Here is an 84,722-nt window from a genome sequence, read left to right as displayed (position 1 = left end):
TGACCGGTACTAATAGGCCAACAACTTACACCACACACAACACTGCACGCGTCCACTATGTGGTTCCCGAACAACAACCCGTTGCTCACAGGAACAAAAACCACAACTGAATAACAACACCACAATGTTGTAACCACAGTCTTCCCACCCCACCACCCTCACCGGTGCACACGGGGAACGGGTAACAAGGTTACGGCGGTCATAGCGTGGGGGAAACGCCCGGTCCCATTCCGAACCCGGAAGCTAAGACCCACAGCGCCGATGGTACTGCACCCGGGAGGGTGTGGGAGAGTAGGACACCGCCGGACACACATTAGGTCGAGACCCCCCAACCCACCAAGGGACGGGGGGTCTCCCACATTAACGCCACGACCAGCCACGGCCAAGGGCGGGAAAGCCCTCGCAGAGGCGAACTCCCCTAGCCCGAGAAGAACTCAGACAACTCTGCGATGAGCTTGTCGGGCGCCTTGTTGGGGCCATCGTGCCCGAACCCGGGGAGGATGGTGTAGCTCGAGCCGGACAGGACGTCGTGGATCTGGCCGCACGCCACACCGAAGTAGGCGGGGCTCTTCTCACCCACCACGATCAGCGTTTCAAGGGGCAGCTCCAGGAACGGCTCGGCGGGCATATCCGCAGCTATCACTGCCTTGATTTCGCGGACTCCGCACGTCATCAGTTCCCGCATCTGCTTGCCCAGGGGTGTCCCGGCGGTCAGCTTGGTGGCGAGCGTCAACATGGACAGGGGCATGCGCGCGAAGGCGCCACCTGTCTCCACTCCCTTGATGAGTACGGCGAGTCCGCGATCGTAGTCTCCTGCCGCCGTCGCGCGTTCATATTCCGGCGTCCAGTCGGCTTTGACGCTGTGGTTGACGGAGACAGCGGGATCGTAAACGGCGAGTCGCTCAACCGGTAAGGTCCGTGCCGCATGCAGTGCAACGGCGCCGCCGAAGCTGTGCCCGAAAACATCTGTGCTGGATGTGTGTTTCATGACAGCGTCAAGATCCCGGATGTCGGCTTCGAGGGTGTAGTCCTCGGGCTGCGGAGATGATTCACCGCGTCCACGGCGGTTAAAGGTATGGACAGGACGGCCGAGGGACTCACTCAGTTTCTGCGCGAAACGTGTGTAGTCGGAGGCCGTCACCATTGAGGCAGGCACGACCACGATGCCGGAGCCTGCAGCTGCCAGGTCACCGCCCGTAGTCAGTACCTCGAGGTGTCCGCCGTCCGTTGTGGTGATGATCTCGCGCGTCATGTCTTGAGCCTAACCGAGCCACCTGAACGCAGGCAGCATGCCGGACGCTATGTGGACAACAATCAGCTTTTGAAGTAGTCCGAAATGTCCATCACGAGTTCCTTCACAGCGGCTGGAACGGAGCCATGGAAGCCCTTTGGCGATATCTCAAGGGTGCTTCCGGGAACAGCGGCGTGCAAACGCGCTGCGGTTACCTTGTAGTACTGCGGGCTCTTCTTGCCCACCATGAAATGGGTGCTGGCAGGTAGAACGGAGAAATCGCGCGGAGTTTCCGTGGCGTCGAAGGCAGCTCTGAGTTCTCCGACGCCGGATGGCAGGAGTTCACGGAACATTGTGTTGACTTTGGTTCGCGAAACCACGGCCATGAGGCCCACCAGCAGGGGTTCAGGGACCCGGGCCAAGGCACTTCCCGGATGCATTCCCTGCTTCATGCGGGCCAATGCGAGGTTGATATTGCCCTTGTTCACGGAGTCCTCGAAGCCGGCCATCCAGTCCGTGTCCATGCTTCCGTCGATATTAACTGCGGCGTCGTAAACGGCGAGCCTGTCCGGTTGGTGGTGTGTGCCGGCAAATGCCTGCGCAGCGTTGAGGGCCACCGACCCGCCCAGGCTGTGCCCGAGGATGTTCCTCGCATCGGTGGCATCCATGATGGTCCGCACGTCCGCAATTTCCGTGACCATGGAGTAGTTGTGTGGTTGATCGCTGGAGTTGCCGCGGCCCCTGCGATCGTAGACGTCCACGGCCCACCCATCACCGAGGCCCTTCGCGAGGGCAATGGAAAAGGGCCGATAGATCAGGGCAGTGAGGAATGCACCGCCGATCAGGACCACGCGGCGCTCCCCGGGTGCGTCTTCCGCGCCGTAGCTGTACAAGGCCAGTCTGCCGCCGTCGTGCGTTTTGATGGTGCGTTCCCTCACCGGTTTATCCTAGGGCGCGCTGGCATTGGGGCTGTGCCTCCTGAAAGGAAGCGGGCGATTCGGGCTGCAAGCCGCCTGCCTGGCCGCAGTGGACCTTCATGGAACTGCAAGGGCACAATAGCGAAGTCGATTACCGGAACCGCTCCAGCAAGGGTGCGGCCGGTTTCGGCGAAGTAGGACGGACTCCAGCCGCCGCTAAGCATGAGTGTTGGAGTCACGAGCGAGGTGAAGTCGTGAAGGTGCGCGTCAGCGTCGAGTACGGCCCGCATTTCGGCGACGGCGGTGGGTAACAGGGAACGCATCTCCGAACCCAGCCGTGTCTGTGCAGAGAGGATGCTCAGCATCCGCAAGGCGCCCATCGGCAGGTAGGAGATGGGACCGGCAGTTCCCAGACCCTGCACCAGATGGGCCCACGCGTGGTCCAGTTGGCCGGCGGTAACTGCGGCTTCCAATTCGGGACGCCACCGGCCATGGAGATTGCCTGATAGCGAGACAGCGGCATCGTAGGTGACCAGGCGGTTGATCTTCGTGCTGCGGGCCGCCTGAAGCGCCACGAAACCGCCGTAACTGTGCGCCACGACATCCGTTGAATCTGTCCTCCGCATCACTGCCTGAAGGTCCGCGATCTCGGTGCCGGCGGAGTAGCCGGGCGGTTGTGGCGCCGAACGGCCGCGCCCTCGCCGGTTGTAGCAATGAACCGATCGCCCCAGCATCAGGCTCAGGGTCCGCGCGAAGGGCCAGTACAAGGAATCGGTCACCAAGGTGCCATGGACCACGACGACGCCGGACGGTTCCGCAGGCGCCTGCGAACCGGGAATCGAGGTTTTCGACGCCGGCCGGAACGTGTGCACCTCAAGCTGCCCGCCGCCGTCGTCCGTTTCAACTGTCCACGTCTCCACAGCCCGAGTCTATGTCCGGACGTCGAGGCCCGTAATCACCGGTAAACTTAAGGACTGTGACTTCCGCAAACACCCCAGCCCTGAACACCTCCGCAGAGCCCATCGACGCCAGCGAGCAGATGCGTATCCGCATGGACAAGCGCGCCAAGCTGATCGAACGTGGCACAGAGGCCTATCCTGTGGGCGTTGAGCGGACGCATTCCTTGAGTGAGATCCGCGAAAAGTATGCGCATCTGGAAGCGGACGAAACCACAGGTGACATCGTCGGCGTCACCGGCCGCGTCGTGTTCGTACGAAACACCGGCAAGCTCTGCTTCGCTACCCTCCAGGAAGGTGGCGTTGACGGCAAGGGCGTTCGTCTCCAGGCAATGCTGAGCCTGGCCAATGTGGGCGAGGAAGCGCTGGCCGATTGGAAAGCCCTGGTTGACCTTGGGGACCACGTATTCATCAAGGGCGAGGTCATTTCCTCCCGCCGCGGTGAGCTCTCCGTCATGGCCGATTCCTGGTCCATGGCCTCCAAGGCCCTGCGCCCGCTCCCGGTCCTGCACGCAGAGCTTAACGAAGAAACCCGTGTCCGCCAGCGCTACGTGGATCTCATGGTCCGCGATGAAGCCCGCGAGATGGTCTACAAGCGCGCTGCCATCACACGGTCTGTCCGCGACACCCTTGACCGCCACGGCTACGTCGAGGTGGAGACCCCCATCCTGCAACTGGTCCACGGTGGCGCCACGGCGCGTCCGTTCGAGACGCACATGAACGCGTTCGATCAGAAGATGACCCTGCGCATCGCCACGGAACTCTTCCTGAAGCGCGCGGTAGTGGGTGGCATTGACCGCGTCTATGACATGGGCCGCGTGTTCCGGAACGAAGGCGTCGACTCCACACACAGCCCCGAATTCACCACCCTTGAGTGCTATGAAGCCTGGGCTGACCAGTTCGTCATGGCCGAGCGCATGAAGGAAATCATCCTGAACGTGGCGGACGTGGTTGGTACCCGCACCATCCAGACGGATGCAGGCGAGATCAACCTCGACGGCGAATGGGCTTGGGTTGCGGTGTACCCGGGGCTTTCTGAAGCGATTGGCGTTGAAGTCACTCCCGACACCGCAGTGGAGGAACTGTTGGCCATTGCTGCCAAGCACGAGGTCAAGGTGGATCCGAAGTGGGACGCCGAGAAGATCGTGGTTGAGCTCTTCGGCGAGATCGTGGAACCCACACTGCTGAACCCGACTTTCGTTTACAACTACCCGCCGTCCGCTCAACCGCTTGCGCGTCCGCATCGCGAAGACGGCCGGCTCATCGAGGCATGGGACCTGATTATCGGGGGCATGGAGCGCGGCACGGCCTTCTCCGAACTCATTGACCCTGTCATCCAGCGTGAACGGCTTACCGAGCAGTCACGCCGTTCTGCGGCTGGCGACGTAGAGGCCATGCAACTCGACGAAGACTTCCTTCGCGCCCTTGAATACGGCGCCCCGCCCATGGGAGGTATCGGGCTCGGCATCGATCGCCTTGTGATGTTGTTCACCGGTGCAGGTATCCGCGAAACCATTCTGTTCCCCTTGCTGAAGCCGGAAGGACACTGATCATGGAATACATCGCAGTCCTGGCGCCATCGGTCGTTGTTGGCTTGATCTTCTGGTTTGCCATGAAGTCCATCTTCAATGCGGACAAATCCGAGCGGCAGGCAGAAGCCCGCGCCCAAGCAGAGGCCAATTTGCGGAATTCCGGCCCTGAGGGTGAAGGCCCGGCAGCTAAATAGCCTGCAAATTGGGTGTCCTTAGCAGGAAACCCAAATGTGCCTTTGACGTGTGTGCTTGGCGTGAACGATAATCAGGAATAGGAACCCTCAAATTTCTGATTATCCAACCCTCCAAAAGAGAGGCTACTCATGGCACAGAAAGTTAAAATCATCCTCGTCGATGACCTGGATGAAGGGTCAGCGGACGAAACTGTCCGTTTCGGGCTGGACGGCGTCAGCTACGAGATGGACTTGTCCACCGCTAACGCGGAATCTTTGCGCAAAGCACTGGAGCCCTACGTAGCCAAGGCCAGGAAGACCTCTTCGGGCCGTGCAACACGTGGCCGTGCGACTGCCACTCGAAACCAGGATTCGGCACAGATCCGTCAATGGGCTCGTGACAACGGTTACACCGTAAACAGCCGCGGACGTATTCAGGCTGAAATTCAGGAAGCGTACCAGAAGGCCAATTCCTGATTCACCCGCCTTCAATGCCCCGGCAGCTTCTGCCGGGGCATTAGGTTTTTAAGCCCATAGTTTGTTGTCAGGCCTTCCAAGGGCGTGCCTGGACCAGGCCTTGGAATATTCCGTGAATCGTTCCGGCACCTACGGTGGGGATTATCCGACCTTTTGGAACTGGACAAAACGACTGGACAAAACGACTGGACAAAGCGCGCCTGCTCAAAGCGGGCGGGGCGCGTTGCTCGGCCTACCACTGCCCTGGGTGGCTGACCACGTCCTTCAGGAGCCCTGACCACGTCCTTCCGGAGGCCGGCACGGGCGTGGGACAGGCGTTCCGCGGGCGGGCCTCCCTGCCGCGAAGGGGGTGTCAGGTTTATTCCGCTGGGCGTCATGTTTCCCCTGTGGCGAACACGCTCCAAAAGTCGGGCTTCGGCACGTAGCATCAAAGTACGTCGTAGCTAGGAGTGTGGCGAAATGTTTGAGAGATTTACGGACCGTGCCCGTCGCGTGGTTGTCCTTGCCCAAGAAGAGGCACGGATGCTCAATCACAATTACATTGGTACCGAGCACATCCTCTTGGGTCTGATCCACGAGGGTGAAGGCGTTGCCGCAAAGGCGCTTGAATCCCTGAGCATTTCGCTCGATGGCGTCCGCGAACAGGTGCAGGAGATCATCGGCCAGGGCCAGCAGGCTCCGTCCGGGCACATCCCCTTTACCCCGCGCGCCAAGAAGGTGCTTGAGCTTTCGCTCCGCGAAGCACTGCAGCTCGGCCACAATTACATCGGAACCGAGCACATCCTGCTAGGCCTCATCCGCGAGGGTGAAGGCGTTGCTGCCCAGGTACTGGTCAAGCTTGGCGCGGACCTCAACAGGGTCCGTCAGCAGGTCATCCAGCTGCTTTCCGGCTACCAGGGCAAGGAAGCCGCAGGTTCGGGTTCCAGCCAAGGCCAGCCGGAGGGAACCCCGGCAGGCTCGGTGGTTCTGGACCAGTTCGGACGCAACCTCACCCAGGCTGCCCGCGAGAACAAGCTCGATCCCGTGATCGGCCGCGAGCAGGAGATGGAACGCGTCATGCAGGTCCTCTCCCGCCGTACCAAGAACAACCCAGTGCTCATCGGTGAGCCCGGCGTCGGTAAGACGGCCGTCGTCGAGGGCCTCGCCCAGGCGATTGTCCGCGGCGACGTCCCGGAGACCATCAAGGACAAGCAGCTGTACACGCTGGACCTTGGTTCGCTGGTTGCCGGCTCGCGTTACCGTGGCGACTTCGAAGAGCGCCTGAAGAAGGTCCTCAAGGAGATCCGCACCCGCGGCGACATCATCCTCTTCATTGACGAGATCCACACCCTCGTTGGTGCAGGTGCTGCTGAAGGCGCCATCGATGCTGCATCCATCCTGAAGCCGATGCTTGCCCGCGGTGAACTCCAGACCATTGGTGCCACCACGCTGGATGAGTACCGCAAGCACATTGAGAAGGACGCCGCGCTTGAGCGTCGCTTCCAGCCGATCCAGGTCAAGGAGCCTTCCGTCGCCCACGCGATCGAGATCCTGAAGGGCCTGCGGGACCGCTACGAGGCACACCACCGCGTAACGATTACCGACGGCGCCCTCGCCTCAGCCGCGCAGCTGGCCGAACGCTACATTTCGGACCGCTTCCTGCCGGACAAGGCGATCGACCTCATCGATGAAGCCGGCGCACGCCTGCGTATCCGCCGCATGACCGCTCCGCCGGAGCTCAAGGCCATGGACGAGCGCATTGCCGACGTCAAGATGGAGAAGGAATCCGCCATCGACGCCCAGGACTTTGAGGGTGCCGCTTCGCTGCGCGACAAGGAGCAGAAGCTCATTGCCGAACGCGCTGAGAAGGAGCGCAACTGGAAGTCCGGCGGCATGGATGACATCTCCGAAGTTGATGAAGACCTGATCGCCGAGGTTCTCGCGAACTCCACTGGCATCCCCGTCTTCAAGCTCACCGAGGAAGAGTCTTCGCGGCTCCTCAAGATGGAAGACGAACTGCACAAGCGCGTCGTCGGCCAGGACGAGGCCATCAAGGCTCTGTCGCAGGCTATCCGCCGCACACGTGCAGGCCTGAAGGACCCCAAGCGTCCTGGTGGCTCGTTCATCTTCGCCGGGCCTACGGGTGTCGGCAAGACCGAACTCGCCAAGGCCCTTGCCGAGTTCCTGTTCGGTGAAGAGGACGCCCTCATCACGCTGGACATGTCCGAGTACTCCGAGAAGCACACGGTTTCGCGACTCTTCGGTGCACCTCCGGGCTATGTCGGCTACGAAGAAGGCGGCCAGCTCACCGAGAAGGTTCGTCGCCGTCCGTTCTCCGTGGTCCTGTTCGACGAAGTTGAGAAGGCCCACGCGGACCTCTTCAACTCGCTCCTGCAGATCCTGGAAGACGGCCGACTGACGGACTCCCAGGGCCGCGTGGTGGACTTCAAGAACACCGTGATCATCATGACCACCAACCTGGGTACCCGCGACATCTCAAAGAGCGTCGCTACGGGCTTCCAGTCCGGCACGGATACCCAGACTGGCTACAACCGGATGCGCGCCCGGGTCACGGAGGAGCTCAAGCAGCACTTCCGCCCCGAGTTCCTCAACCGTGTTGACGATGTTGTGGTGTTCCCGCAGCTCACCCAGGACGAGATCATCGAGATCGTGGACATGTTCGTTACCCGCCTGGAGCGTCGCCTCAAGGACAAGGACATGGGCATCGAGCTCACCACGGCAGCAAAGGTTCTTCTGGCCACTCGTGGCTACGATCCCGCAATGGGTGCACGGCCGCTCCGCCGCACCATCCAGCGCGAGATCGAGGACCAGCTTTCCGAGAAGATCCTCTTCGGCGAATTGCACTCCGGTGACATCGTTGTGGTGGATGTGGACGGCGAAGGCGACGACGCCAAGTTCACGTTTGCAGGCAACGCCAAGCCGCGGATCCCGGAGATTGCTCCTACCGCATAAGGCGCACGTACTAAAGCAAAAGCCCCATCCGCTCCGAAAGGAACGGGTGGGGCTTTCGCGTCAGGTGACGTCTCGCTGGCGGTTCCGGAGGCATTTGCGTAGCTTGCGTCAACGCGACGGAGGAGCAGCAAGCGGCAAATGGCGCCAGCACCGCCAGTATCCACGCACCAAAGCCGGAATATCTGAAAGTAGTGTTTCACTATGAGTGAACGACTCTGTGATCCGCAGCACAATACGTGTTGAATCGGAGCATGGATTCGACTGACACCCCAAGCCCAGGCACGCCACCTGAAACTCCTTTCCACGACATCGATCACTTCCTCGCCATCCCCAGGGTCAGTGGTCTCACGCTCAGCCCGGACGGCAAGCGCCTGGTCACTACCGTTTCAACCCTGAACGGCAAGGGCACCGACTTCGTCACTGCACTGTGGGAGATCGACCCCACCGGCCAGAGCCACGCCCGACGGATCACCCGGAGTTCCAAAGGTGAGGCCGGTGCCTCCTTTGCCGCGAACGGCGATCTCTACTTCACGTCCTCCCGCCCCGACCCCGATAGCGCAGATCCCGACGCAGATCCGGTGAACGCACTGTGGCTGCTCCCTGCCAGTGGGGGAGAGGCTCGGGTTGTGCACACTCGAGCCGGCGGGATCAGTTCCGTCATGGCGGCAAAGAACGCGGATGCCATCTTCGTCAACGCCGAGGTTTTGGCGGGCTCCAGCAATGAGGAGAACGACGAGGAACGCCGCAAGACCCGCAAAGACAACAAAGTGTCCGCCATCCTGCACAGTGGCTACCCGATCCGCTATTGGGACGCGGACCTGGGTCCTGCCGAACCGCGCCTGTTTGCAGTGGAGCGGGGCGAGGAGAAGGAAGCCGCCAAACCAACCACCATTGACGCACCAACGCCGCTTAAGCTGAGGAATCTGACACCCGGCGTCGGCGGCTCGCTGCGGGAAGCCAAAGCTGTGGTGAGTCCGGACGGCAAAACCATCTACACCAGCCTCACCAAAGCTCTCGCCAAGGCCGACAGCCGTGAGGTGCTGGCCGCCGTCGACGTCGCCACGGGAACCGTCAAGGTACTTCTGGACCGCGAGGGAATGAGCTACTTCCCTGGTCCCGTCAGCCCGGACAACCGCACGCTGGTGGTAGAGAGTGAGAGTGACACCACACCCACGCAAGCGCCGCAGGTCAAACTGCACCTGCTGGACGTATCAGGCAGCGAAACGACTGACCTGGAGCCGCTCGCGCACCACTGGGACCGCTGGGCTACTGCCTTGGCGTGGCTCCCGGAAGGCAACGCCATCCTGGTGAAAGCGGACGACGACGGCGCGTCGCCGGTTTTCCGGATCGACGTCGCTGACGGTGGAGTAACACGGGTGACGGAAGACGCTGCCGCGTATTCCGACGTCGTGGTTTCGCCGGACGGAACCACAGCGTACGCACTGCGGAGCTCCTACGAGTTCCCCGCTGAAGCTGTACGGATCGACCTCGCTTCCGGCGGTGTGGTGAGGTTGCAGGCACCCGCGGAACGGCCAACGTTCAAGGGGCACCTCGAACGTGTGGAAACGACGGCGGAGGACGGCGCTCGTGTGCCGGCGTACCTGGCGCTCCCTGAAGGTGCGTCCGGTGACAACCCAGCTCCCCTCCTGCTGTGGATCCATGGTGGACCGCTCGGTTCATGGAACGCCTGGACCTGGCGTTGGAACCCCTGGCTGCTGGTCGCCAAGGGATATGCAGTGCTGCTGCCTGACCCTGCGCTTTCCACAGGCTACGGCCAGGAGTTCATCCAGCGCGGCTGGGGTGAATGGGGCAAGAAGCCCTTCTCGGACCTCATGGCTATCACCGATGCCGTAGTTGAGCGGGCGGACATCGACGAGTCACGGACAGCGGCGATGGGAGGGTCATTCGGCGGCTACATGGCCAACTGGGTGGCAGGCCAGACGGACCGCTTCAAGGCGATCGTGACCCACGCCAGTTTGTGGGCCCTGGACCAGTTCGGCCCCACCACCGACGCCGCACAATACTGGCTCAAGGAAATGACGGTGGAGATGGCGATGGAGAACTCGCCACACCTCAACGTACGCAACATCAAGACGCCAATGCTGGTGATCCACGGAGACAAGGATTATCGCGTCCCGATCGGCGAGGGCTTGAGGCTTTGGTACGAACTGCTGTCCTCATCGCAGCTGCCCGCCGACGACAACGGCCAAAGCCCGCACCGGTTCCTCTACTTCCCCGACGAAAACCACTGGATCCTCCAGCCGCAGCACGCGAAGGTTTGGTACGGGGTAGTGGAGCACTTCCTGGCAAAGCAGGTGCTGGGTGAGGACGTTGCTTTGCCTGAGGAACTGGGGCTGTAGTCCGTTGCTGAGTTCGGCCGGTCCGGCCGACAACCGGGACATTTACCGCGTGCTCGCTCCTTCGTCGCTTAGACGCACGCTACGTAAATGTCCCGGCCGTCGCCCTCGTGCCGCCCTTCAGCTCCGCGACTGCCCACGTCATGCAGGGGCAAGGCGCGGCCCGGCTCCTCTTTGCCTCGTTAGGATGGGGGAGTGAATTCGACCTTTAGCCTTCGTCCTGCCCGCACCAGTGATGTGGCGGCGATTAAGAGGCTGGTCGCGCCGCTGGCGGAGCAGCGGATCTTGATGGCCAAGGAAACTGTGGCGTACTACGAGAGCCTCCAGGAATTCCGGATTGCCGAATCCCAGGACGGCGACGTGATTGGTTGCGGCGCCCTGCACGTTATGTGGGAGGACCTGGCCGAGATCCGCACTCTTGCCGCCGCGGACACGTGGCGGGGGCGGGGTGTGGGGCATGTGCTGGTGGAGGATCTCCTCGAAAAGGCCAAGGAGCTCGGTGTCAGCCGGGTTTTCTGCCTGACGTTTGAGGTTGACTTCTTCAAGCGCCATGGCTTCGAGGTCATGGAGGACCAGTCGGCCGTGGACCCGCAGGTGTACTCGGAGTTGCTGCGCTCGCATGACGAAGGCGTGGCGGAATTCCTGGATCTGGCCCGGGTAAAGCCCAATACCTTGGGCAATACACGCATGATCAAGCACCTGTAAGAACCCGCAACAAGCGCTGACAGATACGGGGTTCAACCCTGCCCGGATTATGCGTGATTTAAAACCCCTTCTCTTATCTAAAGTTGATGGATAAACTGATCGAGGCTTGCTGGGGAGCTTCCGCCATTCGGTCAATCGAGAGAAGATCATGCAGTCCCACGCGTCCTTTTCGGGAATTTCAGAACTCCAACTCAGCGTGCGCGGTCCCGTGTTCACGCCTGCCGATCCCGGCTTCCAAGCCGAGGTAGCGGCCTTCAACCTCTCTACTCAACACCAGCCGGATCTTGCCTTCGGCGCCCTCGACGCAGAGGACGTTTCGGCGGCTATCAGATGGGCGGCGGAACGGGGAATACCCGTAGCCGTCCAGTCCACAGGGCATGGTGCAACCAACGCGATAGAAGGCGGGATGCTTATCAGTACCCGCCGGATGCTGGAACTCAGCGTCGATCCCCTTGAGAAGACCGCCAGAGTGGGGGCCGGTGTTCGGTGGAAGGCTGTGGTTGAGCTTGCTGCAACCTTCGGTTTGATGGGGCTCTGTGGTTCAACCAGTGACGTCGGCGTGGTGGGATACACGCTGGGCGGGGGCCTGCCAATCCTCGGCCGAAAGTACGGCTTCGCCTCGGATCATGTCATCGCTTTCGAGCTGGTCACAGCGGACGGCACCCAGCAAAGGGTTACTAAGGACGAGAACCCTGAGCTGTTCTTCCTCCTGCGAGGCGGCAAGGGCAATCTGGGCATTGTGACGGCCATGGAATTCCACCTCTTCCCAGCCGCAGACATCTACGCCGGTGGCGTGTACTTCGACGGCGGGCACGCCCCGGAAGTCCTTGAGGCGTTCAGGGAATGGGTGCCATCGCTACCCGCGGAGGCATCGGCGTCGTTGGCGTTTTTGCGCCTTCCGGAGATGGAGATGATTCCGGAGCCGTTGCGGGGAAAGTTTGTGATCCACCTCCGCTACGCCTACCAAGGCGACCTGGCTGCAGCGGCGGAGCTGCTGGAGCCCATGCGCCGAAGCGCTCCGTTCATGATGGACGCCACCGGCCCTTTGGAAGCAAGCCAATTCGACACGATCCATCAGGATCCGGACCAGCCTGTCCCCGTTCGCGAGCGTGGCTTCCTGCTTGACCGTTTGGACGAAGAGGCGTCCGAGGCAATCCTGCGGCACTTCGGTCCGGGCGTTGAGAGCCCGGTGTTGCTGGCCGAACTCCGGCTGCTGGGCGGTGCCCTCGCCAAGAGCGCGGAGGGCGAGGATGTTGTGGGCGGACGTGACGCGGCGTTCAGCTTCTACATGGTTGCCATTGCCGCGCCTCCTGTTGTTGAGGTGCTGCCCGCAGTTTTCGAAGCCGTGCATACAGACCTTCGTCCCGCAGCCAATCCCGGCACATTTGTGAACCTCCATGGGCACTTTGTGGATGCCGAGGACAGGGAGCGTCCTTGGGGTCCCAGCGCGCGGGAGCGGCTTAAGAAGGCGAAAGCGGAGCTGGATCCGAAGAACATGTTCAGCTTTGGGCACGTAGTGGGCCTTCCTGCCACGGAACAGCCGGTTGTCATGAATCAGACCGTGCTGCTCGAAGACGTGGTCACTGCCGGCGGCGACGCCGTCCTGAACAGTTGAGGGGCGGACCATGCAAAATCGTGTCACGTTTCCGGACTTTTCAGCTTTCCAGATAGACATCCCCCACGGATCCTGGCCGAATGAATCCTTCTGGCCAGGGACCGCCCACTCCAACCCGGACCTGTACTCCGCATTTTGGCTCGATTTCCATGCCCGGAGTGAACCGGATTTCAGTCCTCCCGCCGCCGCCGAACCCGGGCACCACGAAGATTAACTGTGTCATTCCGGCAGGGGCGGGCCTTTCGGGCCGTCCCTGCCGGCTTTTTAATGGGCGTCGGCGCCCTCTGCACCGGCGAGGCCTACCCTGTGCCCGGGCGCCGGTAGTAGGGTCAGAGCACCAGCCACAGCACGTCCAGGAGCATCCCATGAAAAAGCTCATCAATGATCCACGCGCCGTGGTGGACGAGTCCGTCGAAGGCTTCGGCATGGCCCATGCCGACATCGTGGACGTCCATCCCGAGCCCAAGTACGTTATCCGGAAAGGCGCACCTGTAGCGGGCAAGGTTGCCCTGGTATCCGGCGGCGGCAGCGGTCACGAGCCACTGCACGCTGGTTTCGTGGGCCTCGGAATGCTCGACGCCGCGGTGCCCGGCGCGGTTTTCACCTCGCCCACGCCGGACCAGATCATACCGGCGACCGTCGCTGTCGACTCAGGTGCCGGCGTCGTGCATATCGTCAAGAACTACACAGGCGACGTCCTGAACTTTGAGACTGGGGCGGAGATGGCACAAGCCGAAGGCGTACACGTGCGTTCGGTGTTGGTCAACGATGATGTCGCCGTGGAGGACTCCCTGTATACGGCGGGCCGCCGTGGAGTGGGCGGGACTGTCCTCGTGGAGAAGATTGCGGGTGCCGCCGCTGAGCGTGGGGACGGTCTTGAAGCTGTTGCCGCCATCGCGGAGCGGGTCGCCGCCAACGTTCGGACCATGGGGGTCGCCCTCTCTGGCTGCACGGTTCCCCACGCAGGTACGCCAAGCTTCGAGCTTGCGGACGACGAGATCGAGATCGGCATCGGCATCCATGGCGAGCCCGGACGCCACAGGATCGCCATGGAAAGCGCCGATGCGATCACTGACCGCCTATTGGAGCCCGTGCTTGAGGATCTCGCCATCTCCTCCGGCGACAGGGTGCTGCTGTTCGTGAACGGCATGGGCGGCACGCCGCAGAGTGAGCTTTATATCGTCTATCGCCGGGCCGCCCAGGTACTCGCAGAGCGCGGCGCAACAGTGGAGCGTTCGCTGGTGGGAAACTACGTGACGTCACTTGAAATGCAGGGGTGCTCGGTGTCCGTGCTGCGCCTCGACGACGAATTGACGCGTTTGTGGGATGCTCCCGTTCACACGGCCGCCCTGCGTTGGGGAGCGTGAGCATGGGCCTGGGCGTTGATTGGGCAGTGGACTGGCTGAAGCTTTCGGCGAAGGCCATGGCAGAACATCGAACTGAACTGATTGAGCTGGACCGGGCAATCGGCGACTCGGACCACGGCGAGAATATGGACCGTGGATTCCAGTCCGTGTTGCAGAAGCTGGCCGAGACACCGCCGGAAACCGCAGGAGCTGCCCTCAAGGCCGCGGCAATGGCGCTGATGTCCAAGGTGGGCGGAGCTGCCGGGCCGCTGTACGGGACGGCATATCTTCGGGCGGCCACGTCCCTCGGTGATTCCACTGACATCGACGCCGATGCCTTGGCTTCCGCGCTCGCCGCTGCCCGCGACGGAGTGGTGGCCCGCGGCAAAGCCGAGACTGGCGACAAGACCATGATCGACGCGTGGACGCCGGCAGTTGAGGCAGCACGGAATGCGGCGGCCGATGGCGGCGATGTACTCGCCGTTCTGCAGGCTGCTGCCGAGGCGGCCGAAGTAGGGGCTGTGGCTACCGATCCGCTGGTGGCTCGCAAGGGCCGCGCAAGTTACCTCGGGGAGCGGAGCGCAGGGCATCGCGATCCAGGAGCGGCCTCCACGGCGTTGCTCTTGCGCGCCGCGGCAGCAGCGGCGGCCGGCTCCGCAGGAAACACGGGAACCGACGCCGTATGACAGTTGGGATTGTGGTTGTCTCCCACAGCAGCAAGATCGCTGAAGGTGCTGTGGAACTCGCCGCCCAGATGGCGCCCGACGTCGAACTCGTCGCCGCCGGGGGCACTGACGACGAACGGATTGGCACCAGCCTCGAGAAGGTGCTTGCCGCCGTCGAGCAGTCACTGATTGATTCCGGAGGCGAGGGCGTGGTGGTGCTGACAGATCTGGGCTCGGCAGTAATGACAGCTGAGTCTGCGATCGAGTTCGCCAGCGACCCCGACGCCATATTGCTTGCCGATGCGCCTTTGGTTGAAGGGCTTGTGGCCGCGGCCGTCGCGGCGCAGGGCGGGGCTGGCGCCGAAGAGGTGTGTAAGGCTGCCGAAGCGGTTGGATTCCGGGCTTCTGCCGGTGCTGACGCGCCGGGCGGTCCTTACGAGCCCCGGGAACCCGATGCAGCCGGCGATTTCGAGCTCATTAATCCCATGGGCATCCACGCGCGGCCTGCGGCCAAGATAGCCGGTGGACTGTCCGGCCTTGACGCTGAGGTGACAATCAACGACGTCGACGGGACGTCCATGATGGCGCTCATGACGCTCGCCGCCGGGCAGGGTGCAACCCTGCGCGTGGAGGCCCGTGGCAAGGACGCCGCAAAGGCTGTTCAGTACGTCGGGCGGCTGGTGGGCGAGGGGTTCGGGGAGATCTAACACGCCTTCATCAGGAGCAAATATTGCTAAGTACACTGATTAGTGATGTTGTAGAGGTACAGGTTCACTACAAGGAAGAGGTGCGACATGGGTGCTGACGACAAGATGGAGAACGCTGGCGAGAAGATCGCAGGCAAGGCTAAAGAAGCTGCCGGAAAGCTTACTGACAACGAGCGCCTGGAAGCCGAAGGCAAGGGCGAGCAGGTCAAGAGCGACCTCAAGGGTGCAGGCGAAAAGGTAAAGGACGCTTTCAAGCACGACTAGGAATTCGGGCGGGGCCATTGCAGTTGCAGCGGCCCCGCCTTCCTTTGCGTTTGACAAGGCTTAAACCGAACGATCTGATGGAGGATTCTTTCGTGAATTTGCTGGTGAAATTGTTCGGCCTGGCAGTCAGCCTTGGAGCTGGCGTGCTGGCAAACAAGACGCTTGAAGGACTCTGGGAGAAAAAGACAGGGAAACCTGCCCCCAAGGACGGAACTGATCTGAACGATTCCTTGCCGGGAGTGCTCGTGTTCGCTGTGGTTTCCGCGGGCGTTGGTGCAGTGGTTCACGTTCTTACCCAAAGGGGCACTAAAAGTGCGCTGGCCCGAATGAAGAAAACGGCAGACGAGGTTTAGCAAAAATGGCAATAGCCCGATACCCGAGTGTTGTTATTGATTGTCCGGATGCGCCCGCCCTTGCCGCCTTTTATGGCGAATTGTTGGGCTGGGAGGTGAAGGGCGAAACCGATTGGTTCGAGATCCGCTCCAGCGATGGGAATAACTGCATTGCCTTCCAACAGGTCGAGTCGTATCACGCGCCGGAATGGCCGGGGCAAACGGTTCCCCAGCAGATGCACCTTGATCTGATGGTGGAAGACCTGGACAAGGGCGAGGAAGTAGCTCTGTCGCTGGGGGCAAGCAAGGCGGAGCACCAGCCGGGGACCACCTTCAGGGTGTTCCTGGATCCGGCCGGCCACCCGTTCTGCCTGTGCCTTTCCTGACGCGGTGCGTGTCTAACCCTGCTGGGCCGCCCACTCCTCGACTCGACGGTTGCTTTCCTCCTCGGAGAGATCTTCCACGCGGGTCATGATGGACCAGCGGACGCCGAAAGGATCGCGGATGCTGGCATATCGGTCCCCTGAAACGAACGTGGTGAGGGGTTCGCGGATGATGGCGCCTGCCTGTTCCGCTCGTTGCACAAGTGCGTCTGCGTCCGGGCAGTAGAACCCCAGGGAGTAGCAGTCATCATCGCCGTCGGGCGCCGGGACCAGGTGGTATTCCGGGTTGGGTTCGCCCAGTTGAAGGTGACCGTTCCCGAGGTCGAGTTCGGCATGGACCACAACTCCGCCCATCTCAGTGGTGCCAACAATCCGCGCCCCGAAAACGTCCCGGTAGAAGGCGATCGCATTTTTGGCATCGGGTACGGCAAGGAACGGCGTGAGGCTGGTCAGGCCGTTGGGGACTCCGTGGGTAGTGTACTTGCCGTGGGCGGCCGTGGTTGGCTCAGTGCTTGTAGTATCTGTCATGTCCACGACGCTACGGGCAGGGCTGGCTGCGGCGCTTGGAAATTCGCGACAGACTTTGTTGGGAGGAGGCTCGTGGATAGTTCGTTCAAGGGCATTCTGTACCCGGCACGGCTTCCCACGTTCAACCGTTTGGCGGCACCGGAGTCCGTTGCGGAGCTGGTCCAGTGGTTCTGGATTCCCGAATGGGACATTGAGCCAGGCCGCACGTCCCGTCAGCATCTGATCGCCTACCCCGCGTCCAACCTCGTTGTGCAGTTGGATGACGTGGTCTTCTCGGGTCCTGCAACCCGTGCCGCCTATCGCGACTTGAATGGCCGCGGCTGGGCAGTGGGAGCGCTGTTGCGCCCGGCCGCTGTTCCGGTGTTCACCGACGATCCCGGCAGCTTGCGTGATGCCGAGGTGGCTTTGCCTTTAAAGGACCTCCACCGTTCTGTCGCACGGGCCATGAACGCCCCCGACGGCGGCACCCACCGTGAGCGGGCAGTGGACGCCTTTGCGTCGTGGCTGGGTGCCTTGGACTACTTACCTTCCGAAGAAGCCTTGCTGGCCAACCGGATGATGGACATTGTTGCCTCCGACCCGGACGTGGCCCGGATTGATGACGTGGCGGCCCGGCTGGCTGTTTCAGGCCGGTCGCTCCAGCGAATTGCCAGGAAATACATCGGGCTCAGCCCGTCTGCACTGATCCGTCGACGTCGTCTGCAGGATGCTGCCGAGAGGGCACGTCTGGACCCTTCCGCCGATCTTGCGGGCATCGCCGCCGAACTTGGCTATACAGATCACGCACATTTGACGAACGACTTTCAGAAGGTCTTGGGGTTCACGCCGAGCACGTATCGTCGGGCCGTCGGCAGTTAGCCGCGCTCCTTCGGCAGCAGGGTTGACCTTGCTGCCGACTACGCAGAAACCGGCACCGAAGGTTCCGTCGCCTCCTTGCTGACTTCCGGCGTCGTGGTTTCCCCGCGGAAGGCGGCGAGCATCGCCTCGCGATCGAATTGTCCCTCCCACTTGGACACCACAAACGTGGCAACGCAGTTGCCGAGCAGGTTGACCACGACGCGCATGGAATCCATCAGCCTATCGGCTCCGAGGAGCAATGCCACCCCCGCAACGGGGAAGACTCCCAAAGCCCCGGCAGTAGCGGAAAGGGCCAGGAAGGCCGAACCGGGAACGCCTGCCATGCCCTTGGAGGTCAACATGAGGATGCCCAAGGCAGCCAACTGTTGGCCTAAATCGAGGTTATGGCCGAATGCCTGGGCAAGGAACAGCAGCGAGATCGAAAGGTAGAGCGCGGCGCCGTCGAGGTTGAAAGAGTAGCCCGTGGGAACCACCAGCCCCGTGGTTGCGCGGGAACAGCCTGCGTTTGTCAGCTTGGTCATGATTCGCGGCAGCACTGATTCCGTGGATGCTGTGCCCAGCGCCAACATGAACTCTTCGCGGGAGTACTTGATGAACTGCCACAGCGGAACTCGGGGGTAAGCCCAAGCAACGATGAACAGCAATCCGATGAAGACCAGTGCCGAACCGTAGCATGCAGCCACCAGCAGCGCGTACGTGCTCAACGAACTCAGCCCGTACTGGCCGATGATGAATGCCATTGCCCCGAAGGCGCCTACCGGGGCAACCCGCATCACCCAGGACATGATCTTGAAGAAGAGTTCAAGGGTGGTCTCCATGAGGTCGATGACGGGCTTGCACTTTTCCCGTCCTACTGCCACGATGGCCGCCCCGAAGAAGACCGCGAAACAGAGGACCTGCAGGAGTGTGTTGGATGCGAAGGCGCCAACCACGCTGGTGGGAATGATGCCCAGCAGGAATTGTCCGGCGTCCTTGGGCGGGGCCGTGGTGGTCTTGGCGTTGACGGCTTCCGCTGACAGGGAGGCCGGATCAATGTTCAAGCCGGCTCCCGGCTGGACGATGTTGGCCACGAGCAGCCCGAACGCCAGCGCGAAAAGTGTGGCCGCGGTGAAGTAGATGAGGGCTTTGACTCCCACGCGGCCAACGGACTTCACGTCACCAACGGCCGAGATGCCAGTGACGATGACCAGGAATATCAGTGGCGCAATGATCATTTTGATGAGTTGGATAAAGCCGTCCCCAAGGGGGCGAAGTGCAGACCCGATATCCGGCCAGAAGTAGCCGATTGCGACCCCCAGCACCACGGCCACCAGGATCTGGAAAAACAGGGATTTATAGAGGGGCTTCTTTGCCGCTGGGCTCACAGCAACAGCAAGTGCGGGAGTCTTCAAGATGGCGCCTATCTGTGCGAGGCCGTGAAGGCTCACGGCCGGGGTCACACATGACGCTATGAGGGGCTTGTTTCGGAATTGCTAATTCCAACGCCCCATTGTGTTTAATATCGGAAGCAAGATTCCATGATGCGAAACTCTAGTGCAGTTGAAGTGGCTGGCAGCCCTCGGCGAGCACCTCCGCAGGCTTTGGCGTCGGCTTATGGAACGCATCGAGAAACAATCGGTAGGAGACAACGCCCGCACTCGCGGACCCGGTGGAGCAGCAGCATCGGTAAACGTGGGTCATCCAAGGGCTGGGCAAGAGTGCTCGAAGCCACGAGTCGCACTCGGTCAACGAGAGCGGGGCTTGGATTCCACTGTCCTTGCGATGGGCAGCAATGGATACCGTGACACATGTTCCTGCGGGGGCCGGGCCTGCGGCGAACCATCCCCATTCCACGGTCTCGACGACGATCGTCACCTTGATGTTCTCGTTCTCGAATGAAGAAGTGGGACCCATTCGATGGTGGCGACGGCCGCTGTGGCGTGAGTCGCGCTGTGAAGACCCGCTTACTGCCTGGCGGAGTTCGTTCAGCTCGGCGCCATGTTTATTGCGGATTCTCGCGCTGAGATCCATGACCGAGGTTTCCTCTGCTGCGGTAGGCGCTTCAGTATCGACGGAAGGTTGATGAGGGGCCGCAACAGAAAACGTGTCACGAAGAGGCTGCTCAGACCGGTGCACGAACACCTCCAGGACTCGACCATCAGCGCACGGGTGAGATGAGGATACCCGTCCAAAAATCAAATCGCTAGAGGAACCGTCCGATTATCCCTGCCTCAGCCCCGTCGCATCGAGCACCACATTGGCAGTGATGAACCGCCCGCACTGCTCACCAAACGGGTAGTCGGCCTTGGGCCTGAACGTCAGCGTCCGCACCGGCAACGCGGTCCCGGATGGAGAGGTGCCGGAAACGGTCGCTTCAAGCGGACTTTCTGAGAGCGCGGGCAGTCCCAGGAAGCCGGTCATCGTGCCATCGGGCGAGGACGTTGCGGAGCACACGCCCTCAGGGGAGCAGCCCTGATCCACGGCGATTGAGCCTGGGTGCAAAGCCACGTCCGCTTCGGTGCAGGTCCCGTCCTGGCACGCTTTCATTCGCAGTGACGCAACTGTGTCCACGTAGCCGGCAGCCACCGTGATCGAGACTCCAGACGCCTGGGCGATCGCCGGGCAAGGAACCGGCTCAGCGAAGCAGCTGGGAAGAAGTGCCGAGGTACCCAACAGGGTGAAAGCCAAACCAATCTTGCCCATGCTTCAGGGTAGGACTGGAACCAGCAGGAGGCGCCGCAACGGAGGGAATCGGCACCCCATCGTTACGGCTCACGCTGGCCCGTTGCCGAACCGACACCGTGCGTGATTGCCGCTTAGGCCGGAAGCCGCAAACCGCCGTCGTGGATTTCCGCCAACCCGTCACTGACCAGGCCGTCGAGGGCCCGTTCCAGCTGCTCGGGGGCTGAGTTGAGCCGGTGCAGTGCTGCCAGCGGGATCCCGACGCCGGACGGCGCGAATCCGAGGTCCGCCGGCGCCTGCTCGAACATCTCGCGCGGAACCGGGATGGCAGCTTCGCGGAGGACGGCCATCACGGCTCCGCGGACTTGCCGGTCCGTGCCGTGCCAGGACTGGCCCTTGGGCGTGTACGACGGCGGTGGCTCACCTGCCGCGAGCCAGGCGCAGCTTGAGCGCACGGGACAGTCGGCGCATTTGGGGCTCCGGGCCGTGCACACCACGGCACCCAGTTCCATGACGGAGGCGTTCCAGCGCACGGACAGCGGCCGGTCTTCGGGCAGCAGGGCATCGGCCAGGCGCATCTCGGCCGCTGTGAGCGCCGGAGCGGGCAGGGCGTGCCCGGAGATGAGGCGCGCATGGACGCGACGGATGTTGGTGTCCACCACTGTTTCGCGGCGGCCAAAAGCAAAGGAGGCCACGGCGGCGGCCGTGTAATTGCCGACGCCCGGAAGGGTCAGGAGCTCGGGATAACTGTCCGGAACGTCGCCATGGTGCTCGTCGCGGATAGCGACGGCGGCTGCGTGAAGTCGCAGTGCCCTGCGGGGATAGCCGAGGCGGCCCCAGTGACGAACGGCCTCCCCGGAGGGCTGATCGGCCAGGTGCGCGGGGGTTGGCCAGCGTTCCATCCAGTCCCGCCAGACCGGAAGGACGCGGACCACAGGAGTTTGTTGGAGCATGACTTCGCTGACCAGGATGCCCCAAGGACTGCAATCAGGCTCGCGCCACGGAAGGTCCCTGGCAGTCTCGACGAACCACTGGTCCAGGGATTGGTGGAGTCCGGCGAGTTGGTCGGTACCGGGAAGTGCCATGCGTCAGATCTCCCGGGCTGTTGATGTTTAGGTTGGCGCCGGAGCGCCGGAATTCTGCCCTCTACTGTAGTGGAAACCAGGACGGCGACGCTCCTGCGGTGCACGTCACACACGGCGGGTTTGGCGTCCGGCGGCGTGGTGGTGGCGTGCTGCGGAGTGGGCCCGCCTAGCCTAGAAACATGGCCAATCAGGGTAAGAACCAGTCGTCCGCGCGCACATCAGCGCCGGCGAAGGGGTCTGCCCGTAATTCAGGCGGTGCAGGCCGCCCTGGCACCCCAAAGCCCAGGCGACGTCCAAGCCCCGCCGTTTACCGCCGTCGTCGGCAGTTTGTCTTCGGCGCGCTGCTGCTGGTGATCGCCCTCGTGGTGGCTGGCATCATGGCAATTAGTGGTGCGCTTGCAAGTAAGTCCGAGCCCCAAGCGGTCAGCACACCTGAAGCGTCCCAAGTGCCCACGCAAGGGAATGCGCCCACAGCAGGCACTGCCTCCCCGTCCGCAAAGCCGACGCCTGTGTGTGACCTGAGCCTGGTGACCGTGGCCGCAGCTACGGACAAGCCTGCCTACGCGGCGGAGGAGAAGCCGCTGCTGACCATGACCATCACCAACGGCGGAACGGCTCCCTGTGAGGTGAACGTTGGCACGTCCCAAATGGAGTACGTGGTGATGAGTGGCTCGGACCGGATCTTTTCCTCCAAGGATTGCCAGGCCGGAAGTGAAGACCTGGTCAAGACCATCCAGCCCGGCAAGAGCGAGACCGCCAATTTCCCCTGGCAACGCAACCGGACGCTTGAAGGCTGCGCCCCGATCGAGGCCAAGCCCGGCGCAGGCGGCGCCTACTACACGTTCGAGGCCCGCTTGGGGAACAAGTCCAGCACCAAAGCCGTCTTCCAGCTGAACTGACGGCTGCAGCAGGGCGGCCGGGAAACGTGCGACGGCGACTGCCGGCTTAGAGGAAGCGGTCCAGCAAACTGGCCTCGGCCATGCGGCTCAAGCCCTCGCGGACCGTGCGTGCGCGCTGGTCGCCGATACCGTCTACGGTCATGAGGTCATCGATGGTGGCTGCCATGAGGTTCTGCAAGCCGCCGAAGTAGTCCACCAGACGATCGGCGACGGCCTTCGGCACGGACTTGAGGCCGGACAGGAGGCGGTAGCCGCGGGGCTGGACCACGGCGTCCAACTGCTCCACGCCACCGGCGAAGCCAATGATTCCGGCAATCCTGCTCAGGTCGATCAGTTCAGTGGGCCCGAGGTTGAGGAGTGCTTGGACGGCTTCTTCAATATCCTCGGGAGTGGCATCGGGGTCTGCATAGTCGCGGATGATGACATCGCTGCCGGGGCCGCGCCCCATGGTGAGTTCCTCCACCTGCAGCGACAGCAGGCGACCATCCTCGCCAAGTTCCAGGACGTATTGGGCAATTTCCTCGGAAATCCGCCTGACCATTTCCTGGCGTTGCAGGGTGACGGCGACGTCCCTGACGGTGACCAGCGCTTCGATCTCAAGGGCTGAAAGGGAACTGGTCACTTGGTCGAGCCTTGCGCTGTAACGCTCCAACGTTGCCAGGGCCTGGTTAGCGCGGGCGAGGACCTTCTCCGAGCCCTCCAAGACGTGGCGCAGGCCATTCACATATAGCGCGATGATCTGCATCGACTGGCTGACAGAGATGACGGGAACGCCAGTCTGGATGGCGACGCGCTCTGCTGTTCGGTGCCTGGTTCCGGATTCCTGCGTCTCGATGCTGGAGTCCGGAACGAGCTGCACCGCGGCTCGGACGATGTTGCTGGCGTCCTTATCGCAGATGATGGCGCCGTCCATCTTGGCGAGTTCACGGAGGCGCGTGGGCGAGAACTCGATGCCGATATCGAATCCGCCCGAACAGATGGAGTCGATGGTGCGGTCATAGCCCAGCACAATCAAGGCGCCGGTGCGTCCACGGAGGATGCGTTCCAAGCCGTCCCGTAAGGGAGTTCCGGGTGCGACTCTGGCCAGAGTCGCCTTGAGCGACTCTTCCGGGCTCCGGGCCATAGGGTTTCCCTTCGAAGGTGCAAGCCATGGCTCACAGACAAGCTGAATCCGGCATCCGCGGGCGCTTCGAAAAATGCCCTGATGACGACTAGCACCATGATATGGCTTCCGGGCACCGTTAACCGCACCAGCAAGCCCCAAAGTGGGTCATTTCGTTATGTACGCGAACGGCCGGAAGGTGCCCTTTCCTGCGTTCTTGGCAAGGGCTGTTTGGGCCGATTGAGTGGTTGACATGGGCCGATATAACAAATTGGTGTAGATATTCTAGTAATCCACCTGCCGCTTCAACTTATTACCCAGCCAGAGCATCGCCAGGCTTACCACGAGGAAGCCAACGGAAATCGCAAGGGCAAAGACAACAACGCCGCCCCAGCCGCCTGCCCGGGTGGGGTCGATGAACCAGTAGGGATACCAGTTCACCAAGGCGCCCCGAACCAGGCTGTAGACGAGGTAACCGATGGGATAAAGCAGCCAGTACCAGATGTGGCGGGTCGTCAGGGTTGCGCGCGGCGGTTGGAAGAGCCAATCCACCGGGATCAGGTAATGGACCACGAAGTTGACCCACGGAAGGAGTGAGCCCAGGTCCTCGCCGGCAAGCAAAGCTCCGAAGACCAGTCCAACCACGGCCATGGCGATGGTCGCCGTACCGCGAGTGGCGTCATCGATCTCGCTGGGCCGTTTGCGGATGAGGACCCTGTAGCCGCTGATGAGCAGCACCAGGGCCGCAAAGATGTTGGAGAGGTTGGTGAAGTAGCTGAAGAAGTTCCAGACGTCATAGCCCATGCCCAAATGAACCGTCAGCTGTGTTCCCACCGCCACCAACGTCAAAAGGCCGAAGAAAAAGCGTCCCCCAATAAGCACAATTCTTTTGGTCATGGCCCAATCCTTGCCGAGCCGCATCCCAGTAGCCGCCCGACACCCCGCGAGGATCGCCTTTGGCCTATGTGATCAACAGCTCCAACGCCTCGGCCAGATGCCCCACTTCGCGCACGGAGAAACCTTCCGGGATAACGCCCGCACCCGCAGGGCTGGCAGGGACGATGGCGTGCGTGAAGCCCAAGCGGTGTGCCTCTTGGATGCGCTGGTTGATTCCAGGGACGGGACGTACTTCGCCAGCCAAGCCCACCTCGCCGAACGCAATGAGCCGTTGGGGGAGTGCTTTGCGGGATTTGGCTGACGCAACGGCCAACGCCACTGCGAGGTCGGTGGCCGGTTCCGTCAGCTTCACGCCGCCGACAGTTGCCACATAGGAATCGTCCTTATGAAGCATGCAGCCAGCACGCTGCTGAAGCACTGCGAGCAACATTGCCACCCGGGAGCTCTCCAGCCCACTGGTGGCACGGCGGGGCTGCGAATTGGCGCTCTCAGCGAGAAGGGACTGAACCTCTGCCAGCAGCGGCCTGCGACCCTCCATGGTCACCGTGATGCAGGTTCCGGAGACCGGCTCACGGGTCCGCGAAACGAACAGCCCGCTGGGATCGGCCAACCCCTCGATGCCGGCCTCGTTGAGATCAAAGCATCCGACGTCGTCGGTAGCCCCGTAGCGGTTTTTCACAGCCCGGAGCAGCCGCAGACGGGAGTGGCGCTCGCCTTCGAACTGGCATACGACGTCCACCAGATGTTCCAGCAAGCGCGGCCCTGCGATGGTACCTTCCTTGGTTACGTGACCCACCAGCAGCGTTGTCATGTTGCGTCGCTTGGCCGCGGAGATGATGGACGCCGCAACTTCCCGAACCTGGGAAACGCCACCGGCACTACCCTCGACATCCGCACTGCTAAGGGTTTGCACAGAGTCCACGATCAGCAACTTTGGCTCAAGCTTCTCCACTTGGCCCAGCGCCTGTCCAAGATCGGTCTCGGCCGACAGATACAAAGTATGCGCGACCGCGTCAATCCGCTCCGCGCGTAGCTTGACCTGGGCTGCGGATTCCTCGCCCGTGATGTACAGGACGTCCTGCCCTGTGCGGGCAAACTTCGCGGCGACGTCCAACAGCAGCGTGGATTTCCCGACGCCGGGTTCACCAGCCAGCAGGATGACGGCACCGGGGACGAGCCCTCCTCCAAGGACGCGGTCCAACTCGTCCACACCCGTGGGCAGGAATGCCGCTGTTGTCCCATCTACCTCAGCGATACGGCGGGCGGGCTCCAAAACGGTAGCGGCCGCCGTCGTACGCGCAACGGTGGCGCCGTACTCTTCAACCGTTCCCCACGCCTGGCACTCACCGCAGCGGCCCACCCACTTGATGGCCGTCCAGCCGCATTCGGCGCATTTGTAAGCGGGTGTCTTGGATGCGCGGGAGGTCTTGGAAGCCATGGGTTCAAGGTTAGCCGTGGGGACTGACAGTATTGGCCAGGGTCCACGTGCGTACTACAACCCCACTGTTGGAAACCGCACTTCGGCAGGAACCAGTCAGCACACCATTCCCAGACGTTGCCAGCCATCTCGAACAGTCCGTAGCCGTTGGGGCGAAACGCTCTTACGGGCGCGGTGCCTAGGTGGCCATCATCGCCGGTATTGACGGTGGGAAAGGTGCCTTGCCGGATGTGCACAGGTGCACACCATCCGGTGTGAGTTCATTTCCCCAGGCGTAGCGCATGCCGTCCAGTCCTTCGCGCGCGGCGTATTCTCACTCGGCTTCCGTAGGCAAGCGTCGGTTAGCCCACTGGCGGTACCCCAGGGCGTCCTGGTGGGAGACGTGCACCACCGGGTGGTCGCGGACAGTGGTTCAGCTGGATGACGGACCAGTCGGACCGGCCCAGCTGGCACCTCGAATCCCATCTGCCCGTAGCTCGTTCGTCGCGTCAAAGACCCACGGCTGTGCCCCTGGCCAGGTTGTAGCCTCTGTGCCCGCCTCGACAGCCTTTTCGAGGGCGTCTGCGGGATCCCACCCGAGAGCAAGGTATCCCGCCAATGTGCCTGCAAAGGCGTCGCCGGCTCCTGTCGTGTCCACTAATGCCGCGGGGGAAGGCCGTTTGGTGTGGGAGAGCCAACTGGCACCCTCTGCCCCAAGCGTGACGCAAGCGTTCTTGATGTTAGGAAGTTGGGCCCGCTCATGTTCATTGACGATGACGAGATCGGCCTGGCTGGCAAGGTCCTCAGCCGATGGCGTGACCGGGGAGGCATTGAGTACGGAGAAAACACCGTGTTTCCTAGCCAGTTGCAGGGCCAGCTCCACAGTCTCACGGGGAGATTCGAGCTGGAGGAGAAGCACTGCGGAGGCTGCGATGGAGGCCTCTGCTGCCAGGACATCCTCCCTGCTGAGGGCAGTGTTTGCTCCCGGGATGACGACGATGCTGTTCTCTGCATATCCATCAACACAGACAATGGCGCGTCCGCTTTCGATGCTGGGTGTCCGTTGCAAGTGCTGCACGTCGACGCCCCTGGCGCACAGTGCCTCACGGTACATTCGTCCGTCCTCATCCATTCCGACGCGACCGATCAGCAGCGCCGAGGCCCCAGCGCGGCTGACGGCCAAGGCCTGATTGGCCCCCTTTCCGCCGGGCCTGTCGATAAGCTCCAGGCCAAGGACGGTCTCGCCCGGCCGGGGATGCCGCTCCACGCGAACCACAGTATCGATATTCAGTGATCCGACAACGGTCACGAGGCAACTCATCGCGACACCATTTCATTGATGGCGGAGAGGAAGGTTTCGCGCATTAGGGCCGGGTCGATGGCAGTGGCCACGTTGATCATGCGAGCCTCGGGAGACTGGCCATGCAGTTCGCTTTCGCCCGACTTTGTGCGTCGGTCCACCATCGTCTGACCGCGCGAACTGCCGCTCAGGACCACGGAGACCGGGTATTCCTCCAACAGCGCCACGTGGTGGTTGGCGATCAAACACGCAGCCCCTGCGTCCCCGATCGTCGCGCCCTCAGCAAGCCGGCTGTCGTCCGCCTCCCGCAGCGCCGCATACCTCAACAATTTGCCCACGAGGCGTGATCCGGGATCGCTGGCCTCCAGCAACGGAAGGTAGTCGTCGTCCGGAACGTTCGCCTGGTAGAAGACGTCCAGGCCATACATGGTGATGGGGATGCCGGAATCCAAAACGATGGCCAAGGCCTCGGGGTCGTGCCAGGCATTGAATTCCGCCACGGGCGAGGCGTTTCCCACGCCGCCCGACCCACCCATGAAGACAATCCGGGCCAGTCGGGACGCGTATTCCGGGTAGACACGAATAAAAAGGGCCACGTTCGTTAGTGGACCCAAGGCCAGCAGGGTCAGCGGCTCCGCGCTGTCCGCAACCGTCTTGCGGATGAGCTCTGGTGCCGCCAACGGAGACGCCAAGTGGGGGCTCTGCGGTAGGGCGATTTCACCCAGGCCGTTGGAACCATGAAATCCGTGGGCGGTCCAAAGCTTGTTGATCAAAGGCCGTTCCGCACCGCGGCCCACGGGCACCACGCCAGCCCCGGCCAAATCCAGCACGTCCAGGGTGTTCCGGACCACTTGGTCAACATTCGTATTGCCGGCCACGCAGGTAACGGCCTTCAGCCTGATGTGTTTGCTCCGCGCAAGCAGGAAGAGTGAAAGCGCATCGTCGATGCCCGTGTCGACATCGGCAATGACGGGCACGGATTCGCGGGTTTGAGGTCTTGTCATTAGGGTCTGGCTCCAATTTCAGTTCGGCGGGGAGGACGTTCGGCAATGGGGGGCGGTGGCCGAGGGTGCCCTCTGGGAACGTGCTTGAGTCGGCGGGGTTCGCTGGATGTCTGTTGACATCTTGGAGATGCGAACTTAGCTTAGATTGAAATCGATTTCGAGCACAAGGGTATTTTCACCGGAAGATCAGCCCGGAAAGCTTGAAGCGATAGAGGAACCACTTCGCGTGGGACTGTTCCAATCAGTCGGCTCACCAGCATAGTCAGCTATATAAACGGGGCAGACAAGCCGCGACCAGGCAATCACCCCGACGCCGGCACCAGCCAAAAACCATTGACGCAGACCCCGGCCAAACCTAGACTTATTCTGAAATCCTTTTCAAGGAGCAGCAATGAAAGCAACACTTCGCACTACTTTGGCTGCCGCCCTCACTGCCGCCCTCACTGCCGCCGCCATTGCCCTCGCTGGTTGTGGAGGGAGCCCCGCAGCCGGGGGTCCTGCGGCGCGGATCTCCGTGGATCCAACATCGAGCATGCCGGCCCTCGCCGCAGTCGAACAGGGCATCTTCAAAAAGAACGGGGTGGAGGTGACCACTCAGCGCTTCCTCGCAGTTCAAGGTGTGGATGCGGTGCTCGGCGGGCAGATGGACTTTGCGTCCGCCTTGGACTTCGCCGTACTTTCCCGGTTGCAGACTGGACGCATCAAGATCGTCGCAGCGACCGCGACACCGGACCCGGGCTTCAACAAGCTGATCGTGAGCAACTCAATCAATAAACCGGCGGATCTTTCCGGCAAGAGGTTGGGAACGGTCGCAGGAACCGTCCAGGAATACATTGGAAGCCGTTATCTTGCAGACAACAAGATTGACGAAAGCGGCGTAGACATCCAGAAGTTCACCGACTTCTCCGAGGTGGTGGCCGCCCTGCGGACCGGCAAGATCGACGCCGGGTGGGTACGTGCCACCGACGTCAAGGAAGCGACGAAGAGCGGCAACACAAAAATGCTCGCTGACGACAGTGCGGTCCGCAGCTCATCCTCGATCTTCCTCGTCGCTGGCGTCGATTTCATCAAGCAGAACCCGGAAACTGTACAAAACGTGCTGAAATCGCTGGACGAGGGAAGCACGTACGTCAACACTCATCCAGATGAGACGGCAGAAACGATTGCAAAAAGCACGCAGAGCGACCCCGCCACCCTGAAAAGCGTCATCCCCACCACCAAGTTCGGAATCTCCCTGACCAAGGACCAGCTGCAAGGGCTGGCTGAGGTTCAGAAGTTTGCCGTGGAACGCAAGCTGCTCAAGCCCGGTTCCGATGTAAATACCTACGTGGACAGCACGGCCCTGCAGGCCGTTCTGCCCGGGAAGGTGAAACTGTGAGCAACCATCACCTGACGACCCATACGAGGATGGCGCAAACGAATGGGGCAGATAATGCAATACGCTTCGACAACCTGGGCCTTCGCTTTGGCAAAGACAGCGACTGGGTCCTGCAAAACCTCAATCTCGAGATCAAGAAGGGTGAGTTCTTCGTCCTCGTCGGTCCCAGTGGGTGTGGCAAGTCAACACTGCTGCGTGTTCTGGCCGGGATAGCCGAGGCAACAGAGGGCCAGGCACTGTTGGCCTCGGGGCCGGTGACTGGCCCCGGACCGGATCGCGGCATGGTCTTCCAGTCTGTTGATGCGCCACTGATGGACTGGCTCACGGCCCGTCAGAACGTGGAATTCGGTTTGAAGATCCAAGGCATGGGCCGCAAGGAACGGCGGGAAGTTGCCGCCAAGTACCTCGCCAAGGTTGGCCTTCAGAGGGCAGCGGATAAGTATCCGCGTGAACTCTCCGGCGGAATGAAGCAGAGGGTGCAGATCGCACGAATCCTTGCGATCCGTCCGGACATCATTCTCATGGATGAACCCTTCGCCGCCCTCGACGCGCAGTCGCGGCGACTGCTCCAGGCTGAGATCTCGAAGATCTGGGCGGAAGAACGCAAGACCTTCGTTTACATCACCCACGACATCAGAGAAGCGGTCTTGCTCGGCGAACGGGTTGCGGTGATGAGCGCTGCGCCGCGATCGGGCATCAAATCCTGCCGCACGATTGACCTCCCATACCCCCGCGATGAGTTCGACGCCCGGTTCGGTGAACTTGCCCGCTTGGTAGAAGCAGATATTCAGGAAGAAGTGAGCAAAACATGGGAAGACTGAACCGCACGGTCCTTTGGTCGGTTGCCTCAATCGCAGGGTTTCTGATCTTCTGGCAACTTGCCTCCGGAACCCTCATCGAGCGCGACTTCCTGCCCGCGCCGACGGACGTCCTCGCCGCAGGGGCTGACATGGCTATGGATGGGACGCTCTTGACCTCCATCGGAGCCAGCCTCCAGCGCATCTTTACCGGCTGGGCGGTCGGCAGCTTGATCGCGATTCCAATCGGCCTCATCGCAGGTGCGACGCGCATCGGACGGGCAATCCTGGATCCGTTCATCCACTTCTTCCGGTTCGTCCCTGCCATTGCGCTGATTTCACTGTTCATCATCTGGTTTGGGGTGGGCGAAATGTCCAAGGTGGCCCTCATTGGGTACGCAACGGCTTTCACCGTCACTGTCAATACGGCCGTTGGTGCCGCTTCCATACAACCGGACAAGCTCAGCGCTGCCCGTTGCCTGGGCGCTACCCCTTGGCGGGTCTTCCGCGACGTGACCGTGCCGGCGTCGATACCGGCAATGTTCACCGGCATGCGACTGGCCATGGCCCAGTCGTTCCTGGTCATCGTTGCCGTCGAAGCGTTGGCCGCCAACGCAGGCCTCGGCTTCATCATCTGGAATTCCAGGTTGTACTTCCGGACGGACTGGGCACTGGTGGGCATCGTTTGCCTCGGGCTGATCGGCTACATCAGTGACCGGCTGTGGAAACTGTTCGGTGGGACCATCATCAGCCGGTTCACTGGCGCAGCTGCGAGCTACTGATGACAGCCCTGCCGCAAGCCACAGGGGAGAAGCACCGACGCCCCAATGTCGTTTTGCTCATTTGTGATCAAATGCAGCAGCAGCGTCTCGGCGCCGGGTGGGCCTTGAACGGAACCCCCGGATCCCTCACCCCAAACCTCGACCTTCTGGCCGCCGAAGGAACTTCCTTCAACCGGGCGTACTGTTCGAATGCCCAGTGCACCCCATCGCGTGCTTCGTTGCAAACAGGCCAGTACCCGCATGAGTCAGGGGTGATGGTGATCTATGGCTTCGGCGGCCACACAGGGCACTTGGGACCCAGGCATACAACCTTGGCCCATGCGTTCAAGGCGGCCGGCTATGCAACGGCCATCTTCGGGAAGACACACTTCGGCTACCCGATCGAAGAGCTGGGTTTCGACTCGGGCATCGAGCGAGGCGGCGGCGAGTCTCTCGCCGCCGTCGATCGCCAAATCACTGACGATGCCATCGGTTTCCTTGCTGGACACCCCGCGGATCAACCGCTGTTTCTGGTGGTGTCATGGCATCAGCCGCATCCGCCGTTCGAAGAAGCGGAACCTTTCTTCGCGGGGATAAGCCCACAGCAGTTGGACCTGCCGCACTCGTTTTTGGCGGACGACCTTTCAGGAAAACCACGTTTCCAACGTGATCGCCGCCGCCAAGAGGGCGGAGGGTACGACGAGGAGCAGCTTCGGTCCGAAATGGCGAAGTACTGCTCCATGATCAGCGCCGTGGACCATGAAGTGGGAAGGTTCATCGCTGGCGTGAAGTCTTCAGACTCCTGGGACCATACCATCGCCGCATTCACCTCGGACCACGGGGACATGATGGGAGCCCACGGCCTCAGGCTGAAAGGCCCCCTCCCTTACGAAGAACTGTTCCGGGTTCCCTTGATCATTCGTGCGCCGCACTTGCCGGGCAACCGCGTCGTCGATGAATTGAACGTCAATGTCCAGTTGCCGGGGACGCTGATGGACCTCGCCGGGGTGCCGCGCCCCGACTCATGGCCGGACCGGGAAGCCCTGGCGGGACTTGGGGGCGACGATGAAGGTCCGGATCAGGTCTTCATGGAGCACTATGGAGCGTACTGGGGATGGCATCCATTCCGGATGGTTGTCACCAAGACGCATAAGTACGTGCGCTATTACGGCCCGGATGATGGTGCGGAAGAGCTGTACCACCTCGCCGTCGATCCCGATGAGTGCGTAAATCTTGCCCAAAACCCGGACCACAGCGCAATTCGTGCGCGACTCCGGAACGCCGTCGATGACTGGTGGCGTGAAACCGGCGGGCGGGATTGGGCCTACTACGAATCCGACGATTTCAAACTCGCAGATGAAGCCACGCTGGTGCGCGACAACCATCTCTGGGCGGACACGTGAAACCCGCCCCAAATTCCTGGCAGACACTATCCCCGAACCAGGCCCAAGCCGAGGGATGCCAATTTCCCGTTGGACCACGGTCCTGATGGAGGCTCAAAAAATGAACATGCTAGAACCGGAATTTGCCGGAATCATCGGCAGAACCGTCCCGGAATCTTCCCCATCCTGGGCGCGGGACAGGAACGCGGAGAACCCGGGCCGACCAAACATCATGGTCGTTGTCCTGGACGATACGGGTTGGTCCGACTTCGGATGCTTTGGCTCCGAGATCCAGACGCCCACCTTTGATTCCATTGCTGAACGCGGAGCCCGTTACACAAACTTCCACGTGACGCCGCTTTGTTCCCCTACCCGGGCGTCATTGCTCACAGGCCGGAACCACCATGCAGTGGGGATGAGGTTCCTTGCAGATACAGACACGGGGTTTCCGAACTCCCGTGGCTGTGTTCATCCTGACATCCCGATGCTTCCCGAAGTACTCCGAGGCGAGGGTTACGGAACCTACTTGGTTGGCAAGTGGCATCTGGCACCCCTCCATGAAATTACCCCCGCGGGTCCGCACAGGAATTGGCCCCTGAGCCGTGGCTTCGACAGGTTCTACGGCTTCCTCGACGGCTGCACCGACCAGTTCACTCCGGAACTCTTCGAAGACAACCATCAGGTCGCTGTTCCGGCCGTCGAGGACTACCATCTCAGCGAAGATCTCGCTGACCGCGCTATCGGCTACGTAGCGGAACACACCAGCTACCGGCCGTGGACGCCTTTCTACATGCAGTTTGCGATGGGCGCGACCCATGCTCCCTTCCAGGTGCCGCGTGAATACGTGGAAAAGTACGTGGACGTCTTCTCCAAGGGCTGGGACCAAACCCGGAAGGACAGGCTTCTTCGGCAGGTCCAGTTGGGAGTCATGCCTCACGGTTCGATCCTGACGGACCGCGATGGCGACATCCGGCCCTGGGACACCCTGAACGATGATGAGCAGTTGCTTTTCACGCATCTCCAGGCGGCCTATGCAGGGTTCCTTGATCACGCAGACGCCCAGGTTGGCAGGATTGTCCAGGCACTGAAAGACATGGACCAACTGGATAACACCATTTTGATTGTCATGTCGGACAACGGTGCCAGCAGGGAGGGCGGGCAGAACGGTGCCGTTGACTGCAATGCCCCCTACAGCGGAAATCCGCAGACGGTTGCAGAGCAGCTTTCCCAGCTCCAAGACATTGGTGGACCAGACGGGCCGGCGCATTACCCGATGGGGTGGGCTATGGCCGGGAATACGCCTTTCCGGAAGTACAAGCAGTATGTGGATCTTGGAGGCGTCAGGTCACCATTCGTCCTTTCGTGGCCTTCCCGTTTCCCTCTCCACAACGAGATACGCCGAAACTTCATACACGTCATCGATGTCATGCCAACTCTGCTCGAGCTGGCCGGAATACCAAACCCGGCAATGGATGGATCGAGTTTTGCTCGATCGCTGAATGAGCCCGGAGCTCCTCCTGCCCGTGATACCCAGTACTGGGAAATGCTCGGTCATCGGGCCATCTGGCACAAGGACTGGAAAGCGGTCACGGAACACGTTCCCGGGACGCCCTTTGAGAAAGACAAGTGGCGGCTTTACAACACGGTTACCGATCCAAGCGAGTCTACGGACGTGGCTGCAAGCCACCCTCAAAAGGTCGATCAGCTTCAACGACTGTGGTGGAGCGAAGCCGTGGACCACCAGGTATTGCCACTGGATGACCGGCCGCTCGTGCAGCTCTTGGACCTCCGTTCCCCGTTCGCGCTGACAGCGCGCCGGCAGGTGGTTCTCCAGAGCGGTTCCGGGCATGTTCCTTTCTCCTCGGGAATTACTGGGTCTGAGCGCTCCATGCGGATAACGGCACAGCTGAAAGGCCTCGAACCTGGGGATGCCGGAGTGTTATTCAGCAGCGGAAATTCCCGTGGCGGTTACAGCCTTTATCTGCAGGATGGTTCAGTCCATTTCGAGCACACGGCCTTGGGCCGTGAGGCCCATGCATCAACTGTGGATCCGCTGCCGTACGGCGATGTGTGCATAGGGGTGGAACTGCAGCGTTCGCCGGACCGGAGTTCGCACGCCGTGCTGTTTGTGAACGGTCAGCCTGTGGCAAAGGTGCACCTTCCCTTGACCAGCGCCCACCTCAGTTTTTGGGGTGCCGACATCGGGCGTGACGTTGGGCGTCAGGTCAGCGCGAACTACGAGGGCGAATTTCCCTTACGCGCAGGAATCATCCAGAACATCACGATCGATTTCCATGATTCGCCGCCAATCGCCGAAATCGCCGAGGCGCTTGAGCATATTGAATGACCGCTAGGGTGATTGCTGTACCCATGACAGAAATGAGTGACATACCGTGACCACGATCAGTGATGTGGCCCAAGCTGCCGGCGTTTCGGAGGCCACCGTTTCCCGCGTCCTGAACCGGCCGGAAATCGTCGCCGAAGAGAAACGCCGACGGGTGCTCAGTGCCATTGAGCAGCTCAAATTTGAGCCGAGCCTTTCGGCGCGCACCTTGCGCTTGAAGAGCTTCCGCAACGTGGCGCTGCTGGTCGGGGATATCTCACAACCGTTTCACGGGCGGATGGCGAAAGCTGTGGAAGCCGCTGCCGAAGAGCATGGGTACAGCGTCACCCTGGGTGACCTCGACAATAGCGAAGGCCGTCTTCTTGGTTTCTTACAAGCCCTCCCCAAACGCGGCGTCGATGGTGTGCTGCTTTCGACAGCGGCTGACCTTGACCGCCCGGTGGTGAGGGACGCAATCGAGGAACTTCGACGCCAAGGGATCCCCTTGGTCACCACGTCGCAGTCAGTCAGCTCGATGGGCGTACCCAGCGTCCTTGAGGACATCAAGCAGGTGGGAAAGGATGCGGCCAATCACTTGATCGGGCGTGGCGACAACCTGCTGGTGCTGATTGGAGGCGGCAACGCCTCGGCTTACTCCCGCATCCTGCACTCTGGCGTGCGTGAGGCCGTCCGCGAAGCGGCTGACGGAAAGGCCAGCCTCAAAATAGTCAATGGGCGCTACCAGCATGAACCTGCACGCAAGGCCTTGACCCGGCTGCTCCTTGGCGGGTATCGGCCGGACGGAATCGTGACGGCCAATACGCCGATGGCCATAGGCGCAATCCGCGCCCTGAAGGAAGCTGGTCTCAAAGTGCCGGGAGACGTTGCTGTGGTTTCGTGTGAGGACGTCCCGGACGCCCAGTTCATCCTCCCGTCCATCTCCTCCGTGGGCACTGACATGAACGAGTACGGTGCGCAGGCTTTTGGTCTGCTGCTGCGGATCATGTCCGGTAATGTGTCCCACGAAAACTGCATCATTCCGCACGAGTTGATTGTTCGGGAATCATCCCTCGATAGGTAGGTCCAAAGAGGCGCCGATTCGATGACGCGCTGCCCATTCGATGGTTGGAACCGTCTAAACCGCAGCGAGTCGTCGAAATGGACTGGGCGGCTTACGCGGCCCGCCCATGCCGCGCCGCGTCGACGAAAACGGCCAGCCCTGCGACGCCAAGGGCCAAGCCCAGGGACGCAACCACATCCGTGAGCCAGTGGTACCCCAGATACAGCCGGCTGTAGGCGACCAGCAGCGTCAGCAGTGCGGCCCCGCAATAGGCGAGGGCCGCCGTCGTGCGTGTTCCGGAACGCGAGACCAGCAAGTAGGTGATGACAAGCGCGAAAACCCCGGCGCCGAGCGTGTGGCCGGACGGGAAGGACAGTGCGTCATCCGGGCCCAGCAGGAAGTCCGACGACGGCGGCCGCGAGCGGAAGACCTCGAATTTGATGACCGTTGCGAGAACCATCGAGAGCACCATGGCGCCCATCAGGACGGCGGGACGCCACACTTCCCTCTTCCTCACCGCCCAAACGACGGCGACCAATCCGCCGATGATGGACGTCGCGACGGGGGAGGTGGCGCCGGAAACGGTCGCCAACAAGGCAGTGGCAACGGGATTTCGGGAGTCGACGATGACGCTGTGGACCGCGCCGTCGAGCGTGGCAAGGCCGCCGGACGAGAGCACGGCTGCGAACATCAGCCAGAACACCACATCCCCGGCCACGAACATCGCACCTGCCCAGAGGAACAGCAGCCGCTGCCGCAGCCGAAGGGTAGGGGCGGGCCTGAACATCATGGAGAGTCGCGCTGATGAAGCGTGGAGCATCGGCCCATTATCCCCGACGGGACTGAAGCTTGGCTGGGAGCCGGGCACCTAAAGAGCTGGCAACACGTCCCGGGCCTCGTCGGATTCCAGTCCGCTCGCCTCCAACAGGTCCACCATGAGCGGCCGGAACAGCATCACCACGGTTTCGCCCTCAAGCTTCTGGACGTCGAGCATCTTGGGGTGCAGGCGCGAGGCGATGTCGGTCAGCTCGTTGCGGGCGTGACGCATGTGGACGCGGCGGGTTCCCTCGCTTTGCTCCGCCAGGCCAATGGTCAGTTCATCGATTGCTGCGGCAGTTTCCTGCAGTACCTCGGAGATGCTTTCGATTGCTTCGTCGGATAACGCGGCATGGTTGATCGCGCTGGTGAGCCTGCGGGCAAAAACGCGGCTGTTACGGAGTGCAAGATCGATGTATTCCAACGAATGCTCCAGGCTGGCTAGCTCGTCGCGGTGCCGGCGGTGGGCCGGAGCCAGAGTGGCTACCTCGCCTGAGGCGCGGAGGGTCTGCCGCATCCGGTCCACCAGTGGTTGGCAGTTGCGGCCGCGAATCAGCGCGTGCCATGCGATGGTGGAGTCGCTTTCCACCATGGCCTTGGCACACTCGCGCAGCACTTCGGCGAGTTCGTGCAGGATCTTCTGGATATCCTTTCGCGGCTCCCGGCGCGGATCCTTCGGCACCAAAATAGTCACCAGCAGAGCGAACACGCCGCCCACCACGGCATCCAGGCTTCGCGTAAACGGCCCGCCCGCCGGGGCCGGCAGCAGCACCACCAGCAGCGACTGGAGACCCAATTGGGTGGTGAAAATCGTCCCGCTGTCCAGGAACCTGGCCAGCAGGATAGAGAAAAGAAGCACGACGGCGGCCTGCAGGATCCCAGCGCCCAGCCAGTGGAGCAGGAGGTCACCCACCACGATGCCGAGCGTGCAGCCCAGTCCAACCTCAATAACGCGACGCAAGCGCGGATCACGGGAGAAGCCGAGCGCAATCAACGAAGAAGTGGCCGCGAACAATGGCCCTTGGTGGCCCAGGACATATTCCGCGAAAGCATAGGCGCCCACGGCACACACGGTCATCTGAATAGCCGGCGTCAGGGAGTTCCGGCTACGGACCAAGCCCGTCCGGACTCTGGCCCGCAGGAACCTCTTGCTTGCAGAAAATCCCTTCGCGGCAGCCATGTCCTCCAGTCTATTTGCCGAACCCGGGCAACGATGACGCGCCGGACGCTACTCAGGGCGCTACGTGGGCCGCGCTCAAGGTGGCACGCGCCACATAACCCAATGGTCCGCCGTCGTTCACTTTGCGTTCACCTTCCACGTCAGATCCCGTTACCTGCGCTGCTTACCTTCAGTAAAGGCACAAAAGGTCCATAGCTCACGCACGCCGAAATCTCCGTTCGGCCCGCATCAGAGAATCCCTGGAAGGGGTACATCCAAGTGAAGGCAACTCGCTTCGGCCGCAACGCGGCAATCGCGGTCATCGCAGCTGGCGCTCTCGCGCTCACCGCTTGCGGTTCAGACAACGCAACGGGCACCACCGCTGGCACGCAGTCCGCAGCAGCGGGCACCAAGCTTACCGGCACCCTCACCGGCATTGGCGCATCCTCCACCGGCGCCGCCATGGACGCCTGGAAGGCCGGCTTCGCCAGTGCAAACCAGGGCGCAACCGTGCAGTACTCCCCGGACGGTTCCGGCGCAGGCCGCAAAGCCATCATCGATGGCTCGGCACAATTCGCCGGCTCGGACGCCTACCTGAAGGACGAAGAGCTCGAGAGCTCCAAGGCCAAGTGCGGCCCCGAAGGCGCCATCAACATCCCGGTATACATCTCCCCGATCGCCGTCGCCTTCAACGTCCCCGGTGTCACGGACCTGAAGCTCGACGCCGCTACGGTCGCCAAAATCTTCCGCGGCGAAATCGCCAACTGGAATGACCCCGCAATCGCGGCCCTGAACGCCGGCGTTACCCTGCCGGACCTCAAGGTCACCCCCGTGAACCGCTCTGACGACTCCGGAACCACCACCAACTTCACCGACTACCTCGCAGCTGCTGCTCCCGAGGTCTGGACGGACAAAGCTGCAGGCATCTGGCCGGCAACCCTGAAGGGCGAGAACGCCAAGGGCACCTCCGGCGTCGTCAAGACCGTCACCGACACCCCGGGCGCCGTGACCTACGCCGATGACTCCGCTGTCTCCGGCAAGCTGGGCACTGCTTCCATCAAGGTCGGCGAGGAATTCGTCAAAATCTCCGCTGATGCTGCTTCCAAGGCCGTAGAAGCGGGCAAGCCGGTTGACGGTCGCGCTGCCAATGACGTCGCCATCAAGCTCGACCGCAAGACCACTGCCTCGGGCGCCTACCCTGTAGTGCTCGTTTCTTACCACGTTGTATGCACCACGTACGAGACCAAGGCAGTTGCTGACCTGGTCAAAGCCTTCGAAAGCTACGTAGTTTCCGACGAAGGTCAGAAGACCGCCGCTGACGCTGCCAAGTCCGCGCCGCTCTCCAAGACGCTGCAGGACAAGGCCAAGGCCGCCATCGAAACCATCAAGGCCAAGGCCTAAGGTTTCCGGCGGGTTTGCCTGAACCCGGCTAAACACTGAAGTTCCCTGTCCTGCGCGGATGGCCCATAAAGCCGCCGCGCGGGATAGGGAACTTACCCATGTAAGACCAGTTCACTGAGACTGAAGGATCGTGAAGTGACCACCAACTCCCTGACAACCTCCCACGGCGCAGGACGCGCCGGGGACAAGGTTTTCTCCGGGGCCGCCATGGCCGCAGGGTGCCTGATTCTGGCGGTTCTCTTCGGAGTCGCCCTGTTCCTTGTGGTGCAGGCAATCCCCGCGCTCGTCGCACCGCCTGCGGACATCCAGGGCGGCAACGGCTTCTTCGCCTACATCGCCCCGATCGTGGTGGGCACGCTCATCGCCGCCGTGATCGCGCTCGTCATCGCAACCCCCGTGGCAATCGGGGTAGCCCTGTTCATTTCGCATTACGCCCCGCGCCGGCTGGCTTCGGGGCTTGGCTACGTTGTGGACCTGCTGGCCGCCATCCCCTCCGTCGTCTACGGTGCGTGGGGCGCGGCGTTCCTGGCCAAGGAAATCTCCCCGGCCTACGACTGGCTCGCCAACAACCTGGGCTGGATTCCGATCTTCCAAGGCCCGGCATCCGCCACGGGCAAGACCATCCTGACCGCCGGCATCGTCCTGTCCGTCATGGTCCTGCCCATCATCACCTCCCTGTCCCGCGAAATCTTCCTGCAGACCCCCAAGCTGCACGAGGAAGCAGCGCTCGCATTGGGAGCCACCCGTTGGGAGATGATCCGCATGGCCGTACTTCCGTTTGGCCGTCCGGGCATCGTGAGCGCCATCATGCTGGGCCTGGGCCGTGCGCTTGGCGAGACGATGGCGGTTGCACTGGTGTTGTCCTCGGGAGTCTTGACTGCAAGCCTCATCCAGTCCGGCAACCAGACCATCGCCGCCGAAATCGCCCTGAACTTCCCGGAGGCCAGCGGGCTCAAGGTTAATACGTTGATCGCCGCAGGCCTGGTTCTGTTCGTTATCACCCTTGGCGTGAACATGATTGCCCGCTGGATCATCACCAAGCACAAAGAATTCTCGGGAGCCAACTAAATGACCGCCACCGTAGTCCGAAAGCGCTCGGCGCTCACCAAGGGCCAACTGCCCAAGTTCGCTCCTTACATCGTCCTGGCCGTCGCCCTGATCGTGGGCGCAGCCATCCTGGCCCTTATCGGGTTCAACGCCTTCGGCTGGGGCCTTGTCTCCGCGGTGCTGTTCACCATCGGCCTGGTCTCTTGGAGCGGCGCCGTTGAGGGTGCGCGCAAGGCCAAGGACAAGCTCGCCACGTGCTTGATTGTCGGGTCCTTCCTGATTGCCCTCCTGCCGTTGATCTCCGTCATCTGGACCGTGTTAGTCAACGGCATTCCCGGCCTGGTAACCCCCGGATTCCTTGGTACGTCCATGAACGGCGTCACCGGCGCCTTCGACAACAAGGCAGTGGAGGAAGGCGGCAAGGTCCTCGGCGGCATTTACCACGCGCTGTTGGGCACCCTCCAGATCACGCTTCTGGCCACGGTCATCTCCGTGCCGGTGGGTTTGCTCACCGCGATCTACCTGGTGGAATACGGCAACGACCGTCCCCTGGCGCGCGCCATTACGTTCTTCGTGGATGTCATGACCGGCATTCCCTCCATCGTGGCGGGCCTCTTCGCAGCAGCGTTCTTCTTCGCGGTTGTTGGCCCCGGCACCAAGACCGGTGCGGTAGCCGCCGTCGCGCTTTCCGTCCTGATGATTCCCGTAGTGGTCCGCTCCAGCGAGGAAATGCTCAAGATTGTGCCGAACGAGCTGCGCGAGGCCTCTTACGCGCTCGGGGTGCGTAAATGGCGCACCATCACCAAAGTGGTCATCCCGACGGCGATTTCCGGCATTGCGTCCGGCGTCACTTTGGCGATCGCCCGGGTTATTGGCGAGACGGCCCCCATCCTGGTCACCGCAGGCTTCGCGACCACCATCAACAACAACGTATTCGGCGGTTGGATGGCCTCGCTGCCCACGTTCATCTACACCCAGATCCTGAACCCAACGTCGCCGTCCAACCCTGGCCCCTCGGACCAGCGGGCATGGGGCGCCGCTTTGGTGCTGATCATCCTGGTGATGCTCCTGAACCTCGGAGCCCGCCTCATTGCCCGTCTGTTCGCACCCAAAACGGGACGCTAGCCGCGCCGGTCGCCGGTTTTCCGGGCCTGCCAATCAAACTTCCAGAAACCCCCAAGGAATAAGGAACACCATGTCCAAGCGCATCGACGTCAAAGACTTGAATGTCTACTACGGCAGCTTCCTGGCTGTTGAGGACGTCAACATCAACATTGAAGCCAAGTCCGTCACGGCCTTCATCGGCCCGTCCGGCTGTGGCAAGTCCACCTTCCTCCGCACTTTGAACCGCATGCACGAGGTCCTTCCCGGTGCACGCGTCGAGGGCGAGGTCCTGCTGGACGGCGACAACCTTTACGACCCCGGCGTTGACCCCGTTACCGTTCGCACCCAGGTTGGCATGGTCTTCCAGCGCCCCAACCCGTTCCCCACCATGTCCATCCGGGACAATGTTCTGGCCGGCGTGAAGCTGAACAACAAGAAGATCTCCAAGGGCGAAGCCGATGCCCTGGTAGAGAAGTCCTTGGTTGGAGCCAACCTGTGGAATGAGGTCAAGGACCGCCTCGACAAGCCAGGTTCCGGCCTTTCGGGCGGCCAGCAGCAGCGCCTCTGCATCGCGCGTGCCATCGCTGTGGAACCGCAGGTGATCCTCATGGACGAGCCCTGCTCCGCCCTGGACCCCATCTCCACGCTGGCTGTCGAGGACCTCATCAATGAGCTCAAGGACCAGTACACCGTGGTGATCGTGACCCACAACATGCAGCAGGCCGCCCGTGTGTCGGACAAGACCGCGTTCTTCAACATTGCAGGCACCGGCAAGCCCGGCAAGCTCATCGAGTTCGCAGACACCACCAGCATCTTCAACAACCCCGCCCAGAAGGCCACGGAAGACTACGTCTCCGGCCGCTTCGGATAAGGGGTGTGCAGGTTCCGGCTTATTTGGGGGAGCCGGCAATAAACGACGGCGGCCGTCGCCTTGGGGGTACGGCCGCCGTCACTTTTTTGTACCCAACTACGTCGCAGCAGAGCGCGTTTTGAGCCTTCATAACGCGCTCTGCTGCGACCTGGTTGGGGAGGACGCTGGGATCGAGCCCGCCCCGGGAAGGTGAGTCCAGCCGTCGGGCGTTAGTTTTTGGCCAGGGGCGAGAACGCCAACTCAAGGACGAAAGCCATGGCGGCCGTGACGAGCGGTGTGGCCACCCAGAACAGGAGAATCCTGCGCACAAGACGCCTGTTGGTGGTGGCGAATCGTTGGTGGGTGCCCGCACCCAGCACGGACGCGGTCAGCGTGTGGGTTGTGGACAGCGGTAGCTGCAGGCCGATGGCGCCGATGAACAGCATCACGGAAGTCAGGGTCTGCGCCACGAACCCTCGAAGAGGGTCCACTCGGATCAACTTGTGACCCAGGGTGTGCGAGATCCTCCAACCACCAAACATGGTGCCCGCTGTCAGCATGATCGCGGTCAGAAGGAGGATCCACAAGGGCAATTCGCTCCCACTGGACAATCCCGCCGCCACCAGCGCCAGCAGGAGAACGGCCGCGGTGCGCTGCCCATCCTGGAGTCCATGGCCGAAAGCCACCGCCGCAGCAGAGACAGCTTGCGCGCGGCGAAAACGCCTGTTGATGACATTCGGCTGCGTATAGCGTGCCGCCCATGTCACCGGCCATACGAGCAAGTACGCCGCCACGAAAGCGATCAAAGGGGACAGGACCAAAGGTAATGCGACCTGGGTCAGGAGGACGTTGTCCACGCCGCTGATCGAGTTCCCACCCACCAGCACGCTCGCAGCGCCCGCGCCGATCAGTCCGCCCACAAGTGAGTTGGTGGAAGACAAAGGGATGCCCCGCCACCATGAGTACACGCCCCAGATGATGGAGGCGGCAAGGGCGGACGTCAGCATTGAGAGCCCACCAATGCCATTGGGCAGGGAGATCCAGGACTGCGTAAATGCGAGCACGAAGCTGCCGCTGAGCATAGCGCCGATGAAGTTGAACACAGCTGCCAGGAGCACCGCCACGGACGGTGTGAGGGCTCGTGTCCTCGTAGACAGTGCTACGGCATTGGAGACGTCACGGAAGCCGTTGAGAAACGCGAACCCTGAAGCCAAACCCACCACGAGGACCAGGAATGCAACGATCACGTCATGATTCCTTGACGATGATGCTGCCTACCTGCGTGGCGATCTTCCGCATATCCTTGGTCACTTCCACCAACTGGTTGGCGATGTCCCGGTGCCGCGCATACTGCGTGGACTTCATATCCTTCAGCATCTCGGCCACCCACGTGCGGTGGGTTCGCTCTGCACGTTTCGCCAGCCTGAGGATCTCGATCCAGTAGTCCTCAAGTTCGTCGAGGTCTTCGAGCTTTCGCATGGCGTCCACGGTCAGCTCGGCTTGGCGGCTGATGATCTCCAATTGGTCGGCCGCGCGCTTGGGCAGCCGCTCCAGTTTGTAAAGGGCAACCAACTCGCCTGCGGCGTCGAGCTTCTCCATGGCCTCGTTGAGGTGGCGGGACAAGGTGTACATGTCCTCGCGCGGGAGCGGGTTCACGAAGCTGGTGCGCATATGGGTCAGGAGCGCAAAGTGCAGGTCCAGTGATTTTGACTCGTGCTCGTGGAGTTCCTCGGTCAGGCGTTCGTGCTCACTTGCCTGGGCGCCGAGGATCTCTGAGAGCGTTCCGGTGGCGGCCACAATGACGCCGGCCATCTGCGCGAGCAGTACGAGCCCGGCAGGTTCCTGGGGGAAAAGGCGCAGCTTCATATCGCTTCCGGGCCGGGGACGGATGGGCTGCGGGCTGCTTGACTTGACGCTTCCCGCTTCGGCCCCAACTTTACCGGTACGACGACGGCCACCGCTAAGTCTGCGCGTATGGCCACGGCTCACATTCAGGGGTGGCTAGCCCGGATCTGTGCCCAGGCATAAAAATGGTGCCGAACCGGATACGCCTCTCGGCGGTAGGCCGCTCGAAGCGGCTATAAGTTGAAGCCCGGGGGTTTCGCGGTTCGGCACCAGTTTCAGTGTTCTACGTCGGTGGGGCTAAGTCAACATTGACAGGTTGGGTCCGACGTGGGTAAATTCGGGGGTTTTTGGACCTTAATCCAGCTCTCCCAACCTCCACGCATTGGCGGCATGTTCGAGGTCCTCGGCAGTCTTTACCAGCTGGTGCGAGTTGCGTGTGAGCTTGCTTGCATGGCTTTCATTGCTGTGCTCCGCCCCGTCCGCCAGGGTCGCCTGGCCGAGCGCCACAACGCGGCAGAATGCAGCGGAACGTTCCAGTGCGACGTCGAAATCGCCGTCGAACGCGCCGGACAAAATAGCGTCCGCCATGGTCTTCATTTCATCTGCTCCGGGCGGCTCTGCAGCTCCAGCCACCACGTTGGATACCTGCGCAGTGTCGCGGCCTGCCCTGAAGTACACCGAGATGCGCTCGGGGTTCCGGATAGTTGCGGCGCGGAGGGCGTACAGCCTCCACAACGCGCCGGGCAGGGAACGGGCGGGGCTTTCGGCCCACATCTCAGCGATGGCTTCGAGACCCTGCTCGTCGGCCAGCTTCACCAAGCGACGGGTGACCTTGGGGTCGTCGCTGTCGCGGCCACGTTTTACGAGCGCCTGGGCCGCCAAGTGGGCAGCCTCGGAGACGCGGGCGGGATCTGCCCCACCGGCGAACGGTTCGAAATCGATGGGCGCGAAGGGCTTGGGCTTGTGGTGCCTGTTCGCTCCGCCGTACGCACGTGGTCCTGGCTGTTCGCTCATGAGTTCACCGTACTCCTGTGCCCTGATGGGGTCGAGTAACGGTTTCTTGGGCTGCTTTCTTGCTGCCGTGGTGCCTTCCCGACCTGCTTTGCCGCCGCAGGTGGGCCGACGCGCCGCTGCCGCCGCGCGCCGTCGTCGGCTGTTTGCTCAAAAGAGGTCACGACGCCGCGTTGCTGAGCCCGTTCCTCGACTGGCTTGACGTTGAGGTACAGTATTCATGGCTGTTTCAACAGCTGGAGGGGCCTTTAGCTCAGTTGGTAGAGCATCGGACTTTTAATCCGTGGGTCGTGGGTTCGATCCCCACAGGGCCCACCCTTCTGCAGGCCGGAGACGTTGAGTCTCCGGCCTGTTTTTGTTCCCGGACTCCCAGGCGCCCGGACCCCCGTCAACGGACAAATCACCGCCGCGCGCAGGGGTGAATTGTCCGTTGGGCGGGGTTCCCCGAAAAAACTTCTTGACTCCCGCACCCCGCCCCCACCAACATGGTTTCTATAACGTTGTAAATTGACCCAATCCACAAAGCAAGCAGACAAGGACGCCCCTTGGGAACTCAGAACCCCGAAACCCCCACCGCCAAAATCACCATCGATCCCGCATTCATCGTGGGTCCCGTCAGGCGGAAGACATTCGGTGCCTTCGTCGAACACTTGGGCCGATGCGTCTACACGGGCATCTTCGAACCCGAACACCCGAAGGCGGACGAGGACGGTTTCCGTACCGATGTCCTGGAACTCACGAAGGAGCTGGGTGTCTCCACAGTTCGCTATCCCGGCGGCAACTTCGTCTCCGGCTACCGCTGGGAGGACGGAGTTGGCCCAGTGGACCAGCGCCCAACGAGGCTTGACCTTGCCTGGCACTCAAGCGACCCCAACCTGGTGGGTGTGGACGAGTTTGCCAAGTGGTCAGAGAAAGCCGGTGTTGAGCCCATGATGGCGGTCAACCTGGGCACTCGCGGGACCCAGGAAGCGCTGGACATCCTGGAATACTGCAACATCAAAGGCGGCACGGCCCTGTCCGAACAGCGCAAGGCGAATGGCGCCGTCGAGCCCCACAACATCACTATGTGGTGCCTCGGGAACGAGATGGATGGCTTCTGGCAGATCGGCCACAAGAAGGCCGGCGAGTATGCTCGCCTCGCCGCCGAAACCGCCCGCGCCATGCGCATGGTCAACCCGGACCTGGAGCTGGTGGCCTGTGGAAGTTCGAGTCCAACAATGCCCACATTCGGGGAATGGGAGCGCATTGTCCTCACCGAGACGTACGAGCTTGTAGACCTGATTTCCGCGCACCAGTACTTTGAGGACTTCGGCGACCTGCAGGAGCACCTGTCTGCCGGGCACCGGATGGAGGCATTCATCAGGGATCTCGTCTCCCACATCGATCACGTGAAGTCTGCAACCAAATCGGAAAAGCAGGTCAACATTTCCTTCGATGAATGGAATGTCTGGCACGGTTCACGCGACGAGTCCAAGGCTCCCACGGGCGACGATTGGCCTGTAGCGCCGGTTCTGCTCGAGGACCGTTACACGGTGGCTGACGCGGTTGTCGTGGGGGACCTGCTCATCGCACTGCTTCGCAACACGGATCGCGTCCACTCCGCCAGCCTCGCGCAGTTGGTCAACGTCATCGCACCGATCATGACCGAGCCGGGCGGGCGCTCCTGGAAGCAGACCACGTTCCACCCGTTCGCGCTCACCTCCCAGCATGCCTCGGGTACGGTGCTGAACCTTGCTGTCGAGTCGCCGAAGCTGGACAGCGAAAAGACGGCCGGCTTCAATTCGTTGTCAGCTGTGGCTACCTACGACGCCGAAGCCAAGGAGGTTGTGGTTTTCGCCGTGAACCGTTCGGCGACGGACGCACTCACGCTCGACGCCGCCGTCGGGGGTTTGGGGGCCGCCAGCGTCATCGAGGCCGTCACCTACACGAACAAGGACCCGTACTGGCAGGCAACCGCGGATGATTCGACGTCCGTCCTGCCTTCAGAGAACGTCAGTGTAAGGCTCGACGGCGGCCGGCTCACCGCCGGGCTTCCGGCCGTGAGCTGGAGCATGATCCGGTTGTCGCTGGATTCCTAGGCGATCGCCTGCGACCCGTCCTGGAAGATCGGATACAGCGAAATCGGTGTGACCGTTGCTTCTGACGGAGCGTCCTGGAAGGGCTCCGGCGCCTGCACAGCAGGTGTCGGAGCCGGTTCCTCAGCAGGGACGATCTCCAGCGATTCCAAATCCAGCAGCCGTCGGCCCCCGGTTTCTGCATCCTGGAGCCAGAACAGGTCAGTACCTGCGATTGTCTTGAGCACCGTACCCCGGTGGTAGAGGCGTCCGTTATGCCAGGCCTCGATATGATCGCCCGGGTTCAGCCGGTGCGGCTCCTCCGCGTCGCAAGGCAAGCTGCCGAAAGCCTGCGCCAGGCTGGCCTGCGTTTTCAATGCCTGAAATAGGTCCCTGTTTCCGATGCTCATATCTGCTCTCCTCGGCTGGCCCGTCCATTCGTCCCAGCCTCTCGCATAAATGTTGCAGGGGCGTTGCAGAGGGATGAGCGCTATGTGACGGCTACGAGGAAGCGGAGTCGTCCCCCTTAAGATCCCCGTCGTCTTGAGGAATGGAATCCTCCTCCGAAAGTTCGTCAGCGTAAGGCGCAGCCGGGCGTGGCTTACTGTCCGAGAGTTCGTTCGCGGCCATGGCCAAAAGGTCACGCTCCAACTCTGGGATAGAGACCATGCCTTGCAGGTAAGCCTCCACCTCGTATTCGCCCACGGACCCGCCGATGCTGAAGTAATGGAGCCACAAGGTGCTGGTGCTGATCCGCGCGACGGTAAGCGCCGCCAAAAGCCTGCGGCGTTGTTCGGGTTCTTTGCTGTCAAAGCCCATGTCCACCGGCCTGGATCAGGACTGCCCGTGTTCAGGCCATGGGCTCTTTGCCGAAACGATCGGGCGACCCCGCCCTGCGAGGGGAAGCTGTTCCAGAGGAATTTGCTTATTCGTCATGCTCTCTCCGGCCATCAGGTCGGCGGGCCGACCAAGATGCTGTAATCGCTGGACTCCTGTGTCAGGGCACCAGTTTAATGGTTTTCGCGGCCCGATGCCCGTGTTCAGGAAAGTGCGTTGTTATTCCTCAAAGGCTGCTGAGATCTCGTGCTCACCGGAAATGCGGGCGATGATTCGCGCGGCCACTTCCCTGAGCTTGATGTTGCGGTGGCTGGATGCGCTGGCGAGGATCTGGAACGCCGCGTCACGGCTGCAGCGGTTCTGCGCCATGATGATTCCGACGGCGGTATCAATGGTGGTGCGGGATTGCAAAGCTGCACTGAGATTGTCCCTCGCGTCCCGCAACTGCGAGATCTTCAGGGCCAAGTGCAGCGCCTTTGCCCCGGTGGCCGTAACACGCTCCGCTGCCAGCAGGTCGTCATGGGAAAAGCCGTGAGTGCGCGTGGAGTAAAGGTTCACTACTGCCTCTGCAGTGCTGTTCAGTTCCATAGGCAGGGCCAGTATGGAACCCACATTGGTTGCGGCGGCAACACGCATGTATTCGGGCCAGCGTTGCTCGGTGTGAACGTCGGGGACGTGCGTAATTGTGCGCGTTCTAAGGGCCGTAAGGCAGGGGCCATCATCAAAGCTGTTCTGGATCTCATCCAAGTTCCGTGCAAGGGCGTCGCTGTCCGCGATTGCAATCGGCTTTTTCTGTCGAATAACGGTCACACCGCAAGCTATGGTATTGCCAGCCTTGGTCAGTTTTGTGGCCGTCATGGTGGCGAGGTCTTCGAGGAAATCCCGGATGTCGGCGTTTTCGACGAGTAGATCCTGCAGACGGGTCAGGAATTCGGTCAGATCAACGTGGGTCTCATCCGGAACACGAAACGTGGACGGGCTACCCAAATAGTGGGTTGGAGACGGCTGGGTTTCTGTCATTGTCTTGTCCCTTGCTACTGTCCCACAGGGCCAGGCTGGCCGTCGGCGCTTAGTTCGTCTATTGCTGTGTCCACAAGCCGCATTTGGCCTGGGGCAAGCCCCAAAAGTCCGTTGAGGTACCCGTCCAACGCAAATTCGTCGGCGTCACCGCCGATGCCGAGATAGTAGGTCCACAAGCGGCTCAGGTTGAGGTTCCTGCCCCGGTAGCGTTCTCCGGCATGCTTGCGCTGTTCGTTATTCCAGCTGGGCTCTGCCCACTTGGGCCTATCGTTCATGGCACTCTGCCGCCCAGGTTGTTCCCGCCCCTGGCGTGTTCCAGGATGTCTCTGGCGACCTCGTGAAAGCACTTGTCGCTGTTCCGGGAGGCAAGTTGCAGGAGCCGAATTGCTGATTCCCGGCTGGAACGGTCATGCATCATGATGACGGAGACGGCCGCGTTCACAACGGCCCGGGATTCAAGTGCGGTCTGCAACTGTTCGGCTGATGGGACTGGCACTGCGTTGTTCTGGGCCATGACGGCCTCAATTCTGCAACGCCAGAGTCCACACTTCTCCGGCTGGGTGGCACTGCGCTCGTGTTCGCGCAAAGCCCGGTTATTCAACCCCGGACCGACACCACCCGAAATCTCCTACTGGTGACACTACGCGCGCGCCCCACCAGAAGATATAGCTGACGCCTACGCATGGTGGAACGGGCTCGCAAAACATCACCAAAATGAACGTGTCCTGCGCGCGACCGTTCTTGGCTGCGACCACCAACTTGTGGAGATCCAAGCGGTGGCGGCCGTCATCGGATGACCCAACTTGGGCCTGATCTGCAACGATGTATTCCAGCAACCCCGGCGAACGGATCCGGGGCAGAGGGATTGAAGGAGCACATTGATGGCCGTCACCATGAACGACGTCGCGCGGGCCGCCGGGGTCTCCTTGAAGACGGTTTCCAACGTCATCAACAACTACGAGTTCATCCGGCCAGCGACCAAGCAGCGCGTCCTGGCTGCAATCGAAGAACTCGGATACGAAACCAACCTGACGGCCCGCAGCCTCCGTTCCGGCAAGACCAGCATGCTGGGACTGGTGCTGAGCGACCTCTCGGTTCCCTACTATGCCGAGCTCGCCTCGGACATCATGAAGGCGGCATGGGCGCGGGGCTACCGGGTCCTCGTCGAGCAGTCCGGCAACGCGGCCGCCCACGAAAAGTCTGCACTTCAAGGCCAGTTCCGCAGCCTCACGGACGGGCTCCTTTTCATCCCACTGTCGCTGGATGCCGAGCAGATCATTCAGGCCGCCGGCAAGAAACCGCTGGTCCTGCTGGGCGAATTCGTGCAGGACCCGCGGCTGGACATGGTCCTCATCCAAAACCACGAGGCAGCGGCAGCCGTCACCGCGCACCTGCTGGCGGAAGGTCGCCGTCGGATAGCCGTTTTGGGCGCGCACGACGGCGACACAACCGGCAGTAACGGCCTGCGCCTTAACGGCTACAAAGCTGCGCTCGCTGCCGCCGGTGTGGAGTATGACCCGGCCCTCGTGATTGATTGCGAGTGGCGGCGCGACGGCGGTGCGGACGCGATCGCGCGGCTGCTGGACAGCGGCGTTGGCTTTGACGCCGTTTTCGGTTTGAACGACGTCGTTGCCTTGGGGGCGCTGCACGAACTTCTGGTCCGAGGCAAGCGGGTCCCGGACGACATAGCGGTGGCGGGCTTCGACGACATTGACGAAGCCAGATTCGCGTCGCCGTCGTTGACCACAGTGGAGCCTGGCCGTGCGGAAATTGCGGAGCGCGCCGTCGAACTCCTCATCAACAGGATCGAAGGCAACGGTTCCCCGGACAAAGTGGAGCAAACGGAAGCGGCGTTCTCGCTGCGCGTCAGGCAGTCCGCGCCGTAGGACGTTACTGTTCTAAGAATGAACCACGCATTCCCGGACGGAATCGTCACGCCCGCCATCATGATCGACGTCGATGTCCTCGACCGGAATATCCAACGTATGGCATCGAGCATGCTGAGCAGGGGACTGAGGCTCCGCCCGCATGTGAAGACACACAAGACCCTGGAGATCGCGGCCAAGCAGCTGGCGGCTGGAGCGGTAGGGCTAACGGTGGCGACGATCGGGGAAGCCGAGGTCTTCGCGGCCGGGGGTGCCACGGACATTTTCATCGCCTACCCGCTGTGGGTTGAGGCGCACCACGCGGAGCGGCTGCGGAAGCTTACCAGGACGTGCAGCATCGCGGTGGGCACCGATTCAGTGGAAAGCGCGACGGCGATGGGCCGCCAGCTGGGCGCCGATGCCAGAAGTATTGATGTCCTGATCGAAGTGGACAGCGGGCATCACCGCAGCGGAGTCTTGCCCGGAGAAGTGGTGGACGTTGCGCGCGCGGCCGCAGCAAGCGGCCTGAACATTGCGGGCGTCTTCACATTCCCCGGACATAGTTACAAGCCGGGAATGCCAAGGGATGCAGCGGGTAACGAGAATGAGGCCCTTGGCCGTGCTTCCGCCGCACTGGAGCATGCCGGCTTTGAGGTCCGCACCATCAGCGGCGGTTCCACCCCGACCGCAATGCTCGACGCCGAAACGCTGGCCACCGAGTTGCGCCCCGGCGTCTATGTTTTCGGTGATGCCCAACAGCTTGAACTCGAACGGTGCACGTGGGACGACATCGCGCTGACAGTCGCTGCTACTGTGGTCAGCCGCCACGAGTCCGACGGCGGGAATGTCCGGAGGGTGGTGGTCGACGCCGGCAGCAAGATCCTGGGCAGTGACCGCCCCGATTGGGCCACCGGATACGGGCGCCTGCCCGAATACCGGGACGCCCGGATCACAGCGCTCTCCGAACACCACGCCACCGTTGTTTGGCCGGACTCTGAGGAACTGCCGGCACTAGGCACGCGGCTCAGGCTGATCCCGAACCACGTTTGCCTGGCCATGAACCTGGTGGACGAGGTCACTGTAGTTCGTGAGGGCACAGTGGTGGACACATGGAAGGTCGCCGCCCGCGGCCGGAACAACTAGCAGTCCTGCCTGATGCTTCATCGGGGTTAAAGACTGTGGCGGCGGGTGGAAATTTACCCGCCGCCACAGCAACTGCCGCTTCCGCTTCCCTTAGCCGATGGGAGTAGGCGGCTGTTCACCCTTAAGCACGGCGAGCGTGTTGTCCGCCGCGAGTACTGCCATGGCCGTGCGTGTTTCCACCGTGGCGGAGCCGAGGTGCGGCACAAGCGTCACGTTTTCCAGTTCCAGCAACCATGGATGCACCTTCGGCTCTTGTTCGAAGACATCCAGGCCTGCGCCCGCGATCTGTCCTTCGCGGAGGGCCAAGGCGAGTGCGGCTTCGTCGATGATGGGTCCGCGTGCGGTGTTGACGAGATAGGCGGACTTTTTCATCGTGGCGAGTTGCTCAGCGCCGATCAGGTGATGCGTTGTCGGCCCGTACGGGCAGTGCAGCGAGACGACGTCGGAGATGGTCAGCAGTTCGTCGAGCTCCACTCGCCGTGCGCCGAGTTCCGCGGCGATGGCGGGGTCGATTTCGCTGCGTGACTGGTAGACGATCTCCATTCCGAAGGCCTTGGCCCGGCGTGCTGTGGCTTGGCCGATGCCACCCATGCCGACGACACCCAGGGTCTTGCCCTGCAGGCTGCTGCCGAGCAGGAAGAACATTCCCCATTTCCAGGCCTGGCCGGAACGGATGAGCCGTTCCCCCTCGCCGAGCCGGCGCGTGGCCATAAGGATCAGGCCGAACGCGATGTCGGCTGTGGCCTCAGTGAGCACCCCCGGGGTGTTGGTGGCGATGATCCCCCGTTCGGTGCAGGCGGGGACGTCGATGTTGTCATAGCCAACGGCGACGTTCGCGACCACTTTGAGCTGCGGGCCCGCGGCGTCGAGCAGTTCGGCGTCAATGCGTTCGGTCAGCAGGCTCACTATGGCGTCGGCTCCTGCTACGCGGCGCAGAAGTTCCTGGCGGCTGATGGAGTCCGAGCCCTCCCAAGCATCCACCTCGTGTTCGGCGCGGAGCTTCTCGAGTGCCGGTTCGGGCACGCGTCCGGTGACGACTACGCGGCTCATGCCGTCTCGATCCATTCACGCAGGCGGCCCAGGCCATCGCGGATGTCTGGCACTTCGATGCCGGAGTACGCGAGCCGGATGTACTGCCGCTCCTCGCCGGGCAGACGCCGGCCGAAGTGTTCACGCGTGCAGAACGAGACCCCAGTCTTGTAGAGGGCGTCGGATGCGAAGTCGCCCACTGCTGTGTAACCCAGCCGCTGCATGGCCTCGGTGACGTCGGGGAACAGGTAGAACGTGGACTGCGGAACTGCCACGCTCATTCCCGGGATGGCATTGACGATCCCGCACGCGGTATCCCGGCGTTCCTTCAGGATGTCCAGCATCTGCTGTACCGGTTCCTGGGGGCCGCGAAGGGCTTCGATGCCGGCCCACTGCACATAGTGAGTGGTGCACGATTCATCGTTGGTGTTGAGGGTGCTGAGCACTTTCGCTATTTCAAGCGGGGCAACGGCACAGCCCAGCCGCGAGCCCGTCATGGCGAACTTCTTGCTGAACGTGTACAGGATGACGGTGCGCTCGGCCATGCCGGGAAGCGACGCAATAGAGCTTGAGACTCCTTCGTAGCGCGTCTCGAAGTAGGCCTCATCGGAGAGTACCCAGAGGTCGTGCTCTTGTGCGATCTGGGCGATTGCCTCGCGTTCGGACGCCGTCGATTCGGCAGAGATGGGGTTCTGCAGATCGTTGTAGATGATCGCGGCCGTGTTCGGGGTGATTGATGCCCGGACCTGGTCGAGGTCGATCGCGAATCCGTCACTTGTGGGCACATAGCGGTAGGGCACAGCCGTGCCGCCCAGATATTCGATCTGGGATTCGTAGATCGGGAACCCGGGGTTGGGGTAGAGCACCTCCTGGCCTGGGTTCATGACGGCCTGCAGGAACTTGGTGATAACGGGCTTACCGCCGGTCATCACCACCACGTTGTCGGGGGAGAATTCCATTCCGCGCCGTGCGCCGAGGTCTTCGGCGAGGGCTTCCCGAAGCTGGGGGATACCGGGACCGGGGCAGTAGCCCGTGTAGCCATCGGTGATTGCCTTGTTCATCGCCTCAACGATGTGAGGGGCCGTTGGGATATTGATGTCGCCAAGGTGGAAGGGGTACACCAGGTTCCCTTTGGCCTTCCAGGCGGCAGCGGCCTGCGCCACGCTGAACGCAGTTTCGGTGCCCAGGCGTTCAAGCCGGTGTGCGAGTTTCTGCATGTGCTGTTTAACTCCTCATCGAGCTGATCACGGGTTTTCACGTGAAGTACTCAACTAGTATATTAGTGATGTATTAGACTGTCTATGGATAGGCGGTCATTAAAACAGCGCCCGCAGCGTCTCCCCACAGACCCGCTGATCTGCCACACTCAACCCCATGCAGTCGTTGTTCGACGGACTCCTTCACGCCAGCCCACTGGTGGTGATCTGCATCGTCTTCGCATTGGTCTTCGCCGAGGACGCCTTGTTTATCGGATTCGTGATCCCAGGCGAAACAGCTGCCGTGGTAGGGGGAGTCTTCGCCAGCCGGGGTTCTCTTCCCTTGTGGGGCATGATCCTGGTTGTCATCTCCGCAGCCATCCTCGGTGACACGGTCGGCTACGAGATAGGCAAGCACCTCGGTCCACGGATCATGGCCCTGAAGCTCCTGGATAAGAGAAGAACCCAGCTCCAAAAAGCCGAGGATTTCCTGGCCCGCCGTGGCGGCCTCGCCGTGTTCCTCGGCCGCTTCACAGCCTTTTTCCGCGCAGTCATGCCCGCGCTCGCAGGGCTCAGCCGAATGCCATACCGCCGCTTCGCCGTCTGGAACTTCACGGGCGGCATCATTTGGGGCGCCCTGTTCGTGACCCTGGGATTCGTTGCAGGGAACTCCTATGAAGAGCTAGCCCATGCAGTGGGGCGCGGTGCCGCACTGGTGGTGGGCGCCGTCGTGGTTGTCATCCTGGCCGTGTGGCAAATCCGAAAGCATCGAACGGCGGCCAAACCCACAGCTGACTGAGACCCTCTGGAAACGTGGCGGAAACTTCCAGTCCTTACGCTGATCACAAACTGTCCCTTCGTGTGCACCCAGGTAGCAGCTTTGAGGAGAATCAATGCATCTTTTGCCCCGTGAGCAGGAAAAACTCATGATCGTGGTGGCCGCCGATCTGGCCAGGCGAAGGCAGGCGCGCGGATTAAAGCTGAATTATCCGGAGGCTATCGCGATCATTAGCTACGAGCTCATCGAGGGCGCCCGGGACGGCAAATCCGTTGCGGAGCTCATGAGCTACGGAACCACTTTGCTGCGTCGCGAAGACGTGATGGAAGGTGTGCCGGAGATGGTCCACGACGTCCAAATCGAAGCGACGTTCCCTGACGGCACCAAGCTTGTCACTGTACACGACCCCATTCGATAGGAGCCCCCATGATCCCCGGTGAATACAGGCTCCGCCCCGAGCCCATCGCCTGCAACAGCGGCCGCGAGGCGATCGCCGTCGAGGTTGTCAATCGAGGTGACCGGCCAGTCCAGATTGGCTCGCACTACCACTTTGCCGAGGCCAACCGCGCCCTGGAGTTTGACCGTGAAGCCGCTTATGGCCGGCGTCTGGACATCCCTGCCGGCACAGCAGCCCGCTTTGAACCCGGGGACAAGAAGACCGTCCACCTGGTGGAGTTGGCAGGTTCCCGTGAAGTTTTCGGCTTGAGCAACGCTGTCAACGGAAAGCTCGACGGCGGAACCAGCCTTGGCGGGACCGCCCGCCCGGGAGTGGCTATGGAAGGAGAGGGCAAATGAGCTTCGAGCTTCCCCGCCGGCAATACGCCGAGCTGTACGGCCCAACGACAGGTGACGCCATCCGCTTGGCGGACACCGAACTTTTCCTCGAAATTGAGAACGACTACACCGTCTACGGCGAAGAAGTGGTGTTCGGGGGCGGCAAAGTAATCCGCGATGGCATGGGCCAAAACGGCCAGGCGACGCGCTCCGAGGACATCCCTGACACCGTCATCACCAACGTTATCGTCCTGGACTACTCAGGCATCTACAAGGCCGATGTGGCACTGAAGGATGGCCACATTTTCAAGATCGGCAAAGCCGGCAACCCGCAGATCATGGACGGCGTGGACATCGTGATCGGTGCCAGCACGGAGATCATCGCCGGCGAACGGAAAATTCTCACAGCCGGTGGCATCGATACCCATATCCACTTCATTTCCCCCGAACAGGTTCCCACTGCACTCTGCAGCGGAGTCACCACGATGGTTGGCGGCGGCACGGGACCTGCAGAAGGAACCAAAGCCACCACCATCACGCCCGGGTCCTGGCATATCTCGCGGATGCTCCAGGCCGCCGAAGGGCTCCCCATCAACATCGGCCTGTTCGGCAAGGGCCACGCGTCCGCCGTCGAGCCCCTCGCAGAGCAGATCCGCGCCGGTGCCGTCGGGCTCAAAGTCCATGAGGATTGGGGCTCCACCACGTCCTCCATTGACATGTCCCTGCGCGTGGCCGACGAATACGACGTCCAGGTGGCGATTCACACGGACACCCTCAACGAGTGCGGTTTCGTGGAAGACACCATCAACGCGATCGACGGCCGGGTCATTCACACCTTCCACACGGAAGGCGCAGGCGGCGGCCACGCCCCGGACATCATCAAGATTGCCGGGCTGCCCAATGTGCTTCCGGCCTCCACCAACCCCACGTTGCCGTATACCAAGAACACCATCGAAGAGCACCTGGACATGCTCATGGTCTGCCACCACCTCAACCCGGACATCCCGGAAGACGTGGCCTTCGCAGACTCCCGCATCCGTGCTGAAACCATCGCAGCCGAGGACGTCCTGCACGATCTGGGGGTCTTCGCCATCACGTCCTCGGACTCGCAGGCAATGGGCCGCGTAGGAGAAGTGATCACCCGGACCTGGCAGGTGGCCGATGCGATGAAACGGCAACGCGGGGTTCTTCAGGATCCTTCCGGTGCGGTGCATGGTGCTGGCTTGGGCGGGGAGTCCGACAACTTCCGGCTCAAGCGGTACGTCGCCAAATACACCATCAACCCCGCCATTGCACAGGGCATGGCCGACGTCATTGGCTCGGTGGAAGAAGGGAAATTCGCTGACCTGGTGTTGTGGGACCCCGCGTTCTTCGGAGTGAAACCCGAGCTCGTCATCAAAGGCGGGCAGATCGCCTACGCACTCATGGGCGACTCCAACGCCTCCATTCCCACCCCGCAGCCGCGCACCATGCGGCCCATGTTCGCCACCTACGGCAAGGCACTCCAACAGACGTCCATCACGTTCCTCTCCAAAGCAGCGATCGACTCCGGTGTCCCCGAAAAACTCGGACTCGAACGCATCATCCGGCCCGTCACCGGCATCAGGAACCTGCGCAAAGCCGACCTGAAGTTCAACGGCGAAACCCCGGACATCGTCGTCGACCCCGAAACCTACAAGGTGACAGTGGACGGCGTCGAAGCCACCTGCGAACCCTCCGACGTGCTGCCCATGGCGCAGCGCTACCACCTCTTCTAAACCCATAGGCAACCACGTGATCATCGAAAAAATCCTCGGCAACCTCCACGAACACCCCGACGCCTACGCTGGCCACCACAAAGAAAAAGTCGTCCTCCCCAGCGCCCTGCTCGTCAAACGCATCCAACGCGTCACCACCGACCACGGCAAAGAACTCGGCATCCGACTCCCCACCGGATCCGGCGACCTGCGCGACGGCGACATCCTCGCCGCCGACGACGCCAACCTCATCGTCATCTCCGTGCTGCCAACAGACGTCCTCGTGATTGCTCCGCGCAGCATCCACGAAATGGGGGTGGTCGCGCACTCCCTCGGCAACCGGCATCTGCAGGCGCAATTCTTCGACTCGCTGTCTGAGTATGGGGCCGACGTCATGGTGTGCCAGTATGACCACACCGTCGAGGACTACCTGAAGAGCGTCGGCGTCCCCTACGACAGGCAAGAGCGGGTTATGCCGGTGCCATTTCGCCATGCTGAGCATTCGCACTAAGTGCGTGCCCGAGGTGCCGTGCGACAGTGCCGCGGTCGGCAAGCCTCCGGCGGGTGATAGGGGCCGTGCCCGTCCCCAGCCGCTCCCAACCTTCGCAAGCTCAGGTCGGGGCCCTCGCGGCAGTGGGCCCCCCGCGTGGCCCGCCACGCCGCGGCCCCTATCACCCGCCTCCGCCTCGTGGGCCAGCTACGGCCCCGCGCTTCAGCGCGGTACGCGATGAGTGCGGGATATCAGCTGGCTCTTCAGCAGTTGACTGACTCTGCGTTGCCTACGGGGGCGTTTGCTCATTCTTTGGGGTTTGAGACGTATATCGAGCGCGGGGTTGTTTTTGATGAGGGGTCGTTTGTGCTTTGGCTTTCCTCGTTTGTGGGGCAGCAGTTGACTTATTCGGATGGGTTGGCTGTGCGGTTTTTGTATGAGGGGGTGGATGTTGGTTTGTTGGACTCTGTTCTTTCCGGGCAGTTGTTGGCTCGGGAGGTTCGGGAGGCTTCCTTGAAGATGGGTGGGCGGCTCCTGGAGATTGGCGGGGAGGTGTTTCCTTCGGCGGAGTTGGAGGCCTATAGGGCGCTCGTTCGTGGGGGTAGTGCTGTGGGGCACCAGCCGTTGGCCTTTGGGGTGATCGCGCGGTCCTTGGGGGTTCCTTTTGAGGAGGCGCTTGCTGCGTATCTGTTTGCCACGGTTACTTCCCTCACGCAGAACGCCGTGCGCGCAATCCCGCTCGGGCAAAACGCCGGGCAACGGGTACTTCGGCACGCGCACGACGCCGTTGCTGCCGCCGTCGAGGTTGTAGCACAACTGTGCTGGGACGACTTTGGGGCCGTGAGCCCCGGACTTGAAATTTCACAAATGCGGCACGAGCGGCAACGCGCCCGCATGTTCATGAGCTAACCAGGAGGACACATGTCTGAACCCATCAAAATCGGCGTCGGTGGACCGGTTGGAGCCGGCAAGACACAACTCGTCGAGCGCATCACCCGGCACATGAGTGGCGACATTTCCATGGCCGCCATCACCAACGACATCTACACCATCGAAGACGCCAAAATCCTTGCAGCCAACGGCATCCTCCCCGAAGACCGCATCATCGGCGTCGAAACCGGCGGCTGCCCGCACACCGCAATCCGCGAAGACACCTCCATGAACACAGCAGCCATCGACGAACTCAAAACCCGGCACCCCGACCTTCAAGTTATCTTCGTCGAATCCGGCGGCGACAACCTCTCAGCAACCTTCAGCCCCGAACTCGTCGACTTCTCCATCTACATCATCGATGTAGCCCAAGGCGAAAAAATCCCCCGCAAAGCCGGCCAGGGCATGATCAAATCCGACCTCTTCATCATCAACAAAACGGACCTCGCGCCCCACGTCGGAGCAGACCTCTCAGTAATGGAGCGGGACTCCAAGGAATTCAGGGGCAACAAGCCCTTCTGCTTCACGAATCTCAAAACCGACGAAGGGTTGGACGCCGTCCTGAACTGGATCCGCCGCGATGTCCTGATGCTGGACTTGGCCTCATGACCCGACTCGAGTCAGCGGTCGTCTCACCGGGGGCGGCGCCCGCCACGGGGCCGGCGGCTTCGCCGGATTTGGGGCCGTGCCCGTCCCCAGCCGCTCCCAACTCTCGCAAGCTCGAGTCGGGGCCCTCGCGGCAGTGGGCCTCCCACGATGCCCACCACGCCGCGGCCCCCAAATCCGGCTCAGCCGCCTCAGGGTTGAGGAACCCGATGGGCGAACTCCAATTGCGAGTGGCCCAGCGTGCTGGGCGGTCCGTGGCCGTGCATCAGTTCCATCAGGGCGCTCTAAGAGTTTTGCGGCCGCATTATTTGGATCAGTCCGGGCAGGTTTGCTTTGTCATGGTTAATCCTGGCGGGGCGTATTTGGGCGCGGACTTGTTTCTCCTTGATGTTGAGGTCCAGGCTGGGGCGGAGCTTTTGTTGACTACGCAGTCGGCCACGAAGGTGTATCGGACTCCGGGGTCCTTTGCTGAACAGCGGATGAAGGTGCGGCTGGGGGAGGGGGCGCGGTTGGAGTTGCTGCCTGACCAGTTGATCGCCTATCGGGAGGCGAGTTATCGGCAGAATTCGCGCATCAGTCTCCACCCGACGTCGAGCCTTGTCATGGCCGAGGTCATCACGCCGGGGTGGTCGCCGGACGGCGGGGTGTTCCGGTATGAGGAGTTGCGGTTGCGCAATGAGATTCATGTCGTGGGCGGTGAGGGAGTGCAGTTGTTGGTCCTGGATAACCTCCTGATACGGCCGCCGCTGGGGGATGTGACTGGCATGGGCTTCATGGAGGGTTTCAGCCATGTGGGCTCGTTGGTGGTTGTTGATCCGAGGGTGGATCAGGAGCTTGCCGACGAGCTGCACCACGTGACGCGGGAGCATGATGCTTACTCGGGCGTTTCGTTGACCAATCGTGTTGGCGGTACTACGGGGCTTGTGCTGAGATCGTTGTCCAACAGCACCGACGAACTCCATCATCTCCTGGGCGCCTGCACCAGCGTTCTCCGCGAACGTTGGTATGGTCAGGGACCCGTGAACCTGAGGAAGTATTGATGCCTGCGCTGCTGGAGTTCGCTGCCATGTACCGGGACCGGGAGAAGTTGCCGCTGCGCACCCGGCTACTTTTCACGTTCGGTGCGGTCGCCGCCCTGCACGTTGCCGCCGTCGTGCTTTTGCTGCTTGGTTCTGCAGGGGCGGCCCAACCTTTGGCGCTCGGCCTGGTGATCACCGCGTACGTGGCCGGAATCAAGCACAGCTACGACTGGGACCACATCGCCGCGATCGATAACTCCACACGCAAGTTCGTCGCGCAGCACAAGGATCCGGTGAGCGTCGGCTTCGCGTTCAGCCTGGGCCACAGTTCCGTGGTGATCCTGGCCGGGCTCCTGGTAGTGGCGGGCGCAACGGTGATAGGGCAATTCATGGAGGACGGCACGGCGGGCAACAAGGTGCTGGGCTTGATCGGTAGCGGGGTGTCGGGGTTGTTCCTGCTGGGGATGGGGCTCTTCAACGGCTCGGCATTCATGCGTGCCACGCAGGTTTACCGGAGCGTCCAGGCTGGTGGCCGGATCCACGAAGACGATCTCGAGGCGAAGGGATTCGTTGCCCGGTTGCTGGCCAAGCCCCTGTCAAAGGTGGAGCGGCCGCGGAACATCTACGTGATCGGTTTCCTCTTCGGCCTCGGCTTCGATACGGCCACCACCATCGGGCTGCTGGTTATCACTACGACGGCGTCACTCGCCGGAGTCTCGCCGTTGGCGTTGATGGCGCTCCCGCTCGCGTTCACCGCGGCCATGACATTATGCGATTCCATCAATGGCGTGGCCATGATGAAGATGTACAAGTCGGCCATCAATGACCCACAGCGCAAGCTCGGCTTCAACGTGGTGATCACCGGCATCTCGGCTGTCTCGGCGCTGTTCATCTCCGTGATCACGCTCGGGGGATTCGTCAACGCGGCGTTTGAACTCGAGGACCCGCTGACCACGTGGCTGGGAGGGATCGACCTTGGCGACGCAGGCCTGCTCTTGGTGTGCCTGTTCGTCATCGCGTGGGCTGTTTCCGCATGGCGTGGCTGGGCGAGGCGCTCGGCCCAGCCCAACTGAGTCGCAGATAACGCCGTTTAGAGCCCTCAAAACGCGCTGTACTGCTACTTACTTGGGTTAGGTTGCAGCCACCGCGTTGAAGAGCTCATTCGTGTCCACGCCAAGGTCCGGTGTGTCCAGGACGTTGGTCAGGAACACAACGCACCGGTCCTGCTCCGGGAACATCCACCATTCCGTGCCCGACCACCCTGGGTGACCGTAGATCCCCTTGGCAATCAGCTCCGATTCGTTGGCTGGCATCTGGAAACCAAGGCCCGTGTGCCGCAAAGGCTTGGGCCGGACGCTGATGTGGGAAACCCCGGTAGTCCTTGGCCGGCGCATGGCCGCAAGCGTTGCGGGCCGCACCCCCTTGCCCGAATTGCGCAGCAACTCAGTGCCGAGATTGAGCAGATCCGTGGCGGTGCCGAACAGCCCGGCGCCAGGGTGCTTCTTCTTGTACATCCCCTCAACATCCAGGCCCTGCTCTTCTGCGCCACGGACTATGTGCGGATTGCAGTCCGGGTGGAAAGTGAGGCCTTTCGCGCCGGTGTCCTCAGCCAATGAACGAACCTGCTCTTCGAACGGGCGCCCGTCGGCCCATTCGGCCATCGCCGCAGCGCCTTCAAAAGCCACATTGCAGTACTGGACCAACGATCCCGCATAGAAGGCTTGCTCCGCCGTGGTGAGGTCTTCGCGGAGGGGAGTGCCGCCGTCGAGCTGTGTATCCATGATTCCCGAGCGGTGACTCAACAGGTGTTCGAGGGTCACGGTGTCCGTGCGGCCGGCGCCGAAGCCGGGGAGCGCATCCGTCAATGAATTGCCGAGCGATAATTTCCCCAACTCAACCTGGCGCATCACCGTCATTGCGCTGATGGGTTTGGTGACTGAGAACAGCGCAAAGTGGTCATCGATGGTTGCCTTCCGGCCGTCGTCGTGTCCAAAGGCAAAAACGTCGGAGATGCCGTGGCTCGATGCAATTCCCAGCACCGCCACGGGCACGCGCCCTTGGTCGACCTGCCTCCGGGCCCAGTCTGCTGCGGGACCTGATTCCACCATGTGACTTCCACGCTTTCGCTCGAGGTTCGGTCAGACGAATCTATCCAAAATTCTCCAAGCCGCGTGTAACCGTGGGACGTCGGCCGGAAACTATAGAAGTATCCTGCAGTTCAGGACACTACTTTCAGGGGGAAAATCGTGCTTTCCGAGCGCGAACTGGCGTTTATCGCCATTCACAAAAACAGCTATCCATCCGTTTTCAGATTTGTCCGCCGCAGGGTGGAATCGGCGGAAATCGCCGAAGAAATCGCGGCGGACGTTTTCCGGGTCGTGTGGCAAAAATGGGACGACGTCTCCCAGCCTGACCTCCCATATCTGCTCACTGTCGCCCGCAATCTCGTCGGCAATGCGTACAGGAGTCGTGACCGGCAACAGGCGCTGCAGGAAAAACTACGCACGACGGCGGTGGAGCGTTTCGGGGACGACTCCGAGAACGTCGTGGTACAGGATGCCATGGCCCGGCTCCGCGAACAGGACCGGGACATCCTCCAGCTGGCGTATTGGGACGGTTTGGGCTGTGCCGAAATCGCGCGGGTACTCAACTGCAGTGAATCCGCAGCGAAGGTCCGCTTGCACCGCGCACGTGGTGCTTTCCGGAAACAGATGCCTGCAGGTGTCGAAACGACTACACACAAGATGGGAGTCTGAGATGGACCAGATCAAGAGCCAGATTTCCTCGATCGACCCTCTTGCCCACGAACCAGAGGTTGAAATCAACGGCGAAGAAGCCTTGGCCCGTATGCTGACAGGGCCTCGGGTGTTCAGTGACACTGTGCCGGCTGGCGTGACCTCGCTCCAAGAGCGCCGGAACCGCAAGGTCCGGCTTGCCGGAGCGCTGTTGCTGGGAGCAGCCGCCGTCACTGCCGGTGTCCTCGTGGCAGCCAACTTTGGGCCAGTGAGCTCGACGCCGGCGCCGGCCGTCACTGTGACGACGCCGGAAGCGACACCTACTCCCAGCATCTCTGCCACGCCTTCGCCAATAGCAACGCCAACTGCGACTCCGACGCCGGACGCCAGTCAGGTGCCGACCCCCACCGCACCAGCTGCGACCACCACTGCACCCGTGGCGCCGCCGGTCCAGGTGCCCACGATCCAGACATTCACCTTCCCTGATGGGCACGTCTCGTTCAGGTACCCCGCCGGTTGGACTGTTCGCCCGGAACAAGGTCCTTCCGACGGAGCCACCGTTCTGGACAGCACCGGCGCTGAAGTCGCCTTTATGAGCAGCGGTTTCTACGGCGACGGTACTGCCGGGCTGGTGGACCGGACAGTTCTGGACCGTGCCGTGGTTCCTGGAGTAACGGATACAGCAGGAAACCAGGTGGAATTCGGTTTCTCCCTGAACTACATCATGAACATCGACTACAGCTCCGGTAACGGGGGGATACCCACGGCTAGTGGGCGTTCCGACTCTCCTCCGGTCTACGTCATGGACATCCGGCTGTCCTCCGAGCTTCAATCCGGGCAGACTTCGTCCGGCACAAACCAGATCAGGGTCCCCAACGGGTTCATGAACGCATACGTGAAATTTGATCTCGACAAGCAACCAACCTTCGCTACCCCTGAGGCAGCGAAGGCCTGGATGGGCAGCACCCAGTACGCCCAGCTCAAGTCCCTGCTCCTGAGCGTCAGCTACAAATAACCCCATCTGAGTAGCAGTTGAGGCCGTTCTGAGAGCTCAGAACGGCCTCAACTGCGACCTACTTGGGCTAGCGGGTGGTGAGCAGGTGGCTGGCGGGGTCGTACCGGAAGGTGACCGGGCCGCCGTCGTGCTTCAGCGCTATGTTGCTGCCGTTCGCGGCGCCGCCCAGGCCGTAGTTCTCAGCCCAGGAGCCGTTGATAGCGGCCTTGAACTCGTAGTTCCCGGCGGGGAGGCTCGGCACGGACAGCTTCCAGGTCCCATCTGCAGGATCCAAGGCAAGCTGGGCTTGCCGGCAATCAGGCATCCAGTCGCCGGCACAGCCGAGCTCGGAGTTCAGGCTACCGGGAACGGAGACGGCAGCAGGCTGCTGACCGGCAACCGCGGCGCTGATCACGTTCGTTGCATGGTCGTACAAGAAAGTGACGGCGCCGCCAGGGTGCGTGAACACCACATCCGGACCGTTCAGAACGCCGCCAGCTCCATAGTTCTCATCCCACGAACCGTTGAGCGCAGCCTTGAACTCATACGTTCCCGCCGGGAGGTTCGGGACGTTCAGCTGCCACAGACGGTGTGTTGGTTCGTACGTCATCGACGCCTGCTCACACGACGGCTGCCAATCCTCCGTGCAGCCAAGCTCGGTGTTGAGGCTGCCGGCAACGGTCACGGTTTCGGGCTGCACAGGCTCACCCACCACACCACTTCGCGGCTCGCTCGCCGAAGTCTGTCCCCTGTTGTCCAGCACCACTGCGCGGTACTCCACTGACGTGCCGGACTCCAGGGAAGATACGTCGTGGAACACCTGGTAGGGCGCGTTGTCATCCGTGCCAATCGACTGCCACTCGCCGCCTGCCGTCCGCTCCTGGAAGGTGACTTCGTAGAACGAGTTACCGTCGACGTCGGCCGCCACCTTCAGGCGGGAAGCGTCACCGGCGGCCGTGACTGGCTTCTTGAGTACGACGCCGGGTGCCGCCTTGGACTGCGCGAGTCGCCCCGCTGCTTGGTACACCACGGTGGAAAGCGGAGGAACCGTAACGGTCAGCTTCGCCTGAGTGTCAGTCTTGGCGTCGGCTGCAGCGTCGCCATAAACGAGGTTGAACGGCTGCTTCGCCTCGTACGTCGGGATCTCCGCGGTCTGGGCGCTCTCGCTGTTGTTCACGGCAACCACGTACTCACGTTGCTCTTTGGCATCGATGCGGGAGAAGGCGTAAATCCCCGGGCCGTCGGCAGCGTAGCGGTTCTGCTGTGCACCGCTGCGGAGTGTGGGGTGCTCGGCGGTGAGTGCAGCAAGTTCGCTGATCTTCTTGTACAGCGGGTGCCCGGTATCGAAATTGTCCGTTGCATGCGTCGCGCTCGTGCCCAGAAGGTCGTCGTCAAGGTATTCCTGAACCTGGCTGGCGAACATTGATTGCCGGGAGTCCTGGTCCCCACCTGCCCCCGTGAATCCTTGCTCATCGCCGTAGTAGACAACGGGGTTACCGCGGGAGAAGTACATCAGCTCGTGGGCGAGTTCATCGCGCTCGACGAGTTCGGCGTCGGAGGCTCCTGCATTGTCCTGGGCGATGAACGTGCCGATACGGCCCATATCGTGGTTCCCCAGGAATGTAGGCAGTTGGTAGGCGTTGGAATCCGCATCCGTGTACCAGTCATCTCCGCTGAAGAACTCGGCCAAGCCACTGGCCTTGCTGCTCTGGGAGGCGAAGCTGCGGGCAGCTCCTTGGAAGCCGAAGTCGAGAACGGCCTGCATTTTGTTTCTGGTGGTGAATTTGGATGTGACGCTCTTGGAGGTGTCGAAGACTTCGCCAAACATGAAGAATTCGTCCTTGCCCTGTTCCTTGGCATAGCTCAGGACCTGCGGACCGAACTGCTGCCAGAATTCATCGTTGACGTGCTTCATGGTGTCGATGCGGAAGCCGTCGATCCCGAAGTCGTGGATCCAACTCTTGTAGACATCAACAAATCCATTGACCACGCGGGGATTCTCCGTGAACAGATCGTCCAAGCCGAAGAAGTCGCCGTAGAGCGCGTCCTCGCCGGAAAAGGTGGTGTTGCCACGGTTGTGATACAGCGTGGAGTCGTTAAGCCATGCTGGAACCTTGACGTCCTTCTCGGCTTCGGGGACCACCGGCGTGTAGGGGAAGGACGTGGCTGGATCCAGTGCTGGAAAGTCCTGCGTGCCGGCGTAATCGTGGTCATCGAAGGCCTCACCGGCCGCCGTGCGGTACGGCTCGCTTTCCTTGGAAATGTAGGGCGCTGACTCCGACTCCTGATACTGGATCACGTCGGCAGTGTGGTTGGTGATGATGTCGAAGTAGACCTTCATGCCCCGGGCGTGGGCGGCATCGATAAGCGTCTTCAGCTCCGCGTTCGTGCCCAAGTGGGGATCGATCTGGGTGAAGTCCGTAACCCAATACCCGTGGTATCCGGCAGAGCTGTTGTCCAGCTCGCCGCCGCCTTGGACAGCTTTGTTCTTGAAGCTCGGCGTAAGCCACAGGGCATTCGTTCCCAAACCCTGGATGTAGTCCAAACGGTCCTGGAGGCCCTTCAGATCACCACCGTTGTAGAAGCCCTTGCGAGTGGGGTCGTAGCCGGACACCATCGGATCCGAACCCAGCCCGCCGTCGTCGTTGGCTTTTGTGCCGTTGTTGAAGCGGTCAGCCATGACGAAGTAGAAGTTCTGATCACTGACGCCGCCGCGGACCGAGTGTTGGCCGGCGGGATCAGGCGGGGTTTTCTTGGTAGCGACGGCCGCGCTGGCGGGCAGGACAGTGGATGCCGTCACCACTGCGGTGGCGAGTACGACGGCGGGGACAATGGATCTATAGCTGCGAGATAGCAAGTGATGAAACCTTCCGCTAAGCGACTCTGCTGTGTGGCAACTCACAACTGTAAGCGCTTGCTTTCATGGATTCCACAGAAATAGAAGGTTTTCTAGATGTGAAGGGCTGTTACGCGCTCCAAATCTGGAAGCGTTTGCAGAATTTCTAGCCGAGAAAGGGCTCGAATCCTATTGTTCGCCTGCATGACACCATGCGGAAATGCTATGCAATTGCCTATAACGAACCGTCCATGACTTGCATAGGGTTGAGGAGATCTGCTTCACACCAGGGTCTGCTTCACAGCATGCAGCGCCCTGAACTACCCAAGGATGAGTTTCAACGATGAAGAGCATCGCCCTCCTGCGCGAACGAGCCACCCGTGTCATGCCCACCGGTTCCCACTGCCCGGCCTCGGGTTTGTGGAGCCCGGATTCTGAGCCTGATGCCGTCCAGGTGTTCGCCGAAGGTCACGTCCTCCCTGCGCACAATGGAGTGCCCACTGTCTGGCGGCGCCGGACCGCCGGCGAAGTCTCAGCATGACCAGCTCCATTCTGAACAGGCCCGCCGACTACCGGCACGTGCCGGCAGCCCAGTGGACTGAACTGGGCGCCGGGGATCGTGTCTGGATCTACGACGTCGCCTGGGGTGCCGGTACCGGCCGTGTTGACGACGTTTCCCACCACCAGGAACTGCTGTGGGTTGTCCTTGAACCCACTGGCCGCAAGCTGTTCTGCGGAACGGACGACGTCCAGGTCTGGGCGGCCTAACCCGCCGGAACCAGCACGCTCGGGGACCCCGTCTCCACCCTGCCCACGGGACCGTCGGGCAGGCCGGTTTCCGGGTCGAGCCTGAAACTCAGGACATCGTTGGAACCTTCATGCGCCACCAAGAGCCAGCCGTCGTGGACCAGGTGGTGCCGTGGCCATTCGCCCCCGCTTGGCACATCGGCCAGGGGTCTCACGTCCGTGCCCTGTGCGCCCACCTTCAGGACACAGATCCGGTTGGAGCCGCGGACTCCCACGTAGACGAACCGACCGTCAGTGGACATTGCAATCTCGGCGGCGGAGTCGCCGTCGAACGCTTTGTTGACACTGGCGGGAACCACGGCCGTGAGTTCGTAGACTCCTTGGGGTTCGGCCCTGACTGCTGCAACCTCAATCGAGTACTCCGTGTCGATGAAAACCGTGCCGCTGGGATGCCGCACCATGTGACGCGGGCCGGAGCCCTTGGGCAGGATCACGTGGTGGTCCGGCAGCAGCCCCTTGCCCGGCTCATACCGCCAAACCCTTACAAGATCGTGTCCGAGGTCCGTGGTCATCACGCGACCATCGGGAAGCATGAGGCTTGAGTGTGCGCGGCTGGGCCGCGGCTCGTCGGTGGGTCCAGTCTGATGGGGGTCGACGGCGGCTTCCGCGCTGGTCCGCGACGTGATGGCGCCGTCGTGGTCCAGTTCGTAGAGAATCACCTGGCCGTCACCCCAGCAGGTAACCACAATGAACCAGCCCTGTGGATCCGTCGCGACGTGGCAAGCAGCCTCGCCAGCCAGCCACGGTTCGCCCATTTGCTCCAATTCAACGGTACCGGTACGGCGGTAGGCCCGTACCATCTTGCCTTCCTCGGCCACGGCATAGAGCACAGGGAGGGTTGGGTGGACGGAGAGGAAGGACGGGGAGTTCGCGGCGACAGCCAGGCCAAGCGAAGTGAGTTTCCCGTCTGTATCCAGGGTGAGGGCGCCGATCCCTTCGCCATTTCCATTCCGGTCCGCGGTGTAGGACCCGGTCCAGATGAGTGTTTCAGTGCCGGCTGTTTCCATGTTCAGTTCCCCCATGTTTAGTGTCCCCGCCCCCTAGTGTCCCTGCACGTCCGAGTCGACGCCGGCATCAGGACCGGCGTCGAGGGTTTGCAGCCTTCTAAGATCATCCTGGTCCAGCTCGAAGTCGAAAACGTCAAGGTTTTCCCGCATCCTTTGCGGATTGGCAGTCTTGGGGATGGCAACCAGGCCCTGCTGGACGTGCCAACGAAGAACCACCTGGCCGGGCGTCTTTCCATGCTTGGTGCCGATGCTCGCCAAAACCGGGGCATTCAGGAGGTCGCTGCTTGCACCTAACGGACTGTACGATTCCGTGACAATCCCGTGCTGCTCGTTGAACGCGATGGCAACAGGACGCGGGATGGCGGGATTGACCTGAATCTGGTTGACCGCTGGAACAACATCCGTCTCACTCAACAGCCGGTCCAGGTGCGAAGGTTTGAAATTGGAAACGCCGATGGACCGTACCCTGCCAGAGGCCCGAAGTTCCTCGAAGGTCTTCCAGGTGGAGACGAACTCGTCACGGCGGGGGAGCGGCCAGTGGATCAGCAGCAGGTCAACGTAGTCCAGCCCCAGCCGTTCCAGCGAGCCATCGAGCCCAGGCACTGCCTTGCCCGAGCCTTGAAATCCGCCGTCCAGCTTGGTGGTGATGAAGAGCTCACCCCGGTCCACCCCGCAGGCGCGGATACCGTTGCCGACTCCCTCCTCATTGCCATATTTAACCGCCGTATCAATGTGCCGATAGCCGCAGGAAACAGCTTCCACTACGGCGTCAGCAACCTGGGCATCATCCAAGGGCCATGTACCCAACCCCAGTTGCGGAATCTTGTAGCCGTCGTTGAGTTCAATGAGCGGGGCAAGTGTCATGAGCATGATCTCCTCTAATGCTTGAATCTCGACGGGCGGGTCTCTTTGCTGTTCTACGCTGGCCACTGGCTGCTTGGCAACAGCTGGCGCCCACCCCTCATCGAGTCGACCACTCATAGAGTCGATCGCTCAGCTCCATGAAGTCTTCCGCAACCACCTGCAGTCCCGGATGCTGATCGTGCCAGTCGATGATCTCGCTCGCACCGTCCGCGAAAGGCATGGTTGCCTGGTAATCCGGCACGAGTGCCTTGATCTTGGAGTTATCGAACACCACCGAGTGCGAGCGGTCCCCCAGGAGGTTCGGGCCCAGCTCTTTGCTATGGGCGGCAATGGTCTCGGAGGAAACATGAAACAGCTCGGGTTCAGGAACCCCTGCTGCCCGGGCGAAGAGACGATAGATCTGGTTCCACGGCAAGAACTCGTCGGAAGTAATGGTGTAGCTCTCACCGACAGCCTGCGGCCTTCCCAAGAGGCCGACGAAGGCCTTGGCGAAATCACGGCTGTGGGTCAGCGTCCACAGGGAGGTCCCATCCCCATGAACCAACACGGGCATTCCCGCGCGCATGCGGTGAATGTCCGTCCAGCCACCCACCAGTGCGATCTTGGTCCGGTCGTAGGTGTGGGATGGCCGGACCACCGTCACAGGGAAGTCCTGCTCGCGGTAGGCCTCAAAGAACAACTCCTCACAGGCAATCTTGTCCTGCGAGTACTTCCAAAACGGGTTCTTCAGGGGAGTCGATTCCCTGATGGGCAAGGTGGTGGGTGGCTTTTGGTAGGCCGAGGCGGAACTAATAAAAACGTACTGACCCGTCCTCCCCCGGAACATCTCCAAGCCAGCCCGCGCATGAGTCGGAGTGAAGGAGATGAAGTCCGCTACGGCGTCGTACTCCCTTCCACGAAGTACCTCCCGCACCGCCCCGATGTCCCGGATATCCGCGTGGAGCACCTCGGCGCCCTCGGGAACCGGCCGCCCGGCTGACCGTCCCCTGTTGAGGATGGTCAGCCGGTGGCCCAGCGCGACGGCGCGTTCAGCCGCAGCCGCGCTGATGACCCCGGTCCCGCCGATGAACAGGATGTTCCGCGGCCGGACGGTGTCCGCTTGGGGGAGGAAGCTGCTCACCAGGCGTAATCCTCCGGGGCGGTGCGGTGGCCCGGGAAGATGTCATCGAGGCGCTTGAGGGCGTCCTCATTGAGGGTCACATCCAGTGCCCGGATTGCGGCATCCAGTTGCTCCTGCGTACGCGGTCCAACAATCGGCGCCGTCACCGAAGGCTGATGGAGCAACCAGGCCAAGGCAACGTCGCCGGGTTTCTGCCCGAGTTCGTCCGCGAAATCCTCGTACTGGCGGATCTGGTCCTCATGCTTGCGCAGCGTCTCCAGCGCACGGCCTTCCGTGCGGCGGACCCCCTGCTCTTCCTTCTTCAGCACGCCACCCAGCAGGCCGCCCTGCAGGGGAGACCACGGGATCAAGCCGAGTCCGTATTGTTGCGCTGCGGGGATGACTTCAAGCTCCAGTTCGCGCCGGAAGAGGTTGTAGATGGACTGCTCGCTGACCAGGCCCGTGTAATTGCGCCGGCGGGCGGCTTCCTGGGCCTGGGCGATGTGCCAGCCCGCAAAATTGCTGCTGCCCGAATACAGGATCTTGCCCTGCTGCACGGCAACCTCGATTGCCTGCCAGATCTCATCCCATGGCGTCTGGCGGTCGATGTGATGGAACTGGTAGACGTCGATGTAATCCGTCTGCAACCGCTTCAGGCTGGCATCCAGGGCGCGGCGAATGTTCAGCGCGGAGAGCTTTGATTCATTGGGACGATCCGTCATGGTGCCGTACAGCTTGGTGGCCAACACGGTCCGTTCCCGGCGCTCGCCGCCCTTTGCGAACCAGCGCCCGATGATTTCCTCGGTCCAGCCCCGGTGGCCCGAGCCGCCGTAGACGTTGGCGGTATCGAAGAAGTTGATGCCGGAATCCAGGGCGGAATCCATGATGGAGTGCGCCGTTGCTTCGTCCGTCTGGGGGCCGAAGTTCATGGTGCCCAGGCAGAGACGGGAAACCTTCAGGCCGGAGCGGCCAAGGTGGGTGTACTGCATGCTGTTGTGTCCTTTTTGTTTAGAACTGCGTAGGGGTGTTTAGAACTGCGTAAAAGCCGCGACGGCGGGATCGGAACCTATGCGGGCCCCGGCCTCCAGTGCGGTGATGGCAGCCAGTTCGGATTGGGTAAGGGTGAGATCGGCGGCGCCCAGGTTTTCCCGCATCCTGGCAGAGTCCGCGGACTTGGGGATCACGATGGTTCCTTGCGCGAGGTGCCAGGCCAGAATTACCTGGGCCGGGGTTGTTTCGTGTGCGGCAGCCACCAGGGCCACTACCTCGGCGTTCAGGTCCTTGCCCTGCCCCAACGGGCTGTACGCCTCAACGGCGATGCTGAGATCGCGGCACTTGTTTGCGAGATCGGCCTGCTGGAACGTGGGGTGCAGCTCGATCTGGTTCACGGCCGGCACTACGTCAGCTTCCCGCAACAGCTTGTCCACGTGGTCTGTGAGGAAGTTGGAGACGCCGATGGACCGGATCTGCTTGTCCTGGTAGAGCTTCTCCATCTCCTTCCAGGCCTGGGTGTACAGCCCCTGCGAAGGGACGGGCCAGTGGATCAGGTAGAGGTCAACTACCTCCAAGCCGAGGGCGTCGCGGCTGCGTTGGAAGGCGTCGTACGCCTCACCCTGCTCGCCATTGCGGAGCTTGGTGGTGATGAAAAGGTCTTCCCTGGGAAGGCCTGAGGCGGCGATGGCTGCGCCCACGCCAGCCTCGTTCCGATAGGCGGCGGCAGTATCGATGTGTCGGTATCCCGCCTCCAAAGCGTCTTCCACCACTTTCTGTGTTTCTTCCGGAGGAACCTGGAAAACACCGAATCCGAGCTGGGGAATGGTGACGCCGTTGTTTAGGGTCAGCTCTGGCATGAGGTCTCCTTCGAGGTAGATATTTCCAGGCCTGCCCGTGGTTCCTGTGAGTTCGGCCGAGGTAAGCCGGGTTTTCCAGAAAGCGTTTTCGGGAGGCTCTGTACTGAGCCTATTCAGTTTTCGTCGGAGAGTCAGCAATCCAGCCTGATCCTGTTTTTCCTAGGTCTGACAGTCCTACCCAAATCGGTGGTCCTGCTCTGGTCTTGCCCGCCGCGATAACGGCAGAATGGACGGATGGGTCAAAGCGCCGAGTTCGGAAAATTCCTCAAAGTCATGCGTGCCCGCCTTTCGCCGGAGGACGCCGGGGCCCAGGAGTCCACCGGCTCACGCCGGGTGCCCGGTCTCCGCCGCGAAGAGGTGGCGAGGCTCTCCGGGGTGAGCACCGACTACTACACACGCCTGGAGCAAGGCCGGAACATCCACCCGTCCAAGGCAGTCCTCGACTCTGTAGCGAGGGCACTGCGGCTGGACGCGGGGGAGCATGCGCACATGTTGGACCTGCTGGAGCACTGCGCCAGTTCAGCCGGAAATCCCGGCCCTGCCCAAAAGGTGCGCCCCGCGTTGCGGCAACTGCTGGACGCCGTGGGGGATGTACCCGCAATGGTCCTGGGGCGACGCGCGGATGTACTGGCCGGAAACCGGATGGCGCATCTGCTGTTCACGGATTTCACAGCACTGCCCGCGGCTGAACGGAACCTGACCCGCTGGATCATTCTGGATCCTGCAGCGAAGGATCTGTTCAGGGACTGGAAAACCGTGGCCGCCGAGGCAGTGGGCGCTTTGCGGATGGACGTCGGCAGGCACCCCAACGATCCCCAGACCAACCAGCTCGTAGGCGAACTTGCGGTGCACAGCGAGCATTTCCGTCAATGGTGGGCTGGGCACAGGGTGGCCTCACGCTCTGCCGGTACGGTGAGATTGCACCACACACTGGTTGGCGATGTTGAACTGAACTTTGAAACGCTAAGCCTCCCGGACGACCCCGACCAGCTGCTGAGGGTCCATTCCGCGAAGGCCGGTTCGCCGTCGTCGGACGCCCTGACGCTGCTCAGCAGCTTTGGCGAGGTATCGGCAGCGACCACCCCGGCGCCCGAACCCGCCCGCCGGGATGACAGTTGACGCCCATGTTTTTGTGGACATGGGCGTCAAGTGTTAGCTAGCGGAGGGCTCAGCGCTCCAAGCGGAAACCAAGCTTGATGGTTACCTGCCAGTCGGCAATTGCGCCGTCCTCCAGATGACCGCGGATCTCTTTCACCTCGAACCAGTCCAGGTTACGCAGCGTCTGGGAGGCGGCAGCGATTCCATTCCTGACGGCCGCATCGACGCCCTCGGAAGAAGTGCCAACAATTTCGGAAACGCTATATGTGTGGTCAGCCATGGTGCTCCTCATCATCGTCCCTGAATCTTTGAAAATGCTGGCCCGCTCGGCAGGCCGTTCCTGCAGACTAGCCCACGGACGTCCGTGGGGGCCAGAGGTCTGGCGGGCTCAGCTTTCGCGCCAGTCATTGCCCGTGATATGCGATCCTGCATGCGGTCCCATCTGGAGCATTCCGCCGTCCACCGGCCACGAGGCGCCAGTGACGTAGCTGGAATCCGGGGAGGCCAGGAAAGCGATGACGGCCGCAATTTCCCGTGCGTCACCTGGACGGCCAAGGGGCACGCCCGGCCGTTCCTTCTGCCTGGGGTCCTCGTCCGTTTGGCCCGTCATGGGTGTTGCGATCTCACCGGGAGCCACGTTGTTGGCGGTGATGCCGAACTCTGCGAGTTCCAGTGCCATGGTCTTGATGAGGCCGCCAAGGCCGTGCTTTGAGGCGTCGTAGGCGGAGGCTCCGACCCGCGGCTGGAACTCGTGCACGCTGGTGACGGCGATGATGCGTCCGCCGCGGCCCGCATTGACCATGCGTTTGGCAGCTGCTTGCATGGCGACGAATGCGCCGTTGAGGTTGGTGTCCAAGGTGGACATCCAGGTGTCGTAGTCCAGTTCCAGGAACTTGGTGCCATCTCCCGTTCCGGAGTTGTTCACGAACACGTCCACGCCTCCGAGTTCCTCGGCCAGCTTGTCAATGCTGGCAGCGGTTTCGGAGACGTTCGTGGTGTCCAGGTGGTGCACCACCGCTTTGCGGCCCAGGCCGCGGACTTCTTCTGCGGTGTCCTCGGCGCCCTGCTGGTCCGTGTGCCAGGTGATGCCGACATCCATGCCTGCCTTGGCCAGCGCAACCGCCGTGGCACGTCCTATCCCTGAGTCAGATCCTGTGACGATGGCGGTTTGCGGGGAAAATGATGCCTCGCTCATGTCCTTGCCTTCCGGTCGCGTGATGGTTCCGATGACTTATCCCTACCCGGACACACCGGATCGTAAACACGCAGGCTGGAAGATGCCGGTTCTTCCCGGATCCCGGCGGCGGATGGTGATGGAGTGTAGATTTTTAGCAGCACCACCAGTGAATTCCCACAACCAGGAGTACTCATGTCTGAAGTTATTGTCGTCGGCGTTGACAGCAGCGAAACGGCCAAACGCGCAGCAGTGGCAGCAGCGAAGCTTGCCACAGCCCTTGGCGCCGAGTTGCATGTCATCAGCGGGTTCTCCGATGACCGCATTGAAGAATTTGGCAGCGGCAGCGACAGGATCACGGTTTCTTCGGCGGACTCCGCAGAATACGTAGCCCGCAAGGTCTCTGAGGAACTTGATGTTCCCAGTGGCAACATCAAGTACTTCGCAGCCCGCGGTACGCCGGCCAACGCACTCATCAACTACGCCGAGACCAACAACGCCTCGTTGATCGTGGTGGGAAACAAGCGGATGAAGGGCCTGGGCCGTGTCTTGGGCAGCATCGCCAACAGCGTGGCACACGGTGCTCCGTGCGACGTGTACATCGTGAACACGGACGTCGACTAAACCTGACTCAACGGGGGGACAGTAAACGTCCCAATGGACTTCCATTGGGACGGTTGCTGTCCCCTGCTTGGGTTAAGCCTCCAGGACGTACGTCTTCAGATCGTCCAAGGTCTGCTGCATGTGGGCGTCCATGGCCAGCCGGGCTTCATGCGGATTACGCGACTCCAAGGCCGCTGCGATTTTCCGGTGATGGCCGATCGCGTGCTCCTGGATTTCAGCGAATGCTGAGGTCTGCGTCCGCCGTGCCTCAAGCACACGATGCAGCGGCTCGAACAGTACAGCCACGAACACGTTGCCCGAGGCATGGAGGATGACATCGTGGAAAGCGAGATCGGCTTCCACGAAGGCGGCCACGTCATCGACCTCGTGTGCGGCTTGCATCTTTTCAACGTGCTCTTTCAGGGTGATCAGCTCGTCGTCGGAGATGCGTTCCGCTGCGAGTTCGCAGGCACCGGTCTCCAGCATCCGGCGCAGCTCGATGAGCTGGACGGCAGCGGCCGCGTCTTTGGTTCCCTCGGAAGCGGCACGCAGGACGGCCTCCAGGGATGCCCACTGGTTCAGTGGATTCACGAATGTTCCGCGGCCGCGTTCCACACTGAGGATCCGCTGCGCCTCGAGGGTCTTCATGGCTTCGCGCACGGTCATGCGGCTCACCTCGTGCCGTGCGCTGAGCTCCAGTTCGCCAGGGACAATCGTCCCGGGCGGAAACTCGCCCGCGATGATCCGGTCCAGCAGCTCATCAGCAACGACGCCCACCAGCGACTTGCGTGCCATGTATCCCCATTTCCTGTAATTCAGACCCTCCGGCACCTCATGGATGTTTTCCTCCAGGCGCGGATGGTTGTCAGACATCTTACGCTGGCGGTGGCCAGCTCGTTTTCCAAAATTCACACAAAATCGTGGCGCATTCTTCCGGCTGCTCCCAATGGACGCTGTGACCGGCGTCTGGAATGGCCTTCAAGCTGCGCGTTGGGCTTGCGGCCACGAATGCGGCCATCTGTTCCATGGACCGCACGCGGTCCCCTGTGCCTGCGATCACCAGCAGTGGCGCCTGAACCCGGCCGGGCACGGAAGGTTCGACGCCGGTCATGGCCGCCCAGGCGCTGGCGGACAGAATCCGGAACGGCGTATCGAATCCTTTGCTGAGCAGCTCCGTGTCTTCCGGGGAGAGGTGCCCATACCAGGCGTTCATGAGCTTCAGCTTGGTACCCGCGTCGAAGTATCCCTGCTCCAGCTGTGACACCAAGAGGTTCTTGAAGCCCTCGTTTTGAGGTGCCGGAACCATTCCTACCAGAGCCACTGTTGCCACTAGTTCTGGATGCTTTGCCGCCAAGGTCAGTGAGACGCTGCCGCCCATCGAATGCCCCACCAGGTGCGCCGCCCCTTTTGTCCGGGCGCGGATCGCTGCTGCAACTGAAGCGGCGGCAGAGTCCAGCGTCCACTCGAAGTCCGGCGGCAGGTCCTGACCGGGGTGATAGCCGGGGAGGTCGAGGATCCACACTTCGCGTCCGGCGTCGAGCAGTAGCTTTGCCAGCGGCTCCCAGTACACGGATCCCGAAGCCCAGCCGTGGATGAGCACAACGGGGACTTGCCCGCCGGGGGAACGCGAGGAGGTTCTCACGTCCACAAAGGGGAGTGGAGTTGCAACGCCGGCCATGTCTCCAGACTAATGACGCACGGCATCTTGCGCGGTGAAGGGCGCTGTGTCACACTGGCTACGAAATGTTAGATGTCTGACATCTTACATTCACTAAACCGCTACACAGATTTCCCACGATGGAGTGCACCGTGACCCTTGAAGCAGACGTTCTGGCCTCTTTCCCGGCGGAGGTCCAGATTCCGGCTCAGCTGGTTGCTGACGCCGTTGCCGCGTCCTCGGCTGAGGCCCCCCGCGTCCTGGTAGTCCTCGACGACGACCCCACGGGAACGCAGTCGGTCGCGGATCTCGCCGTCCTCACCCGTTGGGACGTCGCGGACTTCACCTGGGCCTTCAATCACATTCGCGAGAGCCAGACCAAGCCCGCCGTCTACGTCCTCACCAACACCCGCAGCCTGGATCCAGCAGAGGCCGCAGCGCGGAACGAGGAAATCGTTCGGAATGCACTGGCAGCAGCGGCCGGGAACGTCAGCCTCGGCTTCGTCAGCCGCAGCGACTCCACCCTGCGCGGCCACTACCCGCTGGAACCGGACGTCATTGCCGCCGCCGTGGCCGCCGAGACCGGTGAAACCACCGACGGCGTCGTCATCGTTCCGGCATTCCCCGACGCCGGTCGCGTCACCATCGGCGGTGTGCACTACATGCGCGGCGACGCCGGCACCCTAACCCCGGTGTCCGAGACGGAATTCGCGAAGGACGCGTCCTTCGGTTTCGCCAACTCCGAGATGGCCAAGTATGTGGAGGAGAAGTCGGAGGGCCGGTTCCCCGCAAGCGATGTGATCGTCCTTGACCTCAACATCATCCGTGCCGGCGCATCGGCCCAGGACCCGGCCATCTCAGCGAAGGCGATCGCCGACGCCATTGAGTCCGCTACCAACTCCACTCCGATCGTGGCCGACATCGTCACCGAAAACGACTTCCGGGCTTTGGCCCTCGGCCTCGAAGAAGCCGAACGTCGCGGCAAGAAGCTCCTCTACCGCGTGGGTCCGCCATTCGTCCGTGGCCGCATCGGCCAGGAAATCCGCACCGCACTGACCGCCGAAGAGGCCTACGCCGGCAACACTCCCTCCACAGCCGGTGGCCTGATCGTGGTTGGCTCGCACGTTGGCGTCACCACACGCCAGCTCAGCGCCCTGACGGCAGCGCACAGCTCCGCGCGCATTATCGAGATCGACGTTGAGAAGCTCCTCGCAGCCGAAACCGAAGCGGAAGCTGACGGTTACATCGCCACGGTGGTGTCCGACGTCGTTGATGCCCTCCACCAAGGCGACGTGATCGTCCACACCAGCCGCCTGCTCATCAAGACCGACGACGCCGCAGCGAGCCTGAAGATCGCCCGCACAGTCTCGGCCGCCGTCGTCAACGTAGTGAACCGGACGCTGAAAACCTTCCCGCCGCGGTTCGTTATCGCCAAAGGTGGCATCACGTCCTCGGATGTTGCGGCGCACGGACTGGAGATCCGGCACGCAATCGTCCGCGGACCGATGCTGCCGGGCATCGTCTCGCTCTGGGAACCGGTGGATGGCCCGGCGAAAGGCATCCCGTACATCGTGTTCGCCGGCAATGTGGGCGATGACCAGTCCCTGGCCCAGGTCACCCGCAAACTCAGCGCAACCTTCTAACCCGCAAAAATTCAATGGAGGACACCATGACCAGCAGCAACTACACCGTCACCGTTCTGGGCCTCGGCGCCATGGGCCTGCCCATGGCCACCCGCCTCGCGTCTGAGTTGACCGTCCACGGTTTCGACATCGCCGAAGCCCGCCTGGAGCTCGCCGTCGAAGCCGGCATCAAGACGTTCGCTTCTGCCCGCGAAGCCTCGCAGGATGCCGACGCGCTGCTCCTGGCCGTTCGCAACGGTGAGCAGCTCAACGATGTCCTGTTCGGCGAAAACGGCGTTGCCTCGGTTCTTAAGCCGGGCGCCGTTGTCATCCTCGGCAGCACCGTCGGGACCGAGGCCATCCCGGCCACCGTCGAGAAACTGGCCGAGTACGGTGTTTCACTCGTGGACGCGCCACTGTCCGGTGGACCGAAACGTGCGGGCGAAGGGGATCTCCTGATTGTTGTTGGCGCCGAACCGGAGGCGCTTGAAAAAGCCAAGCCCGCGTTGGAACTGCTGGCATCAACCCTGAGCATCGTGGGTGACAAGCCCGGCGACGGCCAGGCCCTCAAGACCGTGAACCAGTTGCTCTGCGGCGTACACATCGCCGCAGCTGCAGAGGCCATGGCCCTGGCCGACGCTCTGGGTCTTGACCAAGCAAAGACCCTTGCGGCCCTCGAAGCCGGAGCAGCAGGTTCCTTCATGCTGTCCAACCGCGGACCCCGCATCTTGGAGGCCTATACCGAGGACGGAGCGGAGGTCCTCAGCCGCCTGGACATCTTCGTGAAAGACATGGGCATCGTCGGCAAAGCCACCCGCGCTGCCGGCCTTGCCGCACCCGTTGCAGCCGCTGCGGAACAGCTTTACCTTCTCGGCCAGGCCCAGGGCCTCGCCGCCGCCGACGACTCCGCAGTCATCAAGGTTGTCGCGCCCACAAAGCGCACCAACTAACCCCAACAAAACCCGCGACGACGGCGGTCCCCCCTTCGCCGTCGTCGCCACCTCCCGCCGGTCTTCTCTAGACTGGTATGTCAAAGGAGACACCCCCAATGAATCCCCTCATCAACTCCTTGGTGGTCCGGGCTGCTGATGCCCCCGCCATCAAACCGGCAGTGGAACTGGGAACACCCCTGTTGCTGACTATCGCTGCTGCGGGCATTGCCCTGCTGCTGGTGCTGATCATCCGCTTCAAGATCCAGGCCTTCGTTGCCCTGTTGGCTGTCAGCATCCTGGTAGGTGTGGCGGCCCAGATTCCGCTCAAAGACATCTTCACCGTGGTGGCCAACGGCGTTGGCAGCACCATGGGCAAGGTCGCTTTGTTGATTGCGCTCGGCGCCATTCTTGGCCGCATGATCGAGGTATCCGGCGGCGTGCAGTCGTTGGCTACACACTTCACTGAGAAGCTCGGAGCCAAGCGCGTTGCCATCGCCTTGACGGCCGTGGGCTTCCTCGTGGCGATTCCGGTGTTCTTCGAGGTGGGCGTCATCGTCCTCGTCCCGATTGTTTACGCCTTCGCCAAGATCGCGAACGTTCACCCGATCAAGTTCGGCCTGCCCATGGCCGGCATCATGCTGTCCATCCACGTGGCTGTCCCGCCGCACCCGGGAATCGTTGCGGGCGCTGGTGTCTTTGGCGCCGACATTGGCCTCATCACCCTGATTTCGCTGATCATCTGCGTGCCGCTTGGCTTCCTGTCCTACTGGGTTGCCAGCATCATGAACCGCAAAGAGTACGAGTTGCTCCCCGGTATCAAGGCACAGGTGAAGGAATTCGGGTCCGAGTCTCTGGTCCACGTGGGCTCAGACGGTCCCGGCGCCCGCGCCATCGCCCCTCCGCGTCCCGGCCTGATCATGTTCCTGATCGCTGCTCCGATCGTCCAGATCCTCGTGGGCACCCTGGGAACGCTGACCATTGCCAAGGACAACTACTGGTACGGCGTGGCCGCGTTCATCGGCAACCCGTTCTTCGCGCTCCTCGTGGCGGTAGCCCTCTCCTTCTTCCTGCTGGCAGTCCGCCGCAACTGGTCCCTCAAGGAAACCGGCGAGATCTTCGAAGGCGCCTTGCCTCCCATCGCGTCCATCCTCATGGTGGTTGCAGCTGGTGGCGTGTTCGGTGAGGTCCTGCGCACCTCCGGCATCGGCGCCGCCCTGTCCCACACGCTGGACAGCCTGGGCCTGCCGGTGATCGTGCTTGGCTTCGTTATCTCCCTGGCACTGCGCGCCGCCCAAGGTTCGGCCACCGTTGCCATTGTCACGACCACCGGACTGCTCACTTCCGCAGTGATGGAAGGCGGCTACACGCCCGCCCAGATTGCCGTGATCGTGATCGCCATCGGATTCGGCGCGTTGGGGCTCTCCCACGTGACGGACGCAGGTTTCTGGACCGTGATCCGGTACTACGGGCTTACCGTCACGGACGGTCTCAAGACCTGGACCGTCCTCACCACCATCCTCGGCCTGGCTGGCTTCGCACTGACCTACGTTGCCTGGATCCTGGTGGGAGGTCTGGCCCACTAATGCGCGCCAAACTGGATCAGTTGGTCATTTCCGCCCTCGCTGACGGCTCTGCTGTTCCGGCCTTCACCTGCTACGACTTCACTACCGCGCTAGCCGTTGTTTCGGCGGCGGAGGAAGCCCGGCTCGGTGTTGGCCTGCTGGTGGCGCCCAAGACGGCATCAACGCCCAACGGGCTCAGGCTCATCGCAGCACTTCGCGGCCTGGCCGACGACGCAAGCGTCCCGGTATCCGTCCAGCTGGATCACGCCTCGGACCTGCAGGTCATCAAGGATTCCGTGGCTGCCGGGGCGGATGCAGTGCTTGCCGATGGTTCGTCCTTGCCGTTCGAGGACAACATCGCCTTCGTTCGCGAAGTCCGTGCGGCGCTGGACGATGAGGGTTTCTCCGACGTCGTGATCGAAGCAGAACTTGGCGGCCTCGCCGGCGACGAGGACAAGGCTTTCGGCGCCGAAGACTCAGCGCACGACGCCGGTACTTCAGTCGCCGGCCTCACTGATCCGGCGCAGGTGGCCGAGTTCGTTGCGCGGACCGGAGCGCAACTGCTCGCCGTTGCGGTGGGGAACGTGCACGGCAAGTACAAGGGTGAGCCCACCATCCGCTGGGATGTGCTGCAGGACGTTGCTGCGCGCACCGAGGTCCCGCTGGTGCTGCACGGCGCCTCCGGCATCCCCGCTGACCAGCTCTCAAAGGCTCCTGCCATGCAGGTTGGCAAGGTGAACTTCAATACTGAGCTGCGCACCGGAATCCTGGCGACCCTCGAAGCCGAAACCGCCGCCCACCGGGCCGACGGTGAGAACCTCCAGGGCCTGCTGGATCGATGGAATGGTTCCGCGTGGTCCTTCGCCGGGGCGACGCTGGCGATGCTCAGTGACTGACACAACCCTGCCCTTACAGGCTCTGTAACACGGGGAGGCTAGGATCAGACCATGATTCTGGCCTCCCTGATTTTCGCCCTGCTTGCGGCGTTGCTCCACGTGTATATCTTCACCATGGAATCCATCACATGGACCAAGCCAGCTACATGGAAACGATTCAGCGTGACATCGCAGGCCGACGCCGAAACCACCAAGCCACTTGCTTACAACCAGGGTTTCTACAACCTCTTCCTGGCCATCGGCGCGTTGATAGGCATTATCGCAGTGGCCATGGGTGCTCCGCAGGTGGGCTGGACCCTCGTCTTCAGCTGCTGCGGTTCCATGCTCCTTGCGGCACTGGTGCTCGCTGCAAGTGGCAAAAAGTATCTCCGCCCTGCGGTTCTCCAAGGGACAACGCCGCTGCTCGCCGTCGTGCTTGGCGTGCTGGCTGTCCTTTAGGGCGCTGTTGCTTAGTGCTCCGGCGGGCCGCTCTGCGCTGCGGCCTGGTCCATCCACACAACCTCCCAGTGGTGGCCGTCGAGGTCACGGAACGCCCTGCTGTACATGAACCCGAGGTCCTTGGGGTCGTACGTCTCGGAACCTCCGGCTTCGAGCGCCTTAGCGGCCAAGGCATCTACACCTTCGCGGCTGTCGGCAGAGATGGCAACAATTGCCGCCGTCGAGTTCTGAGTGTCCGCGATGGGCTGACTGGTGAACTGACTGAATTTGTCGTGAGTCAGGAGCATTGTGTAGATGGTGTCGCTAAAGACCACGCAAGCGGCAGTCTCATCGGTGAAGTTCGGATTGATGGAGTAGCCGAGGGCGGTGTAGAAGGCCTTGGACGCCTCGAGGTCGCTGACGGGCAGGTTCACGAAAATGGACGTAGTCATGGGTTCGATCCTGCCGGTGTTTCGCCATCCAGTCCAGAGCACGATAAGCGGTTGTGAATAACGCTTAGGAAGTCTCCCGCCACAGCGGCAGGGGTACCACGCTGCGGCTGCGACCTGCTTCGTCCAGGACGTGGCCCAACCGCTTAAAGGTCCGGACTACAGCCTGCCTTGAGATGACTGCACTTCCGGGAGCCCGCTGGGCAAGTTCGCGTTCGTAGGCCTGGACCTCCAGATAGTCCCGGACCCACAAAGTGACCAGCAGGTTCTGTGCGCCAAGGACTTGGGCGCTCAAGCGACAGTTGGGCAAGGCCGCGAAGAAGCTGCCCACACCGTCAACGTACTCAGCTGGAACGTTCAGGACGAGCGTCACTTCCCTCAGTCCCTGCTGGGCGGAGCTGGACGCATCGCATCTCAGCGTCATGTAGCCGGTAGCCAGGAACCTTTCCACCCGCCGTCGGGCTGTTTGGGGCGAAACGCGGCAGGCGGCACCCAGTTCCGCCCAGCTCGCCCTGCCATCCTTGGCGAGCTCTTCCAACAATGCTGCATCAAGCCGGTCCGGGGCGTAGGCCGACTGCTCGGGCAGGGGTTCCGCTGACACGAGCCTTGCACGTGCGGGTTCAAGCGTGCCGCTGCGCCATTCTGAGGCCTGTCGATACAACTTGGTGACGAAAACGACCTCACGATGGGTGACGCCGGGCAGCCTTGGAAAGGCGCCCGTGACGATATCCATCAACTCTTCATGGCTGGATGCAAAGCAGTCAATGAAGAGATCGTGCGCGCCTGTCACCAAAGAAACAGTGCCGAACGCAGGTTCGGAGCACAACTGCTCGATCAGCGCCTCGCTCTCGCTGGGCGAGGATGACAGATGGATGAAGGCAGACCACCCGGCACTGAGATAGCGCTGTCCGGGTGCAGGTGTGATCCAAGCCTGGCCCTGGCCGGCGAGGGCGTTCCATCGCCTTGCCACTGTGGGCGCAGACAGCTCAAGGGCGTCAGCAATCCGGCTCCACTCTGCCCTCGGATTGATTTGGAGGGCATTCAGGATTTCGAGGTCCAGCTCAGAAATTATGGCTGATTCGTTCACCGGAACCTTCTTCATGTCTATTTCAAACAATTTTCCAACCAGTCTAGACGAGCACAATATCGTCGTGACTCGCATCACTAATCGGCGGCCCACCCTCAACAGGCCCAAGACCACAAGGAAGCACATGGGAAGCAAGACAGCACTAGCGGCGGCGTCAGGAACGCGCCGGTCCATTGCGGGAATGATCTTCGCAATGGCATTGATTGAATCACTGAGCGGGGTCACCCAGGGGTACCTGAACCCGATCCTCCCCGCGCTC

At 62.0% G+C, this 84,722-nt stretch carries 86 protein-coding genes, 1 tRNA gene, 1 rRNA gene and 1 pseudogene (1 of these 89 cut by a window edge); 51 read left to right on the top strand and 38 right to left on the bottom strand.

From position 1 onward, the window contains the following. The first annotated feature begins 191 nt into the window (after window positions 1–191). A 5S ribosomal RNA gene (gene rrf, locus ABIE18_RS04045) occupies window positions 192–308 on the top strand. 110 nt (window positions 309–418) lie between these two features. Here rrf and ABIE18_RS04040 read toward each other — a convergent pair. The 3 genes from ABIE18_RS04040 to ABIE18_RS04030 all read right to left on the bottom strand — a co-directional run bounded on the left by ABIE18_RS04040 (window position 419) and on the right by ABIE18_RS04030 (window position 3,068). Next, window positions 419–1,252 carry an alpha/beta fold hydrolase gene (locus ABIE18_RS04040; RefSeq protein ID WP_499721349.1) on the bottom strand — a complete coding sequence of 278 codons (834 nt, stop codon included), beginning with the start codon at window positions 1,250–1,252 and terminating at the stop codon, window positions 419–421. A 62-nt stretch (window positions 1,253–1,314) separates the two neighbouring features. Further along, window positions 1,315–2,169 (bottom strand): alpha/beta fold hydrolase, encoded by an 855-nt coding sequence (locus tag ABIE18_RS04035; RefSeq protein WP_499721348.1) that lies wholly within the window; start codon window positions 2,167–2,169, stop codon window positions 1,315–1,317. Continuing rightward, complete coding sequence (locus tag ABIE18_RS04030; RefSeq protein WP_499721346.1) at window positions 2,166–3,068, bottom strand: alpha/beta fold hydrolase; 903 nt, start codon at window positions 3,066–3,068, stop codon at window positions 2,166–2,168. The genes ABIE18_RS04035 and ABIE18_RS04030 overlap by 4 nt, the downstream gene beginning before the upstream one ends. Window positions 3,069–3,124: 56 nt before the next feature. Between ABIE18_RS04030 and lysS the strand changes: the two genes are divergently transcribed. From lysS to ABIE18_RS03965, 13 genes are all read left to right on the top strand, one after another. Beyond that, window positions 3,125–4,654 (top strand): lysine--tRNA ligase, encoded by a 1,530-nt coding sequence (lysS, locus tag ABIE18_RS04025; RefSeq protein ID WP_499721344.1) that lies wholly within the window; start codon window positions 3,125–3,127, stop codon window positions 4,652–4,654. 2 nt (window positions 4,655–4,656) lie between these two features. Next, a complete protein-coding gene (locus ABIE18_RS04020; protein ID WP_223935301.1) occupies window positions 4,657–4,830 on the top strand; it encodes a hypothetical protein in 174 nt (57 codons plus the stop codon). A 129-nt stretch (window positions 4,831–4,959) separates the two neighbouring features. Beyond that, entirely contained in the window at window positions 4,960–5,286 is a 327-nt protein-coding gene (locus ABIE18_RS04015) for a histone-like nucleoid-structuring protein Lsr2 (RefSeq protein ID WP_223947524.1), read from the top strand. A gap of 459 nt (window positions 5,287–5,745) precedes the next feature. Continuing rightward, window positions 5,746–8,238, top strand: coding sequence for an ATP-dependent Clp protease ATP-binding subunit (locus tag ABIE18_RS04010; protein ID WP_216922749.1), 2,493 nt, complete (start codon window positions 5,746–5,748; stop codon window positions 8,236–8,238). A gap of 251 nt (window positions 8,239–8,489) precedes the next feature. Continuing rightward, window positions 8,490–10,598: a S9 family peptidase gene (locus ABIE18_RS04005; protein WP_499721342.1), complete on the top strand. Its 2,109-nt coding sequence runs from the start codon at window positions 8,490–8,492 to the stop codon at window positions 10,596–10,598. A 192-nt stretch (window positions 10,599–10,790) separates the two neighbouring features. Next, window positions 10,791–11,300, top strand: coding sequence for an amino-acid N-acetyltransferase (locus tag ABIE18_RS04000; RefSeq protein ID WP_497943896.1), 510 nt, complete (start codon window positions 10,791–10,793; stop codon window positions 11,298–11,300). A 148-nt stretch (window positions 11,301–11,448) separates the two neighbouring features. Further along, window positions 11,449–12,915, top strand: a complete 1,467-nt coding sequence (locus ABIE18_RS03995; protein WP_499721339.1) for an FAD-binding oxidoreductase — start codon at window positions 11,449–11,451, stop codon at window positions 12,913–12,915. A gap of 365 nt (window positions 12,916–13,280) precedes the next feature. Continuing rightward, on the top strand, window positions 13,281–14,282 hold the full coding sequence (gene dhaK, locus ABIE18_RS03990; protein WP_431117467.1) for a dihydroxyacetone kinase subunit DhaK: 1,002 nt from the start codon (window positions 13,281–13,283) through the stop codon (window positions 14,280–14,282). Between the two features lie 2 nt (window positions 14,283–14,284). Then, window positions 14,285–14,947 carry a dihydroxyacetone kinase subunit DhaL gene (gene dhaL, locus ABIE18_RS03985; protein ID WP_499721336.1) on the top strand — a complete coding sequence of 221 codons (663 nt, stop codon included), beginning with the start codon at window positions 14,285–14,287 and terminating at the stop codon, window positions 14,945–14,947. Then, complete coding sequence (gene dhaM, locus ABIE18_RS03980; protein ID WP_499721335.1) at window positions 14,944–15,633, top strand: dihydroxyacetone kinase phosphoryl donor subunit DhaM; 690 nt, start codon at window positions 14,944–14,946, stop codon at window positions 15,631–15,633. The genes dhaL and dhaM overlap by 4 nt, the downstream gene beginning before the upstream one ends. A gap of 87 nt (window positions 15,634–15,720) precedes the next feature. Then, complete coding sequence (locus ABIE18_RS03975) at window positions 15,721–15,897, top strand: CsbD family protein (RefSeq protein ID WP_224094634.1); 177 nt, start codon at window positions 15,721–15,723, stop codon at window positions 15,895–15,897. A gap of 92 nt (window positions 15,898–15,989) precedes the next feature. After that, on the top strand, window positions 15,990–16,250 hold the full coding sequence (locus ABIE18_RS03970) for a DUF4235 domain-containing protein (protein ID WP_223947533.1): 261 nt from the start codon (window positions 15,990–15,992) through the stop codon (window positions 16,248–16,250). Between the two features lie 5 nt (window positions 16,251–16,255). Beyond that, window positions 16,256–16,615, top strand: a complete 360-nt coding sequence (locus tag ABIE18_RS03965) for a VOC family protein (protein WP_477516556.1) — start codon at window positions 16,256–16,258, stop codon at window positions 16,613–16,615. A gap of 12 nt (window positions 16,616–16,627) precedes the next feature. Here the strand turns inward: ABIE18_RS03965 and ABIE18_RS03960 are convergent, their stop codons facing one another. After that, window positions 16,628–17,140: a VOC family protein gene (locus tag ABIE18_RS03960; protein ID WP_499721333.1), complete on the bottom strand. Its 513-nt coding sequence runs from the start codon at window positions 17,138–17,140 to the stop codon at window positions 16,628–16,630. 72 nt (window positions 17,141–17,212) lie between these two features. Between ABIE18_RS03960 and ABIE18_RS03955 the strand changes: the two genes are divergently transcribed. After that, complete coding sequence (locus tag ABIE18_RS03955) at window positions 17,213–17,998, top strand: AraC family transcriptional regulator (RefSeq protein ID WP_499721331.1); 786 nt, start codon at window positions 17,213–17,215, stop codon at window positions 17,996–17,998. Window positions 17,999–18,036: 38 nt separating this feature from the next. Here ABIE18_RS03955 and ABIE18_RS03950 read toward each other — a convergent pair whose 3' ends face one another. The 4 genes from ABIE18_RS03950 to ABIE18_RS03935 form a co-directional block, all read right to left on the bottom strand. Continuing rightward, window positions 18,037–19,389 carry a cation:dicarboxylate symporter family transporter gene (locus tag ABIE18_RS03950; protein WP_499721329.1) on the bottom strand — a complete coding sequence of 451 codons (1,353 nt, stop codon included), beginning with the start codon at window positions 19,387–19,389 and terminating at the stop codon, window positions 18,037–18,039. Between the two features lie 139 nt (window positions 19,390–19,528). Then, on the bottom strand, window positions 19,529–20,008 hold the full coding sequence (locus ABIE18_RS03945; RefSeq protein WP_499721327.1) for a hypothetical protein: 480 nt from the start codon (window positions 20,006–20,008) through the stop codon (window positions 19,529–19,531). A gap of 189 nt (window positions 20,009–20,197) precedes the next feature. Then, window positions 20,198–20,680 (bottom strand): hypothetical protein, encoded by a 483-nt coding sequence (locus ABIE18_RS03940; protein ID WP_499721325.1) that lies wholly within the window; start codon window positions 20,678–20,680, stop codon window positions 20,198–20,200. Window positions 20,681–20,793: 113 nt separating this feature from the next. After that, window positions 20,794–21,744, bottom strand: coding sequence for an iron-sulfur binding domain-containing protein (locus tag ABIE18_RS03935; RefSeq protein ID WP_499721324.1), 951 nt, complete (start codon window positions 21,742–21,744; stop codon window positions 20,794–20,796). A 179-nt stretch (window positions 21,745–21,923) separates the two neighbouring features. Here ABIE18_RS03935 and ABIE18_RS03930 point away from each other — a divergent pair, with 179 nt between their 5' ends. Beyond that, window positions 21,924–22,643 carry a hypothetical protein gene (locus tag ABIE18_RS03930; protein WP_498697558.1) on the top strand — a complete coding sequence of 240 codons (720 nt, stop codon included), beginning with the start codon at window positions 21,924–21,926 and terminating at the stop codon, window positions 22,641–22,643. A gap of 46 nt (window positions 22,644–22,689) precedes the next feature. Here the strand turns inward: ABIE18_RS03930 and disA are convergent, their stop codons facing one another. The 5 genes and pseudogenes from disA to ABIE18_RS03905 form a co-directional block, all read right to left on the bottom strand. Then, entirely contained in the window at window positions 22,690–23,766 is a 1,077-nt protein-coding gene (gene disA, locus ABIE18_RS03925) for a DNA integrity scanning diadenylate cyclase DisA (protein ID WP_431117477.1), read from the bottom strand. Window positions 23,767–24,030: 264 nt separating this feature from the next. Further along, window positions 24,031–24,642 carry a Pr6Pr family membrane protein gene (locus tag ABIE18_RS03920; RefSeq protein ID WP_499721321.1) on the bottom strand — a complete coding sequence of 204 codons (612 nt, stop codon included), beginning with the start codon at window positions 24,640–24,642 and terminating at the stop codon, window positions 24,031–24,033. Between the two features lie 64 nt (window positions 24,643–24,706). Beyond that, entirely contained in the window at window positions 24,707–26,080 is a 1,374-nt protein-coding gene (gene radA, locus ABIE18_RS03915) for a DNA repair protein RadA (RefSeq protein ID WP_354231738.1), read from the bottom strand. An 80-nt stretch (window positions 26,081–26,160) separates the two neighbouring features. Then, window positions 26,161–27,380, bottom strand: a pseudogene (locus tag ABIE18_RS03910) (PfkB family carbohydrate kinase); the annotation flags it as partial. Next, window positions 27,377–28,363 carry a nucleoside hydrolase gene (locus ABIE18_RS03905; RefSeq protein ID WP_499721319.1) on the bottom strand — a complete coding sequence of 329 codons (987 nt, stop codon included), beginning with the start codon at window positions 28,361–28,363 and terminating at the stop codon, window positions 27,377–27,379. The gene ABIE18_RS03905 and the pseudogene ABIE18_RS03910, both read right to left, overlap by 4 nt. Before the next feature lie 391 nt (window positions 28,364–28,754). On the opposite strand from ABIE18_RS03905, the gene ABIE18_RS03900 reads away from it, so the two are divergent. From ABIE18_RS03900 to ABIE18_RS03875, 6 genes are all read left to right on the top strand, one after another. Continuing rightward, complete coding sequence (locus ABIE18_RS03900) at window positions 28,755–29,741, top strand: ABC transporter substrate-binding protein (RefSeq protein ID WP_499721317.1); 987 nt, start codon at window positions 28,755–28,757, stop codon at window positions 29,739–29,741. Then, a complete protein-coding gene (locus tag ABIE18_RS03895; protein ID WP_499721315.1) occupies window positions 29,738–30,562 on the top strand; it encodes an ABC transporter ATP-binding protein in 825 nt (274 codons plus the stop codon). The genes ABIE18_RS03900 and ABIE18_RS03895 overlap by 4 nt, the downstream gene beginning before the upstream one ends. Then, window positions 30,550–31,320 carry an ABC transporter permease gene (locus ABIE18_RS03890; RefSeq protein ID WP_499721313.1) on the top strand — a complete coding sequence of 257 codons (771 nt, stop codon included), beginning with the start codon at window positions 30,550–30,552 and terminating at the stop codon, window positions 31,318–31,320. Before ABIE18_RS03895 ends, ABIE18_RS03890 begins: the two co-directional genes overlap by 13 nt. After that, window positions 31,320–32,702: a sulfatase family protein gene (locus ABIE18_RS03885; RefSeq protein ID WP_499721311.1), complete on the top strand. Its 1,383-nt coding sequence runs from the start codon at window positions 31,320–31,322 to the stop codon at window positions 32,700–32,702. The genes ABIE18_RS03890 and ABIE18_RS03885 overlap by 1 nt, the downstream gene beginning before the upstream one ends. 100 nt (window positions 32,703–32,802) lie before the next feature. Next, window positions 32,803–35,028 carry an arylsulfatase gene (locus ABIE18_RS03880; RefSeq protein ID WP_499721309.1) on the top strand — a complete coding sequence of 742 codons (2,226 nt, stop codon included), beginning with the start codon at window positions 32,803–32,805 and terminating at the stop codon, window positions 35,026–35,028. Window positions 35,029–35,074: 46 nt separating this feature from the next. Further along, a complete protein-coding gene (locus ABIE18_RS03875) occupies window positions 35,075–36,085 on the top strand; it encodes a LacI family DNA-binding transcriptional regulator (RefSeq protein WP_499721307.1) in 1,011 nt (336 codons plus the stop codon). Between the two features lie 91 nt (window positions 36,086–36,176). On the opposite strand, the gene ABIE18_RS03870 is transcribed toward ABIE18_RS03875, so the two are convergent. Next, entirely contained in the window at window positions 36,177–36,884 is a 708-nt protein-coding gene (locus ABIE18_RS03870; RefSeq protein ID WP_499721305.1) for a phosphatase PAP2 family protein, read from the bottom strand. A gap of 48 nt (window positions 36,885–36,932) precedes the next feature. Next, window positions 36,933–38,060 carry an FUSC family protein gene (locus ABIE18_RS03865; RefSeq protein WP_499721303.1) on the bottom strand — a complete coding sequence of 376 codons (1,128 nt, stop codon included), beginning with the start codon at window positions 38,058–38,060 and terminating at the stop codon, window positions 36,933–36,935. Between the two features lie 258 nt (window positions 38,061–38,318). On the opposite strand from ABIE18_RS03865, the gene pstS reads away from it, so the two are divergent. From pstS to pstB, 4 genes are all read left to right on the top strand, one after another. Next, on the top strand, window positions 38,319–39,440 hold the full coding sequence (gene pstS, locus ABIE18_RS03860; protein WP_499721301.1) for a phosphate ABC transporter substrate-binding protein PstS: 1,122 nt from the start codon (window positions 38,319–38,321) through the stop codon (window positions 39,438–39,440). Window positions 39,441–39,575: 135 nt separating this feature from the next. Next, a complete protein-coding gene (gene pstC / locus ABIE18_RS03855; RefSeq protein WP_499721299.1) occupies window positions 39,576–40,508 on the top strand; it encodes a phosphate ABC transporter permease subunit PstC in 933 nt (310 codons plus the stop codon). Next, window positions 40,509–41,612 (top strand): phosphate ABC transporter permease PstA, encoded by a 1,104-nt coding sequence (gene pstA / locus ABIE18_RS03850; RefSeq protein WP_499721297.1) that lies wholly within the window; start codon window positions 40,509–40,511, stop codon window positions 41,610–41,612. A 70-nt stretch (window positions 41,613–41,682) separates the two neighbouring features. Further along, complete coding sequence (gene pstB, locus ABIE18_RS03845) at window positions 41,683–42,462, top strand: phosphate ABC transporter ATP-binding protein PstB (RefSeq protein WP_431117483.1); 780 nt, start codon at window positions 41,683–41,685, stop codon at window positions 42,460–42,462. A gap of 209 nt (window positions 42,463–42,671) precedes the next feature. Here pstB and ABIE18_RS03840 read toward each other — a convergent pair whose 3' ends face one another. From ABIE18_RS03840 to ABIE18_RS03830, 3 genes are all read right to left on the bottom strand, one after another. Further along, a complete protein-coding gene (locus ABIE18_RS03840) occupies window positions 42,672–43,688 on the bottom strand; it encodes an inorganic phosphate transporter (RefSeq protein ID WP_499721294.1) in 1,017 nt (338 codons plus the stop codon). 1 nt (window position 43,689) lies between these two features. After that, window positions 43,690–44,307: a DUF47 domain-containing protein gene (locus tag ABIE18_RS03835; RefSeq protein WP_224094658.1), complete on the bottom strand. Its 618-nt coding sequence runs from the start codon at window positions 44,305–44,307 to the stop codon at window positions 43,690–43,692. Between the two features lie 333 nt (window positions 44,308–44,640). Continuing rightward, window positions 44,641–45,300, bottom strand: a complete 660-nt coding sequence (locus ABIE18_RS03830; protein WP_499721292.1) for a hypothetical protein — start codon at window positions 45,298–45,300, stop codon at window positions 44,641–44,643. Window positions 45,301–45,539: 239 nt separating this feature from the next. On the opposite strand from ABIE18_RS03830, the gene ABIE18_RS03825 reads away from it, so the two are divergent. Next, a tRNA-Lys gene (locus ABIE18_RS03825) sits at window positions 45,540–45,612 on the top strand. Between the two features lie 230 nt (window positions 45,613–45,842). Beyond that, window positions 45,843–47,375, top strand: coding sequence for an arabinosylfuranosidase ArfA (gene arfA, locus ABIE18_RS03820; protein WP_499721290.1), 1,533 nt, complete (start codon window positions 45,843–45,845; stop codon window positions 47,373–47,375). Here arfA and ABIE18_RS03815 read toward each other — a convergent pair. The 5 genes from ABIE18_RS03815 to ABIE18_RS03795 all read right to left on the bottom strand — a co-directional run bounded on the left by ABIE18_RS03815 (window position 47,372) and on the right by ABIE18_RS03795 (window position 49,722). Continuing rightward, complete coding sequence (locus ABIE18_RS03815; protein WP_499721288.1) at window positions 47,372–47,761, bottom strand: hypothetical protein; 390 nt, start codon at window positions 47,759–47,761, stop codon at window positions 47,372–47,374. The two genes, arfA and ABIE18_RS03815, sit on opposite strands and share 4 nt — an antisense overlap. Window positions 47,762–47,852: 91 nt before the next feature. Continuing rightward, the gene (locus tag ABIE18_RS03810) at window positions 47,853–48,170 is read right to left on the bottom strand and encodes a hypothetical protein (protein ID WP_499721286.1); all 318 of its coding nucleotides are present in this window, start codon (window positions 48,168–48,170) and stop codon (window positions 47,853–47,855) included. Window positions 48,171–48,407: 237 nt separating this feature from the next. Further along, window positions 48,408–49,208 (bottom strand): ANTAR domain-containing protein, encoded by an 801-nt coding sequence (locus ABIE18_RS03805; RefSeq protein WP_499721284.1) that lies wholly within the window; start codon window positions 49,206–49,208, stop codon window positions 48,408–48,410. Between the two features lie 14 nt (window positions 49,209–49,222). Further along, window positions 49,223–49,483, bottom strand: a complete 261-nt coding sequence (locus ABIE18_RS03800) for a hypothetical protein (protein ID WP_499721283.1) — start codon at window positions 49,481–49,483, stop codon at window positions 49,223–49,225. Next, window positions 49,480–49,722: an ANTAR domain-containing protein gene (locus tag ABIE18_RS03795; RefSeq protein ID WP_499721281.1), complete on the bottom strand. Its 243-nt coding sequence runs from the start codon at window positions 49,720–49,722 to the stop codon at window positions 49,480–49,482. Before ABIE18_RS03795 ends, ABIE18_RS03800 begins: the two co-directional genes overlap by 4 nt. A gap of 367 nt (window positions 49,723–50,089) precedes the next feature. On the opposite strand from ABIE18_RS03795, the gene ABIE18_RS03790 reads away from it, so the two are divergent. Together ABIE18_RS03790 and ABIE18_RS03785 are read left to right on the top strand one after the other, a co-directional pair. Beyond that, complete coding sequence (locus tag ABIE18_RS03790) at window positions 50,090–51,094, top strand: LacI family DNA-binding transcriptional regulator (RefSeq protein ID WP_499721279.1); 1,005 nt, start codon at window positions 50,090–50,092, stop codon at window positions 51,092–51,094. A gap of 18 nt (window positions 51,095–51,112) precedes the next feature. Beyond that, window positions 51,113–52,216: a D-TA family PLP-dependent enzyme gene (locus ABIE18_RS03785; RefSeq protein WP_499721277.1), complete on the top strand. Its 1,104-nt coding sequence runs from the start codon at window positions 51,113–51,115 to the stop codon at window positions 52,214–52,216. Between the two features lie 90 nt (window positions 52,217–52,306). Here ABIE18_RS03785 and ABIE18_RS03780 read toward each other — a convergent pair whose 3' ends face one another. Continuing rightward, the gene (locus ABIE18_RS03780; RefSeq protein WP_499721276.1) at window positions 52,307–53,266 is read right to left on the bottom strand and encodes a 2-hydroxyacid dehydrogenase; all 960 of its coding nucleotides are present in this window, start codon (window positions 53,264–53,266) and stop codon (window positions 52,307–52,309) included. Further along, window positions 53,263–54,462, bottom strand: a complete 1,200-nt coding sequence (locus tag ABIE18_RS03775; protein ID WP_431117497.1) for a pyridoxal phosphate-dependent aminotransferase — start codon at window positions 54,460–54,462, stop codon at window positions 53,263–53,265. Before ABIE18_RS03775 ends, ABIE18_RS03780 begins: the two co-directional genes overlap by 4 nt. Window positions 54,463–54,619: 157 nt before the next feature. Between ABIE18_RS03775 and ABIE18_RS03770 the strand changes: the two genes are divergently transcribed. The 9 genes from ABIE18_RS03770 (at window position 54,620) to ABIE18_RS03730 (ending at window position 61,847) form a co-directional block, all read left to right on the top strand. Then, the gene (locus ABIE18_RS03770) at window positions 54,620–55,240 is read left to right on the top strand and encodes a DedA family protein (RefSeq protein ID WP_499721275.1); all 621 of its coding nucleotides are present in this window, start codon (window positions 54,620–54,622) and stop codon (window positions 55,238–55,240) included. Window positions 55,241–55,334: 94 nt separating this feature from the next. Continuing rightward, a complete protein-coding gene (locus tag ABIE18_RS03765) occupies window positions 55,335–55,637 on the top strand; it encodes an urease subunit gamma (protein WP_499721273.1) in 303 nt (100 codons plus the stop codon). A gap of 8 nt (window positions 55,638–55,645) precedes the next feature. Next, the gene (locus ABIE18_RS03760) at window positions 55,646–56,014 is read left to right on the top strand and encodes an urease subunit beta (RefSeq protein ID WP_499721272.1); all 369 of its coding nucleotides are present in this window, start codon (window positions 55,646–55,648) and stop codon (window positions 56,012–56,014) included. Beyond that, window positions 56,011–57,750 (top strand): urease subunit alpha, encoded by a 1,740-nt coding sequence (gene ureC / locus ABIE18_RS03755; protein ID WP_499721270.1) that lies wholly within the window; start codon window positions 56,011–56,013, stop codon window positions 57,748–57,750. The genes ABIE18_RS03760 and ureC overlap by 4 nt, the downstream gene beginning before the upstream one ends. A 16-nt stretch (window positions 57,751–57,766) precedes the next feature. After that, the gene (ureE, locus tag ABIE18_RS03750; RefSeq protein ID WP_499721268.1) at window positions 57,767–58,240 is read left to right on the top strand and encodes an urease accessory protein UreE; all 474 of its coding nucleotides are present in this window, start codon (window positions 57,767–57,769) and stop codon (window positions 58,238–58,240) included. Between the two features lie 216 nt (window positions 58,241–58,456). Then, window positions 58,457–59,128, top strand: a complete 672-nt coding sequence (locus tag ABIE18_RS03745) for an urease accessory protein UreF (protein ID WP_499721372.1) — start codon at window positions 58,457–58,459, stop codon at window positions 59,126–59,128. 12 nt (window positions 59,129–59,140) lie between these two features. Then, window positions 59,141–59,758, top strand: a complete 618-nt coding sequence (gene ureG, locus ABIE18_RS03740) for an urease accessory protein UreG (RefSeq protein WP_499721266.1) — start codon at window positions 59,141–59,143, stop codon at window positions 59,756–59,758. Window positions 59,759–59,964: 206 nt separating this feature from the next. After that, complete coding sequence (locus tag ABIE18_RS03735; RefSeq protein WP_499721265.1) at window positions 59,965–60,795, top strand: urease accessory protein UreD; 831 nt, start codon at window positions 59,965–59,967, stop codon at window positions 60,793–60,795. After that, window positions 60,795–61,847, top strand: coding sequence for a HoxN/HupN/NixA family nickel/cobalt transporter (locus tag ABIE18_RS03730; protein ID WP_499721263.1), 1,053 nt, complete (start codon window positions 60,795–60,797; stop codon window positions 61,845–61,847). Before ABIE18_RS03735 ends, ABIE18_RS03730 begins: the two co-directional genes overlap by 1 nt. 57 nt (window positions 61,848–61,904) lie before the next feature. Here the strand turns inward: ABIE18_RS03730 and ABIE18_RS03725 are convergent, their stop codons facing one another. Beyond that, a complete protein-coding gene (locus ABIE18_RS03725; RefSeq protein ID WP_499721262.1) occupies window positions 61,905–62,882 on the bottom strand; it encodes a serine hydrolase domain-containing protein in 978 nt (325 codons plus the stop codon). Between the two features lie 138 nt (window positions 62,883–63,020). Here ABIE18_RS03725 and ABIE18_RS03720 point away from each other — a divergent pair, with 138 nt between their 5' ends. Beyond that, the gene (locus ABIE18_RS03720) at window positions 63,021–63,530 is read left to right on the top strand and encodes an RNA polymerase sigma factor (protein ID WP_499721261.1); all 510 of its coding nucleotides are present in this window, start codon (window positions 63,021–63,023) and stop codon (window positions 63,528–63,530) included. 1 nt (window position 63,531) lies between these two features. After that, window positions 63,532–64,524: a hypothetical protein gene (locus ABIE18_RS03715; RefSeq protein WP_499721259.1), complete on the top strand. Its 993-nt coding sequence runs from the start codon at window positions 63,532–63,534 to the stop codon at window positions 64,522–64,524. 67 nt (window positions 64,525–64,591) lie between these two features. Here ABIE18_RS03715 and ABIE18_RS03710 read toward each other — a convergent pair whose 3' ends face one another. Then, entirely contained in the window at window positions 64,592–67,360 is a 2,769-nt protein-coding gene (locus tag ABIE18_RS03710; protein ID WP_499721257.1) for an alpha-amylase family glycosyl hydrolase, read from the bottom strand. Between the two features lie 322 nt (window positions 67,361–67,682). Here ABIE18_RS03710 and ABIE18_RS03705 point away from each other — a divergent pair, with 322 nt between their 5' ends. Further along, window positions 67,683–67,880 (top strand): hypothetical protein, encoded by a 198-nt coding sequence (locus tag ABIE18_RS03705; RefSeq protein ID WP_477516588.1) that lies wholly within the window; start codon window positions 67,683–67,685, stop codon window positions 67,878–67,880. Continuing rightward, complete coding sequence (locus tag ABIE18_RS03700) at window positions 67,877–68,107, top strand: hypothetical protein (RefSeq protein ID WP_216922625.1); 231 nt, start codon at window positions 67,877–67,879, stop codon at window positions 68,105–68,107. Before ABIE18_RS03705 ends, ABIE18_RS03700 begins: the two co-directional genes overlap by 4 nt. On the opposite strand, the gene ABIE18_RS03695 is transcribed toward ABIE18_RS03700, so the two are convergent. From ABIE18_RS03695 to ABIE18_RS03675, 5 genes are all read right to left on the bottom strand, one after another. Next, window positions 68,104–69,168: a lactonase family protein gene (locus ABIE18_RS03695; protein ID WP_499721256.1), complete on the bottom strand. Its 1,065-nt coding sequence runs from the start codon at window positions 69,166–69,168 to the stop codon at window positions 68,104–68,106. The two genes, ABIE18_RS03700 and ABIE18_RS03695, sit on opposite strands and share 4 nt — an antisense overlap. A gap of 18 nt (window positions 69,169–69,186) precedes the next feature. Beyond that, complete coding sequence (locus ABIE18_RS03690) at window positions 69,187–70,017, bottom strand: aldo/keto reductase (RefSeq protein ID WP_499721254.1); 831 nt, start codon at window positions 70,015–70,017, stop codon at window positions 69,187–69,189. 97 nt (window positions 70,018–70,114) lie between these two features. Next, a complete protein-coding gene (locus ABIE18_RS03685; RefSeq protein ID WP_499721252.1) occupies window positions 70,115–71,137 on the bottom strand; it encodes an NAD-dependent epimerase/dehydratase family protein in 1,023 nt (340 codons plus the stop codon). Continuing rightward, on the bottom strand, window positions 71,134–72,105 hold the full coding sequence (locus tag ABIE18_RS03680; RefSeq protein WP_499721250.1) for an aldo/keto reductase: 972 nt from the start codon (window positions 72,103–72,105) through the stop codon (window positions 71,134–71,136). The genes ABIE18_RS03685 and ABIE18_RS03680 overlap by 4 nt, the downstream gene beginning before the upstream one ends. Before the next feature lie 39 nt (window positions 72,106–72,144). Continuing rightward, window positions 72,145–72,966 carry an aldo/keto reductase gene (locus ABIE18_RS03675; RefSeq protein WP_499721248.1) on the bottom strand — a complete coding sequence of 274 codons (822 nt, stop codon included), beginning with the start codon at window positions 72,964–72,966 and terminating at the stop codon, window positions 72,145–72,147. Between the two features lie 234 nt (window positions 72,967–73,200). Between ABIE18_RS03675 and ABIE18_RS03670 the strand changes: the two genes are divergently transcribed. After that, a complete protein-coding gene (locus tag ABIE18_RS03670; protein WP_499721247.1) occupies window positions 73,201–74,085 on the top strand; it encodes a helix-turn-helix transcriptional regulator in 885 nt (294 codons plus the stop codon). 49 nt (window positions 74,086–74,134) lie between these two features. On the opposite strand, the gene ABIE18_RS03665 is transcribed toward ABIE18_RS03670, so the two are convergent. Beyond that, window positions 74,135–74,344: a dodecin gene (locus ABIE18_RS03665; protein ID WP_377667018.1), complete on the bottom strand. Its 210-nt coding sequence runs from the start codon at window positions 74,342–74,344 to the stop codon at window positions 74,135–74,137. Between the two features lie 108 nt (window positions 74,345–74,452). Next, window positions 74,453–75,259, bottom strand: coding sequence for an SDR family oxidoreductase (locus ABIE18_RS03660; RefSeq protein WP_499721246.1), 807 nt, complete (start codon window positions 75,257–75,259; stop codon window positions 74,453–74,455). A 174-nt stretch (window positions 75,260–75,433) separates the two neighbouring features. On the opposite strand from ABIE18_RS03660, the gene ABIE18_RS03655 reads away from it, so the two are divergent. Further along, window positions 75,434–75,862, top strand: a complete 429-nt coding sequence (locus tag ABIE18_RS03655) for a universal stress protein (protein WP_224094701.1) — start codon at window positions 75,434–75,436, stop codon at window positions 75,860–75,862. A gap of 72 nt (window positions 75,863–75,934) precedes the next feature. Here the strand turns inward: ABIE18_RS03655 and ABIE18_RS03650 are convergent, their stop codons facing one another. Then, window positions 75,935–76,636, bottom strand: coding sequence for a FadR/GntR family transcriptional regulator (locus ABIE18_RS03650; RefSeq protein WP_499721244.1), 702 nt, complete (start codon window positions 76,634–76,636; stop codon window positions 75,935–75,937). A gap of 79 nt (window positions 76,637–76,715) precedes the next feature. Then, entirely contained in the window at window positions 76,716–77,519 is an 804-nt protein-coding gene (locus ABIE18_RS03645) for an alpha/beta fold hydrolase (protein WP_499721243.1), read from the bottom strand. 131 nt (window positions 77,520–77,650) lie between these two features. Here ABIE18_RS03645 and ABIE18_RS03640 point away from each other — a divergent pair, with 131 nt between their 5' ends. The 5 genes from ABIE18_RS03640 to ABIE18_RS03620 all read left to right on the top strand — a co-directional run bounded on the left by ABIE18_RS03640 (window position 77,651) and on the right by ABIE18_RS03620 (window position 82,948). Further along, window positions 77,651–79,141: a four-carbon acid sugar kinase family protein gene (locus ABIE18_RS03640; RefSeq protein ID WP_499721241.1), complete on the top strand. Its 1,491-nt coding sequence runs from the start codon at window positions 77,651–77,653 to the stop codon at window positions 79,139–79,141. A 26-nt stretch (window positions 79,142–79,167) separates the two neighbouring features. Next, window positions 79,168–80,070, top strand: a complete 903-nt coding sequence (locus ABIE18_RS03635) for an NAD(P)-dependent oxidoreductase (protein ID WP_499721239.1) — start codon at window positions 79,168–79,170, stop codon at window positions 80,068–80,070. Between the two features lie 98 nt (window positions 80,071–80,168). After that, on the top strand, window positions 80,169–81,635 hold the full coding sequence (locus ABIE18_RS03630) for a GntP family transporter (protein WP_499721238.1): 1,467 nt from the start codon (window positions 80,169–80,171) through the stop codon (window positions 81,633–81,635). Further along, window positions 81,635–82,510, top strand: a complete 876-nt coding sequence (locus ABIE18_RS03625) for a class II fructose-bisphosphate aldolase (protein ID WP_499721237.1) — start codon at window positions 81,635–81,637, stop codon at window positions 82,508–82,510. Before ABIE18_RS03630 ends, ABIE18_RS03625 begins: the two co-directional genes overlap by 1 nt. Window positions 82,511–82,561: 51 nt before the next feature. Beyond that, window positions 82,562–82,948 (top strand): DUF1304 domain-containing protein, encoded by a 387-nt coding sequence (locus ABIE18_RS03620; protein ID WP_224094716.1) that lies wholly within the window; start codon window positions 82,562–82,564, stop codon window positions 82,946–82,948. A gap of 11 nt (window positions 82,949–82,959) precedes the next feature. Here the strand turns inward: ABIE18_RS03620 and ABIE18_RS03615 are convergent, their stop codons facing one another. Further along, entirely contained in the window at window positions 82,960–83,379 is a 420-nt protein-coding gene (locus ABIE18_RS03615) for a VOC family protein (RefSeq protein WP_499721235.1), read from the bottom strand. A gap of 64 nt (window positions 83,380–83,443) precedes the next feature. Then, entirely contained in the window at window positions 83,444–84,493 is a 1,050-nt protein-coding gene (locus ABIE18_RS03610) for an Lrp/AsnC family transcriptional regulator (RefSeq protein WP_499721234.1), read from the bottom strand. A 94-nt stretch (window positions 84,494–84,587) separates the two neighbouring features. Here ABIE18_RS03610 and ABIE18_RS03605 point away from each other — a divergent pair, with 94 nt between their 5' ends. Beyond that, window positions 84,588–84,722: the start of an MFS transporter gene (locus ABIE18_RS03605; RefSeq protein ID WP_499721233.1), read on the top strand. It continues 1,281 nt past the right edge of the window; 135 of the gene's 1,416 nt are visible here — the first part of the coding sequence; its start codon is at window positions 84,588–84,590; its stop codon lies off the right edge, out of view.

It is taken from the genome of Arthrobacter sp. 2762 (genome assembly GCF_040548745.1).
In the GTDB taxonomy this organism is placed as follows: Bacteria; Actinomycetota; Actinomycetes; order Actinomycetales; family Micrococcaceae; genus Arthrobacter.
The sequence above is the reverse complement of the archived record's forward strand: the minus strand, read 5'-3'. Positions and strand labels throughout refer to the sequence as shown.

Coding starts and splice junctions, on each gene's coding strand:
- ABIE18_RS03965 (WP_477516556.1), top strand. CDS start 16,256: ATGGCAATAGCCCGATACCCGAGTGTTGTTATTGATTGTCCGGATGCG.
- ABIE18_RS03695 (WP_499721256.1), bottom strand. CDS start 69,168: ATGGGGGAACTGAACATGGAAACAGCCGGCACTGAAACACTCATCTGG.
- ABIE18_RS03730 (WP_499721263.1), top strand. CDS start 60,795: ATGCCTGCGCTGCTGGAGTTCGCTGCCATGTACCGGGACCGGGAGAAG.
- ABIE18_RS03810 (WP_499721286.1), bottom strand. CDS start 48,170: ATGGGCTTTGACAGCAAAGAACCCGAACAACGCCGCAGGCTTTTGGCG.
- ABIE18_RS03645 (WP_499721243.1), bottom strand. CDS start 77,519: ATGGCCGGCGTTGCAACTCCACTCCCCTTTGTGGACGTGAGAACCTCC.
- ABIE18_RS03770 (WP_499721275.1), top strand. CDS start 54,620: ATGCAGTCGTTGTTCGACGGACTCCTTCACGCCAGCCCACTGGTGGTG.
- ABIE18_RS03665 (WP_377667018.1), bottom strand. CDS start 74,344: ATGGCTGACCACACATATAGCGTTTCCGAAATTGTTGGCACTTCTTCC.
- ABIE18_RS03650 (WP_499721244.1), bottom strand. CDS start 76,636: ATGGCACGCAAGTCGCTGGTGGGCGTCGTTGCTGATGAGCTGCTGGAC.
- ABIE18_RS03675 (WP_499721248.1), bottom strand. CDS start 72,966: ATGCCAGAGCTGACCCTAAACAACGGCGTCACCATTCCCCAGCTCGGA.
- ABIE18_RS03705 (WP_477516588.1), top strand. CDS start 67,683: ATGAAGAGCATCGCCCTCCTGCGCGAACGAGCCACCCGTGTCATGCCC.
- ABIE18_RS03995 (WP_499721339.1), top strand. CDS start 11,449: ATGCAGTCCCACGCGTCCTTTTCGGGAATTTCAGAACTCCAACTCAGC.
- ureG (WP_499721266.1), top strand. CDS start 59,141: ATGTCTGAACCCATCAAAATCGGCGTCGGTGGACCGGTTGGAGCCGGC.
- ABIE18_RS03715 (WP_499721259.1), top strand. CDS start 63,532: ATGGACCAGATCAAGAGCCAGATTTCCTCGATCGACCCTCTTGCCCAC.
- ABIE18_RS03680 (WP_499721250.1), bottom strand. CDS start 72,105: ATGCAGTACACCCACCTTGGCCGCTCCGGCCTGAAGGTTTCCCGTCTC.
- ABIE18_RS03725 (WP_499721262.1), bottom strand. CDS start 62,882: ATGGTGGAATCAGGTCCCGCAGCAGACTGGGCCCGGAGGCAGGTCGAC.
- ABIE18_RS03935 (WP_499721324.1), bottom strand. CDS start 21,744: ATGGCACTTCCCGGTACCGACCAACTCGCCGGACTCCACCAATCCCTG.
- ABIE18_RS03830 (WP_499721292.1), bottom strand. CDS start 45,300: ATGAGCGAACAGCCAGGACCACGTGCGTACGGCGGAGCGAACAGGCAC.
- ABIE18_RS03745 (WP_499721372.1), top strand. CDS start 58,457: ATGAGTGCGGGATATCAGCTGGCTCTTCAGCAGTTGACTGACTCTGCG.
- ureC (WP_499721270.1), top strand. CDS start 56,011: ATGAGCTTCGAGCTTCCCCGCCGGCAATACGCCGAGCTGTACGGCCCA.
- ABIE18_RS03620 (WP_224094716.1), top strand. CDS start 82,562: ATGATTCTGGCCTCCCTGATTTTCGCCCTGCTTGCGGCGTTGCTCCAC.
- ABIE18_RS03795 (WP_499721281.1), bottom strand. CDS start 49,722: ATGGCCCAGAACAACGCAGTGCCAGTCCCATCAGCCGAACAGTTGCAG.
- ABIE18_RS03880 (WP_499721309.1), top strand. CDS start 32,803: ATGAACATGCTAGAACCGGAATTTGCCGGAATCATCGGCAGAACCGTC.
- ABIE18_RS03800 (WP_499721283.1), bottom strand. CDS start 49,483: ATGAACGATAGGCCCAAGTGGGCAGAGCCCAGCTGGAATAACGAACAG.
- ABIE18_RS03905 (WP_499721319.1), bottom strand. CDS start 28,363: ATGACAAGACCTCAAACCCGCGAATCCGTGCCCGTCATTGCCGATGTC.
- radA (WP_354231738.1), bottom strand. CDS start 26,080: ATGGCTTCCAAGACCTCCCGCGCATCCAAGACACCCGCTTACAAATGC.
- ABIE18_RS03960 (WP_499721333.1), bottom strand. CDS start 17,140: ATGACAGATACTACAAGCACTGAGCCAACCACGGCCGCCCACGGCAAG.
- ABIE18_RS03700 (WP_216922625.1), top strand. CDS start 67,877: ATGACCAGCTCCATTCTGAACAGGCCCGCCGACTACCGGCACGTGCCG.
- ABIE18_RS04015 (WP_223947524.1), top strand. CDS start 4,960: ATGGCACAGAAAGTTAAAATCATCCTCGTCGATGACCTGGATGAAGGG.
- ABIE18_RS03630 (WP_499721238.1), top strand. CDS start 80,169: ATGAATCCCCTCATCAACTCCTTGGTGGTCCGGGCTGCTGATGCCCCC.
- ABIE18_RS03940 (WP_499721325.1), bottom strand. CDS start 20,680: ATGGGCAAGATTGGTTTGGCTTTCACCCTGTTGGGTACCTCGGCACTT.
- ABIE18_RS03655 (WP_224094701.1), top strand. CDS start 75,434: ATGTCTGAAGTTATTGTCGTCGGCGTTGACAGCAGCGAAACGGCCAAA.
- ABIE18_RS03625 (WP_499721237.1), top strand. CDS start 81,635: ATGCGCGCCAAACTGGATCAGTTGGTCATTTCCGCCCTCGCTGACGGC.
- ABIE18_RS03760 (WP_499721272.1), top strand. CDS start 55,646: ATGATCCCCGGTGAATACAGGCTCCGCCCCGAGCCCATCGCCTGCAAC.
- ABIE18_RS03670 (WP_499721247.1), top strand. CDS start 73,201: ATGGGTCAAAGCGCCGAGTTCGGAAAATTCCTCAAAGTCATGCGTGCC.
- ABIE18_RS03885 (WP_499721311.1), top strand. CDS start 31,320: ATGACAGCCCTGCCGCAAGCCACAGGGGAGAAGCACCGACGCCCCAAT.
- ABIE18_RS03815 (WP_499721288.1), bottom strand. CDS start 47,761: ATGAGCATCGGAAACAGGGACCTATTTCAGGCATTGAAAACGCAGGCC.
- ABIE18_RS03975 (WP_224094634.1), top strand. CDS start 15,721: ATGGGTGCTGACGACAAGATGGAGAACGCTGGCGAGAAGATCGCAGGC.
- dhaL (WP_499721336.1), top strand. CDS start 14,285: ATGGGCCTGGGCGTTGATTGGGCAGTGGACTGGCTGAAGCTTTCGGCG.
- ABIE18_RS03945 (WP_499721327.1), bottom strand. CDS start 20,008: ATGGATCTCAGCGCGAGAATCCGCAATAAACATGGCGCCGAGCTGAAC.
- ABIE18_RS03735 (WP_499721265.1), top strand. CDS start 59,965: ATGGGCGAACTCCAATTGCGAGTGGCCCAGCGTGCTGGGCGGTCCGTG.
- disA (WP_431117477.1), bottom strand. CDS start 23,766: ATGGCCCGGAGCCCGGAAGAGTCGCTCAAGGCGACTCTGGCCAGAGTC.
- ABIE18_RS03920 (WP_499721321.1), bottom strand. CDS start 24,642: ATGACCAAAAGAATTGTGCTTATTGGGGGACGCTTTTTCTTCGGCCTT.
- ABIE18_RS03635 (WP_499721239.1), top strand. CDS start 79,168: ATGACCAGCAGCAACTACACCGTCACCGTTCTGGGCCTCGGCGCCATG.
- ABIE18_RS03930 (WP_498697558.1), top strand. CDS start 21,924: ATGGCCAATCAGGGTAAGAACCAGTCGTCCGCGCGCACATCAGCGCCG.
- ABIE18_RS03790 (WP_499721279.1), top strand. CDS start 50,090: ATGGCCGTCACCATGAACGACGTCGCGCGGGCCGCCGGGGTCTCCTTG.
- ABIE18_RS03805 (WP_499721284.1), bottom strand. CDS start 49,208: ATGACAGAAACCCAGCCGTCTCCAACCCACTATTTGGGTAGCCCGTCC.
- pstA (WP_499721297.1), top strand. CDS start 40,509: ATGACCGCCACCGTAGTCCGAAAGCGCTCGGCGCTCACCAAGGGCCAA.
- ABIE18_RS04005 (WP_499721342.1), top strand. CDS start 8,490: ATGGATTCGACTGACACCCCAAGCCCAGGCACGCCACCTGAAACTCCT.
- ABIE18_RS03890 (WP_499721313.1), top strand. CDS start 30,550: ATGGGAAGACTGAACCGCACGGTCCTTTGGTCGGTTGCCTCAATCGCA.
- ABIE18_RS03775 (WP_431117497.1), bottom strand. CDS start 54,462: ATGCAGAAACTCGCACACCGGCTTGAACGCCTGGGCACCGAAACTGCG.
- ABIE18_RS03780 (WP_499721276.1), bottom strand. CDS start 53,266: ATGAGCCGCGTAGTCGTCACCGGACGCGTGCCCGAACCGGCACTCGAG.
- ABIE18_RS04020 (WP_223935301.1), top strand. CDS start 4,657: ATGGAATACATCGCAGTCCTGGCGCCATCGGTCGTTGTTGGCTTGATC.
- ABIE18_RS03785 (WP_499721277.1), top strand. CDS start 51,113: ATGAACCACGCATTCCCGGACGGAATCGTCACGCCCGCCATCATGATC.
- pstB (WP_431117483.1), top strand. CDS start 41,683: ATGTCCAAGCGCATCGACGTCAAAGACTTGAATGTCTACTACGGCAGC.
- dhaK (WP_431117467.1), top strand. CDS start 13,281: ATGAAAAAGCTCATCAATGATCCACGCGCCGTGGTGGACGAGTCCGTC.
- ABIE18_RS04040 (WP_499721349.1), bottom strand. CDS start 1,252: ATGACGCGCGAGATCATCACCACAACGGACGGCGGACACCTCGAGGTA.
- ABIE18_RS03900 (WP_499721317.1), top strand. CDS start 28,755: ATGAAAGCAACACTTCGCACTACTTTGGCTGCCGCCCTCACTGCCGCC.
- ABIE18_RS03690 (WP_499721254.1), bottom strand. CDS start 70,017: ATGACACTTGCCCCGCTCATTGAACTCAACGACGGCTACAAGATTCCG.
- ABIE18_RS03615 (WP_499721235.1), bottom strand. CDS start 83,379: ATGACTACGTCCATTTTCGTGAACCTGCCCGTCAGCGACCTCGAGGCG.
- ABIE18_RS03835 (WP_224094658.1), bottom strand. CDS start 44,307: ATGAAGCTGCGCCTTTTCCCCCAGGAACCTGCCGGGCTCGTACTGCTC.
- ABIE18_RS03765 (WP_499721273.1), top strand. CDS start 55,335: ATGCATCTTTTGCCCCGTGAGCAGGAAAAACTCATGATCGTGGTGGCC.
- ABIE18_RS03660 (WP_499721246.1), bottom strand. CDS start 75,259: ATGAGCGAGGCATCATTTTCCCCGCAAACCGCCATCGTCACAGGATCT.
- ABIE18_RS04010 (WP_216922749.1), top strand. CDS start 5,746: ATGTTTGAGAGATTTACGGACCGTGCCCGTCGCGTGGTTGTCCTTGCC.
- ABIE18_RS03870 (WP_499721305.1), bottom strand. CDS start 36,884: ATGCTCCACGCTTCATCAGCGCGACTCTCCATGATGTTCAGGCCCGCC.
- ABIE18_RS03865 (WP_499721303.1), bottom strand. CDS start 38,060: ATGGCTGCCGCGAAGGGATTTTCTGCAAGCAAGAGGTTCCTGCGGGCC.
- dhaM (WP_499721335.1), top strand. CDS start 14,944: ATGACAGTTGGGATTGTGGTTGTCTCCCACAGCAGCAAGATCGCTGAA.